General features: G+C 41.0%; 98 protein-coding genes, 3 tRNA genes and 2 riboswitches (1 of these 103 running past the window's edge). Of the genes, 38 read left to right on the forward strand and 63 right to left on the reverse strand.

From position 1 onward, the window contains the following. Positions 1-46 precede the first annotated feature (46 nt). The gene (gene gmhB / locus PSF42_RS05015) at positions 47-613 is read right to left on the reverse strand and encodes a D-glycero-beta-D-manno-heptose 1,7-bisphosphate 7-phosphatase (RefSeq protein ID WP_272679564.1); all 567 of its coding nucleotides are present in this window, start codon (positions 611-613) and stop codon (positions 47-49) included. Positions 614-781: 168 nt separating this feature from the next. Between gmhB and metN the strand changes: the two genes are divergently transcribed. The 6 genes from metN (at position 782) to proS (ending at position 6,413) form a co-directional block, all read left to right on the forward strand. After that, positions 782-1,813, forward strand: coding sequence for a methionine ABC transporter ATP-binding protein MetN (metN, locus tag PSF42_RS05020; RefSeq protein ID WP_272679565.1), 1,032 nt, complete (start codon positions 782-784; stop codon positions 1,811-1,813). After that, entirely contained in the window at positions 1,806-2,459 is a 654-nt protein-coding gene (metI, locus tag PSF42_RS05025; protein ID WP_004257375.1) for a methionine ABC transporter permease MetI, read from the forward strand. Before metN ends, metI begins: the two co-directional genes overlap by 8 nt. A 59-nt stretch (positions 2,460-2,518) precedes the next feature. Further along, positions 2,519-3,340, forward strand: a complete 822-nt coding sequence (locus tag PSF42_RS05030) for a MetQ/NlpA family lipoprotein (protein ID WP_125890265.1) — start codon at positions 2,519-2,521, stop codon at positions 3,338-3,340. Between the two features lie 126 nt (positions 3,341-3,466). After that, positions 3,467-3,868, forward strand: coding sequence for an Rcs stress response system protein RcsF (gene rcsF / locus PSF42_RS05035; RefSeq protein ID WP_125890266.1), 402 nt, complete (start codon positions 3,467-3,469; stop codon positions 3,866-3,868). Positions 3,869-3,875: 7 nt separating this feature from the next. Then, the gene (gene tsaA / locus PSF42_RS05040) at positions 3,876-4,595 is read left to right on the forward strand and encodes a tRNA (N6-threonylcarbamoyladenosine(37)-N6)-methyltransferase TrmO (RefSeq protein WP_272679566.1); all 720 of its coding nucleotides are present in this window, start codon (positions 3,876-3,878) and stop codon (positions 4,593-4,595) included. Between the two features lie 99 nt (positions 4,596-4,694). After that, positions 4,695-6,413, forward strand: a complete 1,719-nt coding sequence (gene proS / locus PSF42_RS05045) for a proline--tRNA ligase (protein WP_272679567.1) — start codon at positions 4,695-4,697, stop codon at positions 6,411-6,413. A gap of 65 nt (positions 6,414-6,478) precedes the next feature. Here proS and chbG read toward each other — a convergent pair whose 3' ends face one another. The 7 genes from chbG to nlpE form a co-directional block, all read right to left on the reverse strand. Next, positions 6,479-7,234 (reverse strand): chitin disaccharide deacetylase, encoded by a 756-nt coding sequence (chbG, locus tag PSF42_RS05050; protein WP_125890269.1) that lies wholly within the window; start codon positions 7,232-7,234, stop codon positions 6,479-6,481. 35 nt (positions 7,235-7,269) lie between these two features. After that, on the reverse strand, positions 7,270-8,628 hold the full coding sequence (locus PSF42_RS05055) for a 6-phospho-beta-glucosidase (protein ID WP_272679568.1): 1,359 nt from the start codon (positions 8,626-8,628) through the stop codon (positions 7,270-7,272). 109 nt (positions 8,629-8,737) lie between these two features. Then, positions 8,738-9,604, reverse strand: coding sequence for a transcriptional regulator ChbR (gene chbR, locus PSF42_RS05060; RefSeq protein ID WP_125890271.1), 867 nt, complete (start codon positions 9,602-9,604; stop codon positions 8,738-8,740). Positions 9,605-9,614: 10 nt separating this feature from the next. Next, positions 9,615-9,962 carry a PTS N,N'-diacetylchitobiose transporter subunit IIA gene (chbA, locus tag PSF42_RS05065; protein ID WP_125890272.1) on the reverse strand — a complete coding sequence of 116 codons (348 nt, stop codon included), beginning with the start codon at positions 9,960-9,962 and terminating at the stop codon, positions 9,615-9,617. A gap of 43 nt (positions 9,963-10,005) precedes the next feature. After that, positions 10,006-11,364 (reverse strand): PTS N,N'-diacetylchitobiose transporter subunit IIC, encoded by a 1,359-nt coding sequence (gene chbC, locus PSF42_RS05070; protein WP_125890273.1) that lies wholly within the window; start codon positions 11,362-11,364, stop codon positions 10,006-10,008. A 114-nt stretch (positions 11,365-11,478) separates the two neighbouring features. Beyond that, complete coding sequence (locus PSF42_RS05075; protein WP_094961145.1) at positions 11,479-11,799, reverse strand: PTS sugar transporter subunit IIB; 321 nt, start codon at positions 11,797-11,799, stop codon at positions 11,479-11,481. Positions 11,800-12,166: 367 nt separating this feature from the next. Continuing rightward, complete coding sequence (gene nlpE / locus PSF42_RS05080) at positions 12,167-12,823, reverse strand: envelope stress response activation lipoprotein NlpE (protein ID WP_125890274.1); 657 nt, start codon at positions 12,821-12,823, stop codon at positions 12,167-12,169. A gap of 271 nt (positions 12,824-13,094) precedes the next feature. On the opposite strand from nlpE, the gene rof reads away from it, so the two are divergent. Beyond that, a complete protein-coding gene (rof, locus tag PSF42_RS05085) occupies positions 13,095-13,358 on the forward strand; it encodes a Rho-binding antiterminator (RefSeq protein WP_102139922.1) in 264 nt (87 codons plus the stop codon). Between the two features lie 63 nt (positions 13,359-13,421). Here rof and tilS read toward each other — a convergent pair whose 3' ends face one another. From tilS to rpsB, 19 genes are all read right to left on the reverse strand, one after another. Beyond that, the gene (tilS, locus tag PSF42_RS05090) at positions 13,422-14,774 is read right to left on the reverse strand and encodes a tRNA lysidine(34) synthetase TilS (RefSeq protein ID WP_272679569.1); all 1,353 of its coding nucleotides are present in this window, start codon (positions 14,772-14,774) and stop codon (positions 13,422-13,424) included. A 13-nt stretch (positions 14,775-14,787) separates the two neighbouring features. Continuing rightward, positions 14,788-15,675, reverse strand: a complete 888-nt coding sequence (locus PSF42_RS05095; protein ID WP_125890276.1) for a DMT family transporter — start codon at positions 15,673-15,675, stop codon at positions 14,788-14,790. Between the two features lie 146 nt (positions 15,676-15,821). Further along, a complete protein-coding gene (gene accA / locus PSF42_RS05100) occupies positions 15,822-16,781 on the reverse strand; it encodes an acetyl-CoA carboxylase carboxyl transferase subunit alpha (protein ID WP_125890277.1) in 960 nt (319 codons plus the stop codon). Positions 16,782-16,793: 12 nt separating this feature from the next. Then, a complete protein-coding gene (dnaE, locus tag PSF42_RS05105; RefSeq protein ID WP_125890278.1) occupies positions 16,794-20,276 on the reverse strand; it encodes a DNA polymerase III subunit alpha in 3,483 nt (1,160 codons plus the stop codon). 11 nt (positions 20,277-20,287) lie between these two features. After that, positions 20,288-20,881: a ribonuclease HII gene (gene rnhB / locus PSF42_RS05110; RefSeq protein ID WP_248466934.1), complete on the reverse strand. Its 594-nt coding sequence runs from the start codon at positions 20,879-20,881 to the stop codon at positions 20,288-20,290. Continuing rightward, entirely contained in the window at positions 20,881-22,032 is a 1,152-nt protein-coding gene (lpxB, locus tag PSF42_RS05115; RefSeq protein WP_125890280.1) for a lipid-A-disaccharide synthase, read from the reverse strand. Before lpxB ends, rnhB begins: the two co-directional genes overlap by 1 nt. Positions 22,033-22,076: 44 nt before the next feature. Continuing rightward, positions 22,077-22,874, reverse strand: a complete 798-nt coding sequence (gene lpxA, locus PSF42_RS05120; RefSeq protein ID WP_125890281.1) for an acyl-ACP--UDP-N-acetylglucosamine O-acyltransferase — start codon at positions 22,872-22,874, stop codon at positions 22,077-22,079. Position 22,875: 1 nt separating this feature from the next. Continuing rightward, complete coding sequence (gene fabZ, locus PSF42_RS05125) at positions 22,876-23,328, reverse strand: 3-hydroxyacyl-ACP dehydratase FabZ (RefSeq protein WP_004257450.1); 453 nt, start codon at positions 23,326-23,328, stop codon at positions 22,876-22,878. A 128-nt stretch (positions 23,329-23,456) separates the two neighbouring features. Continuing rightward, entirely contained in the window at positions 23,457-24,494 is a 1,038-nt protein-coding gene (lpxD, locus tag PSF42_RS05130) for a UDP-3-O-(3-hydroxymyristoyl)glucosamine N-acyltransferase (protein WP_125890282.1), read from the reverse strand. A 3-nt stretch (positions 24,495-24,497) separates the two neighbouring features. Continuing rightward, positions 24,498-24,992, reverse strand: coding sequence for a molecular chaperone Skp (skp, locus tag PSF42_RS05135; protein WP_125890283.1), 495 nt, complete (start codon positions 24,990-24,992; stop codon positions 24,498-24,500). 89 nt (positions 24,993-25,081) lie between these two features. Further along, positions 25,082-27,496, reverse strand: a complete 2,415-nt coding sequence (gene bamA, locus PSF42_RS05140; protein WP_125890284.1) for an outer membrane protein assembly factor BamA — start codon at positions 27,494-27,496, stop codon at positions 25,082-25,084. A gap of 42 nt (positions 27,497-27,538) precedes the next feature. Then, positions 27,539-28,891, reverse strand: a complete 1,353-nt coding sequence (gene rseP, locus PSF42_RS05145) for a sigma E protease regulator RseP (RefSeq protein WP_102139932.1) — start codon at positions 28,889-28,891, stop codon at positions 27,539-27,541. 8 nt (positions 28,892-28,899) lie between these two features. Next, positions 28,900-29,760: a phosphatidate cytidylyltransferase gene (gene cdsA, locus PSF42_RS05150; RefSeq protein WP_125890286.1), complete on the reverse strand. Its 861-nt coding sequence runs from the start codon at positions 29,758-29,760 to the stop codon at positions 28,900-28,902. A gap of 9 nt (positions 29,761-29,769) precedes the next feature. Next, positions 29,770-30,525: a polyprenyl diphosphate synthase gene (gene uppS / locus PSF42_RS05155; RefSeq protein ID WP_272679570.1), complete on the reverse strand. Its 756-nt coding sequence runs from the start codon at positions 30,523-30,525 to the stop codon at positions 29,770-29,772. 186 nt (positions 30,526-30,711) lie between these two features. Next, positions 30,712-31,905 (reverse strand): 1-deoxy-D-xylulose-5-phosphate reductoisomerase, encoded by a 1,194-nt coding sequence (gene ispC / locus PSF42_RS05160; RefSeq protein ID WP_125890288.1) that lies wholly within the window; start codon positions 31,903-31,905, stop codon positions 30,712-30,714. Positions 31,906-32,054: 149 nt separating this feature from the next. Further along, the gene (frr, locus tag PSF42_RS05165) at positions 32,055-32,612 is read right to left on the reverse strand and encodes a ribosome recycling factor (RefSeq protein ID WP_125890289.1); all 558 of its coding nucleotides are present in this window, start codon (positions 32,610-32,612) and stop codon (positions 32,055-32,057) included. Between the two features lie 110 nt (positions 32,613-32,722). Then, a complete protein-coding gene (gene pyrH, locus PSF42_RS05170) occupies positions 32,723-33,451 on the reverse strand; it encodes a UMP kinase (protein ID WP_004257499.1) in 729 nt (242 codons plus the stop codon). Positions 33,452-33,647: 196 nt separating this feature from the next. Further along, complete coding sequence (gene tsf / locus PSF42_RS05175; protein WP_125890290.1) at positions 33,648-34,499, reverse strand: translation elongation factor Ts; 852 nt, start codon at positions 34,497-34,499, stop codon at positions 33,648-33,650. Positions 34,500-34,641: 142 nt separating this feature from the next. Further along, the gene (gene rpsB / locus PSF42_RS05180; protein ID WP_004257504.1) at positions 34,642-35,367 is read right to left on the reverse strand and encodes a 30S ribosomal protein S2; all 726 of its coding nucleotides are present in this window, start codon (positions 35,365-35,367) and stop codon (positions 34,642-34,644) included. Between the two features lie 654 nt (positions 35,368-36,021). Here rpsB and map point away from each other — a divergent pair. The 4 genes from map (at position 36,022) to PSF42_RS05200 (ending at position 41,255) form a co-directional block, all read left to right on the forward strand. Then, the gene (gene map, locus PSF42_RS05185) at positions 36,022-36,819 is read left to right on the forward strand and encodes a type I methionyl aminopeptidase (protein ID WP_166264459.1); all 798 of its coding nucleotides are present in this window, start codon (positions 36,022-36,024) and stop codon (positions 36,817-36,819) included. Between the two features lie 108 nt (positions 36,820-36,927). Continuing rightward, a complete protein-coding gene (gene glnD / locus PSF42_RS05190) occupies positions 36,928-39,564 on the forward strand; it encodes a bifunctional uridylyltransferase/uridylyl-removing protein GlnD (RefSeq protein ID WP_272679571.1) in 2,637 nt (878 codons plus the stop codon). A gap of 62 nt (positions 39,565-39,626) precedes the next feature. Next, complete coding sequence (gene dapD, locus PSF42_RS05195) at positions 39,627-40,454, forward strand: 2,3,4,5-tetrahydropyridine-2,6-dicarboxylate N-succinyltransferase (protein WP_213913025.1); 828 nt, start codon at positions 39,627-39,629, stop codon at positions 40,452-40,454. A 420-nt stretch (positions 40,455-40,874) separates the two neighbouring features. Then, positions 40,875-41,255 (forward strand): DUF3461 family protein, encoded by a 381-nt coding sequence (locus PSF42_RS05200; RefSeq protein ID WP_004908747.1) that lies wholly within the window; start codon positions 40,875-40,877, stop codon positions 41,253-41,255. Between the two features lie 86 nt (positions 41,256-41,341). Here PSF42_RS05200 and PSF42_RS05205 read toward each other — a convergent pair whose 3' ends face one another. Genes PSF42_RS05205 through PSF42_RS05215 form a run of 3 tightly spaced genes read right to left on the reverse strand, consistent with a single transcriptional unit; the run spans position 41,342 to position 42,917 of the window. Beyond that, on the reverse strand, positions 41,342-41,794 hold the full coding sequence (locus PSF42_RS05205; protein ID WP_248466938.1) for a flavodoxin: 453 nt from the start codon (positions 41,792-41,794) through the stop codon (positions 41,342-41,344). Between the two features lie 21 nt (positions 41,795-41,815). Then, positions 41,816-42,574, reverse strand: coding sequence for a tRNA pseudouridine(65) synthase TruC (gene truC, locus PSF42_RS05210; RefSeq protein ID WP_272679572.1), 759 nt, complete (start codon positions 42,572-42,574; stop codon positions 41,816-41,818). 7 nt (positions 42,575-42,581) lie between these two features. Further along, positions 42,582-42,917: a YqcC family protein gene (locus PSF42_RS05215; RefSeq protein WP_125890295.1), complete on the reverse strand. Its 336-nt coding sequence runs from the start codon at positions 42,915-42,917 to the stop codon at positions 42,582-42,584. A 252-nt stretch (positions 42,918-43,169) separates the two neighbouring features. Here PSF42_RS05215 and PSF42_RS05220 point away from each other — a divergent pair, with 252 nt between their 5' ends. Continuing rightward, positions 43,170-44,066, forward strand: a complete 897-nt coding sequence (locus PSF42_RS05220; RefSeq protein ID WP_272679573.1) for a DUF535 family protein — start codon at positions 43,170-43,172, stop codon at positions 44,064-44,066. Between the two features lie 476 nt (positions 44,067-44,542). On the opposite strand, the gene syd is transcribed toward PSF42_RS05220, so the two are convergent. Next, on the reverse strand, positions 44,543-45,103 hold the full coding sequence (syd, locus tag PSF42_RS05225) for a SecY-interacting protein (RefSeq protein ID WP_125890296.1): 561 nt from the start codon (positions 45,101-45,103) through the stop codon (positions 44,543-44,545). Positions 45,104-45,250: 147 nt separating this feature from the next. Between syd and queF the strand changes: the two genes are divergently transcribed. The 3 genes from queF (at position 45,251) to xni (ending at position 48,321) form a co-directional block, all read left to right on the forward strand. Beyond that, positions 45,251-46,096, forward strand: a complete 846-nt coding sequence (gene queF / locus PSF42_RS05230) for an NADPH-dependent 7-cyano-7-deazaguanine reductase QueF (protein ID WP_272679574.1) — start codon at positions 45,251-45,253, stop codon at positions 46,094-46,096. 84 nt (positions 46,097-46,180) lie between these two features. After that, positions 46,181-47,548: a nucleotide 5'-monophosphate nucleosidase PpnN gene (gene ppnN, locus PSF42_RS05235; RefSeq protein WP_102139946.1), complete on the forward strand. Its 1,368-nt coding sequence runs from the start codon at positions 46,181-46,183 to the stop codon at positions 47,546-47,548. Between the two features lie 17 nt (positions 47,549-47,565). After that, positions 47,566-48,321: a flap endonuclease Xni gene (gene xni / locus PSF42_RS05240; RefSeq protein ID WP_272679575.1), complete on the forward strand. Its 756-nt coding sequence runs from the start codon at positions 47,566-47,568 to the stop codon at positions 48,319-48,321. Positions 48,322-48,376: 55 nt separating this feature from the next. Here xni and rlmM read toward each other — a convergent pair whose 3' ends face one another. From rlmM to PSF42_RS05255, 3 genes are read right to left on the reverse strand one after another with little or no spacing between them, the layout of a single operon-like run. After that, complete coding sequence (rlmM, locus tag PSF42_RS05245; RefSeq protein WP_125890299.1) at positions 48,377-49,480, reverse strand: 23S rRNA (cytidine(2498)-2'-O)-methyltransferase RlmM; 1,104 nt, start codon at positions 49,478-49,480, stop codon at positions 48,377-48,379. Further along, positions 49,473-49,868 (reverse strand): DUF423 domain-containing protein, encoded by a 396-nt coding sequence (locus tag PSF42_RS05250; protein ID WP_125890300.1) that lies wholly within the window; start codon positions 49,866-49,868, stop codon positions 49,473-49,475. The genes rlmM and PSF42_RS05250 overlap by 8 nt, the downstream gene beginning before the upstream one ends. A 27-nt stretch (positions 49,869-49,895) precedes the next feature. Beyond that, positions 49,896-50,837, reverse strand: a complete 942-nt coding sequence (locus tag PSF42_RS05255) for a transcriptional regulator GcvA (RefSeq protein WP_102139949.1) — start codon at positions 50,835-50,837, stop codon at positions 49,896-49,898. A gap of 708 nt (positions 50,838-51,545) precedes the next feature. Here PSF42_RS05255 and csdA point away from each other — a divergent pair. After that, on the forward strand, positions 51,546-52,751 hold the full coding sequence (gene csdA, locus PSF42_RS05260) for a cysteine desulfurase CsdA (RefSeq protein WP_272679576.1): 1,206 nt from the start codon (positions 51,546-51,548) through the stop codon (positions 52,749-52,751). 18 nt (positions 52,752-52,769) lie between these two features. Continuing rightward, complete coding sequence (gene csdE, locus PSF42_RS05265) at positions 52,770-53,228, forward strand: cysteine desulfurase sulfur acceptor subunit CsdE (protein ID WP_272679577.1); 459 nt, start codon at positions 52,770-52,772, stop codon at positions 53,226-53,228. Between the two features lie 41 nt (positions 53,229-53,269). Here csdE and tcdA read toward each other — a convergent pair whose 3' ends face one another. Beyond that, positions 53,270-54,085 (reverse strand): tRNA cyclic N6-threonylcarbamoyladenosine(37) synthase TcdA, encoded by an 816-nt coding sequence (gene tcdA, locus PSF42_RS05270; RefSeq protein ID WP_272679578.1) that lies wholly within the window; start codon positions 54,083-54,085, stop codon positions 53,270-53,272. A gap of 36 nt (positions 54,086-54,121) precedes the next feature. Then, a complete protein-coding gene (gene mltA / locus PSF42_RS05275; protein WP_272679579.1) occupies positions 54,122-55,237 on the reverse strand; it encodes a murein transglycosylase A in 1,116 nt (371 codons plus the stop codon). Between the two features lie 231 nt (positions 55,238-55,468). On the opposite strand from mltA, the gene PSF42_RS05280 reads away from it, so the two are divergent. From PSF42_RS05280 to PSF42_RS05290, 3 genes are all read left to right on the forward strand, one after another. Next, positions 55,469-55,545 (forward strand) — tRNA-Met (locus tag PSF42_RS05280). 60 nt (positions 55,546-55,605) lie between these two features. Continuing rightward, positions 55,606-55,682, forward strand: a tRNA-Met gene (locus tag PSF42_RS05285). 18 nt (positions 55,683-55,700) lie between these two features. Then, positions 55,701-55,777 (forward strand) — tRNA-Met (locus PSF42_RS05290). Between the two features lie 135 nt (positions 55,778-55,912). On the opposite strand, the gene amiC is transcribed toward PSF42_RS05290, so the two are convergent. Beyond that, positions 55,913-57,163: an N-acetylmuramoyl-L-alanine amidase AmiC gene (amiC, locus tag PSF42_RS05295; protein WP_272679580.1), complete on the reverse strand. Its 1,251-nt coding sequence runs from the start codon at positions 57,161-57,163 to the stop codon at positions 55,913-55,915. A gap of 362 nt (positions 57,164-57,525) precedes the next feature. Here amiC and argA point away from each other — a divergent pair, with 362 nt between their 5' ends. Beyond that, entirely contained in the window at positions 57,526-58,869 is a 1,344-nt protein-coding gene (gene argA, locus PSF42_RS05300) for an amino-acid N-acetyltransferase (RefSeq protein WP_272679581.1), read from the forward strand. Between the two features lie 103 nt (positions 58,870-58,972). Here the strand turns inward: argA and PSF42_RS05305 are convergent, their stop codons facing one another. The 13 genes from PSF42_RS05305 to rppH form a co-directional block, all read right to left on the reverse strand. Further along, a complete protein-coding gene (locus tag PSF42_RS05305; protein ID WP_125890306.1) occupies positions 58,973-59,542 on the reverse strand; it encodes a hypothetical protein in 570 nt (189 codons plus the stop codon). Between the two features lie 53 nt (positions 59,543-59,595). Next, complete coding sequence (recD, locus tag PSF42_RS05310; protein ID WP_272679582.1) at positions 59,596-61,443, reverse strand: exodeoxyribonuclease V subunit alpha; 1,848 nt, start codon at positions 61,441-61,443, stop codon at positions 59,596-59,598. Further along, positions 61,443-65,051: an exodeoxyribonuclease V subunit beta gene (gene recB / locus PSF42_RS05315; protein ID WP_272679583.1), complete on the reverse strand. Its 3,609-nt coding sequence runs from the start codon at positions 65,049-65,051 to the stop codon at positions 61,443-61,445. Before recB ends, recD begins: the two co-directional genes overlap by 1 nt. Then, a complete protein-coding gene (ptrA, locus tag PSF42_RS05320) occupies positions 65,048-67,945 on the reverse strand; it encodes a pitrilysin (protein WP_272679584.1) in 2,898 nt (965 codons plus the stop codon). The genes recB and ptrA overlap by 4 nt, the downstream gene beginning before the upstream one ends. A 17-nt stretch (positions 67,946-67,962) precedes the next feature. Continuing rightward, entirely contained in the window at positions 67,963-71,337 is a 3,375-nt protein-coding gene (recC, locus tag PSF42_RS05325; protein WP_272679585.1) for an exodeoxyribonuclease V subunit gamma, read from the reverse strand. Then, on the reverse strand, positions 71,315-71,701 hold the full coding sequence (locus PSF42_RS05330; RefSeq protein WP_272679586.1) for a type IV pilus modification PilV family protein: 387 nt from the start codon (positions 71,699-71,701) through the stop codon (positions 71,315-71,317). The genes recC and PSF42_RS05330 overlap by 23 nt, the downstream gene beginning before the upstream one ends. Beyond that, complete coding sequence (locus PSF42_RS05335; protein ID WP_125890312.1) at positions 71,701-72,141, reverse strand: DUF2509 family protein; 441 nt, start codon at positions 72,139-72,141, stop codon at positions 71,701-71,703. Before PSF42_RS05335 ends, PSF42_RS05330 begins: the two co-directional genes overlap by 1 nt. After that, on the reverse strand, positions 72,138-72,743 hold the full coding sequence (locus tag PSF42_RS05340; RefSeq protein WP_272679587.1) for a prepilin peptidase-dependent protein: 606 nt from the start codon (positions 72,741-72,743) through the stop codon (positions 72,138-72,140). Before PSF42_RS05340 ends, PSF42_RS05335 begins: the two co-directional genes overlap by 4 nt. After that, a complete protein-coding gene (locus PSF42_RS05345) occupies positions 72,737-73,222 on the reverse strand; it encodes a prepilin-type N-terminal cleavage/methylation domain-containing protein (RefSeq protein WP_272679588.1) in 486 nt (161 codons plus the stop codon). Before PSF42_RS05345 ends, PSF42_RS05340 begins: the two co-directional genes overlap by 7 nt. Positions 73,223-73,555: 333 nt before the next feature. Next, positions 73,556-74,407: a thymidylate synthase gene (locus PSF42_RS05350; protein WP_272679589.1), complete on the reverse strand. Its 852-nt coding sequence runs from the start codon at positions 74,405-74,407 to the stop codon at positions 73,556-73,558. 118 nt (positions 74,408-74,525) lie between these two features. After that, positions 74,526-75,422 (reverse strand): prolipoprotein diacylglyceryl transferase, encoded by an 897-nt coding sequence (gene lgt, locus PSF42_RS05355; RefSeq protein WP_272679590.1) that lies wholly within the window; start codon positions 75,420-75,422, stop codon positions 74,526-74,528. Positions 75,423-75,585: 163 nt separating this feature from the next. Then, positions 75,586-77,832 (reverse strand): phosphoenolpyruvate--protein phosphotransferase, encoded by a 2,247-nt coding sequence (gene ptsP, locus PSF42_RS05360; protein WP_272679591.1) that lies wholly within the window; start codon positions 77,830-77,832, stop codon positions 75,586-75,588. A 3-nt stretch (positions 77,833-77,835) separates the two neighbouring features. Then, positions 77,836-78,369, reverse strand: coding sequence for an RNA pyrophosphohydrolase (gene rppH / locus PSF42_RS05365; protein WP_004908658.1), 534 nt, complete (start codon positions 78,367-78,369; stop codon positions 77,836-77,838). Between the two features lie 112 nt (positions 78,370-78,481). After that, positions 78,482-78,579, forward strand: a riboswitch (TPP riboswitch). A gap of 58 nt (positions 78,580-78,637) precedes the next feature. Between rppH and thiB the strand changes: the two genes are divergently transcribed. The 6 genes from thiB to rluA all read left to right on the forward strand — a co-directional run bounded on the left by thiB (position 78,638) and on the right by rluA (position 88,426). Beyond that, the gene (thiB, locus tag PSF42_RS05370; RefSeq protein WP_125890318.1) at positions 78,638-79,642 is read left to right on the forward strand and encodes a thiamine ABC transporter substrate binding subunit; all 1,005 of its coding nucleotides are present in this window, start codon (positions 78,638-78,640) and stop codon (positions 79,640-79,642) included. After that, on the forward strand, positions 79,618-81,222 hold the full coding sequence (thiP, locus tag PSF42_RS05375; RefSeq protein WP_272679593.1) for a thiamine/thiamine pyrophosphate ABC transporter permease ThiP: 1,605 nt from the start codon (positions 79,618-79,620) through the stop codon (positions 81,220-81,222). The genes thiB and thiP overlap by 25 nt, the downstream gene beginning before the upstream one ends. Beyond that, the gene (gene thiQ / locus PSF42_RS05380) at positions 81,215-81,925 is read left to right on the forward strand and encodes a thiamine ABC transporter ATP-binding protein ThiQ (RefSeq protein ID WP_102137814.1); all 711 of its coding nucleotides are present in this window, start codon (positions 81,215-81,217) and stop codon (positions 81,923-81,925) included. The genes thiP and thiQ overlap by 8 nt, the downstream gene beginning before the upstream one ends. A 73-nt stretch (positions 81,926-81,998) precedes the next feature. Then, positions 81,999-84,350 (forward strand): DNA polymerase II, encoded by a 2,352-nt coding sequence (locus tag PSF42_RS05385; protein ID WP_272679594.1) that lies wholly within the window; start codon positions 81,999-82,001, stop codon positions 84,348-84,350. A gap of 379 nt (positions 84,351-84,729) precedes the next feature. Continuing rightward, a complete protein-coding gene (gene rapA, locus PSF42_RS05390) occupies positions 84,730-87,636 on the forward strand; it encodes an RNA polymerase-associated protein RapA (RefSeq protein ID WP_272679595.1) in 2,907 nt (968 codons plus the stop codon). A gap of 136 nt (positions 87,637-87,772) precedes the next feature. Next, on the forward strand, positions 87,773-88,426 hold the full coding sequence (rluA, locus tag PSF42_RS05395) for a bifunctional tRNA pseudouridine(32) synthase/23S rRNA pseudouridine(746) synthase RluA (RefSeq protein WP_140171583.1): 654 nt from the start codon (positions 87,773-87,775) through the stop codon (positions 88,424-88,426). Positions 88,427-88,733: 307 nt separating this feature from the next. Here rluA and djlA read toward each other — a convergent pair whose 3' ends face one another. Further along, complete coding sequence (gene djlA / locus PSF42_RS05400) at positions 88,734-89,549, reverse strand: co-chaperone DjlA (protein ID WP_004908636.1); 816 nt, start codon at positions 89,547-89,549, stop codon at positions 88,734-88,736. A 181-nt stretch (positions 89,550-89,730) separates the two neighbouring features. Between djlA and lptD the strand changes: the two genes are divergently transcribed. The 6 genes from lptD to apaH all read left to right on the forward strand — a co-directional run bounded on the left by lptD (position 89,731) and on the right by apaH (position 96,557). After that, positions 89,731-92,103: an LPS assembly protein LptD gene (gene lptD, locus PSF42_RS05405; RefSeq protein WP_185746836.1), complete on the forward strand. Its 2,373-nt coding sequence runs from the start codon at positions 89,731-89,733 to the stop codon at positions 92,101-92,103. Positions 92,104-92,229: 126 nt separating this feature from the next. Continuing rightward, on the forward strand, positions 92,230-93,549 hold the full coding sequence (gene surA / locus PSF42_RS05410; RefSeq protein ID WP_125890325.1) for a peptidylprolyl isomerase SurA: 1,320 nt from the start codon (positions 92,230-92,232) through the stop codon (positions 93,547-93,549). After that, positions 93,533-94,525 (forward strand): 4-hydroxythreonine-4-phosphate dehydrogenase PdxA, encoded by a 993-nt coding sequence (gene pdxA, locus PSF42_RS05415; protein ID WP_272679646.1) that lies wholly within the window; start codon positions 93,533-93,535, stop codon positions 94,523-94,525. The genes surA and pdxA overlap by 17 nt, the downstream gene beginning before the upstream one ends. Further along, a complete protein-coding gene (gene rsmA / locus PSF42_RS05420) occupies positions 94,522-95,331 on the forward strand; it encodes a 16S rRNA (adenine(1518)-N(6)/adenine(1519)-N(6))-dimethyltransferase RsmA (RefSeq protein WP_004257672.1) in 810 nt (269 codons plus the stop codon). Before pdxA ends, rsmA begins: the two co-directional genes overlap by 4 nt. A gap of 18 nt (positions 95,332-95,349) precedes the next feature. Further along, entirely contained in the window at positions 95,350-95,727 is a 378-nt protein-coding gene (gene apaG / locus PSF42_RS05425; RefSeq protein ID WP_004257676.1) for a Co2+/Mg2+ efflux protein ApaG, read from the forward strand. 2 nt (positions 95,728-95,729) lie between these two features. Beyond that, complete coding sequence (apaH, locus tag PSF42_RS05430) at positions 95,730-96,557, forward strand: bis(5'-nucleosyl)-tetraphosphatase (symmetrical) ApaH (RefSeq protein WP_125890326.1); 828 nt, start codon at positions 95,730-95,732, stop codon at positions 96,555-96,557. A 73-nt stretch (positions 96,558-96,630) separates the two neighbouring features. Here apaH and folA read toward each other — a convergent pair whose 3' ends face one another. Continuing rightward, a complete protein-coding gene (gene folA / locus PSF42_RS05435; RefSeq protein ID WP_125890327.1) occupies positions 96,631-97,125 on the reverse strand; it encodes a type 3 dihydrofolate reductase in 495 nt (164 codons plus the stop codon). Positions 97,126-97,361: 236 nt separating this feature from the next. On the opposite strand from folA, the gene PSF42_RS05440 reads away from it, so the two are divergent. Further along, positions 97,362-97,976: a LysE family translocator gene (locus PSF42_RS05440; protein ID WP_272679596.1), complete on the forward strand. Its 615-nt coding sequence runs from the start codon at positions 97,362-97,364 to the stop codon at positions 97,974-97,976. Positions 97,977-98,047: 71 nt separating this feature from the next. On the opposite strand, the gene ftsP is transcribed toward PSF42_RS05440, so the two are convergent. From ftsP to nudF, 7 genes are all read right to left on the reverse strand, one after another. Next, complete coding sequence (gene ftsP, locus PSF42_RS05445; RefSeq protein WP_272679597.1) at positions 98,048-99,463, reverse strand: cell division protein FtsP; 1,416 nt, start codon at positions 99,461-99,463, stop codon at positions 98,048-98,050. 353 nt (positions 99,464-99,816) lie between these two features. Next, the gene (locus PSF42_RS05450) at positions 99,817-100,551 is read right to left on the reverse strand and encodes a 1-acylglycerol-3-phosphate O-acyltransferase (RefSeq protein ID WP_125890330.1); all 735 of its coding nucleotides are present in this window, start codon (positions 100,549-100,551) and stop codon (positions 99,817-99,819) included. A 107-nt stretch (positions 100,552-100,658) separates the two neighbouring features. Then, complete coding sequence (gene parC, locus PSF42_RS05455) at positions 100,659-102,914, reverse strand: DNA topoisomerase IV subunit A (protein ID WP_213913054.1); 2,256 nt, start codon at positions 102,912-102,914, stop codon at positions 100,659-100,661. A 33-nt stretch (positions 102,915-102,947) separates the two neighbouring features. Then, a complete protein-coding gene (gene parE / locus PSF42_RS05460) occupies positions 102,948-104,843 on the reverse strand; it encodes a DNA topoisomerase IV subunit B (protein ID WP_213913055.1) in 1,896 nt (631 codons plus the stop codon). An 87-nt stretch (positions 104,844-104,930) separates the two neighbouring features. Then, positions 104,931-105,512, reverse strand: a complete 582-nt coding sequence (gene yqiA, locus PSF42_RS05465; RefSeq protein ID WP_125890333.1) for an esterase YqiA — start codon at positions 105,510-105,512, stop codon at positions 104,931-104,933. A 7-nt stretch (positions 105,513-105,519) separates the two neighbouring features. Next, positions 105,520-106,359 (reverse strand): 3',5'-cyclic-AMP phosphodiesterase, encoded by an 840-nt coding sequence (gene cpdA / locus PSF42_RS05470; protein WP_213913057.1) that lies wholly within the window; start codon positions 106,357-106,359, stop codon positions 105,520-105,522. Between the two features lie 144 nt (positions 106,360-106,503). Continuing rightward, a complete protein-coding gene (nudF, locus tag PSF42_RS05475) occupies positions 106,504-107,142 on the reverse strand; it encodes an ADP-ribose diphosphatase (protein ID WP_125890335.1) in 639 nt (212 codons plus the stop codon). A gap of 305 nt (positions 107,143-107,447) precedes the next feature. On the opposite strand from nudF, the gene tolC reads away from it, so the two are divergent. From tolC to PSF42_RS05490, 3 genes are all read left to right on the forward strand, one after another. Continuing rightward, on the forward strand, positions 107,448-108,836 hold the full coding sequence (gene tolC / locus PSF42_RS05480; RefSeq protein ID WP_125890336.1) for an outer membrane channel protein TolC: 1,389 nt from the start codon (positions 107,448-107,450) through the stop codon (positions 108,834-108,836). Between the two features lie 399 nt (positions 108,837-109,235). Next, the gene (locus PSF42_RS05485; protein ID WP_125890337.1) at positions 109,236-109,937 is read left to right on the forward strand and encodes a DUF1190 family protein; all 702 of its coding nucleotides are present in this window, start codon (positions 109,236-109,238) and stop codon (positions 109,935-109,937) included. A gap of 6 nt (positions 109,938-109,943) precedes the next feature. After that, positions 109,944-111,107, forward strand: a complete 1,164-nt coding sequence (locus tag PSF42_RS05490; RefSeq protein ID WP_248466971.1) for a glutathionylspermidine synthase family protein — start codon at positions 109,944-109,946, stop codon at positions 111,105-111,107. A gap of 82 nt (positions 111,108-111,189) precedes the next feature. Here the strand turns inward: PSF42_RS05490 and ygiD are convergent, their stop codons facing one another. Further along, a complete protein-coding gene (ygiD, locus tag PSF42_RS05495; protein WP_185746825.1) occupies positions 111,190-111,993 on the reverse strand; it encodes a 4,5-DOPA dioxygenase extradiol in 804 nt (267 codons plus the stop codon). Between the two features lie 238 nt (positions 111,994-112,231). Continuing rightward, entirely contained in the window at positions 112,232-112,885 is a 654-nt protein-coding gene (ribB, locus tag PSF42_RS05500) for a 3,4-dihydroxy-2-butanone-4-phosphate synthase (protein ID WP_272679598.1), read from the reverse strand. Between the two features lie 158 nt (positions 112,886-113,043). Continuing rightward, a riboswitch (FMN riboswitch) is annotated at positions 113,044-113,195 on the reverse strand. A 232-nt stretch (positions 113,196-113,427) separates the two neighbouring features. On the opposite strand from ribB, the gene ubiK reads away from it, so the two are divergent. Next, complete coding sequence (gene ubiK / locus PSF42_RS05505) at positions 113,428-113,694, forward strand: ubiquinone biosynthesis accessory factor UbiK (RefSeq protein WP_125890340.1); 267 nt, start codon at positions 113,428-113,430, stop codon at positions 113,692-113,694. A 109-nt stretch (positions 113,695-113,803) separates the two neighbouring features. Here ubiK and hldE read toward each other — a convergent pair whose 3' ends face one another. Then, positions 113,804-115,231 (reverse strand): bifunctional D-glycero-beta-D-manno-heptose-7-phosphate kinase/D-glycero-beta-D-manno-heptose 1-phosphate adenylyltransferase HldE, encoded by a 1,428-nt coding sequence (gene hldE, locus PSF42_RS05510; RefSeq protein ID WP_272679599.1) that lies wholly within the window; start codon positions 115,229-115,231, stop codon positions 113,804-113,806. 92 nt (positions 115,232-115,323) lie between these two features. Beyond that, a protein-coding gene (glnE, locus tag PSF42_RS05515) for a bifunctional [glutamate--ammonia ligase]-adenylyl-L-tyrosine phosphorylase/[glutamate--ammonia-ligase] adenylyltransferase (RefSeq protein WP_272679600.1) crosses the window boundary here: on the reverse strand, positions 115,324-115,343 show its final stretch. Its footprint extends 2,827 nt past the window's final position; the window shows 20 of its 2,847 coding nt (coding positions 2,828-2,847); its start codon lies beyond the right edge, outside the window; the stop codon is at positions 115,324-115,326.

Genomic DNA, 115,343 nt, shown 5'->3' on the forward strand with positions numbered 1-115,343 from the left:
TTTTTTTCATTTTTTTATTCAACTGCTTGCTTATCACTCAAAACGACTACTTTTTGATTCTTTTTAAGGCATTTGGTAGCTCTGCAATGCTACTAATAACAATATCTGCATTATTCATTACTTCATCTGTTACAGTTTCGCCACTTTTGACTAATACCGTTGTGCCAACTTTAGCCGCTTTTCCTGCTTGTATATCAGCGAGCTTATCACCGACCATAATAGATGAAGCCATATCTATATTTAAAAATGATTGCGCATCTAATAGCATTCCGGGTTTTGGCTTACGACAATCGCAGTCTTGGCGATACTCATCAACTTCAGCATCAGGATGATGCGGGCAAAAGTAAATACCGTCTAAGTCCACACCTCTGTCAGCTAATGACCAATCCATCCATTCAGTTAGTTGCATAAATTGGTCTTCTGTATAGATACCACGCCCAATACCAGACTGGTTAGTTACCACAACTAATGCGTACCCCATTTTTTTTAATTCAGCCATTGCTTCAATTGACCCTTCGATAAATTCAAAATCATCAATTTTGTGTACATAGCCATGATCGATGTTAATTGTTCCATCTCTATCTAAAAAGACTGCTGGGATCCCGTTACTCACCTGTTTACTCCTAAAATTTAAACTCTTTTTAGTATCTCATGAAAAGAAATAAAAGGAGAATAGAATAAATAGAACAATCTTTATTGACTTAGACGTCTAGACGCCTTAACATCCAACCTTATTAGATACACTATCTAAAAACAATTCAGATAAACTTAGAAACTATAAATGATAAAGCTCTCAAATATTAATAAAATTTTCCAGCAAGGAAGCCGTAACATTCAAGCGCTTACTGATATTAGCTTGCATGTGCCTGCTGGTCAGATCTATGGCGTTATTGGCGCTTCAGGTGCGGGTAAAAGTACGCTTATTCGTTGCGTAAATATGCTTGAACGTCCAACTTCAGGCCAAGTTATTGTCGATGGACAAGATTTAACATCGATGACTGAAAAAACGTTGACGAGAGCACGTCGCGGCATTGGCATGATTTTCCAACATTTTAACTTGTTATCTTCACGTACTGTTTTTGATAACGTCGCTCTTCCTTTAGAACTAGATAATACGTCTAAAGAAAAAATTAGAGAGCGTGTGGATGAATTACTCGATTTGGTTGGGTTAACTGAAAAGAAAGATGCGTACCCAGCAAACCTTTCTGGCGGGCAAAAACAACGCGTTGCTATCGCTCGCGCATTAGCTAATTCGCCTAAAGTATTGCTCTGTGACGAGGCAACAAGTGCATTAGACCCCGCGACAACTCGTTCAATTTTAGAATTATTGAAAGATATTAACCGCCGACTAGGCCTAACTATCTTATTGATTACTCACGAAATGGATGTTGTAAAACGCATTTGTGACCAAGTTGCTGTAATCAGTGGTGGGCAATTAATCGAGCAAGACAAGGTGAGCGAAGTATTCTCTCACCCGAAAACACCTGTCGCTCAAGCGTTTATTCAATCAACATTAGTGATTGATATTCCAGATGATTATAAAGAACGATTAAAAACAGAGCCTGGTAAGGACTCATCACCATTACTCAAGCTTGAATTTACAGGGCAGTCTGTTGATGCGCCTTTAATTTCAATGGCTGTACGCAAGTTTGATATTGATATTAATATTTTAAGTTCACAAATTGACTACGCGGGTGGCGTAAAATTTGGGGTGATGTTAGCCGAGCTACATGGCATTAATGGTGGCATTGAATCCACAATTGCATTTCTGAAAGAGCATCACGTGAAAGTAGAGGTTTTGGGTTATGTCTGAGAGAATGATTTATCTGCTGATTAACGGCACAATTGACACTATCACAATGACCTTTGTTTCCGGCTTTTTGGGTTTTGTTTTAGGTTTACCATTGGGTGTATTGCTCTATATTACTCGCAAAGACCAGGTCATGGAGAATGTAGGGCTATATCGAGCTCTTGCCGTTGTCGTAAATATTTTCCGTTCAGTGCCATTTATTATTTTACTGGTTTGGATTATTCCATTAACTTCGTTTCTTGTTGGGACGACGATTGGCTTAAAAGCGGCAATCGTTCCTTTAACAATTGGCGCTGCACCATTTATCGCTCGTATGGTTGAAAATGCGTTATTAGAAATTCCAAGCGGTTTAATTGAATCAGCCCGTGCGATGGGTGCAACTCCTCTTCAGATTATTCGTAAGATTTTGATCCCAGAAGCATTGCCAAGTTTAATTAATGCAGCCACTATCACGTTAATTATGTTAGTCGGATATTCTGCAATGGGTGGTGCTGTTGGTGCCGGTGGTTTAGGTCAAATCGCACTACAATATGGCTATCAGACCTATAACCCTGTTGTGATGAATACCGTTATTGTTCTCCTCGTCATTTTAGTAAACCTTATTCAGTTTGGTGGCGAGTATTTAATGAAAAAAGTTTCACATCGATAGTTAGTAAAATAGCTGCGCCATTAAGGTGCTTATAACGTCCGTTTTAAAGGGGTAAACCAATGTCTATTAAATTAAAATCTATCGCAGTTGTCGGCGCGCTATTAGGCACACTCATTATCACTGGTTGTGGTGAAAAAGAGAAAGATGCCAACAGCATCAAAGTTGGTGTGATCATGGGCAAAGAATTAGAAGTTGCTGAAGTCGCACAAAAAGTTGCTAAAGAAAAGTATGGTTTAAATGTTGAGCTCGTTTCATTTAATGACTTCGTTTTACCTAATGAAGCGTTGAGTAAAGGCGATATCGATGCAAATGCATTCCAACACAAACCTTATCTTGATCAGCAAATTAAAGATCGTAATTATAAATTAGTCCCTGTCGGAAATACCTTTATTTATCCAATTGCGGCTTACTCTAAAAAAATCAAGTCGGTAGATGAACTCGCTGATGGTTCACAAATTGCGTTACCAAATGACCCAACTAACTTGGGCCGTTCATTACTGTTACTACAACAACAAGGTTTAATTAAATTAAAAGATGGTACTGGCTTAATGCCGACTGTTTTAGATGTGGTTGAAAACCCGAAAGACCTGAAATTTGTTGAGTTAGAAGCGCCTCAATTACCTCGTGCTTTAGATGACCAAAAAATTGCATTAGCAATTATCAATACAACTTGGGCGAGTAGTGCTACACCTAAATTAACCCCAGCAAAAGATGGTTTATTTGTTGAAGATAAAGATTCTCCATACGTAAATATTATTGTTGCTCGTGAAGATAATAAAGATAACGAAAATGTGAAGAAATTTATTCAAGCATATCAATCGGATGAAGTTGCAAATAAAGCAAATGAAGTCTTCGATGGTGGTGCAGTTAAAGGTTGGTAATCTTTTTTATTATTTAAAAAACGATTAAAATACTAGACGGCTTAACGCCGTCTAGTATTTTTTGTAATTTATAGACTATAAAAACAACGCGGCATTATTTTGAATAATATAAGAAAGGTATAACTTATGAGACTGTTATTGCTCACTTTGGTAACATTTGTGTTAGCCGGGTGTGGAATTAACCAATACACGAGTCCAGGGCAAAATAAAGGTTTCACTAGTATGAAATTGTCTAAACCTGTACCGAAAGTAGCAGAGCCAGACACAGCAAACGTTAAATTAATGAACAGCCCAGAAGAGTTATTAGGGATGCCTTTCAAAGATTTGGGTGTTGTCTCCGGTGAATCTTGTCGAGAAAGCGTTCAAAGCCCTCCGGCAAATTTAAATACCGCAAAAAAAAGCATGTTATCACAAGCTGCCTATATTGCTGCTGATGCCGTACTTTTACATCAGTGCCAAACTATGACCTCTCCGGGTTGCTATCAGGCAACAATTTGTGAAGGCAGCGCATTACAAATTGTTGAATAAATATCTTATGCAATCTTTTCAATTTAATGTTATTGGGCACATTGAATCTCCGTATAAAGAAAAGTTTGCAATCCCTCGCCAACCTGGACTTGTTCAGGCTGGTGTGGGCCGCTTACATTTGCATTCGCCATTTAACGACCCTAATTCAGTACGAGGACTCAATCAATTTAGCCATGTGTGGGTTTTATTCGTTTTTCATCAAACGATGGAAAATGGTTGGAAACCACTCGTGCGCCCTCCAAGACTCGGGGGGAATGAAAAAATGGGTGTTTTTGCGACTCGTTCAACTTTTAGGCCAAACCCAATAGGTATGTCACTTGTTGAATTACGTGGAATAACAACCAAAAACAACCAGGTGATCCTTGAGCTTGGTAGCCTTGATTTAGTTGATGGCACCCCGGTTATCGATATAAAACCTTATTTACCTTTTGCTGAAGCAGTATCAAACGCAACCGCAGGATATGCACAAGACACACCTTCAGATGATATGCAGGTTATATTTACCCCACAACTAGAAACTGAATTAGATGTTTATCAAAATCAGTATCCGGGTATTAAACAATTTATTTCACAAGTCTTAATGCAAGACCCTCGCCCCGCATACAAAAAACAATCTACTGAAACACGTGACTATGCCGTTAATTTATTAGATTTTAATATTCGTTGGCGAGTAATTGGTGGTGTGACTGAAGTATTCGCTATCGAACCATGCGAAAAATCACGTTAACCCCTTTTGGCAAGCCTCCGTCACTGGTAGACTAGCTCACTATATACCTTGGCAAATAAATCGTTTGCCATAACTTATTGTTCTAATGGAACCTATACAATGCGTACTAGCAAATATCTGCTCTCAACTCTAAAAGAGACCCCTGCGGATGCAGAAGTTATCAGCCATCAGCTGATGCTGCGTGCAGGAATGATCCGTAAACTTGCTTCTGGTCTGTATGACTGGTTACCCACTGGTGTGCGTGTTCTACGTAAAGTAGAAACCATCGTCCGTGAAGAAATGGAAAATGCAGGCGCTATAGAGGTATCTTTACCCGTCGTTCAACCTGCAGATTTATGGCAAGAAAGTGGTCGTTGGGAACAGTATGGTCCTGAATTGCTGCGTTTTGTTGATCGTGGTGAGCGCCCGTTTGTTCTCGGTCCGACTCATGAAGAAGTGATTACAGATTTAGTGCGTAACGAAATCACGTCTTACAAACAATTGCCATTGAATTTATTTCAAATTCAAACCAAATTCCGTGATGAAGTTCGCCCACGTTTTGGCGTGATGCGCTCGCGTGAATTTATTATGAAAGATGCATACTCTTTCCACACTAGCCAAGAATCATTGCAAGAAACCTATGATGCGATGTACGAAGCCTACAGCAAAATTTTTACGCGTATTGGCTTTGATTTTCGTGCTGTTCAAGCTGACACTGGCTCTATCGGTGGTAGCGCATCCCACGAATTCCAAGTATTAGCGAAAAATGGTGAAGATGACGTCATTTTCTCTACTGAATCTGATTACGCAGCTAACATTGAATTTGCAGAAGCATTAGCACCAACAACACCACGTTGCGCTCCAACAGAAGAGATGCGCTTGGTGGATACACCAAATGCAAAAACAATCTCAGAGCTTGTTGAACAATTCAATTTACCTGTTGAAAAAACCATTAAGACATTGATTGTTCATGCGAAAAAGGATTCAGGCCATTCACTTGTCGCTTTGCTAATTCGAGGCGACCATGAGTTAAATGAAATCAAAGCAGAAAAACATCCTTTAGTCGCTAGCCCATTAGAATTTGCCACTGAAGCTGAAATTAGAAATGCGGTGAATGCAGGCCCTGGATCTTTAGGCCCTGTAAATATGCCACTACCGATCGTTATCGACCGTAGCGTTGCAGTGATGAGCGACTTTGGTGCAGGTGCAAATATTGATGGAAAACACTATTTTGGTATCAACTGGGAACGTGATTTAGCATTACCACAAGCTTTTGATTTACGTAACGTAGTTGAAGGTGACCCAAGCCCAGACGGTAAAGGTGTACTGCAAATTAAACGCGGTATCGAAGTTGGTCATATATTCCAATTAGGCACTAAATATTCAGAAGCAATGAAAGCTTCAGTCCAGAATGAGGATGGACATAACCAAATAGTCACTATGGGCTGTTATGGCATCGGTGTAACGCGTATTGTTGCTGCTGCTATTGAACAAAGCCATGATGACCGCGGAATTATTTGGCCGGATGCAATTGCTCCGTTCCAAGTGGCTATTTTACCGATGAATATGCACAAATCTTATCGTGTTAAAGAAGTTGCAGAAAAACTTTATGCGGACCTAAAAGCAAGCGGTATTGATGTGATTTTCGATGACCGTAAAGAGCGCCCAGGCGTGATGTTTGCCGATATGGAGTTGATTGGTGTTCCATACACTATCGTTATCGGTGACCGCAACTTAGACAATAACCAAATTGAATATAAATCACGCCGTAGTGATGATAAAGAACTGGTTGGCCTAGAAAATGTCATTAGCTTCCTAAAAGGTAAGCTCGGTAAATAAAATAGGTTAAAAGCTAGAAAATAAAGCCCAAATTTCAGTTAATCCATTGAATTTGGGCTTTTTCTTTAAATATCTCGGTACGAACCAATCTTAAAACCATCCACCAAAATCTGTGATTTTAAACTCTCAGATGTTAATACTTCCAATTCATTTAAACGTGGATAAGCATAGTTACTTTTTAGTAATTCATTATCAATAAAAGCAGGATGGCTCATAACTTCAATAGAGTTATTCCCTTGTGCTTTAGCTTCATTAATAATCTTCAAAAACAATGCTTCTGAAATTTCATCACCATAAAACTCACTGCTGAAACAGTCAGTGCTTGCCACTTGATATGATAATGGCGGCCAATTTTTCTCTAATTGGCGGTCAACTCGCAATGCAACGCCCTTTTCTTGGGCGAAAGCAACAACAATCGGAAAAATACCTTCTATCATATGGATATGATGGTGGCTATCAATATGGCTCGGTTTTCGACCAAAAATTTCGATAAATTTTTGATATTGCAGATTTAGCTCTTGTTCAATTTCAACCAATGGTAAATCATTAATATCAATATCCCAGAGCCATTTCCCCAACATCCCACCACGGCTAAGTGTCGGCATTGATGAGAAAGGCTTTCCCGCAGTTAAAACAAAATGCATACCCACAGCTAAATTCGGATTTTCTTGGCTTAATTTAGCCGCATGGGATATTGCGGGCATATTCATCATCGCGCTAGTCGAATGAACAACTCCATTACGATGAGATTCGATAATGCCGTAATTAACCGCTTCACAAAGTCCAAAATCATCGGCATTCACAATAAGTAATACAGCCATATGCTCTCCCTTAATACGATAAGCTATTTCGCTTATTAACCTTCTTGCTCAAGCTGTTGTATTGCTTTAGCAAAGTTCGGTAGATATTTTTTATGGGCGATAAGTAATTCCTTAGAAATTAAACGCGCATCGTTATCTGAGTGAATCAATGGGTTTAAATTCATCGCCAGTAACACATCATTAAACTGGCCATTTACTGCGGCTTTGCTAGTCGCAACTTCAAAATTTTTTAAGGTATAAATTAAGCCAAGGACTTTATCATCAAAATGTTTTACACGTGGATGCGGTTTTGCACCATCATGACCTAATATGCATGTCATTTCGACTGTCCAGTCTTCAGGGATATTACCAATATGTCCATGATGTGGAATATTAACGTAGTGCTCAGTTTGTTTGTCATTGTATATCGCATTGATGACTTCACAAGCCGCATCTGAATAATAAGCTCCACCTCGTAATTCAAGCTCTTTAGGTTTTACATCTAATGTTGGGTTTTTATATAGTTCAAATAATTGGTGCTCAACTTTTTGTACAATCTGTGCCCTAGCACCACCTTTATAATACTCACCAAGCTCAATCGCTAGCATTTCCTTTGGTTTAAAGTAATACAATAAATAGGAACACGGGATCAGATTTAACCCTCGAATTAACCCTTCATCAAAAGCAAGGTCAGTAATATTTTTAACTGAATTTGCACTTAACGTTCCAGAGGCAATACCCTCTAATAATTCATTAAAGCGCGATGAACCATTTATAATAACATCTTTGATAAAAACCATATGGTTTAAACCAAATAAATCGATAGATAATTCATCACTATTAGATAATTTTAAAACATCGGTAATAAACATTTTCATACCGATTGGGATATTACAAACACCAATAAAACGTTTGAAGTTGGTATGGCGATATACCGCCTCAGTTACCATCCCTGCTGGGTTGGTAAAATTAATTACCCATGCGTTAGGGCAAATCTCTTCGACATCTTTAATAATGTCAAAAATTACAGGTATAGTTCGTAGCCCTTTAAATAATCCACCAGCACCATTGGTTTCTTGTCCTAAATAACCATGTTTTAAGGGGATTGATTCATCTAATTCACGTGCTTTTAATTGCCCAACTCTTAATTGAGTTGTGACAAAATCAGCGTCTTTTAATGCTTCTCGCCTATCAAGCGTTTTAAATATTTTGAGTGGTATATTGGCATATTTAACCATTCGCTCGCATAAATTATAGATAATATCTAATTTTTCTTTACCTTCTTCAACATCCACTAACCACAATTCAGTAATAGGTAATTCATGGTAACGTTTAATAAAACCTTCCAGTAATTCAGGAGTGTAGCTACTCCCTCCGCCAATAGTGACAACTTTTAATTTCTGTTTCTGAGTCATATTAACCTCATTGTACCTTTATAATAGACATAGAAAAGCACACCATCTTTATAAAAAAGATGGGTATGCTAGATATTTTTAGAAATGGAAAGCTTATTTAGGTAATAATTTAACCTACCATTTTTTGTTCAACACTAAATAGATTTTTTCGATAATCACTCGGTGTTAATGAAGTTAGTTCTTTAAATTTTTTCACAAATAAACTTGGACTGCTATAACCTGATTCAAAAGCAATATCTGTAATTGAATAGTTAGTTATTTCAAGTTGCTTTTTAGCAAAATTAATTCTGATATCATTAATAATCTGCATTGGCGTTTTGCCATAATAACGTTTTGTTGCTCGGGTTAAGTATTCTTGTGATTTCCCCGTTATAGCGATCATATTTTGTAGAGCGCTTTCACTAAACATAGCGATATCATGCATTTCTTCCAATGTACTTTTTAACCACTGAGGTGCATCATCTCGCATACTTTTTTCACGATAATGACGTAATCGATTTACCACATTAAATGTAACTAATTCAATAAATTCATTAAATTCACTGTCGCGAAAATTTAACGATGCGATCACAGACTCTATATAAGCCATAAATTCATTTTTCAATTGATAGCCTTGTGATGCAACAAAGCAACTTGGTAATAGTGGTAAATAATGTTTATCAAAAAATGATTTGCTAATACCAACATTCAATATTCGTGTTGGCCCAAAATCATAAGCGCTTTCGTGATAAGAGCCTATCGGAAGAAAAATAAAATCCCCTCGCTCTAATAAAACTTTTTTTCCATTAATTATTTGGTAACAACGACCCGTTAAAACGATCATATACTCATAATAATCATGTTGATGCAGTCCACTTGCACTCTCAACTTTATTATAAATAAAGACATGAAAGGTTTTATTATTAAAAAGCTCACTTTCTTGAACTAGTTTAACTTCAGCATTAGTGTCGGTTCTATTCATCAGTGCCTGCATCATGGCTCCCTCTCTAATGGTTTAATTTTTCATGTAACTCAATTAACTCTGTAATTAATTCACGGGCTAACATGGCATTCATTAAATGATCTTGTGCATGAACAAGGACTAAGCTAACTTTGATCCGTCCTTCCCCCATATCACTTTCAATCAATTGAGTTTGCACTTTATGCGCCTCATTCAGCGAAGAGTGCGATTGCGCCATTAAACTTTTTGCTGTCTCATAGTCACCTTCTTTCGCCTTTTTTAATGCGGTATAAGCTAAGCTTCTTGCTTGCCCCGCATTAATAATCAGTCCCATAACAACTTCTTCAAGCTCATCCGTAGCGGTATCGTCTTGGATATCATTAAGTTCAAACATATTTTTATCTCTTTTTAATGGGAGGAGCACGCTCCTCCCTATTTTAAAACTTCAGTGCGTTAGCAATATCTTCTTCACTTTCTTCTTCATCGATTGTGTTTTGTGCTTTATTCGAAATCACAACGAATGGAAGATAAACGAGTACCGCCACACCAAGGTTAAATAATGCAAGTAATAAGGCAGCGATACTACCATTAGTATTGAAGAATGCAGCTAGCCCTGTTGGCATTGTCCATGGTGCGATATTCGTCACGGGTGGGATAATCCCTAAATAATAAGCTGCAACCATTATTCCTGCTAATAAAGGCTGAATAAGAATAAATGGAATAAACATGACTGGGTTCATAATGATCGGCAGACCAAAGATAATCGGCTCATTAATTTGGAAAATACCTGCTGGTAATGCTAATTTCGCAACCTGGCGATGATCGGCACGACGAGATGCAATAAAGATAGCAATAATTAATCCTAATGTAGCCCCGGTTCCACCTAAGAATACATAGGAATCAAGCATCGGTTTTGCCCACATATGGAAAGATTTACCCGCGGCAATCGCAGCGTCAACTGAACCATACTCTGCATATAAAGACACGTTTTCTAATGCCCACGGTGTCATTATTCCACTGTCTAATGCGGTTAATGCGAGAGAGCCGTGAATACCAAAGAACCATAAGAGAGACGTAAATACTACATATGCCCAGCCAACAACATTCCCCATAGAGGCAAGTGGTGTGGATACTGTGTCCATAATGATTTGGTGGAAATTACTACTAATGCCACTTAGTGCCCACGACACAATTCCCATAATCGATAAGATAATAAAACCAGGAATAAGTGCAGAAAATGAGCGTGAGACGGATGGAGGTACGCTATCTGGCAATCTAATCACCCAATTACGGCGAACAATAAAAGCGAACATTTCAGCAACGACTAGACCAAGAATGATCCCTGAAATGATATTTGCCCCACCGAGCCAATTAGCGCCAACAGCATAAGCACCATTAACGTCATAAGGCGTGACTGTCATAAAAGAAGCAACAGCCAACAAACCAGCAGCGAGTGGATCAACTTTTCGCTCTTCTGCAAGTGCCATTGCAATGAAGAAAGGCGCCATTAAGGACATAATCCCCAATGTCCCGTTATAAACATTTCCACCGATAACTTTAAAACCATTTAGTGTTTCTATCGTTGATGGCTCTAGTCTAACCCCCAAAGAATAGAAAAATGACCCTGTATCAAAACTCAGAAAAACATTATTAATTAACACAAACATCGCCCCAACTAAGGTCAGAGGCATAATTCGAATAAAACCATTCTTTATTGCATTAACATGAGGTTGCTTTCCCAATCTAACCGCGAATGGAAGGAGTACCTTTTCAAGCGAAGTGATAAAAAGACTCATAAAAATACCCTCAATTTTTTGAGTGTGCTCCATTCTTAACTTATTACGTTGTATTCATAGCGTTAGTATTGATGGAGTTATTATGTTGTAGAGGTAGTAAATAGCTTATGGGTATTAACTTGCTGTTTGTTTTTTTATAATTGCAACGGCGGCTTTTAGTACACCAAGCCCATCCACTTTTCCGTATAAGAGTGAATCAATGACTTCAACTGGCTTATTAGGTAATAATTTCTGAATATCCGATAACATCCATGCAATTTGCGGGCCCAGCAATATGACATCCGCATCGACACCTTTTTCTGAAGCTAAGCTTTCAGGGAAGGCTTCTATATTGACAGGTACATCGTATTTTTCTGCTTGCTGTCTCATTTTGTTAACTAGCAGTGAGGTAGACATTCCTGCAGAACAAAATAGATAAATATTTTTCTTATTCATTCCTTATCCTTTAATTCGTTCTATTTTTTATTACCGCTGTGACTTATAAATTTTCTTATAGGCTTATCATGTAATCTAACCTTACACACTAAAGAACATAATTATCTCTAGTTGAAGGGAGTATACTGTCTTCCCTGCACTTACGATAATTCAAACTAGCTAACAATTGTCTCCTATTGACCATCAGCTATGACGACCTTCACATTTATATAAATATTTTGCGTCAATAAAAAAGTTATATTGATATCAAATAATGACAAGAAATGAATTAAAGGTGGGTAATACGACATTTTAATCGAACATTTACAGCCAAAAAAAAGACCCACTTCAACTGAAAGGGGTCTTTTTAAGAAAGAGAAAGTACGAATTAGTTACAAGAAGCTGTTTTGTCGAATTTAATCTCACCAGTTGGTACTAATGCGGCATCAAACTGACCATCTTCCATTGAAGGGCGAATTGTATAATAACCTTCAATTTCTGCGTAGACAGGCGTACCACCATCAACTCCTGTTTCACCATACGCTTTTTCTAATTCGATGCCAGAAGTTGCGTATTGACGACCACTAGCACACTCTGTGAAGACAGCGGCATCAGCCATATAGCGGTACTGTCCCACTTTTTTACTCGGCTTAACTTGGTCTAATGTATAATTCATCTGTGTTTCAATCGGATTGCCTTCTAAATCCAATAAGGTCACTGATTGGCCATCTTCCGACTGAGCAAAATAAGTACTTTCACCTTTAGGATTAGTTGCACGTAATTTATTATTTTCTATATCCCACTTACCAGTATCATGAAAAGCGGTATCACCATCTCTAGTGCCTAAATAAACCAGTTGCTCAACATAACTACCATCTTGGTTAACTAACAATGTTGCCTCAATACCAGAGCAATCAGCACAAGGTAAAACCCCTGTATAGACTTTATCGACTGGTGCTGCATCAGTATTTTTTGTCGCACTTTGGCAGCCAGCTAACGTAATGCTTCCAACCGCCATTAAGACTAACATTAGTGATTTTTTCATTATAATTCCCTTAAAACCGTGTGTTTTGACTTATTAACCAATATAAGCATCATAGCATTTCATCTAATAAAAATATGGCATACCGAAGAAAATTCGGACATTACTGATCAAATACGTTATGCATTGATTTGGCGAATAAGAATTGTCTTTTTCCCTTCGCTGTGATTATAGTTATTAAAGTTACTATGCTATTATCGTATTAAGCACATTTTTGCTTGATACAACATGTTCAAGGCGGCAATAACCGCCACTAACACAGTGGTGAGGGAATATGTCTACAGATACTGAATATCAACCTATCAATTGTGATGATTACGAATATCTAGAAATCGCATGCCAACGCCAACTAAAGTTGCAAATAGCACTTAATGACGGCATGAATATTGAGGGGCAGGCCAGTGATTTACTCCTACGAAAAAAAGTTGAGTACCTGATTGTTGAAACACATGAAGGAACCAAGGAGTTAAGATTGGATTGCATAATTTCCTTCAGTCATCCAGAAATCGGCACGATTGTTGTCGACCACTCTCACTAATACTCACGATTTTGAGTCCTTCTATAGCCCCTTATGGTAATCACAGTCATAAGGGGCTTCTCATTAGTTCAATACCTTAAATTCACCCTCTTTTTGCCAATCGATAGCAATCCCCAGAGACGCTTCATCAACTAACCCCTCAGGGGTAATAAAGCACCCTACTGCGGTAATGAGCTGGTCGTTATAATAGATTAATGGCACTCTTTCTCTCATCCATGGCGCTACACCTAATTCTTGCCAGATCTTCTTACTGCTTCTGGAACGATGACGCCCTACAATGTTTAGCGTGCCTTGCAGCCCAAAACGAATTGTCACCATTTCATCTGGTTTGGGCGGACGTATTTGCCCCTCACCTTCCATAACCCGTAAAATTCCCAAGGATCCAGGCAATTCAAAAACCTTAGGAAAGTCCCATTCAAACTGTTGATTTACTAAGCTATTAATTCGCTTAACAACCCACAACGCCCCCTGATAACGACGAATTTCAAATTGCCCTAGTTGGCAAATAGGATCCGCATCCTGACGAGCTAATGCTACTTCTTGCCAAATTCGTTCCAATTGATTAAAAGGTGGCATGGGTAGCTGATGCAACCCAACCCAGCGACGAATAAGTGCATTGCGCTTTGATGATGAGCAGGCTTTCAGGTCATCAATAAATAGCCCGCCTCGATAGTCCATCATGTTTTCAAGGGTGTCTTTTAATAATTCATCGAGTAAGCTTTCTTGCTCCGCACATAGCGCCGCACTACGGGCAACTGCACTAGAAAAATGAGGCCAGCGCTCAACCAAAACTGGCATGACATTCAATCGCAAAAAATTTCTATCATAACGGTCATCTTGGTTACTATCGTCTTCAACCCACAATAATTTCTGCTCTTGCATATAAGCTTCTAGCGCTATACGAGGCGTTGTAAGCAATGGACGTAACAACCATGTTGAGCCACTACACGCGGTAAAAGCTAATACTTCAGGCATTGAAGATAACCCAGCAGGCCCACTGCCACGCTTTAGCGCTAGCATGAAAGTTTCTGCTTGGTCATCAAGGTGTTGAGCTGTGACTAACACCTCACCCTCTTGTAATTCTTCTCGGTAAGCCTGATAACGGGCATCTCGTGCCGCAGCTTCAATACCTTTTTGGCTTGAATCAACCACGACATGTCGGCAAATGAAAGGAATGTCCCACTGTAAACATAATTGAGCACAGTGCTGTTCCCATTCATTTGCTTTACTATTTAACCCATGGTGAACATGAATAGCGCGAATTTCTAGTGAAGGGAGTTGCTGTTGCCGAATAAGATAAAGCGCATGTAATAAAACAGTTGAATCAATACCGCCACTGAACCCCACTAGAATTTTTTGAATACCGTTTATTTTATTGAGAACCCGTTCAACAATGACTTGCGAATGCTGTATCATTTGTTCGCCCTTCTCATAATTTCTGACCATGTTTTTTGGAACCAATACACAAAATACCAGAAATAATTACTAGTAATACCCCTGCTATATAAGCAACTTCAAAAGCATCATTTAAGATTAACACTAACCAGAGTACCGATAATACGGGAGATAAAAATATCACAGAAGCAATTTTTGCTGAATGCCCTGTATTCATCGCCTTGAACCACAAAATATAAGACACTCCATTGATTAAAATGCCATTAACCAATGTTGGCCAAAAAGCGGCTTTTGAAGGTAATCTCATTTCACTGAACAGCATCAATAAGACAAAAGAAGTCAGCGTTGAAAAAATAAATAACCATACGGTACTAATATAAGGGTCAATCGAATATTGGCGGGAGAAAACTGACATTAGTGCGAAACAAAATGCACCACTAAAAACCAGTAATAATGCTGTTGGATTTTCAACATGAAGTTGAGTAATTTGCCCTTTGGTGAAAGTGATAATTACTGCAATAAAGCCAATAATGATACCAACGACTTGTCTTCCCACTAATTTGTCTTTTAGCAATACCACTGATAACAAGATAATAACTAATGGCCAGCTATATTGAATGACCAATACGGCGATACCATTTTCAATGGAATATCCGTAGTACAGTAACAAGTAGAATAAACAATCAAGAAACCCAAGAACAAAGACTTTAATTAGTACATCTCTTGGCAAAATAAACAATTTTGTTAGCCGATATCCTGAAGCAAACGCAACAATAATTACAGATATCGCAGAAATTAAGTTTGACCAGAAAAGGAATTGGAAACTATCCATACCTTCCTGCCCAAAACGAGAGACAATAGGAATAAAGCTCCATATCAATACGCAAGTAAAAGCATATAGCAAATAATTATATTGTCGCACCCTAGTTCCTATCTATTGTTATTCTCAGCAGATGAATAATTTAAATCAAAACACTCTGTTATCATTAAAAATGACTAGCTTAAAAATAAAAAACGGGAGCTGGCAAAAGCAAACTCCCGTTTTTATTAACGATTAGCTGTTAATGATTAACAATAACCATAGTCCATCAGGCGCTGATAGCGACGGTTTTTCAATGCTTCAGCATCTAACGCTTCTAATTCGTCTAAATCTTCAGTCAGGCGTGCTTTTAACTGTTCTGCAATTTCATCATAATTACGATGTGCACCGCCTAATGGTTCAGGGATCACATTATCAATTAATTTTAATTCTTTAAGGCGTGGAGCCGTAATCCCCATTGCTTCTGCTGCTAATGGTGCTTTATCTGCGCTTTTCCACAGAATAGATGCACAGCCTTCTGGTGAAATAACAGAATAAGTGCTGTATTGCAGCATATTGACTTTATCACCCACACCGATAGCAAGTGCACCACCAGAGCCACCTTCACCAATAACGGTACAGATGACAGGGACTGATAAACGTGACATTTCACGTAAATTACGAGCGATAGCTTCTGATTGGCCGCGCTCTTCAGCACCAACGCCCGGATAAGCTCCAGGGGTATCGATAAAGGTAATAATAGGCAAGTTAAAACGCTCAGCCAGTTCCATCAGACGCAATGCCTTACGGTAACCTTCTGGGGCTGGCATACCAAAATTACGACGGATTTTTTCTTTTGTCTCACGCCCTTTCTGATGCCCAATAATCATGACTGGACGGCCATCTAGACGCGCCATCCCACCAACAATGGCTTTATCATCTGCATAAGCACGATCCCCTGCTAATTCTTGGAAATCAGTAAAAATGCGAGAAATATAATCCAATGTATATGGACGACGTGGGTGACGAGCGAGTTTAGCGATTTGCCAAGCTCCTAGATCAGAGAAAATTTTACGTGTCAGTTCAACACTTTTTTCACGTAAACGAGCAACCTCTTCATCTAGGTTGACTTCTAAGTTGTTATCTTGACGGCTAACCGCTGTTAGAGAATCAATTTTCGCTTCTAATTCTGCGATTGGCTGTTCAAAATCAAGAAAATCCAGACTCATAATATTCCTATTTTAGTCAAATTCTAATTCTACCTGCTCACTACCCAGCAGAGTTCGAAGATCGTTCAGAAGAGGATCCACTGGCGTCACACGCCAAACAACACCAAATTTAAGCTTGGCTCTGGCATCATCCTTCTGGTAATACAGATGAACCGGGATCGTTCCTGAACGATGAGGTTCAAGAGTGCTACGAAGCCGGTTCAGCAATTGATCGTTAATTTGTTTATCTGACAGTGAAATTGCAAGTCCTCGAGCATATTTTTCCCTTGCTTCACTAATGTCCATTAACTCACGCACTGTCATTTTATTACCACCATTGAAATCATCAAAGCTGACCTGACCGGTGGCTATCAGGATATTGTCTTTTTCCAACATATGTTGGTATTTATCGAGCGCATCTGAAAATAACATAATATCCAGACGACCGGAACGATCATCAAGCGTACAAATACCAATTCTATTTCCACGCTTGGTTGTAATCACTTTAGCTGAAAGTACTAAACCTACCACAGTTGTCACTTGACCACGAGGGGTGGGGTTCACATCTTTTAATCTAAGCCCATTAGTATAGCGCTCTATTTCGCTCAAGTATCGCGTTATTGGATGCCCTGTTAAATATAAACCAAGCGTTTCGCGTTCACCATCCAATACCACCTGCTCTGGCCATTTAGGCACACTGGCGTATGAACTTTCAACTTGTTCAGGTGCTTCCGCTAATACACCAAACATATCTGCTTGGCCTATTGCCTCTGCTTTAGCGTGTTGGTCAGCCGCTTTTAATGCATCTTCAAGGGAAGACATCAATGCCGCACGGTGAGGGCCTAATCGGTCAAATGCCCCTGCCATGATAAGCTTTTCCATCACACGACGATTAATTTTTTTAATATCGACTCGCGCACAAAGGTCAAAAATCTCTTTAAATATTCCGCCTTGTTGACGCGCTTCAACAATCGCCTCAATCGGGCCTTCACCGACCCCTTTAATTGCACCAATACCGTAAACTATCTCACCTTCATCATTCACATGGAAGTGATAAAGCCCACTATTGATATCTGGTGGCAATACTTTTAAGCCCATTCGCCAACATTCATCAACTAAACCGACCACTTTTTCCGTGTTGTCCATATCTGCGGTCATGACTGCTGCCATAAATTCAGCGGGATAGTGGGCTTTGAGCCACAGTGTTTGGTATGAAACTAATGCATAGGCAGCTGAGTGCGATTTATTAAACCCATAACCGGCAAATTTCTCTACCAAGTCAAAGATTTTCATTGATAACTCGCCGTCTACCCCGTTTTTGATTGCTCCTTCTTCAAAAACAGAACGCTGCTTCGCCATTTCTTCAGGTTTCTTTTTTCCCATCGCACGGCGCAGCATATCTGCACCGCCGAGTGTGTACCCAGCTAAAACCTGAGCAATCTGCATAACCTGTTCTTGGTATAAAATAATACCATATGTGGGCTCTAGAACAGGTTTTAATGATTCATGTTGCCACTGCACATCTGGGTACGAAATTTCTTCACGACCATGCTTACGGTCAATAAAGTTATCTACCATGCCTGACTGCAGTGGTCCTGGACGGAACAATGCTACCAGTGCGATCATATCTTCGAAGCAGTCAGGACGTAATCGCTTAATTAAGTCCTTCATTCCACGTGATTCTAACTGGAATACCGCTGTGGTTTCTGAGCGCTGCAGCATATCAAAACTTTTTTGATCGTGTAGCGGAATAGCAGCAATATCAATCGGCTCTAAGTTTTTCTTAGCGCGACGCGCGTTGATCATTTCCAACGCCCAGTTAATGATCGTCAACGTCCGTAAACCGAGGAAGTCGAACTTCACTAGCCCTGCATATTCGACATCGTTTTTATCGAATTGTGTGACGGGGTTATTGCCTTCCGCATCACAATAAAGTGGGGCAAAGTCCGTAATTTTAGTTGGAGCGATAACCACCCCACCTGCATGTTTACCGGCATTTCGTGTGACACCTTCGAGTTTACGCGCCATATCGATAAGCGCTTTAACCTCTTCATCAGCCTCATAAATTTCAGGTAACTGAGGTTCTGCTTCGAACGCTTTTTCCAGTGTCATACCAGGATCTGGCGGCACTAATTTTGAAATTCTATCAACAAAACCATATGGATGCCCAAGTACGCGCCCCACGTCGCGGATAACCGCTTTTGCCGCCATCGTACCAAAGGTAATGATTTGAGAAACCGCCTCACGGCCATACATTTGAGCCACGTGATCAATCACTTGATCGCGTTTTTCCATGCAGAAATCGACGTCAAAGTCAGGCATGGAAACACGCTCAGGGTTCAAAAAACGCTCAAACAGTAAATCAAATTCCAGTGGGTCAAGGTCTGTAATTTTTAATGCGTAAGCAACAAGGGAACCCGCCCCTGAGCCTCGTCCTGGCCCAACGGGTACGCCGTTATCCTTCGACCATTGGATAAACTCCATAACAATCAAGAAGTAGCCGGGGAAACCCATTTGGTTGATTACGTTGAGTTCGATGTCTAAACGTTCATCATACTCAGGACGTCTTTCTGCTCTAATTTTTTCATCAGGAAATAAAAATTCTAAACGCTCTTCGAGCCCTTCTTTAGAGCGCATAACTAAAAAGTCTTCTGTTTTCATATCCCCTGTTGGGAATTGAGGTAAGAAGTATTCACCTAGACGGATAGTTACATTACAACGCTTAGCAATCTCTACACTGTTTTCTAGCGCTTCAGGGATGTCAGCAAACAGCTCACACATCTCTTCTTCGGAACGTAAATATTGCTGAGGGCTATAATTTTTAGGCCTTTTGGGATCGACTAATGTAAAACCATCATGGATAGCAACACGTATTTCATGAGCATCAAAATCACTACTTTCAATAAAGCAAACATCATTCGTTGCAACGACAGGTAGGCCTTTTTTAGTCGCTAACTCGACAGCCGCATGTAGATAACTCTCTTCATCAGGTCGCCCTGTCCTAACCAATTCTAAATAGTAGCTATCTGGAAAATGGGTTTCATAGAATGCAAGGCACTCATCCACTAAGGCTTGATTTCCCCTTAATAGAAATTGCCCGACATCCCCTTTACGGCCACCGGACAGCAGAATCAAGCCGTCTTTGTGCTTGGCCAGCCATTCTCGTTTTATGGTTGGCCCAACCGCACCATAGCCCTTTTGGTATGCTTCAGAAATTAGTAAGGTAAGATTTTGATAACCTTCATTATTACGTGCCAAAACAGTTAAGTGGGATATTTCATCACCTAATAGTTCACTTTCCACATAAAAATCAGCACCAATAATTGGCTTGATCCCCGCCCCATGCGCTGCACCATAAAACCGGACTAACCCACAAAGGTTAGTAAAATCGGTGATCGCAAACGCAGGCATGCCCATCGAAGCCACTTTTTTAACCAGTGGCCCCGTTTTGGCTAGCCCATCAATCATGGAATAGTCACTGTGGACGCGTAAATGAATAAAACGAGGTGATGCCATCGACCTAATACCTACTTATTGCTGTCTAAAGCTCTTCTCACAGGAGCAAAGCTTTTACGATGGAATTCGGTTGCGCCATACTGCGCCAATTTTTCTAAATGATAAGCCGTTGGATAGCCTTTATGCTTCGCAAAGCCATATTCAGGAAATGCTATGTCTAGCTCAACCATTTCCCTATCTCTGATCACTTTAGCTAAAATGGATGCCGCGCTAATTTCTTGTACTAAACTGTCGCCTTTAATTACTGCCTGTGAAGGCATTGGCAACTCAGGGCAGCGGTTGCCGTCAATGAGAACATACTCAGGAACAATAGATAAACCTGCAACGGCGCGCTGCATAGCTAACATGGTTGCATGTAATATATTTATATTATCAATTTCTTCTGGCTCTGCGCGGCCGATGCACCAACACAGCGCTTTTTCCTGAATTTCATCAAATAATTTCTCACGTTTTTTTTCGGTGAGTTTTTTTGAGTCTGCCAGCCCTGCAATTGGCTTATTGGGATCAAGGATCACCGCTGCAGTCACTACAGCACCAACTAATGGGCCTCGGCCCACCTCATCAACACCAGCAATTATATTTGCTTTTGGATAGATAAATTCCATTAATTTTTGACCATCTCTAATACCGCTTCAGCCGCTTGTTTATCTGCATCACAACGAATGAGCTGATGTAATTGCAAAAAAGTGAGCTTCAAGTTTTCAACCTGCTCGCCACCATTGAGTAATGGGAGTAACTGCTGTGCGAGTTTATCAGGCTGACACTCCTCTTGGAGTAACTCTTTAACAATCTCTTTTTCTGCTAATAAATTAGGCAAAGAAACATACGGCGTTTTTACTAATCGCTTTGCTAACCAAAAAGTGAAAGGTTTCATACGATACCCCACCACCATTGGGCATTTTGTTAACATGCACTCGAGTGCCGCCGTTCCCGATGCTAATAACGTCGCGTCCGCTGCAATCATCGCATCACGTGCTTGACCATCTAAAATATGGACTGCCAATTCAGGTGCGGTGTTTTCTTTTATCTCATCAAACTGCTGACGGCGTTTTTCATTCACCAACGGCACCACAATATGTAAATCTGGGATATTACGCTGTAATATTTTCGCTGTATTGAGGAAATCTGCACTAAGCATTTCGACTTCGGAATGGCGGCTTCCCGGCAGTAAAGCTAAACATTTAGCATGTTCAGGAATATTCAATCGATGTCGAGCGGCTTGTTTATCAGGATGTAATGGAATGGCATCGGCCATTGTGTGCCCGATAAAACGGCAAGGAACATTAAAACGATCGTAAAATGCTTTTTCAAAAGGTAAAAAAGCTAATACTAAATTCGTTGAACGACCAATTTTAAATACCCGCTTTTGGCGCCATGCCCAAACTGATGGGCTAACGTAATGAATGGTTTTGATACCTTTAGATTTCAAACGGCCTTCGAGGGTAATATTAAAATCAGGGGCATCAATTCCAACAAAAACATCAGGTTGCAGTTCGGTAAAACGCTGGGTTAAATCCTTACGGATGGATAATAACCGAGGCAGGCGGCCAAGGACTTCAACAATGCCCATGACAGCAAGCTCTTCCATTTCATACCAAGCTTCGCAACCCTCGGCTTGCATTAAAGGGCCAGCAACACCAACAAAGCGAGCATCAGGTATTTGTTCTTTAAGTGCACGGATAAGCCCTGCACCGAGAATATCACCAGATGTTTCTCCGGCAACAAGGCCAATAGTAAGTGGGCGGCTATTATTCACCGAAATTCGCTCCTTATTAAAGGCCTCGATTCATTAATACTAAATTAACGAATAATACCACGTTTAGACTGCGCAGAATCCTCTAAGAAATCACTAAACACTTTCACGTGTTCATTGGATTTTGCCATTTCTGCGATTTCTTCACGGGCTTCTTCTAACGATTTACCTGAACGATACAACACCTTGTATGCATTACGGATAGCATGTAGTGATTCTTTTTCAAAACCACGGCGTTTTAAACCTTCAAGATTTAAACCAAATGGTGTCGCGTGGTTACCTTGTGCAATGACATAAGGCGGCACGTCTTGTGCAACACCAGAACAACCACCGACCATAACATGGGCACCAATTTTACAGAATTGGTGAACTGCGGTCATACCACCAATAATGGCATAATCACCCAGTGTTACATGGCCACCTAGCGTACCGTTATTTGCAATAATACAACGGTTTCCAATGATACAATCATGGGCTATGTGCACATTCACCATCAGTAAATTGTCGTTGCCCACTTTTGTCAAGCCAACATCTTGAACGGTACCACGGTGAATAGTGACACTTTCGCGAATACGGTTTCTATCCCCGATTTCAACTCGCGTTGGTTCACCTTGGTATTTAAGATCTTGGTTAATTTCACCGATGGAAGCGAACTGGAAAATCACATTGTCACGGCCTATTTTTGTATGACCATTAACGACAACATGAGATTTCAACTCAGTACCTTCGCCAATTTCGACATTCGCGCCAATATAGCAAAAAGGGCCAATTTGAACATTGGCACCGATGATAGCGCCATCTTCTACGATAGAAGATGGATGAATATAGGCTGTATTATCAATCATATCAGACCTCACGGCGACGGGCGCACATCATTTCTGCTTCGCAGGCCACTTCTCCATCAACTTTAGCAACACCTTTAAAACGTGCAACTCCACGACGTTCTTTGATAAATTCAACTTCTAAGACCATTTGGTCCCCAGGCAGAACTGGACGTTTAAAACGCGCATTGTCTATCGCTGCAAAATAGTACAACTCACCAGGCTCTAATTTCCCAACGCTTTTAAACGCAAGGATCCCTGTTGCTTGTGCCATGGCTTCTAAAATTAATACGCCTGGAAAAATCGGTTTGCTTGGGAAATGTCCTTGGAAAAATGGCTCGTTAAATGACACATTTTTCACTGCACGCAATGATTTGCCTTTTTCAAAATCTAATACACGGTCAACCAAAAGGAACGGGTAACGGTGTGGAAGCAGTTCTAAGATTTCTTCTATATTCAGAGTATGATTATCACTCATCGAAATACTCTTCCTGTCTATTAATACGGTTTAATTAATGAATCGGCCTGCTTTAACCTTAGATTAGGTTAACTGGCAGGCCGGAAAACGTAACTCAGATAACTATTTTAGCCTGAATTACAAAATGATTACTGATTTTTTTGATTTTGGCTATCTAATTCACGCTCGACATGTTTCAGTCGCTTATTCATCTCATTGATATTTAAGACTAAAGCAGCTGTTTTACGCCAAGATTTATTAGGCTGTAAAGGGATCCCCGAAGAATATACTCCCGGTTCAGTGATAGGCCTCATGACCATCCCCATTCCTGTTACTGTGACCTTATCGCAAATTTCCATATGGCCGTTGATGACACTAGCACCACCAATCATACAGTAGCGGCCGATTTTTAAACTACCCGCCATGATAACACCTCCAGCAACTGCGGTATTATCACCAATTATGACATTATGTGCAATTTGGCACTGGTTATCGATAATAACCCCATTACCAATCACTGTGTTATCTAAAGCGCCGCGGTCAATGGTCGTGCTCGCACCGATCTCAACACGATCGCCGATGATCACTGTGCCTAATTGAGGAATTTTGACCCAATTACCACGATCATTCGCATAGCCGAAACCATCAGAGCCAATTACTGTGCCAGATTGAACCAAACAGTGTTCGCCAATCTCAACATTGTGGTATACGCTAACATTCGCCCACAAACGGGTTCCTGTACCAATACGCGTATTTTTGCCCACAAAACAACCTGCGCCAATCACCACATTATCGCCAAGCTCAACACCACTTTCGATAACGGCATTTGCGCCAATTGCGACATTCTTACCAAGTTTTGCATCATCAGCAATGACCGCTGATGCATGGATATCTTCAGCCGGACTTGGCGTTGTATCCATTATTTGAGCCATTTTCGCATAAGCCAGATACGGGTTATCAACAACCAGTGCTGCAACTTTGCAGGCTTCGAGATCTTTTGCTGTGAGAACCACCGCTGCAGCTTGGCAATCAGCCAATTTATCACTATAACGGCTATCAGATAGAAAAGTAATCTGTTGATTATTCGCTGAATGCATTGGAGCAATACCAGTGATGGTAATATCACCATCACCGTGTAATTGCGCATTCAACTGCTGAGCAAGGTCAGCCAATCGAATTGAAGACATCTATTATTTAACCTGTTTTTGAACCTGACTTGTAATGTCAACGCTATCTTTTGCATAAGCTACTGCATTTGCATCGATAACGACATCATAGCCTTCTTTAGCTGCAACAGACTTAATAGAGTTCTGAATACGAGTTAAAATTTTAGCACGCTCTTCGCCTTGACGACGACGGTTGTCTTCTTCAAATTTTTGAGCTTTTTCAGCAAATTGATCACGTTTAGTCATGAGTTCAGATTCAAGCTTTTCGCGCTCACTTTGTTTCATTGTTGCACCATCACGGCGCAATTTTTCAACACGAGTTTGCAAATCTTTCTCTAGATTTTGTAACTCAGTCGCACGGCTTTTGAATTCACTTTCAAGCTGTTTAGCAACGGCTTCACGCGCAGGCATATTTTGGAAAATTTCACCAACATTGACGATAGCGATTTTCTCAGCATAAGCCCCCGCAGACATTGCTAAAGCAATACTCACACCCGCTGCACACAACAATTTTTTCACACTAAACTCCTTAACCCATACGTATGGCTGGAAATTTTGGTTGCCCCCACAAAATTATGGGAGCCATCATAAGTAGAAACTGTAGTAGATTACCACGTTCTACCAATATTAAATTGGAACTGTTCTGATTTATCCCCTTCGTAGTCCTTAATCGGCTGCGCATAAGAGAAGACCAGTGGTCCAAGTGGGGACATCCATTGTAAAGCCACACCCGCAGAAGCTCGAACGTTAGATGCCTTACCATAGTCAGGCATACCTGCACGCCAAGCTGCTGGGATACTATTCCAATTCGTGTCCCATACCGTACCCGCATCAACGAACAAAGATGTACGAACTGAGTTCGAATATTTTTCATCAATAAATGGAGTAGGAGTGATTAATTCAAATGATGCTGCGTACATCGCATTACCACCAACCGCATCACTAGATGGGCTTCCCGGCTCAGGACCATCTTTTCCATTCACTTTCTTCAGGTAAACTGCTTTTGGACCGATATTATTCGAACGGAAACCACGAATGGTGCTTGAACCACCCGCATAGAAGTTTTCATAGAATGGCATTTGCTTACTACCAATACCATCACCATAACCTGCTTGTGCGCGTCCCAGAACAACCCAACTTTCGTCTTCATCCAGTGGGTAATACTGTGCTGTATCAAAGCGCAGTTTATAGTATTCGTTATCAGAGCCAGGTATTGTCACTTTAGCCGAGACGTTCGTTTTATTACCCGATGTCGGGAAGAAACCACGATTCAACGAGTTATAAGTCCAACCTAAGTTTAACGTAAAGTCATCCGCATCAAAGCTTTCTTTATTGCGTCCATTTTCTGTGACTGGTGGATTTTTACCCATAGAATCAAGGTAATCCCACATAGCAGCTTGAGCACGCATATCTGAGAGTCGGTTATGAACATAACCCGCACCAACACGGAAAGAGTTATTTTCATTGAATGGGAAGCTTAAGAAACTGTCTAAACCATACGTTTTGTTGTTATAGCCTGACAAGTCTGCATCTTTTGCACTAAAGTCGTTATAGAAAATACGACCGCCTAAGCTCACACCATTAACCGTGAAGTACGGGTCAGTAAATGAGAATTCAACGTTAGTTGAGTAATCATTTTTACTTGCGTTAATACCAACCGCGTTACCTGTACCCAACCAGTTATCTTGTGTAACCCCAACTTGGAAGCTCACACCACTTTCAGTACCAAAACCGATACCGAAGTTCATTGAACCAGTATTACGCTCTTTAACCTTGTAGATAACATCTACTTGGTCAGGACTACCAGGAACACGTTGAGTTTCAACATCAACCGTTTCAAAGTAACCAGTACGATTCAAACGTTCTTTACCGAGTTCAACAAGGTCATTTCCGAGCCATGCGCCTTCCATTTGACGCATTTCACGGCGTAAAACGGTATCTTTACTGGTGTCATTACCTTGGAAACGGATTTCACGTACATAGAAACGGTTACCTGCATCAATATTTAAATGCAATTTAACTGTTTTATCTGCATCGTTGATTTCAGGTTGTGTCATGACTCGAGGATACGCATAACCATAACGGCCAAACATATCTTTGATTTTGTTTTCCATGCTCGTCACTTGAGCACCGTTATATAATTCTCCCGGTGTGATAGTGATAAGCTCTTGGATTTCGGATAAGTGTTCCGCTGTATTACCATTAACCTCGACGCCAGATATTTTATATTGATCGCCTTCAGTGATGTTAATCGTAATATAAATGCCTTTTTTGTCTGGGGTCAGACTGACTTGCGTGGAGTCAATGTTAAAACGTGCATATCCGCGATCAAGATAAAAACTGCGCAGCGTTTCTAAGTCACCCGCCAGTTTTTGCTTCTGATATTTTTGGTCTGCAGCCAGGTTCCACCAAGGTACATCATCACGCAATTGCAGCTTATTAACTAATTCTGCTGTGGTGTAATTCTTATTACCCACAATATTAATTTGCTGAATTTGAGCTGAAACACCTTCAGAGAAAACAAATTTTAAATCCACACGATTACGCGGCAAAGGTGTTACAACAGCTTTTACTGTTGCATTATATTTACCAACGCTATAGTAAAAGTCTTCTAAACCTTTTTCGATATTCGCAATTGTCGTGCGGTCAAGTGCCTCACCAACGCGGATATTCGAAGCTTCCAAGTTCTGCTTGAGCATATCATCCTTAACAGACTTATTACCTGTAAAGGTGATACTGGCAATCGTTGGTCGTTCTTTAACTTGAACGATCAGCGTGTTTCCATCACGCAGGACCCTAACATCTTCGAAGTTACCGGTTGAAAATAGGGAACGGATCGAACGGCTGATATCATCGTTATCAACTGAATCGCCAACCCTAACTGGCATGTTCAATAATGCTGCACCAACGGCGACGCGTTGTAGACCTTCGAAACGAATGTCTTTAACTACGAATCCGTCTGAACCGTATGCAGTGGCGCTGCCGAAAAGCAGCGACGCTATGAGCAACTTTTTCATCGCCATCGTTGTTATGCGTATTCCTTACTGGTCCCCAGCTTATAAAAATTAGAAGCGAGAGAAATCATTAAAAAGTGCAAGTCCCATTAACAGAATCAATGCCATTGCACCTATCCGAAAACTAAAGTCTTGTACTCGCTCAGACACTGGACTTCCTTTAATTTTTTCAATTAATAAGAAGAGCAAGTGCCCCCCATCTAAAACAGGCAATGGAAACAGATTGATGATACCTAAATTGACACTAATAAGCGCAATAAACATCAAATAATATACCAAGCCTGACTCGGCGGATACCCCCGCACCTTTAGCGATAGATATCGGACCGCTCAAGTTATTGAGTTTGACATCCCCAACAACCAGTTTACCCATCATATTGACCGTCAACTTCATTAATTGCCACGTCTTATCACTGGCTTGGTAAAACGCAGAAAATGGCCCATATTGTTGCACCATTTTATATTCATCTGCTAACGGTAACACTGAAAGTTCTACACCTGCAAACCCAATTTTCTCCCCACGCTGTCCATTCTGGCTATCAGGGGTCAGTGTGAGTGAAATCAATTGTTGCGACCGCTGTACTTCAAGTTTTAACGGGACGCCTGGGTTATTACGAATAATGCGTGTAACTGGGTTCCAAAGACCTAATACTTCCCCATTAACACTGACTATTCTGTCGCCTTTCTGTAAGCCGGCTCGTTCACCAGCTAACCCTTGCGTCACCTTTTGGATAACGGGGTCAATCCTTGCAGAAACCGGCATTATACCTACCGACAAAATTGGATCTTGTTTCTCAGGATCAAGCTGCCAAGTCGTTAAATCAACTGTTTTTGTAATCGGCTCATTATAACCATTTGGTAATACTTGAGCTGTCAGTTCACGGTCGCCTATTTTGCCAACCAATGCTAAACGAACTGAATTCCAGTCAGGAGTTTCGATGCCATCAATGGATTTTAGTTCCATTTTTGGTTCAAAATTTGCAGTTGCCGCAATAGAACCTGGTTTTACGTCTTCAATGATAGGTTTTACGGAAGGAATACCAATCATAAAGACTATCCAATAGACAACAATTGCTAACAAAAAGTTCGCAATTGGCCCAGCACTAATAATGGCCGCTCGTTGACCTACAGTTTTATTATTAAACGCTTGATGGCGACGTTCAGGAGAGACGCTCCCCACTCGCTCATCAAGCATTTTGACATACCCCCCTAGCGGGATCATTGCCAAAACAAATTCAGTGCCATGTTTATCGACTTTGCGCCATAACGTTTTGCCAAACCCAATAGAGAAACGTTCAACATAAACACCACAACGACGAGCAACCCAGTAGTGGCCGAACTCGTGCACTGTAATTAACACGCCTATCGCGATAATAAATGCAACTAAACTCCAAATAAATCCCATGTATCTTCCTAAAGACCAAAACCGTTAAAAATTAACAAATTTAGCCCAGCAAAAACAGGAATTGCTGCTGTCAGGCTATCAATACGATCCAAGATACCGCCATGTCCAGGAATTAAGTGGCTACTATCTTTAATACCTGATTGGCGCTTAAACATACTTTCGGTTAAATCACCAAACACAGATACTATAACAACAATAATTGAAGTCACTAGCAAATAATCAGGCATCACAGGGATTGGCGCAAAGGCACTAAATAACCATGAAATTACCCCTGCAGTTATAAGGCCACCAATTAAACCTTCCCATGTTTTACCCGGTGATACCTTAGGGGCCATTTTGTTGCGTCCGATAGTTCGACCAAATGCATAAGCACCTGAATCCGCGCCCCAAACCAGCAACATGACATACAATAACCACCAAGCACCGAAGAATGTATCACTTTGATAACCAACGGTTCTTAAAACCATCATCCCACAATAGAACGGGATAATCGTTAACACGCCAAATAGCAATCGAATAATGACGGACTTACCCCATGCTGCAGAAGCAGGATAGGTAACCACTAAAATAATGGCAATTCCCCACCAAATAAGGCCTGCCCATAGGCCATACAGGATCATAGGTTCAGTAGAAAACTGATTTATATCGGAAATAGAAAATTGCATTGCGAGTAATATTGCGGTAAAAACAACCGCTAAGCCTATACGCTTAGCTTGTGAATGCCAGCCGACAAATTGCGCCCATTCCCAAGCGCCTAAAGCACAAACCGCAATCACAACAAACCCAAAATTCGCTGGAGAAAGTAAAAACAGCGCTGCAATAACAATCGGTATTAAGACTATCGCAGTAAGCAAACGATATTTCAGCACATCTTTCCCCTATTCTTTGCCCAGTTCATCATCTGATTCAGCTCCACCATAACGGCGCTCACGCTGACTAAAAGCATCAACTGCACTTTGAAACACCATTTCATCAAAATCTGGCCACAAAACGTTGGTGAAATAAAATTCCGCATAAGCGACTTGCCATAAGAGGAAGTTGCTAATACGGTGCTCCCCCCCCGTTCTTATGACTAAATCGACATTCTCTTGGTCATGCATACAAATATGGTCATCAATACTTTCTTCATTGATGTCATCAATAGAAAGCTCACCACTTTGAACCTTTGCAAATACTTGTTTTACACTGTTACTAATATCCCAGCGGCCACCATAATTCGCAGCAATATTCAGTTTTAGCCCAGTATTGTTTTGCGTTAATGCTTCCGCCTTATCAATCCTTTTTCTGAGACGTTCACTAAAACGGCTCACATCACCAATGACTTTTAGTTTTACATTGTTTTTATGTAAGTTTTTAACTTCATTATCAAGAGCAAAAACAAAGAGTTCCATTAAAGAACTCACTTCTTTCTCTGGCCTTCTCCAGTTTTCACTACTAAAGGCATACAATGTCAGCGAACTAATTTTATTTTTTACCGCAAAGCGTACAGAATTACGGACAGACTCAACGCCTGCCTTATGACCTGAAATTCTAAGTTTCCCTCTTTGTTTCGCCCATCGGCCATTACCATCCATAATGATAGCAACATGCTTAGGCATCATTGAGTCAGAGAGATTTTCACCACTAGAGTTCATTAAATATTAATCCTTGTGAGTACCACTTTGAGTATACAGACCAATAATAACTACTATTATTGAATTTGCTGATAAGACACATCCTTAAATCTCTAAGTGATACCATGTTGTTTTTCTTTTTTTAAACACGTCACATATTAAAGAGTTATTATGGCTATCAGCAACTAAATAAAACACATACCCGCTTTAAATTGTCTGAGCGATTATTTTTTCTGCATTTTTACGCGCCCATCCGTCGATTTCTAAGACCTCTTCAATCGAAACTGGTTCAGAAAAAACTTGGTTTTCTAATACATTGTGGTTGATTTTGGCGATATCCGTAAAGCGTATTTTACCTTCAAGAAATGCGGCAACGGTCATTTCATTAGCACCATTAAGTACAGTTGTCGCGGCTTGTCCTTGATGACAGGCATCGATTGCAAGCTTCAAGCAAGGATAACGTTGATAGTCAGGCTGAACAAACGTTAATGATGAAAGTGTTGCAAAATCAAGCGGTTTTGCGCCAGATACGATACGCTGGGGATAAGCCATGCTGTATGAAATCGGTGTACGCATATCTGGCGTCCCCAACTGGGCTATCACGCTACCATCTTGATACCGAACCATGGAATGAATAACAGATTGAGGATGGATAATCACTTCCATTTGCTCGGCGCTCGCATTAAAAAAATAGCAAGCCTCAATATATTCTAGCCCTTTATTCATCATTGTCGCTGAATCGACTGATATTTTTCGCCCCATCGACCAATTTGGGTGGTTACACGCTTCATCAGGTGTCACATTATCAAAATGCGATAATGGGGTATCCCTAAATGGGCCGCCTGAACCGGTTAATACGATGCTCGAAATACCCGATGCAGACAAATCAGAGAATCCTAAATTTAATTGAATAATTTCAGGTAAACTTTGGAAGATAGCATTATGCTCACTATCAATAGGAAACACAGTTGCATTGTGCTTGCGAATCTCATTAAAGAATAAACGGCCACTGGTAATTAAAGACTCTTTATTCGCTAATAATATTCTTTTACCTTTGCGTATTGCTGCTAAAGTAGGAAGTAAACCGGCAACCCCGGTAATTGCTGACATCACTTGGTCTGCATCATCAAGGCCAGCAAGGTCAATTGCAGCTTGTTTTCCTGATAAAACTTCAGTTTTACAATTATTCTCTGTCAAAATAGTTTTTAACGCTTTTGCTGATGGTTCATCCGCCATTGAGGCATATTTCGGATTAAACTCAAGGCACTGTTTCGCCATTTCAGCGACATTCTTTCCTGCCACTAAAGCAATAATTTGAAATTTTTCGGGATTTTGGCGAACAACAGAAAGTGTATTGGTACCAATTGAACCTGTAGAACCCAGGATTGTCAGACGTTTCATAGTGATTGGTTACTCTGTATTAATTCAATACTGAGATTATATCAGCTTAATGATTAGAAAAGATTTATTAATAGATATGAAAATAATAAAGCCACGCTAGCGCACACTTTTACAGTTGTTTGCTTTGGTGGCTTTATTATCATGATGGATTAAAACTCCATCAGCTCCGCTTCTTTTTGCGCTAATGACTCATCAACTTTCTTGATGTAGTTATCAGTCAGCTTTTGGATATCATCTTGTGAACGACGCTCATCATCTTCACTGATTTCTTTATCTTTCAGTAAAGCTTTTACTTTATCGTTAGCATCACGGCGCACGTTACGAACAGCAATACGGCCTTGTTCTGCCTCACCACGAACCACTTTAATTAAGTCTTTACGACGCTCTTCCGTTAATGGAGGAAGAGGAACACGGATCACCGTACCCGCTGATGATGGGTTCAGACCTAAGTCAGATGCCATAATCGCTTTTTCAATCGCAGGTGACATGCTGCGGTCAAAAACAGAAATCGCTAATGTGCGTGAATCTTCAACAGTGACGTTTGCTAATTGGCGCAGAGGCGTTGCTGAACCATAATATTCAACAGTAATACCATCTAACAGACTTGGGGATGCACGGCCTGTACGAACTTTACTAATTTGGTTTTTGAATGCTTCAAGGCTCTTTTCCATACGGTCTTGAGCATCTTTTTGGATTTCATTAATCACGTTTTCAACCCTTAAGAACTGGTTATTAAAGGCCGCGATGCGGCCTCGCTTAAATAGTCTGAATTTATATGCTAGATAATACATTTAAACTCAGGTCATGTCTCTGAGTATTAATTGTGAGAAATCAGAGTTCCTTCATTTTCACCCATAACCACGCGTCGTAAAGCGCCTGGCTTATTCATATTGAATACGCGAATCGGTAAGTTATGGTCACGTGCTAATGTGAACGCAGCCAAGTCCATCACTTTAAGTTCACGCTCTAAAACTTCTTGGTAACTCAGATTTTCATAAAGGACCGCATCTGGGTCCTTAGCAGGGTCTGCTGAATACACACCATCAACTTTTGTCGCTTTTAATACAACATCCGCTTCAATTTCAATGCCACGTAGACACGCAGCAGAGTCTGTTGTAAAAAATGGGTTGCCTGTTCCTGCAGAAAAAATAACAACACGGCCGTGACGTAACAAGCTAATAGCTTCTGCCCAGCTATAGTTATCACAGACACCGTTAAGTGGAATTGCAGACATCAGTCTTGCATTCACATAGGCGCGATGTAATGCATCACGCATTGCGAGTCCGTTCATCACAGTTGCTAGCATTCCCATGTGGTCTCCGACAACACGGTTCATGCCAGCTTGTGCCAAACCAGCACCACGAAACAGGTTACCACCGCCAATAACGACACCGACCTGTATACCCAGTTCTATGAGTTCTTTGATTTCCTGAGCCATACGATCTAAAACGCTAGCATCGATACCAAAACCTTCTGCGCCTTGTAAGGCTTCGCCACTTAGCTTAAGCAGGATACGCTGATAAACGGGTTTTGCATTGGTTGCCATGGTGTTCTGTCCTAACAGAGATTTATTGGGGTAACATACGTAGAATTATAGAATTCTACATACCTAAATTTTTAATGAGTTTAAATACAATGTTTTTATACACAATGAATTCTAGCGCTATTTATGTAAGTGACATAAACATCGATGGGAATAGACGTATATAAAACAGAGCCGCCAATTGGCGGCCCTTAGTTGATTACTTGCTCATTGCAGCAACTTCTGCTGCAAAGTCAGTTTCAACTTTTTCGATACCTTCACCAACTTCAAAACGAAGGAAACCAGAAACTGTAGCACCTTTCTCTTTCAGTAAGTCACCAACAGATTTGCTTGGGTCCATTACGAAAGGCTGGCCAGTCAGAGAGATTTCGCCAGTGAATTTGTTCATGCGACCGATAACCATTTTTTCAGCGATTTCGCGTGGTTTACCCGATTGCATAGCGATGTCTAACTGGATTTGGTGCTCGTGAGCAACAACATCAGCAGGAACATCATCTGGAGTCACATATTCAGGTTTGCTTGCAGCGATGTGCATAGCAATGTGTTTCAGTAATTCTTCGTCAGCACCTTCAGCTGCAACTAAAACACCAATACGTGCACCGTGCAGGTAGCTACCTACTTGTGCGCCTTCCAGAATAGCAACGCGACGAATATTGATGTTTTCACCAATTTTCGCAACTAATGTTGTACGAGCTTCTTCGAATTTTGCTTTCAGCGCTTCGATATCCGCATTTTTGTCAGCGACAACAGAAGCTAAAACTTCTTTACCGAATGCTAAGAAACCTGCATCTTTAGCAACGAAGTCAGTTTCGCAGTTCAGCTCAACCAGAGCACCTGTTTTACCACCGTTGAAAACTTCAGTCAGGATAACACCTTCAGCTGCAACGCGACCTGCTTTTTTAGCCGCTTTTGCTTGACCTGATTTACGCATGTTATCAATTGCTAATTCGATGTCGCCATTAGCTTCAACAAGTGCTTTTTTACATTCCATCATACCTGCGCCAGTACGTTCGCGCAGTTCTTTTACCAATGCAGCGGTAATTCCAGACATGTGATTTATTCCTCGATATTCCCCGTGGGAATATTCCCCACGTGGATAGTTCTGATTCATATATAAAAGGGGCCTAAATCAGGCCCCTTCTAACATATAGCAGTACCTGTATAGCAATACCTAAATAAGGGTTTAAACCTTATTATTCAGCTTCTACTAAGCTTTCTTCTGCTTGAACAGCCAGATCTTGTGAACGACCTTCACGAACGGTGCTTGCTACAGCGCCCAGATACAGTTTGATTGCACGGATTGCATCATCGTTACCAGGGATAACGAAGTCGATACCGTCTGGATCAGAGTTAGTATCAACGATAGCAAATACTGGGATACCCAAGTTGTTTGCTTCTTTAATAGCGATGTGTTCGTGGTCTGCATCGATAACGAACAGAGCGTCAGGTAAACCGCCCATATCTTTGATACCGCCTAAGCTGTTTTCTAACTTACCAAGTTCACGAGTACGCATCAGCGCTTCTTTCTTAGTCAGTTTGTCGAAAGTACCGTCTTGTGATTGAACTTCTAAATCTTTCAGACGTTTGATTGACTGACGAACGGTTTTCCAGTTAGTCAACATTCCGCCTAACCAACGGTGGTTAACGAAATACTGATCACAGCTGTTAGCAGCTTCTTGAACGGCTTCGCTTGCAGCACGTTTAGTACCGACAAACAGAATTTTGCCTTTACGAGAAGCAATTTTAGTCAACTCAGCCAGAGCTTCGTTGAACATTGGAACAGTTTTTTCCAGGTTGATGATATGAACTTTGTTACGCGCACCGAAAATGAAAGGTTTCATTTTTGGGTTCCAGTAACGAGTCTGGTGACCAAAGTGTACGCCTGCTTGTAACATATCGCGCATGGAAACAGTTGCCATTTAATACCTCTGTATTTAAGTAATTGGGGTTATGCCTCCACAAATCCCATGCTACCGACTCCAAAGCTGCGTTAAAACGCATAAGAGCACCCCGGTGCACGTGTCGATTTGTGTGTGTTATTACACAATTGAGTTTTAAGTTTCGCACATCCAAACTTTCATCATAAGCCACTTCATCTTGATACCATAAAATGACACTTCGATGATGCTGATAAGAAATAATATGGATTGCCGGCGCGCTTTATACCATAAAACCAACTTAGAAGCCAACTTTTGTTGTTTTTTTCGTTCACAAAAATGCCTAAAAATGGATTTAATTTAAAGCGATTCGCCTGAGCAATATTTAACCATCACTCAGGCTAATTATAGTCACTTTTTGACAAGATAAAAAAGCCTTATTTTTATTATGCCATTCTCAATGGCCTTCGTGATTATTTTGCATTTTGTGCTATTAAAAGCTCAAAATGAACAAACTCCGTACCGTTCCTTATCTACTATAAAGTGACTTCGACTTTCGGATCCGCTCGATAGCTAGTTGGCAGAAAATGCGGTGGCTGTTACCATATATCTTATCGATGTAAAATGGGCTACCTATTTTCCCCCTCTTTTTTAACATGCCATCAAATTCAATGTTGGCATGAATGGACTAAATTCATGGCTATTATTATCAAAACTGAAGAAGATATTCAGAAAATGCGTGTTGCTGGCCGCTTAGCAGCAGAAGTGTTAGAAATGATTGCTCCGCACGTTGTGCCGGGAGTTAGTACGGGTGAATTAGACCGCCTATGTCATCAACACATTGTTGATGTGCAGAAAGCTATCCCTGCATGTTTGGATTATCACGGTTTTCCTAAATCTGTTTGTATTTCCGTCAATGATGTCATCTGCCACGGTATTCCTAGCGACGATAAAATTTTGAAAGATGGCGATATTGTCAATATCGATGTCACTGTTATTAAAGAGGGTTTCCATGGCGATACCTCCAAAATGTTTATCGTTGGTAAACCGACAATTCAAGGCGAACGCCTTTGCCAAGTCACCCTAGACAGCTTGTATTTAGCTATCCGTATGGTTAAACCAGGTATTCGCTTACGTACCCTGGGCAAAGCAATTCAAGAATTTGTCGAAAAACAAGATTTCTCGGTTGTGCGTGAATATTGCGGCCACGGCATTGGGCAAGGTTTCCATGAAGAGCCACAAGTTCTGCACTATGACGCTGATGACAGTGGCGTAGTCCTGCAAAAAGGGATGACTTTTACCATTGAGCCAATGGTCAACACGGGTGATCACCGCATTCGTACCATGAAAGATGGCTGGACAGTTAAAACCAAAGACCGCGGTTGGTCAGCGCAATATGAGCACACATTAGTCGTAACAGATAACGGCTGTGAAATACTCACACTCCGTAAAGAAGAAGAGCCCTTTATCTCTGCGGTATTAGTTAACGAATAATCTTCTTCTTAGAGCCTTTTTAATCGAAGGCTCTACCTCTGTTCATTTTTATCAAAAAACCGTAAGCTGGTAGCTAACCCCTATTGCTATCAATACGGAAAGATAAAGATGACAGCCAATTCAGCTTCCTACCTATCTCCGAATCAATTTAGTCCTCATGACCTCGAATTGAATTCATTAAGACAACATGTCGATGATTTCGACCAATGGTTGGAAGAGGCTTTCAACCAAGGTAAAAATGTTGCCGATCTTATTCACTTGCGAAGTGATTACCTTGATGCGTTACTAACTCGATTATGGCAATCTTTTAAATTTGATAAGCAGCCCGATATGTCACTGATCGCCGTTGGGGGTTATGGGCGCCATGAACTACATCCACTTTCTGACATTGATATTTTAGTTTTAAGTAAAAACCCCCTTCCAGAACACATCGCTAGCGAAATAGGGCAATTTATCACGCTCTTGTGGGATTTGCGGTTTGATATCGGCCACAGTGTTCGTTCCCTTGCTGAATGTATTGAAGCCGGAAATGCGGATCTAACCACCGCAACTAACCTCATTGAATCACGGTTAATTTGTGGTGATGTCACTCTGTTTTTACAATTACAAAAAACCATTTTTAGCGATGATTTTTGGCCTTCTGCCGTCTTTTTTGCCGCAAAAATTGAAGAGCAACAAGAGCGTCATCAACGCTTCCATAGCACCAGCTATAATTTAGAACCTGATATTAAAAGTAGCCCTGGGGGATTGCGAGATATCCATACCTTACTGTGGGTCGGACGACGCCATTTTGGTGCAACTACCGTCGATGAAATGGTAGGCTTTGGCTTTCTCACTGAAGAAGAGCGCCAAGAACTCAAAGAGTGCTTAATGTTTTTATGGAAAATTCGCTTTGCACTCCATTTAGTGGTGAAACGCCATGATAATCGCCTGCTATTTGACCGCCAGTTTAGTGTGGCTCGCTTATTGGGTTATGAAGGCGAAAAAAACCAACCCGTTGAACGGATGATGAAAGATTTCTATCGCGTCACTCGCCGTGTTCGAGAACTTAATCAAATGTTATTGCAGTTATTTGATGAAGCTATTTTAACACTTAACCCCAACGAAAAGCCCCGCACTATTGATTCACTATTCCAATTACGCGGGTCATTGATTGACGTTATTGATGAAGAGTTATTTATTAAGCAGCCAGCCGCCATTTTAAAAATGTTTTATCAAATGGCTCGCTATCCAAATATTACAGGGATCTATTCCACCACATTGCGTCAGCTTCGTTATGCACGCCGCAACCTTTCAGTGCCACTATGCGAAATCCCTGAAGCCCGAAAACTGTTTATTAAAATTTTACGCCATCCCAGAGCAATCAAAGGGGCTTTTGTCCCTATGCACCTTCACAGTGTATTAAGTGCCTACACACCATTATGGGGCAATATCGTTGGTCAAATGCAATTCGACCTATTTCATGCGTATACCGTTGATGAACACACGATCCGCGTACTGCAAAAAATTGATAGTTTTACATTAGAAGAAAACCGCCGAGATCACCCTCTTTGTGTCAGTGTTTACCCCAAGTTATTGCATCCCGAACTTTTACGATTAGCTGCGATTTTCCATGATATCGCTAAAGGCCGCTCAGGGGATCACTCTGATCTCGGCTCTGAGTTTGTTTATGATTTCGCCTTACTGCATGATTTTTCTGTCAAAGAAGCTGAATTGGCTTCCTGGTTGGTAAAAAATCACTTATTAATGTCAGTGACAGCTCAACGACGAGATATTCAGGACCCTGATATTATCAAGCAATTTGCAGGAGAAGTTAAAACTGTTTCACGGCTTAACTACTTGATGTGTTTAACAGTTGCAGATATTTGTGCCACAAATAGCACGCTATGGAATAGCTGGAAACAAAGTTTAATTCGTGAGCTATTTTTATCGACAGAACACCAGTTAAATCAAGGCATGCAAAGTACCCCTGACTTACGCGAACGCATTCGTCATCACCGTTATCAAGCTTTATCATTACTGCGCCAATCATCCATCGATGAAGAGAAACTACAAAACTTATGGTCTCGCTGCCATGCTGATTATTTTTTACGTCATACGCCATCCCAATTAGCATGGCATGCTAAGCACTTACTGGCCCACGACTTGAGCCAGCCATTGGTGTTAATCAGCACGCAACCTAAGCATGGCGGAACCGAAATTTTTATTTGGTGCCATGATAAACCCCATTTATTTGCAGCTGTTGCCAGCGAATTAGATCGGCGAAATTTAAGCATTCATAGCGCTCAAATTTTCACCAATAAAGACAATATGGCCATGGATACCTTCATCGTACTGGAACCTAACGGTAGCCCTCTATCCAAAGACAGATACGACCATATCCGAAAAATGTTGTTATTAGCCGTACAGCAACCTGAAATTTCACTGCCTAAGCCACGTACCTTACCGTCAAAATTACGTCACTTTACTGTGCCAACAAAAGTGAATTTCCTGCATTCCACTAACGAACGTCGCACTTATATGGAGCTGTTCGCTTTGGATCAACCGGGGTTATTGGCTCGTATCGGTCATATTTTTGCGCAAATGGAAATTTCGCTATATGGCGCACGCATCACGACAATTGGCGAAAAAGTAGAAGATTTCTTTGTCTTAGCAGATAAAGATCACAAGGCCTTGACTAAAAATATGCAACAAGAGTTATCAGAAAGGTTGACAGAAACCCTAAAATCGAAGGATAAAATATAGCGTCCATCACATTTTTATGGTGAACGTTCACTTTTAGGTCATTTAAGAGGAAAATACAATCAATGCAGCATTTACAAGCGATCATTGAACAAGCGTTCGAAGAGCGAGCCAATATCACACCAAATACCGTATCAAGTTCGGTAAAGCAAGCCGTGCTAGATACCATAGCATTACTCGACAACGGAAAATTACGTGTCGCTGAAAAAATTGCTGGTGTTTGGGTTACCCACCAATGGCTGAAAAAAGCAGTTTTATTATCATTTCGCATTCAAGATAACCAAGTCATTGACGGTGCAGAAAGCCGTTATTTCGATAAAGTCCCGATGAAATTTGCAGATTATGACCAAGCTCGCTTCGAGAAAGAAGGCTTCCGAGTTGTTCCCCCTGCCGCGGTACGTAAAGGCGCTTATATTGCTAAAAATAGCGTATTAATGCCGTCATATGTCAACATTGGTGCCTACGTTGATGAGGGCTCGATGGTGGATACGTGGGCAACCGTTGGCTCATGTGCACAGATTGGTAAAAACGTGCATTTATCTGGTGGTGTAGGGATCGGTGGTGTACTCGAACCATTACAAGCCAACCCAACGATTATTGAAGACAATTGCTTTATTGGTGCTCGTTCTGAAGTCGTTGAAGGGGTAATTGTTGAAGAGGGCTCCGTCATTTCAATGGGCGTTTATTTGGGGCAAAGCACCAAAATCTATGACCGTGAAACAGGTGAAATCCATTATGGCCGAGTCCCTGCTGGCTCCGTAGTTGTTTCGGGTAATCTACCATCTAAAGATGGTCGTTATAGCCTGTATTGTGCAGTCATTGTCAAGAAAGTCGATGAAAAAACCCGCGGTAAAGTAGGCATTAATGAATTATTACGAACCATTGATGAATAGTTAACCCTTTATAATCTCACGCCAAACCTGTTACTGTTTTTTTATAATAAGCTTTTATAGTGAGCGACGGTAATTAGGTTAAAAAACCAAAGCTATCCCGAATCGCATACCCCCGTATGCAACTCGGGTGGCCATATCAGTGTTACCTTTTAATATTAGCGCATTAATTGCAAAGAGAAGTTTGTCAATTTCTACAAATCGCGCATAATATATCCGTGGCTTTTGCCGTTTACCTTTAATAAAACTGTATTATTTTATTTTTCATTATAATGATGCTGTTTGTGTAATAACATCATTCTATCTATCATCCAAACGAGTGGAATAGATAACTTATTAACGAGAAATAGACCGATATTGTTACGGCCTGCTCACACTATCACTTTGTTTACCGACTCTGTCTCTACAGTAAAGCGAGCTAACATGTACGATAATTTGAAAAGTTTAGGCATCAGTAACCCTCAAGACATCGACCGCTACACCTTACGCCAAGAAGCGAATAATGACATTTTAAAAATATATTTTCGCAAAGATAAAGGTGAGTTTTTCGCTAAAAGTGTAAAATTCAAATACCCACGCCAGCGTAAAACTATTGCTGACGGTAATAATAATTTCAAAGAAATTAATGAAATTAACACTAACCTGCGTTATGCCATCGAAGAACTAGACCAAATTTGCCAAACAGATCAAACTGATATTGATTTAAAACACAAAATTCTTGATGACTTACGCCATCTTGAACACGTGGTTTCAAATAAGATCGCAGAAATTGAAGCGGATCTAGAAAAACTGACCCGTAAATAATTTACAGGTGAAATGATTAATTTACTGCGCCGTAGCACTGCCAATATTTATCATTAATATAGGTAATACTACGGTGCAGACATTTTTTAGAGCAGCTCTGCCCACGCTTCAACCCAAGGCTTAGCAAACTCCTCAGGAACATCCACCTCAATTGCATCAATAAATAAAATATCACCAATACGGGTCGCTGATTGTTCAGCTAACAACTCATCAAAACGAATACCGGCCCCACAAAAGCTTTCATAGCTGCTATCACCTAAAGCAATTAAGCCATAACGCAAGTCAGGTTGATAACCGACAACATCTTTGATTTCACTATATAACGGAGCGATAGTGTCCGGTAAATCCCCTTGCCCTGTCGACGAGGTAACAATAAGCGCAATTTCATTGCCTGAATTATAAAGTTGCCAATCGTTCAAGGTGGGCTCATCAAAAACAACCACTTCATGCCCTAGCTGCTCTAAAATTTCTTGTGCTGTTTCTGCAACAGCTAAAGAGTTACCGTAGACAGTTCCAACAAAAATGCCTATTTTTGACATAACTTTCCCTCTATTTTATAGTTAACTTGATGAGTTAATAACGTTTATCCCTAATTTTTCAACTTTGCCTGACCATCCAAATTGCTCAATTAATGACAACCATTGTGTATCCCATGTGGCAACCAACGATATATTTTCTTTTGTTATTGGATGGTTTAAATTTAATACGCTGGCATGTAACATCAAGCGCGATACTGAAAAATGCGTATTCACGCCTCTATTTTGGCGTAAGTCGCCATGCTTACTATCTCCAATAATAGGATGGCGAAGGTGAGACATATGCCTTCTCAATTGATGTTTACGACCAGTTTCAGGTTTTAATTCAACCAAACTAAATCTTGATGTTTCATATCGCCCAATCGCAATGGGACATTCAACTGTTGCTATCGGTTTACAGTGGGTAACACACTCCTGCAAAACAGGCTCACGTGATGCATGCTTATCCGCAATTTTATCTAACTCTTCTAACAACGGATAATCGATGGTTTGCTCTTCAGTTAAATAGCCACGAACAATGGCATGATACACTTTTTCTAACTGATGGTTTTCAAATTGAGCCGACAACAGCCTTGCAACCTCACTCGATAATGCAAAAAGTAATATACCTGAGGTTGGCCTATCTAAGCGATGAATGGGATAAACATACTGGCCAATTTGGTCACGTAATGTTTGCATCACAAAGACGGTTTCTTTACTGTCCAGCCAACTGCGATGCACTAGCATCCCCGCGGGCTTATTCACAGCCACCATATACTCATCGTGATAAATAATTTCCAGCATCAATAAATTACCCGTGGGTCTTTGTTGAGAAAAAACCATCTAATTCACGCAAATAATCAATAATTAGGGTGTATTGTTCTTCTTCATCATGCTTATAAGCTTCTTCAAAATAAGGAGCAACCGCAAAATTAGTTGGCAGCGTCGCCCCTTGCTCAATTAACATTTGCAGGCGGGGGATCAAAATCCACTGTAGCCACTCTATCGCCTCCATCGTGTCAATACAAAAAGGCTCTACACTATTAAAAGCGTCTGGCAAAGGCGGTTGCTCCCTCCAAAGAGATTTTAATTTCATTTCCTCTTCTAAGTGACGAAGCTTCTCAATGATACGTTGTTCAATATTCATACTTAAACTCATTTAGTAATAGCAATGGCAAATATACGATATTTTGTATAACAATTCTGTCGAATAAATGGGGTTAAAAATGAGTAAATACAAGCTGATTCATTTTCCTTATCTATAATTATTATCGCGACTATTAAGCTAACAACTCATTTAATAAATTCTGTTTATGTTTCGTTGCAGATAACACATGTAAAATTAAATGTTTTATCAATTTAGAACTTATAAAATAATTAACAGCAAAATGGTTTATTTATGGGACGACTAAAACAGTGGCGCAAGGAAAATAAAGTCTGGAAAGCTTTAAACTCTAACTATATTGAATTAAAAAGAAAAATACGCATTTCAAAGCTACCTTCGTCACAATATCAGCATTATCAATTTATGTGTCAAAACTACCGTAGTGCTCAGTTTTCTTCCGTTATTGAAGGCGTTCCTCACTTCATTGAGCGCCCAATCAATAAATACCTACATAAAAATTGGAATGGAAAACAAAAATTATTAACTGCCAGCTACACGCTAAATTTAATTGAAACCACATTTAAACCCGAAGCGCTTGAAGCGATGTTTTGTGCTAAGCGCGAAGGGCTTACTGTAGCCAACATTGAATTAAAATCAGGAGAATTTGCTCAATTAACATTGATTTATTCTCAATATCCTCGGGAAGGTGATCTCACCTTACACTTGAGAAATGAAACGGGTGACGATATTTATTTAATGAGTTTTTCCTTTGGCCCTGAAGGACAATTGTATGTGTGCTCTTTACAAGGCCCTTCCACTGAACAAAGTGTCGACCAAGTTAGGTTGATAACTAAGCAGATGCACGGAATGAGACCGAAAAACTTATTAATGTCCGCGGTTTATGCAGTAGCAACCTTCTTTCAGGCCAAATCAATATTAGGGATTTCAAACCAGTGCCATATTAAGAGCCAGCATTTGAAATCAAGCTACGATACGTTTTGGCAAGAATGTAGTGCAACGAAAACACCTGATGGTTGGTTCCAATTACCCATTCAAGAACCAGTACGAGACATTGAGTCAGTGAAAAGCCAGCGTCGTGCTGAATTTCGCCGCCGAGAAGCACTACGCGATACCATGACCCAAGATATTATTGCCTCGTTAACCGAAAACTCAACTAGGGCAAAGCATTGATTTTTAAAAAGTTAAATTACCATTGATACTTTTCTACCTCTCTACTGTAATAAACGCATAACTAAAAAAGCCAGTCAACCGAAGCTGACTGGCTCATACTTTAAAATTTACGCATCCTGCAAATGACTTCCCGTCATTCAACATCCTGTTGATTAAAACAAATTTATAGATTCGTCACCTAGTCGCGTTCCATCGCTTTGTTTTAAACAATTTTTACACCTTATATTAAGCATTAAGGTATAAAAAGCTAAACGAGTTTACCCTGTCCAGCGAGATAAGAATGCATTAAATGTATTAATGAAACAACCTAGCAAAATAAACAATAATACGGTGAAAATACCTACAAATCACAAACCAGATAGTAACGCCATGAAATTAAAAGTTAAATAATTATCATTACAATATAAAGATCGTTTTTTAAGAGATGACTTAGCTCAATTGTAGGCATTTGCTTACACAAAACCACTTCAAAATACTTACCCCTGAGGTTCAATGACAACCACTAGTTCATCGAGAAAACTTGTTAAATTCGAAGAAAGTACACGCCTTTCCTGACTACCAAATTTTTCTAATATAATTTCCCCCGTGAGATTACACATTGAAATCATTTCAATCTCTGATTCTAAAGTCGCAATGAACAGCGTGGGGGATAGTTTTAAGCGCTTCTGAGTGACTAAATGGCCAATTAAATTTTCTTGCAAACGGATGAAATCATCTTCATTCCATACCTGCACTAAACTCAGCGTAATATCTCGAAATGTGGCTTTCATATCACCAGCAAGTTGTGTCGTATAAAAAGCATGGATGTCATCTTGTAAATTGATTTCCAATGCTGTCGCGACTTTGTCTAAGTTCGCATCCTTTATTGGGAATGGCTGAGACTCCCAATAAACCCAGTTTTCACCTGTACGGACAATACATGGAGATGGAACACCATAGAGATCTGTTGAGGCTGGAGGTAAACCCGTTTGTTGGTGCCACTGAGAAATATATTTGTGAGTAAAATTTTGTAGAGCGACAGAGTGTGATGTATTCATAGTTATGCGTTTTTTGTAGCCAATTTAAAGAGAAAGGCGTCAATGTAGTAGATAAATGGTATTATGACAGAAGTTTGCAAATGAAGAAAACATCCCAATTTTTTACCTGTAAACCTCATTTTAAGTTTATGAAGTATAAGGACCACTATGTCACACTACCAGAATAATCCCGCACTTAATAATTTAACACTTGGGAAGAAAACGGCGTACCATGACCGATATGATGCCACATTATTGCAAGCCGTCCCTCGTAGTTTAAATCGAGACCCTTTAGCCATTCACGCTAAGGCGCTTCCGTTTCACGGTGCCGATATTTGGACAATGTATGAGCTTTCATGGCTAAATCAGCGTGGTGTTCCTCAGGTAGCAATAGGTTCGGTTAGTGTTGATGCAAATAGCGAAAATTTAATTGAATCAAAAAGTTTTAAGCTTTATCTAAACAGTTTTAACCAAACACGTTTTGAAACTTGGGAAAATGTGCGAAGCGCTTTGCAAAATGATTTAAGCCACTGTGCTAATGGCCAAGTAAGCGTTACACTCCATAAATTAGCCCATTTTTCTCATCAACCTATCCAGCCATTACTTGGCGAATGTATTGATGAGCAAGAAATTGATATTGATAATTATGAGTTTAATCGAAACTATTTGGCGAATTGTACCCAGCAACAGGTTGTCGACGAAACGTTAGTGAGCCATTTATTAAAATCAAACTGCTTAATAACCAACCAACCTGACTGGGGCTCTGTGCAAATCCACTATCGTGGGCCAAAAATTGATCGCGAAGCTTTATTGCGTTATTTAGTTTCATTTCGTCATCATAATGAATTTCACGAACAGTGCGTTGAACGCATTTTCACTGACATTATGCAATTGTGTAAACCTGAAAAACTCAGTGTTTACGCACGCTATACTCGCCGCGGAGGGCTTGATATAAACCCATGGCGTAGTAATGAAGAATTTAAGCCTGAATTAGGTCGCTTATCACGGCAATAAATGTATACAGTTGAAAAATAAATGTAATTAATGCATTTACAGTACAATCACATATCAAGAACCCATTGGGTAAAGGAGTACTACTTGATTACTCATATCAGTCCATTAGGATCTATGGATCTACTCTCTCAACTTGAAGTTGATATGCTAAAACGCACGGCCAGTAGCGATTTGTACCAATTATTTAGGAATTGCTCTTTAGCCGTTTTGCATTCAGGCAGCTTAACCGATAGCAGTAAAGAGCTTTTAGAAAAAAGTAAAGATTTTGATATCAACGTATTACGTCGTGAGCGCGGCGTTAAGCTCGAACTTATCGAGCCACCAGAAAAAGCCTTCGTTGATGGTAAAATCATCCGCACCTTACAAGCAAACCTGTTTGCCGTATTACGTGACATTTTATTCGTACATGCGCAAATTACACATGCCAAAGAGCGATTTAATCTAGACCTCGAAAATGGCACCCACATCACCAACATGATTTTCTCCATCTTGCGTAATGCTCGCGCACTGCACATTGATGAAGACCCAAGTATGATTGTTTGCTGGGGTGGCCACTCAATTAATGAAATTGAATACCTATATGGTCGTAAGGTCGGTAACGAACTTGGCTTACGTGAACTCAATATCTGTACAGGTTGTGGTCCCGGAGCTATGGAAGCACCAATGAAAGGTGCTGCTGTTGGCCATGCCCAACAACAATACAAAAATAGCCGTTTTATCGGCTTAACTGAACCTTCAATTATTGCGGCTGAGCCACCAAACCCATTAGTGAACGAGCTCATCATTATGCCTGATATCGAAAAACGTTTAGAGGCATTCGTTCGATTAGGTCATGGGATTATTATCTTCCCTGGCGGTGTCGGTACAGCTGAAGAGTTGCTTTATTTACTTGGTATCTTGATGGATCCAGCTAACAGTGAACAAGTTCTGCCATTGATTTTAACGGGTCCAAAAGAAAGTGCTGAATACTTTGAAGTATTAGACGATTTTATTCGTCACACTTTAGGTGATGAAGCCAGCAAGCATTACCAAATTATTATTGATGATGCTCCAGAAGTTGCTCGTGTGATGAAACGTAGCATGCCACAAGTTAAAGAAAATCGCCGTAGCACTGGTGATGCCTATAGCTTCAACTGGTCAATCAAAATTGCTCACGATTTACAGCATCCATTCGAACCAACGCATGAAAATATGGCGTCACTGAACCTACACCCAGGACAAGCACCTGAAAAATTGGCTTCAGATTTACGTCGCGCTTTCTCCGGTATTGTCGCTGGTAACGTGAAAGAAGTTGGTATGAAAGCCATCGAAAAACATGGCCCATTCAAAATTCACGGTGATAGTGAGCTAATGAAGCGTATGGATGTGTTATTACAAGGCTTCGTTGAACAACATCGTATGAAATTACCGGGTGGTACTGCATACGAACCTTGCTATGAAATCGTGAAATAAATAATGATGGCGTATTTATGATCCATTTATTAATTATTGATGCATTAAACTTAATACGCCGGATCCACGCGGTGCAAGGAAGCCCATGTGGAGAAACTTGTTTATCTGCAATAGCGCAGTTGATCACCCATACAGAGGCCACACACATTGTCGCTGTGTTTGATGAAGAAGGACGTCATCAAAGCTGGCGCCATGAAAGACTGCCTGATTATAAAGCTGGCCGACAACCTATGCCTGAAGATTTGCATGCCGAACTCCCTGCATTAATCGCTTTATTTAAAGAAAAAGGGATTCACTGCTGGCAGTCTGAAGGGGATGAAGCTGATGACTTAGCCGCAACCTTAGCAACACGCATTGCGGGCTCTGGTCATACGGTTACCATCGTGTCCACAGATAAAGGTTATTGCCAACTCCTTTCTCCTAACTTAAGAATTCGTGACTATTTTCAAAAACGCTGGCTTGATATCCCCTTTATCGAGAAGGAATTTGGTGTTTCTCCTGAGCAACTTCCTGATTATTGGGGACTCGCAGGGATCAATAGCAGTAAGGTTCCTGGGGTTGCAGGTATTGGCCCCAAAAGAGCCACAACCCTATTGCAGCAATACCATTCTATTGAAAATATATTTGCTAATTTAGATAAACTTGAAGAAAAATGGCAGAAAAAACTCATCAATCAACAGGAAATTGCATTGATTTGTCGAGATATTGCAACTTTAAGAACCGATATCGCGTTACAAGGAAATTTGAATCAGCTACGTTATAGAACCAACTAATATATACAAGAAGGCCACTTAATTAGTGGCCCTTCTTATTAGCTGATTTTATGGATTAATAATACTCGCGTGCCATTGGATTTGCCGACCATATCCTCATCACATGTACAGTCACTTCTTCGCGGTCATGATAAAGCTGTTTCGCTTGAATCAACACATTAACGCCTTGCTCTTTAAGCTGTGTTTTCATCTTTTCTAAGATATGTGAAACTTCTTCATAGCGCTTTTTCATCGGCAATTTTAAGTTAAAAATGGCCTCTCGGCACCAACCTTGTGCAAGCCACTCCGTCATTAATGCAGCAACTTTAGCCGGTTTTTCGACCATATCACAGACTAACCACGTAATATTGTGAGACGTTGGTTTAAATTTAAACCCATCTTCACGGTGATGCTTAACTTGCCCTGTATCCATAAGGCTTTCCGCCATTGGGCCGTTATCTACAGCATCCACCATCATACTACGTTTTACCAATTGATAAGTCCATCCACCTGGACATGCACCAAGATCGACTGCTTTCATTCCGCTCGCTAAACGCTCTTCCCACTCTTCATAAGGAATAAAGACATGGAAAGCTTCCTCAAGTTTTAAGGTTGAACGGCTCGGCGCATCCGATGGGAATTTTAACCTTGGGATCCCCATATAGAAATTTGAACTATTATTGGTATATGAATACCCGGTATAGCAACAACCTGGGGCAATAAAGAACACATGAATAACGGGCCGCTTAAAGTTTTCGAGTGGCAATAAGATTTTTTCTTTGCGTAATGCATTACGCAAAGGTACCGTAAACTTACGGCAAAATTTCAGCAGCTCTTTCGATTCGTTGGTATCAGCAACTTCAACACGGATATCACCTGCCCGCGCAACTTGCTGACTCAATGCATTTACAATCGGAGTAATACGGTCTTCAGGCGGTAAGTCCTTAAGTAAGTCTCCTATTACAATCATTTGACGAGCAAAAATTAATTCTCGAAAAGGCAACGTCCGTGCGAGTGTGTCGGCATCTTCTGCTTGATAACACTCAAAAATAACATAACCACTATTTTCTTTTACGCGGGCAAAACCATAAATCTCTTTTTGCCCTGCTTTATCTGTAATCTCTGCTGCACATTCTTTTTCAAAGCCTGGACGGCAATATAGTGCAATTTTATTACTCATTGCGTGACGCCGATTTCCTTAGACGCATAGCGCCAATAACCACTAACAGCCAACCAATTAGGAAACATACACCACCTATTGGCGTAAAATAAGAGAAGTATTTTACCTGCAATAGTGCCATACAATAAAGGCTACCGCTAAAAAGAAGTATTCCAACAGAGAAAAACACACCTGACCAATAGAACCATAGGATAATTTTACGTAATAAAACAGCCCCAAGCACCATCAGTGCTACAGTATGCAGCATTTGATAACGTAGCCCTATTTCAATCCAGTCCATTTGATGGACACTCATAATTGACGATAACGCATGCGAACCAATAGCTCCGAAAGCCACAGTAAAGAAGCCACTAATTCCAGCGAAAATTAACATCAAACGACTATTCACAGTAACACCTTTTATTTAAATACTTGATTACTGAATAAGCGCCACATCTTGGTCACCCGTAATAAAGCCTAATTTCTCTTGTTCACTTGCTGCCTGCCCAAGGATCCATTGGCGAAATGCAGCTATTTTTCCTAAATCTGCCTGATTTTCTTGGCAAACTAGGTAGAAAGCGTTTTTACTAACTAATACCTCACTAAAGGGACAAACTAAGCGCCCTGCGTCAATTTCATTTTTGGCCATAACATTATTCGTTAATGCAACCCCCTGACCATGAACAGCAGCTTGAATCACCATAGCACTATGACTAAAAATAGGGCCTTGCTGTACATTGACTACATTTTGTAACTCTAGTTGCTTAACATATGCTTGCCAGTCTCTTCGTGAAGAATCGTGAAGTAACGTATGTTTTGCTAGATCTTCAGGAACTTTTAGTTGGCTATCCCCAGTTAATAAAGATGGTGAACAGACTGGCATTAAATATTCAGCATAAAGCCTATCTGTTCTTAATCCTGGCCAATTACCCTTACCGTAGAAAATAGCGACATCAACGTCATCTGCCAATTTATCTTCTTCTCTATCTACAGCTTGGATCCGCACATCAATTCCTGGATAGGCCTGGTTAAAGCCTGAAAGCCTTGGTACCAGCCACTGAATCGCAAAACTTGGGGATAAACTCACTGTTAATGCTCCCTTCGCGCTCCTTGCCTGTAGCTTACGTGTCGCCTCATTTAAAGAAGAAAAAATTTCTTTAATATCAAGGTAATAACTTTGTCCCTCTTCTGTCAACAACAATGACCGATTGCGTCGACGAAATAATTTCAACCCAAGGAAATCCTCCAAACTTTTCATTTGGTGGCTAACGGCCGCTTGAGTGACAAATAATTCTTCTGCTGCCTTAGTAAAACTTAAATGACGAGCTGCAGCGTCAAAGACTCTCAGTGCATTTAGGGGCGGTAATCTTTTAGACATAATCACTTCTACTTGGCATCTTGTTATGCATTAGTTTTTTTCATCCGAAGCATTATAATTTGTCCCTTGAGGATACGCTAGTAAATACCTATAGTATGCACACTTCCTAAGCCGGAACGAAAAGTTACAGAGTTTAGTTACTTTGAAACTTTTGGCTTTGTGGTTGTGATGTTGTGTTTGCAAGTTGTCTGGTTGAACCAGACCTTTGTAGCTTTAGCTACTGTTTTTTCACTTCCTGTACATTTACCCTGTCTGTCCATAGTGATTTTATATAGTGCACCGCCAACACGCGGTGCTTTTTTTTACTCTTTTTTTACTCTTTTTTTAATGTCATTTCGGTATTTACTTAAGCAATTTAACTTAATAAATACAAATATCTATAGATAAATACAAGTGTACAGAAAAAACTTTCAGTAAGATATTTAAGATAAATCTTGAAAATTATTTACTAAGCACTTAAAAAAATAAATTTATACGTAAAAGGCGTTGCATTGTAATGCAAAACACTGAATCATCTTGAAACCACATCTAGAATAATTACCAACAATTAATACCAAACGTAACAAAATATTTCAATGTTTAGATTAAAAAATGATGGGTTTAAATTAATCAGAAAATAACTATAAATGTACTAATAAATGTACAATCAGCAATACAGCACTCAGTAATTCAAATTACCTTGAAATTTTGACTAAAAAGAAAATACTCATGGATCATTTTAGCGACACCACATTTCGCCTCGCCTTTCCAGCGATAGACTCGTCAACACTATTTTTTGATAGTGCCGCCACTGCATTGAAACCTATTGCCATGATCAATGCATCAAATGATTACTACCGCTTGTCGGGCAGTTCGGTATACCGAGGGCAGTCACCTGAATCATTAAAATTAACACGTGATTATGAGCAGGGGCGAATTCGTGCTGCAAAATATATTCGTGCTTCAAGTGAAAGAAATATTATTTGGACACGCGGGACAACAGAATCAATTAATTTAATTACACAAGGTTATTTTCGCTCAACATTACAACCTGATGATGAAATTATTGTTAGTGAAATAGAACATCACTCAAATTTATTACCATGGATTATACTTTCACAGCAAACCGGTGCAAAAATTATAAAATGGCCAGTTGAAAAAAACCTGACATTGAGCATTGATGTACTCAAATCTAAATTATCAGAAAAAACGAAAGTGATCGCTATTACGCAAATGTCCAATGTAACTGGGTATCAGCCAGATATACAGACAGTCACCCAACTTGCCCACCAAATCGGAGCTCTGGTCGTTGTTGATGGTGCACAAGGTGTCGTCCATAGCCCTATTAATGTCAGTGATCTGAATATCGATTTCTATGTATTTTCAGCACATAAGTTATATGGACCCACAGGGCTTGGGGTTTGCTATGCAAAAACAGAACTGTTAGAACGAATGTCCCCTTGGCATGGTGGCGGTAAAATGCTGACTCACGTCACATTTGATAATTTTACACTTGCTCCTATTCCCCAACGGTTCGAAGCAGGGACACCGAATATTGCTGGAGTAATTGCCTTTTCAGCTGTCCTAGAGTGGCTGGAAGAGACAAATTTAACACTAGCAGAAACATATACTTGCTCATTAACCGAATATGCAACTAAAAAACTATCGGCACTTCCCGGCTTTATTAGCTATAGTGTGCCACATTCTCCTTTGCTATCATTTAACTTCAAAGATGTTCATCATAGTGATCTGGGAGCCCTCTTGACCGAGCAAAATATTGCACTACGCTATGGTCAACACTGCACCCAACCATTAATGGATGCATTAAATATAAGTGGCTGCTTGCGTATCTCAATGATGCCTTACAACAACCTGCAAGATGTCGATAAATTTATTGACGCAGTCACCGTTTCACTTTCTATACTCAATGAATAAATCAATAAAGGAAGCCTAATGACTTCGACTAACCATGAACTTGCTCCGCACCCATTCGGTACAGAGATTAAAAGTCAAGAAATAGTTGAACAGTTTTCCACACATAAAGCATGGGAAGATAAATATCGTTTGTTAATTCAATTGGCGAGAAAACTGCCTGTATTGTCTGATGATGAAAAGCTGCAAACTCAAGAGGTTAAAGGCTGTGAAAACCGAGTTTGGATTGGAGCGCTTCTCAATGATGATGAAACATTTCATTTTTATGGGGATAGTGAAGGCCGAGTGGTGAAAGGGTTATTTGCCATTTTATTAGCGGCAATAGAGCAAAAAACAGCAAAAGAGATTATGGAAATTGATTTTAATAACTTATTAGCTCAAACCGGCTTACCTAACCAACTCAGCGAATCCCGCCAAAATGGTATTCAATCACTCATTACTGCAATTCAAAATATTGCCAATGAAATGACACCTGCGTAATTCATTGGATGAGGCTATCTATTGCAATAGCCTCATTCACTTTACAGATTTTCCGTTTCCCGTTGTGATTTTGCTATCATCTTTTTAAGTGCATGTGAGACAGCAATAAACCCAAAACTCGCCGTAACCATAGTCACTGCCCCAAAGCCTGAAGCGCAGTCCATGCGCTTAGAACCATCCGCAGTACTTTTTGCCGCACATACCGTGCCATCACTTTGTGGATACATAAGCTGCTCGGTAGAAAAAACACAATCAATCCCAAGCTTTCCTTTTCCATTTTTAACGACGTTAAAATCAGATTTTAAGCGTTCTCGCAACTTAGCCGCTAATGGGTCTTGGATAGTCTTAGCCAAGTCTGCCACTTGAATTTTTGTTGGGTCGATTTGCCCACCAGCCCCACCAGTGGTGATAATAGGTATCTTAAAGCGCCTACAATACGCTAGCAACGCAGCTTTAGGTCTTACGCTATCAATGGCATCAATAACATAATCAAACCCCGCATCAAGGTAATGAGCGACATTATCAACCGTAATAAAATCATCAATAACATTCACTACACATTCGGGGTTAATTTCTAAAATACGATTTTTCATCACATCAACTTTTGGCTGCCCAACGGTCGATTTGATGGCATGTAATTGCCGATTAGTATTAGTCACACAGATATCATCCATATCAATCAATGTGATGCACCCAATACCTGAACGTGCAAGCGCCTCCGCGGCCCAAACACCAACCCCACCAACCCCAATGACACAAACATGGGAACGTGCAAAAAGATGAAGAGCATGTTGCCCATATAAACGCCCGATCCCAGCAAAACGCTGCATCCAAGCATCAGAAAGCTTAGCTTGCATAATAACGAATAACCTCAGTTAAACCTGTAACTACAGTCAACCAAATAGCGGCTGGCTTTTTTTCAGCACCCAAACTCGCCCATAATGATTATAAAAACCGGCCATTTTCCCAGCGTCATGGCCTATACCATGGTAAATATCAAAATGATGTCCTTTAATTGCACCACCGACATCCAAGGCTATCATCATACGCATTTCGTACTGCCCCGTAAATTTCCCATTATTATCTAATACAGGGATTTCCGCGAGTAAGGCTGTACCCGGTGGAATGAGAGTTTTATCTGATGCAACGGATGCCTTCGCAATTAAAGGAACTGCACTTGCTCCTCTAACAGGGACAAATGATTGCGGTTTAAAAAAGACAAATGACGGGTTTTCTTCTAAAAGTTGGCGAACTTCTTGCTCGCTGTGCTGATTAGTCCAATCATGGATAGCTTGCAATGACATCTGGCTTAGAGGAACCTCACCGCGATCTACTAGCACTTTTCCGATACTTTTATAGGCGTGACCATTTTTACCTGCATAACCAAAGAAATTCAGTGGGCTGCCATCCCCAAAATCAACATAGCCACTTCCCTGAACTTCCATCATGAAATTTTCAACGGGGGAATTACTATAAGCTAAAATTAAATTATCACTCAGGGCACCGTTATAAATCGCTGCTCGGCTAGGTAAACGTTTTTTTCCTTTTGGGGGCATTCCGTACAGCGGATAACGAAATTCACCTTGTGCCATACGACGTGCCTCAATCACAGGTGTGTAATACCCTGTAAATTGTACGTTCCCATAATTATCGGCACCTTCCATTTGAAAAGCGGTTAAATTGAAATTTGCCAATTGAGCTGGATCTCCCCCCGCCATCAACCAATTTTCTATGGCATGGTAAGCATCATTGTTATTTTTAAACAGCCGTGGTGATGCATTTTTAATTTCATTAACCTGTTTATTAAAATCTGGCGCATTAATTGGTCGCCCCTGTACATTCACTTGATTTACTTTTTGTAAATCTTGCACTAAGCGGCCATCTTTATATTGTTGGCCTTTATCCGTTGGATGAGTTTGGCACCCAGCTAATAAAGAAAGAAATATACTAGTTACAAACCATTTCTTTATTGTTTGTTTATTGACGATTTTTATTAGCTCTATATTCATACTCTACCACCCAGATAAATCCAACAATCCAATATGAAACGCACAATAGCAAACCCCATTAGGGAATGAAACGTGTAAATATATTTAGAGTGGTTATTTTCATTCACCAACTCATCAAAGTGTAAAAAACAGCCAGACAGAACAAATTTTGTTCTGTAAATGCTAAATTTTGAAAAAAAACACGAAAAAACTTGCATCAGATCTCATCCCGAGTATAGTGCCCGCATCGGACGCGGGGTGGAGCAGCTTGGTAGCTCGTCGGGCTCATAACCCGAAGGTCGTTGGTTCAAATCCAGCCCCCGCAACCAATTACTGATTAAATCAGTAAAGTCACAAAAATCTGCAGTATAAAGTCGTAAAAATTCAGTCGCGGGATGGAGCAGCATGGTAGCTCGTCGGGCTCATAACCCGAAGGTCGTTGGTTCAAATCCAGCTCCCGCAACCAATTTTTTACCTCTTCAGTCGCGGGGTGGAGCAGCATGGTAGCTCGTCGGGCTCATAACCCGAAGGTCGTTGGTTCAAATCCAGCCCCCGCAACCAATTTATTTGTATATTCTTTCTGATCCCATCACCTTTTTTAATCTCACTGTAAAACACTATTTTTAACCATCCATAAAAAATAAAAAAAGGCGATTCACATACGTTCATCACCTTTCTTAATCTGTTTAAAATTAACTAATTGCGGATCGCTAATGCACCACCGTTACGAAAATAAGCTTTAACGCCTTCAAAAATGGATTCTGCCATTTGCTGTTGGAATTTCGCTGTTTTTAATTTTTTCTCTTCTTCCAAATTACTAATAAAAGCGGTTTCGACTAAAATCGACGGGATCTCAGGTGCTTTAAGTACCGCAAACCCGGCTTGGTCAACTTTGTTCTTATGCAGTTTGTTAACCCTCCCCATGCGTTTTAGCACTTCATCACCAAATTTCAAACTGTCATTTATTGTCGCAGTTTGCACAAGGTCAAACATCGTATGGTCAAGATACACATCACCACTTTTACTCACTCCGCCCACTAAGTCCGCTTCGTTTTGTGTTTGGGCAAGGTAACGAGCCGTATTACTGGTCGCACCTTTCGTCGATAGCGCAAAAACAGAAGAGCCTCGGGCTGAACGATTAGTAAATGCATCCGCATGAATTGAAACGAATAAATCTGCCTGCATTTTACGCGCTTTCGCCACTCGGACTTTTAACGGAATAAAGACATCTTCATTGCGTGTCATATAGGAGCGCATTTTAGGGTCTTTATCTATCAAAGCTTTTAACCGCCGTGCAATCTGTAAAACCACATCTTTTTCACGTGTCTTGTATTTACCTACCGCACCAGGGTCTTCACCACCATGTCCAGGGTCGATCATAATAATAATTGGGCGATCCGTCCCTGCTTTCCCAGGCTTTTTCGCTTGAGCAGGCATGCTTTCTTCAAGATCGCCTTTATTATAATCCTCAAGTAATGCCAATAGAGGATCATCATTGGTCTCCACGCCTTTACCTGGATAAAAATCGAGAACCAAACGGTGCTTAAACTCCGCGACAGGGGCCATTGAAAAGAATTGAGGGCTGACTTTATTTTTAACTTCAAATACCAAGCGAACCGTTTTCGGATCAAATTGCCCAACTCGAACCAATTTGAGGTAAGGATCACGTGTTTGGATTTGGGTTCCCATATCCTTCAATACATTATTTAACTGCACCCCTTCAAGATCGACCACAATACGCTCAGGGTTATTAAGCACAAACTGACGGTACTTCAATGGAGTACTAGATTCCAATGTAACTCGAGTATAGCTCGATGCTGGCCAAATGCGCACAGCCACCACGCTACTACTCGCAGAAAAACCGAATGGGCTAATGCTCAGTAACATAACTGCTGCTGCGCCTTGAATAAAACGACGCTTCGATGGGTTGTGATCTTGGTGACTCATCAATAATTCCGAACCTAGAACTGAGAAATAAAGTGATTTTAGGATAATTGCTAATAGTTAGCCTTGAAATATGCACTCTAACTAATCATTTGCACTCTGTCATTAAGAATATATCAAAGCATCTATAGAGTTACAGACATGAGTATAACCTAATCATACTGAGAGAAAATATTTGTGAGTGACTTTCTGTGTCAATTTTATGCAATTTAGTTTTTATAGAGTATATCGAGTTAAGTTTAGAGATATGTAAATGTAAAAAATAAAAATGTGACTTTTTTTATCCCATCTTTTACTTGATATTTACCGATAAAAAGAATAAAAATACAATATTAACGAATAAAAATTCAATTAAGAGGGTTGTTATGAAAGAGCGCAGCACCGAGTTGGTTGATGAGTTTCGCCATTCGGTCCCTTATATAAACGCCCACCGCGGCAAAACATTTATTATTATGCTTGGTGGTGAAGCGATTGCGCATGAAAATTTTCCTAGTATAGTCAATGATATAGGATTATTACATAGTTTAGGCATCCGAATTATTGTCGTTTATGGCGCTAGGCCTCAAATTGAGGATATTTTAGCAGAGCACCAATATGACGCGGTTTATCATAAACATACTCGCGTAACAGATTCGAATACTCTTGAATATGTAAAACAAGCTTCAGGCGCTTTACAATTAGATATCACAGCTCGGTTATCTATGAGCTTAGGTAATACCCCACTTCAAGGTGCACACATTAATGTGGTTAGTGGTAATTTCGTTATTGCTCAACCTCTAGGCGTTGACGATGGTATTGATTATTGCCACAGCGGTAGGATCCGCCGTATTAATGAAGATGCCATTAATAATCAGTTAGATAATGGTTCAATTGTGTTAATTGGCCCGGTTGCCGTTTCAGTCACCGGGGAAAGTTTTAATCTGACCTCCGAAGAAATTGCCACTCAGTTGGCAGTAAAAATGAAAGCGGAAAAACTGATCGGTTTTTGCTCTTCTCAAGGTGTCACAGACAAAGAAGGCAATATTTTGTCTGAATTATTCCCAAATGAAGCAGAAAGCCGTATTCAAGAACTTGAATCTGAAGGTGATTACTATTCAGGAACAGTGCGTTTTTTACGCGGAGCCGCAAAAGCTTGCCGCCGAGGTGTCCGCCGTAGCCACCTATTGAGTTACCAAGAGAATGGCTCATTGATTCAAGAGTTATTCTCTCGTGATGGTATTGGTACCCAAATCGTCATGGAAAGCGCGGAACAAATCCGCCGTGCAAACATTAATGATATTGGTGGAATATTAGAGCTTATTCGCCCATTAGAGCAACAAGGGATTTTAGTTAGACGTTCACGCGAGCAATTAGAAATGGAAATTGATAAATTTACTATTATTGAACGTGATAGCTTAGTGATCGCTTGTGCAGCGCTTTACCCTTATCCAGAAGAAAAACTAGGTGAAATGGCTTGTGTCGCTGTTCATCCCGATTACCGAAGTTCATCTAGAGGAGAGGAGTTACTGCACCGTGTCGCTGTACAAGCGAAACAATTTGGCTTAGATAAACTATTTGTCCTGACAACTCGTAGTATCCATTGGTTTCAAGAGCGTGGTTTTACCCCTGCGGAGATTGAGATGTTACCAATGAAAAAGCAGGCTTTATATAACTACCAACGTCGTTCTAAGATATTGATTTTAGACCTAAAAAACCAATTTGACAAGTAAACATTAACGTCTTCAGCATAATGGCTGTTTCATTACTTACTTTAGCCCAAACTATACAAGGATGCATAGTTTGGGTCATAGCTTTAAAACTAGGGAATAGCCGCTAAGCTATCTGAATAACTCTAGCTTTCTCGCACAAAGGAATGGAATCTAAATGTGGTTGGATTGCCGCTTTCATCTCAGCGAAAGAAGTACCATAAAAATAAAATGCGGTTTCTGTCGGACCATCCCAAACGCCATGAATACTCCCAATATCTTCCACAGCGTCATCTAGAACATCGAACACTTCACTGATATCCCCGTTTTCATAAACGTCATCGGCGAGTTCTGTCCCGTTGAAATAAATAGCCATACCTTCATCTGAACCAAAATCGATTCGAACATCTTCACCATGAATAAATAAACGAGAGCCTTTTGGAGCTAACATTGAGGAAAAAAGTTGAATAATTAAACTGATATTTTCGTCACTCGCCTCTTCAAGTGCTATTTCTATATCACATTCCTGCGCTTCACCATTATCACCTAATAATGTCCCACCGCCTGTGACATGGATATTTTTATCCATGCTTTTCATGACTTCATTAAATGCATCTTCTAAATCACCACGCCTAATAGGCTCAAGCCTTGCATTTAATGTTACTGTAATTGCTGTCATTTCTTGCTGGTTATCCATCTCATTACCTTTACTTTAGGGTGAATTATTCACGTAACTTACAAATAAGTTAGTTATATTAATTGAGTCGCTAAACCGCTTCGTCGCTTAGTTGGCGTTTCAACGGCTCGACGTAATACTTTTGGGCTACCATAAAGAGATAGCTCTTTTTTAGCTCGAGTTATCGCTGTATACACAAGCTCACGTGTCATCACCGGAGAATATACATTTGGTAAAACCAATGCGGTATGAGCAAACTCCGAACCTTGTGATTTATGAACTGTCATTGCATAAGCTGTTTCATGCTGTGGAAGCCGGTTAGGTTGTACTCCACGAATAGTCCCATCTGGAAATTGGAAATAGGCTCTCAGTGCATTTTCTTCATCTGGTAAAATGATGCCTATATCCCCATTAAAAAGTCCTAATGGGCTATCATTACGGCTAATCATAATTGGCCGGCCTGCATAGTGCTTATTCAATAAATTATATGGACGATTTATTATCCCTTGCCTATGAAATAATTTTTCCAATTTATCATTAAGGCCAATAACGCCAAAAGGCCCTTCCCGCAGAGCCGTTAGTAACCGATATTGATTAAATTTTTTCAGAACTTGCTCAGGATCTTCTTTATCTTTAACCGCAAGTAGATATTCTTTATAATTTTCAGCGGCATCTAATAAAATTTGAGCGTAGTCATCCGCTGTTTCTTGAATATAACAATGCACATCTGGACGTTGTTGATTTAGTAATTGTTGAACTCGAGAAACATTGCCTTCATTTACAGCAAAAGCGAGTTGGCCAATCCCTGAATCTGCAGAAAAACGGTAACTTTTACGCAGTAAACATAGGTTATCACGAATAATTGGGCCGCTTGGTGATGCATAAGCTGCAACAGAATACCCTGTTAGCGCCGAAAGTTGAGATGCTCGTTCTATGCTATAACCGTTATCAGCAAACTGACAAATATCCCCTAACACAGCACCTGCTTCGACAGAAGCGAGTTGATCTTTATCACCTAGAAATATTAATTTTGCATTTTCAGGCAGTGACTCAAGTAGTTTGCTCATCATGGGTAAATCTACCATTGAGGCTTCATCAACAATGAGTACATCAAGAGATAAACGGTTGTCTCGGTTATAACGAAACTGCTGACTTTCAGGTTGAGCCCCTAATAAACGGTGTAATGTTTTGGCATGATTAGGCAAAACAGCGCGTTCTGCATCGGTTAAAGGCATCTTTTTCATCGCCTCACCTAGAGATTCCGTCAACCTAGCAGCCGCCTTACCCGTTGGAGCTGCCAGCTCTATTCTAATTTTGTGGTGAAGTTTGGCTTCAAGCTTAATTAATGCGGCAAGGATACGTGCAACCGTTGTTGTTTTTCCCGTCCCTGGCCCCCCTGATATGATTGACACCCTGCTGGTTACAGCAACTGCTGCTGCAATTTTTTGCCAATCAATATCATCAGTAGTGGGAAATAAATTATCTAGTATTTCCTTGATTTGAATATTATTTTGCTTCTCTATTGATGTGTTAGAGAAAAACTTTGCAACATGTTGCTCATATTGCCACATCCGTTGAAAATATAAGTATTCCCCTGAAAGTATTAAAGGCGAGACCTGGTTTTCTGTTGATAGCGACACTGCATTTGCTTGTTTGAGCGTTTGATAAAGTACTTGTTCGCTCGGCTCCCCCATTTTCTGCCAAAATTCAACGGCTAATTCAGGATGCCTCCCTGCAAATAACTTTTCAGGTACAACATCGGCCAATGCTAAGCAAACGTGCCCAGCCATAGTTTCTGCGCTAAGAAGTGCGGCAAGCATAAGTACTATCGGGTGCTTATCATCAGAAATACTGTAAGCAAATTGCACATCAAGAGGTGTGAAGATACGTAGCTCAATAGCCTGATTAAATAGGGATTTCATTAAACGTGTTCCCCTTGTTGAACATTTTTAAATAAGCTATCTAACGCTTCAATAAACGCCTCTACAGGACGATAAAAGAAAATACCGTTACTGGCGTTAACATCATCTACCCCTCTTAGAAATAAATAATAGACACCCCCAAAATGGGTTTCATAATCATAATTAGGCATTCTTTGCTTTAAGTAACGATGTAAAGCCAACGAATATAGTTGATATTGCAAATCATAGCGGTGGTCTATCATCGCTTCAGCCATGGCTTCTTGGGTATAAAAACTAGCATCTTCCCCTAGATAATTTGACTTATAATCAAGAAGGTAAAATTTACCTTTCCAGTAAAAGGTAAGGTCAATAAACCCTTTTAAAATTCCCTGGACTTTCTCAAAACTTAGTGGAGGACAACGTTGTGATAATGGGTCATATTGATGCGTTACCTTATCTAAATGACCTGCCCCCAATATTGACTCAATAGGAAGATAAAACTGCATCTCATCTAATTGGTCTTGAGGCCGTAAAGCAGATAAACATAACCCATCTTCTGATAGTGGTGCCTGTACAATAGCGTGTAGCCATTCTTGCAGCATTGGTGCCCACTGTAAGTCAAACCCAGAAGATTCAAGTTTTTCAGCCAACCATTCTTGCGAAACTGGTTCACTAAAGTCAATCTCTTCCATTAAGCTATGTAAAAATGTTCCGGGTGACGCACCTTTAGGAAATTGATGAGGAGTTAAAGTAAAAAACTCATCTTCCTGTTGTTCCACATCAACACTGGCCTCAACATCCATATTAGGAGCTAATGAATTAGCAAATTGCAATGCTGAAACTGATTCTTCTGCTTCAGTATGGCTTGAACCATAACTTAACCCCGAATAGCTGGTAACACGCCAGTGGTCATTAAAATGACGAGTCACTGCTCTTGCCGATAAGTTTATGCTATCATTTTGTTCTAATAGCAGGCGTTCCGACTTAGGTTGATTAATCACTGCAACATCAATAACACCATTGCTAATTTCAGCCAACATTTCGTTTAAGAGTTGGTGATCACCAGCTTGTCCTTTTTGGATAACGTAACCCAGCGCAGATAAGTGTAAATCGGTTTCACCACTTTTTTTCCTGTTACCTTTAATTAATGGCGCAATACCGACACTACAGTGATAAATGGCCCTTGTGAGTGCCACATATAATAAACGCAGGTCTTCTGCCAAGCGTTCTTGGTCAGCTAAAGCAACATTTTCTTCGCTGTCATTTAAGTCTAGCCGTACCCCATAATCTGTTCTGTCGTGATATAAGCCTTTAGATTGAGGTAAAAAATTGCTTGCAAAAGGCAACCATACAATCTTGTATTCAAGGCCTTTAGATTTATGTATGGTACTGATCTGCACCAAATGTTTATCACTTTCAAGACGCATTTGCTGTACGTCAGATTGATGATCAGGGTGGGATATTTGTTGCGCTAGCCAACGAGTTAGTGTGTGCTCACCTTCAAGCTGTAATGACATTTCTTGCAGTAGTTCACCAATATGCATCACATCCATCAAACGGCGCTCTCCATCGGTGCCTGATAATAATGTTTCTGCAATTTTCCTCTGTGCCATGACCATTCTAAGCATGGGGAGCACACCTCGTTTTTGCCAAACCATCGCATAACGAGCAAATTCATCAACAATCTTTTCCCATGCTTTTTCATCATGGTTAAGGTCATCAATGTGTTTAGCAGTTAAACCCAATATCCCCGTCGCCAATGCACTGCGCAAAACACGTTCTTTTTCCGGTGTTAAAACTGCCTGTAGTAACCACAATAAATCTCTCGCTTCTGGCGTTGAAAATACACTCTCCCGATTAGATTGAAACACGGAGGGGATATTTAACCGATTTAAAGCATCACGAATTAATACGGCTTCGCGCCGACTGCGCACCAACACAGTGATATCAGAAGCTTCGACAGGTGTACGCGTTCCATTGTTGTCAAAATAGCTACTACCTTGCAAACCGCCCTGCAAATATTGTGCGATTTGTACTGCACATTGTGAAGCTGTTGCTTGCTCGTATTCAGAAACGGAGACACCTTCTTCTTCCAATTGCCAAAATGTAAGCGCTTTGGTTTCTTCACCATTATGGATAAGTTTTTTACCGCTATTTTGCTTAGCAAAATTAACGGGTTGAAAAGGAATTTGTTCAAAAATAAAAGGTGACTGACAATGGCTAAATAGATGATTAATCGCTTCAACCATATTTTGTGATGAGCGAAAATTAGTCTCTAATGTATAGTGAGCGCTAACTTCATTTTTTGCTTCAATATAAGTGAAAATATCAGCGCCTCTAAAAGCATAAATAGCTTGTTTAGGGTCGCCAATAAAAAGTAATGCACTGTCATTAACTTCTCGGTAAATTCTTTGGAAAATACGATACTGCTGTGCATCTGTGTCTTGAAATTCATCTATCATCGCAACTGGAAAACGTTGTCTAATAGCCTGAGCTAAAAACTTTCCACTTTCTTGAGCAAGAGCATTGTCTAAACGGGTCAACAAATCATCAAACCCCATTTCACCACGGTTATGTTTTTCACCGCTAATTGCTGCCCTCACCTCTGAAATTGCCAGTGGAATAATTAGATCTTTCAGGGTTAATGATTGAGAAAGTAGCTCATCTATTCTTTGAAAAACAACATGCTCTGGCCCTGAGCCACTTTTTGATTTTTTATGTAGTACCGTTTGCGAGAAGCGTTCAAGATCTTTAGGCAGCTGATAATCTTCAGTTTCTTCTTGAGCCCATTCGCCAATTTTTATCAGCCATGCGGGTAGAAAACGCGTACTATAACTTCGTTTATCAACATCTGACTCAGCGATAAGCTTCTCAAAATCCGCTGAATTTTCTAACCATGCCGTTTTAACTGACTCAATTAACAAAATTAGCCGCTGATGCCGTTCTTCTAGGGTTTCTACTTGTTTCGGTTGGTTAATAATTAAAGGAATATCACCCTGTAAAAAAGGTTTAATCTCTGAAAGCAATGCTTCTGGACTATTCCACAGTGACTGAATAACTTTTGTCATGGAGTAATTCAGAGGATAAAAATGGCGACGCCAAAAGTCTGCACAGGCTTGTTTTTGTATAGGAAATTCATCTTGGATCATTGTTTGTTCAAACAATACTCCAGACTCAAATGCGTTATGAACTAGCATTCTTTGGCAAAAACCATGGATAGTATATATAGCGGCTTCATCCATTTGCCTTTCCGCATCCTGCAGCCATTGCGCAGCAAATTTTCTTTGGGACTCCCCCGAAAGCTCAGTTAATAATTCAAGGTATTCTGGCTGCGACTCGAAACCAACGCCATTTCTTAAGCAAGCCAAGCGCATATCGTGAATACGTTGACGAATACGCCCACGTAACTCATTTGTTGCAGCCTCTGTAAATGTTACAACTAAGATTTCTTCAACACTTAACGGCCTAGGAAACGCATTAGCGCCTCCCAAACCTAATAAAAGCCGCAGATAAAGTATACCAATTGTATATGTTTTACCTGTTCCCGCAGATGCTTCAATTAGCCGCTGCCCACGCAGAGGTAATGAAAAAACATTCAGTAATTGGGACTCTACCTGCACTTTATTCACTCAGCATCTTCCTTTATTGGTAAAATCTTTTGCAACTGAGAAGCTGTCGAGTAAAGCACCCAATCTTTTAGATGAGCATACCCCTCTTTAATATCAACTCCCTGGCCGATAACTTGGGAGCTAACAGCTAACCCTTTGTGTTTTATCACTGCATTTTCATAATACTCAATGACTTGCTCTTTTGTTGCAGTACCTAAAGTTGCAATCACTTTTTCACGAGTATCAAAACTGAAAATATTCCTAGAAAAATCAGATGAATAGCGACCTACTTCTTCATAAAATGTTTGTGGTGGCTGATTCATCTCAGTGATAATAGATTGTTTATATTGATTAAACTCATCTATCGGCAGCTTTTTCAATTTCTCTAATGCTTGAAGATAAAACTGTTGGTAACGCGTATTCAAGTAACTCGGTGTCTTGGCATTACTTTGAATCAAAAAGCCCATTCCCCACTGGTCACCCAACCCTGCTTTAAAAGCAAATACGGCGTAACCCAGCTGCTCATTGGTTCTTAATTGATCATAAAACCAAGGCTGAACCACTTTAGAAAGAATACCGGATAATACTGCACCATCGATGCGGCTATAACCGTCTGGAATAAAGATTTCTGCAAGCGCATTATCGGAGCTGTTCCCCTGTTTGTGGAAATCTGCTAGGTAATTTTTGTCAATTACGACAATATCGCCACGCCACCAATTGGTACCTTCGCTCTTTAATAATTGCTGTGCATCTTTAATGGTTTTAATGCTTTGTGACTCAGTCATATTGCCAAAGACCAGAGCTTGTAATGCTGCGCTTTTAACTATCATTTCACGGTAGTTAGTGATGTCTTGTAGTGAAATTTTATCTAGCTCGGCTAAGCGCTGCTCTTGCTCAAAATAAGGCACACTATTAATACGCTGAAGCGGTTGCATAGCCAGCTCATAAGCTTTCGCATTATTGGCGACTTCAATTTGCTCTTTATACCAAGATTTTGCTTGAGCTAACTCTTGTTTCGTTGGCTCAAAATTCAGGTATAGCTTAGTCATGGATAAAAAGAGTTCAGGTAAATGTTGGGTGTAACCACTGGCATTTAATTGCAGGCCAACACCTTGGGAAACAGAGACCGACATGCCTGCTACAGATGCCTGATATTGCAGTTCATCCATTTTCAATGAAGCGATATATTGTAATAAAGAGCCCGTGACTTGTTGCTTAGCGTCTTTGTCACCTTGGTTAGAACGTAATGATAAGGTGATACTCGCCTTTGGCTCATCTGCAAAATATTGACTTGGCATATATAACACACGTGTATTGCCATCTTGATAGATGAATTCAGGGTGTTTATAAGCCTTATCAGTTTTAATTAATGACAAGTTATCAGCAATGTACGGGTTTAAAGTAGGTAGTTTGAAGTTCATTTTGGATTCTAAACTTGCCCACGTTTTAAACTGTTTTGCTGTGATCTTATTGACTTGATACGGTGCATCAACAAAATAAGCTTTTTTGTTATTCGGTTCGTTCGGACTAATAAACCAAATCCTCGCCTCTTGTGCAGTAAGCTCTGATAAACGTTGTTTAATCGCCTCAGGGTTATACTTATCAGCAATGTAATCTGAATCAAGGACATGGTTAACAGGAACATCAATCATTTGGTCTGATAACCATTCAATATAGTTCATATCCCTAACAATTGAGCCATAACGGAATGATAAATTAAGAACTTTTGCTATTTCATCAAAGTAACTTTTATTGACGCCATCATTCTTAATTAACTCAAGATAAGAAAAAATAGCTGCAATAATTTCATCTCTTTCTTGTAGCCCTTTATCAGTCAATGTGACATAAATAGAGAATGAACCATAGTTTCTATCTAAATTTGGGGTGGCAGAGGCGCTGATACCTTCAGCAAGCCCTTGCGATATTAACCAATCAGCCAATGTTCCTGGGCTTCTGTTACCAATTAAGTAACTAATATAGCTATCACTTTTGCTACGGAAGTCCGCCATATTATTTTTAATACTAAATTCAATTTGTATGGCTTTTTGTGGTTGAGCAGGCACATAGTGAATGATAATGCCTTTTTCGTTATCCGTTACTGCAGGGATATTAACAGCAGGAACACTAGCATTAAAATTAGGTATACGCCCAAATGTTTCCTGAGCAATATTTGCTAATGACTCAATAGATTGGTCGCCGTACAGCACTGCATTCATTAGATTTGCAGAATAATACCGCTTATAAAAACCCACTAGCTCATCTTGTAATTTGCTATTAGGTTTATCTTTCAGAGTCTCTAAATTTCCTCCAGAAAAACGTGAGTTTGGGTGCAACGGATTCAAAGTTTCAGAACGCACTTGCCACATACGCATCCCATCACGAGAACGTGCCATCGTGAGTTCTGCATTAACGGCATTACGTTCTCTATCGGCATTAATTGGGTCTAAAAGCGGGTCTGCTAATGCATCTGCAAGCCTATCCGTCGCTTCTTTCAATGCTCCATTTTCAACTTCAAAATAATAAGCTGTACGGTGCGATGCCGTGCTTGCATTATGGCTACCACCATGTTTTTGCAAAAACTCAGAGAAACTACTTGGCTCTGGGTATTTTTTGGAGCCCATTAAAACCATATGTTCTAAATAATGGGCTAACCCTAATTGGCTATTTGGGTTTTCAATACTACCAACAGGTATCGATACCGCAGCCAATGATTTAGTTGCTTTAGCGTCCGATACTAATAAAACCGTCATATCATTACTGAGTTTGATGGCTTTGTATTCCCTAGGGTCACATTCACTTTTATTTACTGTTTCAGGCAAAACCTGCCAAAGTGGTTGTGCTGCAATAGCTTGACCACCGAAGAGAATTATCAGTAATAAAAATAGATGAGCGATATTTTTGGATAAATATTGCATCCTTTGGTGCTCTCCTGTCATTTCAAGTATTTAGTCATCGGCAATAAAAACCGCTGAGTATTTGATAATAAAGATTTAATCATCGCATCATCTATGCTTCTGCAAGCTCTTGATACATAATCGTCCTCCATCTCACCTTTTTGCATCTGGCTTCCTTGTAAGCTCTGGAGCAAAGCAGATAATGCTTTTTGTTGAATTTCTTCACTCGAAAAATCGTACTGTTTAGTCTTTTTATCAAAACAAGCCTTAACCCAACTCCAACAACTTTGAGAAAGAAGAATTAGAGGGGAATTAAACCCCTCACAGTAGCCCTCGACTAAGTCTTGCAGATAAACCAATGCATCTTCTTTGCTAATTGCTGAGAACTGCCAAATGCTATTCTCTCTTCCCAGTGCCAGGCTTTCCCCTTCACCTATTTGTGAGTTAAATAACAAATGCTCCACCCATAGCTGTACGCCATCATTAGCAGTTAAGTAAGCCGGGCGATAACGTACTATTCCTGTTTCATGAACATTTTTCAGCACACCAGTGATTTTTATTCCATTTAACTGAAAATCAAATGGATAATCAAATAGCTGCATATCATATTCTTTAACTTTTTCAGCTAATGGCGATATCTCGTTCAACTGCTGTTCCCAAAAAAGTTGGCCAAATTGCCTAGCTGGCAGCTGACCTGATGCCTTTAAAGCAGAGTAAAAAGGTTCAATGCTTTTATCTTTGACAAGCAAATCTAAAATTTGGTCATTAATTTTATATCGCTGTAATCTACCTAAGTTAAATGGTTCTTCTTCTGGCAGTTCAGTTTCTTCAATAGAAAAATGGACTTTCAAACGCTGTTGAAAAAACGCCCTAATAGGATGACGATAAAAACGTAATAATTGTTCTAACGAAATTTCAGTGATGGGTTCACGTATTTCAAGTACTGAACAAAATGGTTCATCAACTTTATTTGTTGTTTTTGCAGCAGGTAACCATTCACTCGCGAAGCTTTGATAGGGCGTTTCTGGTAAGAAATTTTCTTTGGCGAATGGGACTCTATTATGTTGAATGACCAGATGTGCACTTAATCGTTTAGCACTTTCATCTATGTTCAAGGTTTCATCGCCAATTAAACAAAAACTTTGGCAAATATAGTCAATTAATTCAGTCACTAATACCGATGGATTACAAGGCTGATTATCACGAATAGAAAGCCCAATATAACTAACATACAGTTGTTTAGATGCTGAATTCAATGCTTCTAAGAATAGATATCTATCGTCGTCCCGGCGTTTTCTATCACCACGAACAGGCTTTTCAGCCATCAAATCAAACCCCAAAGGTGGTATATTTCGCGGGTAAGCCCCATCATTCATCCCTAATAAACACACAACCTTAAATGGCACTGAACGCATTGGCATCAAAGTACAAAAGTTAACAGCTCCAGCCAAGAAACGTTGACTAATCTTCTCATCATCAAAACGAACTGAAAGTTCATCACGAATTAATCGCAATGGCACTTGTTCTTCATATCCTGAAGTTATCGCATTATCGATTATTTGATGCCACTGTTCCATCAATAGTGCGAGAACGAGTTCAGTTTCTCCATCAACCATAAAGCAGCTATCAAGTAATTGTTGGCAAAGTTCTTTCCACGCATCAAGTGGACGTTCTTGTGCGAGTACAGAACGCCATTCTCTGAGTGTGTTGATTAATAGTGCTAATTTCCCAGCAAGTTGAGCCGCTAAACCACTACATTCATCATAAGGTAAAATACCATTCCATGGGCCATTTCTACTATCCATTGCATAGCCAAGCAACATTCTACTTAAACCAAACTCCCATGTGTTTTGCCCTATCACCGGTAAAGCGAAAGAACGTACATTATCATCATCAAGCCCCCAGCGGATCCCTGATTCATTAACCCAGCGGCGCAATAAACTTAACTCACTTTCATCAATACCAAAACGTTGAGAAAAAGCAGAAACTTCAAGTAGGCTGAGAACTTGCTCCGTTGAGAAACGGCTCTGAGGCAAGTCAAGTAACATAATAAATGCCTGTAGAATAGGGTGAGCTTGTAGTGCTTTTCTATCTGAAATTGAAAATGGGATATAACGAGTTGATGCTGTATTACCAAAAACAGCCTGAATATAGGGTGCATAGCTGTCAATATCTGCAACCATGACAATGACATCACGCGGTGTTAGCGATGGGTCTTGCTCAAAAAGAGCAAGCAGATGGTCTTGTAATACTTCAACTTCCCGCTGTGCACTATGGCATAAATGGAATGTTATCGAATTATCTGACTTATTGATCGCTCGCTTACCAATACTCGTTTCATAATTTTCTAATGTTGTCCCTAATTGAGCATGGTTTTCGAGATCTAGAATATCCTGCTGAACATTCTCTAATAAATTGGATCGTTCAGTATCAACATAGGCTGATATTTCATTAGCGCTATCGATTTGAGAAATAAAGTATAAATTGTCTCTGCCAAGCCTTCCCCACGATGCAAGTAATGGATTTACAATGTCCTGCTCACCATTTTCGTTGAATAAATTAGGTACATGTTCTTCAAGTTTAAAACGTGAAATTTCATGTTTATCAAGGTAATGCCGAAGCTTTCTTTGCTGTAATCTAGCTAAAAACGATGCACTTTGAATGTCACCCCAATAATAACGACAAGGGTTAGTGAACATTAAATGAACATCTGTATGTTCTGCTATAGCATTGAGAGCTTGTAGATAAACAGGCGGAAGAGATGAAATACCGCAAATAAAAATACGTTTAGGCAGTTTTTTTCCTAAATCAGGGTTCGATGATAATGTATCAATAAAATGTTGATATAAATTAGCACGGTGCCAAGGTGGCTGTTTTAATTCATTTGAATAATCAACAAGGCATTGCCACAAACGTTTTTGCCACAGTTGATTTTCACTTAGCCCCTCTACTCGTTCATTTTTTTGCCATACTTCGACCCATTGTGGGCGATAAACTAAATACTGGTCAAATAAATCGGCAATCCTACCAGCAAGCTGATGAAGTTTACGTTTATCTGTATCCTCTTGAAGATAATGCCTTAAAGGTTCAAATTCGTCCTCGCCAATGACAGTTGGCAGTATTGTCATGAGTTTCCATGTCATGGCTTGCTTGGTATAAGCACTTTCTTTTGGAATATCCGGTAAAACCCGCCTAAACATGTCCCAAATAAATGTTGCAGGTAAGGGATAGTTAATATTTGCGGCAATACCAAATTGCTTAGCAAGTTCGATTTGCAGCCACTGAGACATCCCAGGGCTTTGCACTAAAATTATTTCTTGCTCAAAAGGGTGAGAAAGTGGTTCATTTTTCATTAAATGAGTCATTAGATCTTTTAATAAATCTAATTGATTAGAATGATACACTTGAAACATAGTGCTCTCCTGTTGAGCAATACCAACGACTTAATGAAAATGGCTGTTTTTTTATTGTTAACGATACCACTAACTCTGTACAGTTATCGACCTGCGGTAAACGGGTCATTTGTATTTTCCATTCAGGGTAACGCAAATCTGGGTCAATGGCAGAATTTTTTTCCCTAGATATTGATGCTGTTAACATTGCGCTTTTTTCTAATGTGCTATGCAATGCCCTAACCGCTGAGGAATTCATATACAATTGATTAAAATTCAATATGATATATTGAGAATAGTTTAGCAAAGCTACTAATGAAATAGCAAAAATAACCACGCCAATCATTGCCTCTATTAATGCAAATCCTTGCTGTTTTATTTTCACTAGCAAAACCCTTTTTTTACTACTGGGCAATAATCTAACCACCCATTTTTACGGGGTAAAAGCTGTTGCTTATTTACATCTAATACCATCCATCGATAAATTTTAATATCATTTCCTAGACGATAATGGCTTTGCCCCGACAACAAAAAAGTCGCCCCTTTGTAGTGTTTTAAACAACTTTTCCACTGCTGAGTTTCCTCTGTCTGGCAAACCCAACTCCTTAGCCCTCTATACTGACTATCCCATTTCAATGTCCCACCCCACGCAAGCGCTGACTCTGCTTTATTAAAAGCATCGAAATATTTAATTTCCTTGCGCAGCTCATCTCGAGCCCGCTCTTGGAAAAAATGTACAGATTTAATCAATAATGAGCCTATTGTGATAAAAATGATCACCGTAAGTAGAGACGCATTTCCCTGTTGTTGCGCTATATTCTTCATAAATTCCTAACCCAAACCGCTATTCGGTAATCAAACGTTTGGTTAGGTAACAAATCTGCCTTAAGGTTTATTTTCATTTCAAGTAATTGGGTATTTTCCTGCCAATCAAACGCTAATTTTTTAACCTTGATTAGCTTCTCATCAAATAGCGATTGCCAACGCGTTCCATCGCAATCCCTGACATTTCGATTAGATTCTAATTTTTCATTATTTAATCGATACCCAAAATAATCAGACTCTATCGATTTAGATTTAATATTCTCCCACTTGCCCGATAAATCTTGGTCGTAGGCAAAAATAATACATGAGTTACTTCCTCGACTTAAAAACTTAGATGTGATTTTTAAAGGCTCTTTTCCACAATCTAAGCTACTGCAATAACCGATCCTTCTAAAATCTTTTTCCATGTTTATTAATGTTTGCCTTATATCTTTGTCTACTTGATATTGAATATAAGCTCGATAGGTTTTTTTAAACAATGTCGGAATGGCACTCATCGCTGATACACAGACAATGCTACTGATTGCCATTGCCATCAATATTTCAAGCAGTGTAAAACCCCGCTGTTTTTTTAATTTATCGTTATTTAAGGGGTTCAACATTTCGGCACCCCAGTCATTTTTTTATGGCTACAACTTCTAATGCGGCCTAATGAAGAGATATAAATGGTGATCTGCTCATACTGATTTTTTAGCCCTACACTGAAAGCACGAATAGTCCCCTGCTTTCCATATAACTGAATTGACGTCCGGCTCGCTTTCCAGAGCTCTATTCCTCGATGCCTTTCTGCTGTTAGCTTGCCAACCTCTTGATTGTTATTTGCATCTTTAACAAGCAGCTGCCAATCACCTACCCCAACCTTAACCGATAATATTTGGTACCTATTTAAATAGACGCCTTCCATCATTTGACTATAGATAAACTCTGATACTTGCCTAGCTGCATCGATTAATCGTTGCCTTTCTACCTGCTGTTGCCATTGATATAAACCAGACAACATGACCAAAGAACAGATAAATAAAACAATTAGAATTTCAATTAAGGTGAAACCACGCTGTGTTGTATTTGATTCAACTTTCATCTTGTTGTGACCTCACTTTTTCATACGCAAGACAGAGATTGCCAAAAAAAACCGGTATAGCGAGGATTGTCATTGCAAACTGCATAACGTTTCGCAACAAAATAAAGAGATTCATATAAATACAACTCGGTCTGCGAAGCGCTTCGCAAAAAAATAGTTAATTCAAAGTAAATACAAGAAAGTAAATTACTTATGAGCCAAGATAAAATTCATCAAGGCGATGGAATCAATAAAGAGTGATGGAATCAATAAAGGGGGAAATAGTGAGATGTAAAAAACAAGACTAAGATGGCTTTTAGATAAAACCATCTTAGTAAAAAATATATTCGCTAATCAAACAGTAAATGGATACTTGATAGCTTCATGGCACTGGTACCCTTCGAGGGTAAAATCATCTGAAGTTACCCATGTTTCGAGGTCTTCTAATGACTTAATTTCGGGGTTAATAACCAATGAAGGGGAAGCAAAAGGCTCACGTTTTAGCTGGACATCACGCATCAAAGGCAGTTGGTTCTCATAGATGTGCGCATTCACAATTTTATGATAAGCCTTACCAGCTTTGTGCCCTGTAATGCGAGCCATTAGTGCAAGTAGAACAAAACATTGTACTTGGTTGAAATTCAGGCCAAGAGGAACATCACAGCTACGCTGATAAGATGTTAAATGTAGCGTATCACCTAATAGTGAAAAAGTATGAGTATGCATGCAGGGACGTAAGCAGCCCATTTCAAATTCACCCGGGTTATAGAAAGTGATAATTTCCGCGCGGTCATCAATTCCATTTTTTAAGTTATTGACGACTTTTTTTAATTGGTCTAAGTGCGTACCGTCTGGACGTTGCCATGAGCGCCCTTGAACACCATAGACGCGCCCCATGTCATCTTCACCTTTACGATGGGGATTATTTAGCCATGCATGGTTTTCGTTTGCATTCGCATTCCAAGTATTACACCCAATCTCGCGAAACTGGGCTGCGTTATCATAGCCGCGAAGGTAGCCAAGAAGCTCTGCTATTGCCGCTTTATAAAAACTTTTACGAGTCGTAATCAAGGGGAATTGATTATTACCAACATCATATTCAAGGTCAGCGTTAATAACGGTTAAACAACGAACTCCTGTTCGTTTGTTTTCAACCCATTGGCCTTCATCAATAATACGTTGGCATAAATCAAGATACGGCTTCATAGTGACTCTCTTTTTCAAAAATAACTTAAGTGGCTAACTTTCACCAGCTGAACTTCATTGTTTTAATTACAAAATAGTTATGTTCAACAGACTAAGCTAGCCTTAGCAATTGTACTTATTAACTCTTTTTGGGCTCTTTTAGTGGCTTATGAGCCGGCACATTTTTACCGTATTTATAAGCCCAAACAATCATCAGAACTCCAATAATAATCATTGGGATTGATAAAATTTGCCCCATGCTAATACCACCAAACAAACCAAGCTGGGCGTCTGGTTGCCTAAAGAATTCAACGATGATCCTAAATGCACCATAACCAATCAAGAATAGCCCGGAAACACTCCCCATTGGGCGAGGTTTACGCACAAATAAGTTCAAGATAAGGAAGAGAACAATCCCTTCTAAGAACATTTCATAAAGCTGCGATGGGTGTCTTGGTAACACACCATATTGCTCTAATATGGGTAATAACGAAGGGTCCTGGGCGGCAAGTTGAATATCTTCACTGCGCGAATGGGGGAATAAAAATGCCCACGGTGTATCGAGTGTCACTCGTCCCCATAACTCCCCATTAATAAAGTTCCCAATACGGCCCATACCTAAGCCAAATGGAATTAATGGTGCAACAAAGTCAGAGATTTGCAAGAAACGACGGCGAGTGCGGTGAGCAAACCACATCATGGCACATATTACACCGATTAGGCCGCCATGGAAGGACATGCCGCCATCCCAAACCTTAAAGAGATATAGAGGATCATCAAGAAAAACAGGAAGATTATAGAAGAAAACATAACCTAGCCGGCCACCGACAAATACGCCAACAAAGCCAATATACAGTAAATTTTCGACTTCATTTTTTGTCCAACCACTATTTGGTTTTGCAGCACGACGTCCGGCAAGCCAAAGGGCAAAAACAAAGCCAACAAGGTACATAAAACCATACCAGTGTAACGATACTGGCCCAATCGAGAACATAACAGGATCTATTTCTGGAAATGCTAAGTAGTTGTTACTCATTGTTCCCCACTTTTTAATCATTAAGCCAACTACTCGTCGACTATTACGTATTCAACAGACTTCAACTTATAAAGTCCCCTGAAGCATACAACAAAAAGGATAGTTATTTATACTTGATATTTTTCGAAGTAAACTAAATTAAATGCTCACGTCTTGCTGTGAATTAAATACCCCCACGAACAAACCCACCTAAATGATGCAATTCCATAAATTCACTCGCTTCTTGCCTAACGCTGTCACTCGTTTCTGCAGCCAACAACTTCGGTACTAACTGCGACATCAAGACTGGGTCAAGCTGGCGGATTAAATATTTCATACGAGGAACACTACGCCCACTCATACTTAAGGAGCGATACCCAAGTGCAATTAATACCATTGCGCTAAGTGGCTGCCCCGCCATTTCCCCACAAACACTTACAGGAAGTTGAAGGCGTTGGCACTCTTCACTGACTTTTGCTAAAAAGCGTATTACTGAGGGGTGAAGATTATCATATAGCGCTGCTACATGGGTGTTATTACGGTCAACCGCAAGTAAATATTGTGTAAAGTCATTCGTTCCAATAGAGATAAAATCAACCCGTTTTTTAATTTCAGGTAATAAGAACAGCAAAGAAGGAACTTCAAGCATAATACCAATTTGAGGCATCTCAATTGGCATTTTTAATAAAACACTCACTTCGTCCCTTGCTCTTTTAACCAACAAAATGGCTTCGTCTATCTCATTAACACTGGTCACCATCGGTAATAAAATACGTAAATTACCCGAAAGCATATTCGCCCGAAGCATAGCCCTTAGCTGAATCAAAAAAATCTCGGGCTGGTCCAACATAATACGAATACCACGCCAGCCTAAGCTTGGGTTTTCTTCGCTAATTGGCATGTATGGCAGCTGTTTATCAGCCCCTATATCAAGGGTTCTTAACACAACTGGTTTGGTTGGGAAGAGTTGTAAAACTTCCTTATAGAGCTGTTTCTGCTCATCTTCCGAGGGAAAACCATTGTGCAACATAAAAGGAAGTTCAGTACGATACAAACCAACACCATCAACCCCTGTGTTAATTTGCTGCTCGTACCGCGGACTTAAACCCGCATTAAGGTAAATATGAACGTGTTCGCCACCTTTAAGTATTGCATCTTGCCCAAGAGTCCCTTCTGCTAAGCGGCTAATGACATTTTCTTCTTCAATAATTTGCTGGTATTCCTGAACAATTAAGTTTTCAGGTTCAATAAAGAGTTCGCCACGATAACCGTCCAAGATTAAATGGCGGTTATGTAATAACGAAGGCTCAATATCCGCCCCCATAATTGCAGGAATTCCCATAGCTCTGATTAAAATCGCAGAATGAGAATGTGTTGCTCCGTCACGCACGACCACACCAGCAAGTTGCTCAATAGGTAACTCGGCCAATACGCTAGCACTTAGCTCGTCAGCAACTAAAATAAAACGCTCTGGCCATTGTTCATTGGGAAGTAATGAATCATCAAGGTGAAATAATAAACGTTGCCCCAAGGCTTTTAAGTCAGCCCCTCTTTCCCTTAAATAAAGGTCACGCAGGCGAGAAAACTGCTCTACATAATTTTCAATGACTGTTTTAACTGCCCATTCCGCGGTTGCGTTGTCATTAATGGCAGCAAAGAGGTGTTTTTTTAGCTGAGGGTCGCTAAGCAGATGATTATAGAGATCAAATATTGCAGCACTTTCCTTTGCTGAACTCGCCATAAAACGTTTACTAATACGACGACATTCCGCAGTGGCGCTTTCGAGGGCTGTGGCAAGGCGTTGTTTTTCTTTCTCGATATCAATGGCGCTGGCTTGAAAAACACTCTCTAAAGAGGGTTGGGAACTATCTTGCCACCCATAAGCCATTGAAATCCCCTGTGATACAGGAATGGCTTTAATTCTATTTTGTCGATATTGCCCAAAAATACCTTTTGCTTGAGCTTGTGACAAGATCACGGCAAGTTGCATCGACAACGTGACCATAAAAGATTCTTCGGTTTCATTAAACAGTCGTTTTTCCCGCTGCTGTACCACTAGCACGCCTAATAATTGACGGCGATAGACCACTGGGACACCTAAGAAAGCCCTTAACTGTTCTTCTCTAAGCTGAGGCAGGAATTTATACTGAGGGTGTTCACGAATATCGGCTAGATTAAGCATCTCAGATTGGCGCCCGACGGCACCCACGACACCTTCATCAAACCCTAGGCGAATAGCAATCCCGCTAGGTTTTTTTAACCCGCGGGTTGCCATTAAGTAATAGCATTGGCGAGGGTGATCCGCTAAATAAATGGAACAAACATCAGTTCGCATTGCTTTGCAGGTCTCATTCACCAACACTTCTAGCGCATCAGTTAAACTTGTCGCCATTGCAACTTTTTCGACAATTTCACGTAAACGCATCAACATAGGCTACTTTGCTCCACGCCTACGGTTATTAAAAGTGGGTCGTTGTGGTAATTTTTGTTCCTGCAGAGGCATAACAACAGGGGCAAATTCCTTCATAACACGCCGATAAACTTCACGTTTAAAAGAAACTACCTGCCTAACAGGATACCAATAACTGACCCATCGCCAGCCATCAAATTCTGGCGATTTACTGCGCTGCACGTTTATATCGGCATCATTGCATTGAAGTTGAAGTAAAAACCAACGCTGTTTCTGCCCAATACAAACAGGTTTTGTATCCCAACGCACCAAACGCTTGGGTAATTTGTAACGTAACCAATTACGGGTAGATGCCAATAACCTAACATCCTTACGCTGTAGCCCGACTTCTTCGTATAGCTCACGATACATCGCCTGTTCCGGCGATTCCCCGGGATTGATGCCTCCTTGAGGAAACTGCCATGAGTGCTGACCATAGCGGCGGGCCCATAAAACTTGCCCTTGCCGATTACAAATTACAATTCCTACATTCGGGCGGTAGCCATCATCATCAATCACAGACTACCTCAATAACCAAATTTGAAAGATGCCTAATTGTTTCACACATACCTAAACTGGTAAACCTATATCAATACAGTTTGCAGATATGTCTGAAGTCACTACAATAGTGAACATCTCAACGGGGTGCCGAATTTATTTAGGCTGAGAACTAACCCGTAGAACCTGATCCGGTTAATACCGGCGTAGGGATTTGAGCCACCGCCTGCATATCTGCACCGGTTCCACCTCAAATCCTGTGTCACTCTCTATTAGCGCAGGAAAAAGCATGTTTAAAAACAAAATTATAGCATCGATTTTTACCTTTAGTGCACTCAGTTTAAGCCAATTAGCATGGGCTGATAAGCCAACACTCACTGTTTATACCTACGATTCCTTTGCTGCAGAGTGGGGCCCTGGCCCTCAAATTAAAAAGAATTTTGAAGCGCAGTGCGATTGCGAGTTAAAAATAGTGGCGCTGGGAGATGGCGTAGCGCTGCTAAACAGACTCAGAATGGAAGGGAAAAAAAGCAAAGCAGATGTGATTTTAGGGTTAGATAATAATTTATTAGATTCTGCTGAAAAAACAGGCCTGTTTGCCCCTGCTGACATTGATACTAGTGCATTGAAGTTGCCTATTTCGTGGGATAGCTCAACCTTTATTCCTTATGACTATGGTTACTTTGCATTTATATATGACACTAATAAAATTAAACAACCACCAGCAAGTATGGATGCATTATTAAATAGTGATAATAATTGGAAAATTATTTACCAAGATCCTCGCACCAGCACTCCAGGGCTTGGCTTAATGCTGTGGATTGAAAAACTGTATGGCGACAAGTCTGCGGATGCATGGCAAAAAATGGCAGGCAAAACACTTACCGTCACTAAAGGTTGGAGTGAAGCTTATGGCCTGTTCTTAAAAGGGGAAGGTGATTTTGTACTCAGTTACACCTCATCACCGGGCTACCAAATGCTTAATGACCAAAAAGATAACTATGCGGCGGCATTATTTAATGAAGGTCACTACATGCAAGTTGAAGTCGCAGCAAGGCTAAAAAATAGCCCACAACCGGAGCTCGCCAAGCAATTCCTACAGTTTGTCTTAACGCCTGATTTCCAAAACACCTTGCCAACAACTAACTGGATGTATCCGGTTATTGATATTCCATTACCCGAGGTATACAACCAGTTACCTCTACCTGAAAAAGCCTTACAATTTAGTTCTCAAGAAGTTGCAAAAGAACGCCAAAACTGGACTCGTTTATGGCAAGCCGCCGTCAGTCGCTAATGAATTTATCTTTACTACCGGGGGCGTTGGCCTCCGGTTTATTGATTACAGTTGCACTCATTAGTTTTGGCGCGCTGTGGTTTTTTGCACCTGAAATTTCACTGGCTGACATTATCAGTGATAGCTATTTGTGGCATGTGATTGGTTTTACTTTCTGGCAGGCTTTTTTATCCGCTATTTTTTCTGTGATCCCTGCTATTTTTCTTGCAAGAGCATTACATCGCCGTCGTTTTTTTGGGCGAACCCTGTTTTTACGTTTATGTGCGATGACATTGGTTCTTCCAGTGTTAGTTGCTGTGTTTGGTATTTTATCGGTTTACGGGCAAACGGGTTGGTTGGCTAAACTTTGCCAATTATTGGGGCTTAATTACACCTTCTCACCTTATGGTCTAAAAGGCATTTTGTTAGCGCATGTATTCTTTAATATGCCACTAGCAACACGTATGCTATTGCAATCTTTAGAGAATATTGCCGTTGAGCAACGGCAAATTGCAGCACAGCTGCGGTTTAATGAGTGGCAACAATTTACTATTTTAGAATGGCCTTATTTACGACGACAAATATTACCCACGGCCGCATTAATTTTCATGTTGTGCTTTGCCAGCTTTGCGACGGTTCTTGCTTTAGGAGGCGGCCCGGCAGCAACCACCATCGAATTGGCTATTTACCAAGCACTGAATTATGATTTTGATTTAGGACGAGCCACCCTTTTGGCACTCATCCAGCTGTTTTTCTGTGTTGGTTTAATGTTTATCTGCCACAGAGTAAATAGTGTATTTTCAGTGGGTTTTAGCCAACAAGCGCAATGGGTTGACCCCGCTGATAACGCATTTCGTCGTATTCGTGACCTGCTACTCATTATTGCAGCCATGCTATTGCTGCTTCCCCCGCTGTTCGCCGTTATTTTTGATGGCTTAAATGGGCAACTTTGGGCAGTACTGCAGCAATCTGCCTTATGGCAAGCCACTGCAACCTCGGTGTTTATTGCACTATGTGCGGGCGCTGTCTGCGTGGCATTAACCTTAATGTTGTTATGGAGCAGCCGTGAATTGCGCTTACGTCAAGCCGTTCGTTTAGGCCAAGCCTTAGAACTGAGTGGGTTAATTATTTTAGCTATGCCCGGTATTGTGCTAGCGACAGGTTTTTTTATCTTTTTTAATGAAACGATAGGCTTACCTGAATCCCCTTACCCATTAGTCATCATGACAAACGCTTTGTTAGCTATCCCCTATGCGTTAAAAGTATTAGAAAACCCCATGCGAGACAGCGCTGAGCGCTATAACCCATTGTGCCAATCACTCGATATTTCGGGTTTTAATCGCTTTCGAATTATTGAACTTAAAGCACTGCGTAAACCAATCGCCCAAGCGCTCGCATTTGCCTGTGTTATCTCAATTGGTGATTTTGGTGTCGTCGCGTTATTTGGCAATGATAACTTCCGCACGCTCCCTTATTATCTTTATCAGCAAATAGGGGCTTATCGATCGAACGATGGGGCTGTTACGGCCATGCTATTGTTATTACTTTGCTTTTGCTTATTCAGCTTGATTGAACGTATTTCAGGAAAACATCATGATTAAATTGACTCAGTTAGATTACCAATACGACAACCTGACAATGTCATTTGATTTTTCTGTTCAGTCCGGTGAGTCTGTGGCAGTTATGGGGCCAAGTGGTGCAGGGAAAAGTACGCTATTAAGTTTAATTAGCGGTTTTCAATTTCCCAATAGCGGTAAGATTGTGCTCAATGGCGAAGACCATACCTTCACGCCACCTGCTAAGCGCCCTGTTTCCATGCTATTTCAAGAAAATAATTTATTTTCACACCTGACTATCCGGCAAAATATTGGTCTGGGTCTGCAACCCAATTTGCGCCTTAATAAAACGCAAATTCAGCTAGTTGAACAAATGGCGAGCCGAGTCAGCCTGAGTGAATGTTTAGATAGGTTACCGGCTCAATTGTCGGGGGGGCAACGCCAACGCGCAGCATTGGCACGCTGCATGATCCGCAATCAACCGATTTTACTGCTTGATGAGCCTTTTTCTGCTCTCGACCCTGCATTACGCCGAGAAATGCTGTTATTACTTAAGGAAATTTGTGCGGAGAAATCAATCACGTTATTAATGGTTTCCCATAATGTCGATGATGCCCTGCAAATTGCCCCGCGGACACTGGTTATTGCAGAGGGGAAAATCGCCTACGATGGCGATACTCAATTACTATTACAGGGGCAAAGTGCGGCATCTGCGTTACTGAGTATCACAACCGCTGCCAACAATTAACACTGTATAAATTCACACTGTTCGCGTATATTTATCGTAACTATTTTTATGCGAGTTTTATGCGAGTAGCCTAATGACCCAACTCATCCGCTCAGTGGAAAGAGGCTTTATTCTTAGCCGTCACTGGAAAGACACCCGTCACGGTGTTGAGGTCTCTTATTGGCTACTCACTGATAACCAACCTCAAAAAGTTACTGTCCCCTATCAAAAAGCGATTGGTTTTTTAGCTGAATCTCAATTTCCTCAAGTAAAACATCTATTAGATGAACAACCCAGCATTACCTATCGGCTCCTTGAATTAATTGATTTTAAACGCGAAAAAGTCTATGCAATTTATTGCCACCAATATCGACAATTACAGAACCTTGAAAAAAGTTGCCACGAATTGGGTGTGGAATTATTAGAAACCGATATTCGTCCAAGTGAACGCTATTTAATGGAACGCTTTATCGCAGCTTCTGTCTGGTTCTCTCGGGATCCCCAAGGGGAGTTCCAACTAAAACCTTGCGAAGGTTATCGCCCTTTAGTCAAAGCCGTTTCCCTTGATATCGAAACCAGTCAACATGGTGAGCTCTATTCGATAGGGTTGTCTGGCTGCGGTGACAACGTGGTATTTATGTTAGGGCCTGAGCAAGGACCTGCATTGAGCACTGAACATCGATTAATCTATGTGAATAGCCGCCTACAATTGCTTCATAAGCTCAATGAATGGCTTCAGCAATACGACCCTGATGCTATCATCGGTTGGAACCTAATCCAATTCGACCTACAAGTCTTACAAAAGCATGCAGAGCGTTATGGCATCCCCTTATTGTTTGGTCGGCAAAGCAAAAAACTGGAATGGCGAGAGCATGGCTTTAAACAAGGAGTATTTTTTGCTGCTGCTGAAGGCCGATTAATTATTGATGGTATCGATGCATTAAAAGCCGCGACATGGAGTTTTTCCTCATTTAGCTTAGAGTTTGTCGCCCAAACGCTACTTGGTGAGGGCAAAGCCATAGATACCCCTTATGATCGAATGGATGAAATAAACCGTCGCTTTGCTCACGATAAACCGGCCTTGGCACATTACAATATTCAAGACTGTATTTTAGTTCATCGGATCTTTGAAAAAACTGATTTAATGGCGTTTTTGCAGGAGCGTTCAACGGTGACAGGGTTGCCTGTCGATCGAATGGGGGGCTCAGTTGCCGCATTTTCTCATTTATATATCCCACGATTGCACCGCCTTGGTTTCGTTGCGCCAAACCTCACAGAGCAAAAAATGCAACTCAACCCCGGTGGCTTTGTCATGGACTCTCAACCCGGGCTATATGACTCCGTATTAGTTTTGGATTACAAAAGCCTATATCCTTCAATTATTAGAACTTTTCTCATCGATCCGGCGGGTATGATTGAAGGATTAGCGCATCCAGACCTTGAACATTCTGTTCCCGGTTTTCGCCAAGCTTGGTTTTCTCGCACAACCCACTGTTTACCCGATATTGTCAGCCATATCTGGCAAGAACGGGATAAAGCCAAAAAAGAACATAATGCACCGCTATCCCAAGCGTTGAAAATTATTATGAACGCATTCGCTGGGGTACTTGGGGCTGAAGGTTGTCGTTTTTTTGACCCAAGGCTAACTGCATCAATCACCATGCGCGGACATGAAATCATGCGTACAACCAAACGTTTGATTGAGTCACAGGGTTATCAGGTTATTTATGGGGACACCGACTCCACGTTTGTGTGGTTACGTGATGCCCACACTGAAGAGCAAGCCCAAAAAATTGGTTTTGCTTTACGTGATTACGTGAATAGTTGGTGGAAAAAGCATTTATCAGAAGAGTGGCAATTAGAGGGGGTTTTAGAGCTCGAATATGAGACCCATTACCGCCGATTTTTAATGCCAACCGTGCGTGGTGCTGAAATGGGGAGCAAAAAGCGCTATGCAGGGCTGAGTAAAGACACCATGGTGTTTCGAGGGCTGGAAACCATTCGCTCAGACAGGACCCCATTAGCACAAATATTCCAAAAAGAGCTCTATACTCGTATTTTTTATCGCCAACCTTACCGTGAATATATTCGTGAATATGTACAAAATATTCGTTCAGGCCAATATGATGACCGTTTAGTTTACCGAAAGCGTCTGCGCCGAAAATTGACTGATTACCAAAAAAATGTTCCCCCCCATGTTCGAGCCGCTCGTACCGCTGATGATTATAATTTAAAATTACAGCGTCCTTTGCAGTACCAAAATGGTGGTTGGATAAACTATATTATCACTCAAGCGGGGCCTGAACCGCTAGAAATCATCACAGCAAAACCAGATTACGAACATTATATCGCTAAGCAAATCAAGCCAATAGCCGATGCCATCTTACCTTTCTTACAAGATGACTTTGATACCCTGCTAACTGGGCAAATCACCCTTTTGTTTTAAAATTTATTCCACCTTTGATGCTTTTTTAACAGGTGACGATAGCCCTCGGTTGAATTAATATATCGCCCCTTTGATATCTCGCACGTCTGGCTACACAAATTATGCGTGATAATCAACAATACCCGTTATAATTCAAATAGACATTACTTATTGTCTTGGCCACAAGCCCAGCAAACGTCTTGATGCTTACTTTGCTGCAATTTGAATGATTAAATGTGTATAATTAATCATCAGGTAACGACTGTTTTTAAAATAATTCGAACTCTTCCTTGTGTAACTAGCTAATGCGTTACACCAACACTGGGCGAAGACACTGATAAAAATTGTCTTAAAAAATCTAAAAAATAAACTCTCAATTTTATGGAATTAAGTTAAATCTATGCCATTTACTCTTGGTCAACGCTGGATCAGCGATACAGAAAGCGAACTTGGATTAGGTGCCATCGTGGCAATTGATGCCCGTATGGTAACGCTGCTTTTCCCTGCTAGTGGCGAAAACCGCCTTTACTCTAGTAGTGATGCCCCTATTACCCGAGTGATGTTTAATGAAGGTGATACCATTACCAGCCACGAAGGCTGGCAACTTCAAGTTGAAAGCATTGAAGAAGATAAAGGATTATTGACTTACATCGGCACACGCTTAGACACGCAAGAAACCGGTGTGAGCCTTAGAGAAGTGTTCCTTGACAGCAAGCTCACATTCAATAAACCGCAAGATCGTTTATTTGCTGGGCAAATTGACCGTATGGATCGTTTTGCTTTGCGCTTTCGTGCACGCAAATTTCAAAGCGAGCAAGTCAAACACCAAGCGACTGGCTTACGCGGCATTCGTGCAAGCTTGATCCCACACCAATTACATATTGCCAATGAAGTGGGAAAACGCCACCACCCGCGCGTATTACTCGCTGACGAGGTGGGTTTAGGTAAAACCATTGAAGCAGGAATGATTATCCACCAGCAATTAATGGCAGGCCGTGCTGAACGTGTCTTAGTTATCGTTCCTGATAGCTTGCAGCACCAATGGCTGGTTGAAATGCTACGCCGCTTTAACCTACGTTTTTCATTGTTTGATGATAGCCGCTATAGCGAAGCACTACATGACAGCGACAATCCATTTGAAACAGAACAACTTGTTCTCTGTTCACTGGATTTCGTCCGCCGCAATAAGCAGCGTTTTGACCAATTAGTTGAAGCTGGCTGGGACATGATGGTTGTCGATGAAGCTCACCACTTACAGTGGAGCGAAACAGCCCCGAGCCGCGAATATCAAGTCATTGAAACATTAGCCGAAAATATCCCGTCTATTTTGCTATTAACGGCAACACCAGAGCAACTTGGCCAAGAAAGCCACTTCGCCCGCCTGCGTTTGCTTGACCCTAGCCGTTTCCATGATTACCAAGACTTTATTGCTGAGCAAGAAAACTACCGTCCGGTCGCTGATGCAGTTTCACTGTTACTGTCGGGTGATAAACTCACGAGTGACCAGCAAAATTTACTTAATGAGCTAATCAAAGAACAAGATATCGAACCGCTGCTAAAAGCGGCTAATGTTGAGAGTGAAGACGGCCATGCTGCTCGCCAAGAACTGATCAACATGTTGATGGACAGGCACGGAACAAGCCGCCTGTTATTCAGAAATACCCGTAATGGCGTGAAAGGCTTCCCGCGTCGTGAATTGCACTCATTAAAAATGCCATTACCCAGCCAATACCAAACCGCAATTAAAGTGGCCGGTATTATGGGTAGTAAAAAAGACGTTGAAACACGTGCAAAAGAGATGCTCTATCCAGAACAAATTTACCAAGAGTTTGAAGGTGAAAACGCCACTTGGTGGAACTTTGACCCACGTGTTGAATGGTTAATGGGCTTTTTGACTGCTAACCGTCATGAAAAAGTGCTAGTGATCTGCGCGAAAGCCGCAACTGCTCTACAATTAGAACAAGTTTTACGCGAGCGCGAAGCGATTCGTGCTGCCGTGTTCCATGAAGGGTTATCGTTATTAGAGCGTGACCGAGCAGCTGCCTATTTCGCTTCTCAAGAAGAAGGGGCGCAGGTGCTATTGTGTTCTGAAATCGGCTCTGAAGGACGTAACTTCCAATTTGCTAATCAATTAGTAATGTTTGACCTGCCATTCAACCCTGATCTGCTGGAACAGCGTATTGGCCGTTTAGACCGTATTGGCCAAAGCCGTGATATCAGCATCCATGTGCCTTATTTAGAACAGACTGCGCAAGCGGTGCTGATCCGCTGGTATCACGAAGGCTTAGATGCCTTTGAACATACCTGCCCAACCGGTCGCGCTATCTACGATAAATACTACCAACCATTGCTACAATTTATGGCTGAACCGACAGTCACTGAAGGTTTTGATGATTTTATTAAAACCTGCCGTGCTGAACATGACAGCTTGAAATTACAATTAGAACAAGGCCGTGACCGCTTACTTGAAATGCATTCAAACGGTGGCGAGTCGGGTAATCAATTAGCTGAAGAAATTGGCGAGGGTGATAACGATACCGAATTGGTCAACTTTGCACTTAATCTTTTTGATATCGTGGGTATTAATCAAGAAGATAAAAGTGATAACTTGATTATCCTAACGCCTTCAGACCATATGTTAGTCCCTGATTTCCCAGGGCTTCCTCAAGATGGTTGCACCATCACATTTGATAGAGAGCAAGCGCTTTCCCGTGAAGACACGCAATTTATCAGCTGGGAGCACCCAATTATTCGTAATGGTTTAGATTTAGTGTTATCTGGCGATACTGGCAGCTGCGCAGTTTCTTTGTTAAAAAACAAAGCATTACCTGTTGGCACCTTATTGACTGAACTCATTTACGTTGTGGAAGCGCAAGCACCTAAAAACCTGCAAATTAGCCGGTTCTTACCTGCAACACCAGTACGCTTATTAGTTGATTTAAAAGGTAATAACTTATCATCTCAAGTTGAGTTTGAAAGTTTTAACCGCCAATTAAATGCCATTAATCGCCATATGGCGAGCAAATTGGTCAATGCCGTACAAAATGAAGTTCATTCGGTATTACGCTTATCAGAACCGATGATCGAGAAAGAAGCCAAAGCATTGATAGAAAATGCAAAAGAAGCGGCAGATAAGGCACTGACGCTGGAACTTTCTCGTTTAGAAGCACTCAAAGCGGTCAACCCCAATATCCGTGATGAAGAGCTTGAGATCATTGAAGAAGAGCGCCAAAAACTGATGACCAATATCGACCAAGCTACATGGCGCCTAGATGCCATCCGTTTAGTTGTGGTGACTCATCAATAAGCGTATTACGTGCTAAACCATTCATGCACTTATTATTAGCTGTTTAAATTATGATGAGCGTAGCTTAAAATCATTACCAATTTCTCCCTCATTAGAGGGAGAATTTATTTTAAGAGCTTTGGGAGCGATATACCTTATGATGGAACCCTACCATCCCTCCGTTGAACCTTGGCTGCATGTGCTATACCAAGATGACCATATTATTGCGGTGAATAAGCCTAGTGGGCTACTTTCTGTGCCCGGAAAAGCCCCTGAGCACCACGACAGCATTATGAGCCGTGTTCAGCGTGATTTTCCCGTAGCTGAATCTGTACATCGCTTAGATATGGCGACAAGTGGTGTCATGGTTGTGGCACTACACAAAAAGGCTGAGCGAGAGCTTAAACGCCAATTTAGGGAGCGTGAGCCTAAAAAAGTCTATATTGCTCGTGTTTGGGGCCATTTAGAAAAAGAAGAAGGTTTGATTGATCTACCGCTGATTTGTGATTGGCCAAACCGCCCTAAGCAAAAGGTGTGCTTTGAAACGGGTAAATCGGCACAAACTGAATACCAAGTTTTACAATATGAAGAACAAGCCACTCGCGTGAAACTGTCACCAATTACAGGCCGCTCTCACCAATTGAGAGTCCATATGTTAGCTTTAGGCCACCCTATTCTTGGTGATCGCTTTTATGCTCACGATGAGGCCAAAGCGCTCGCCCCTCGCTTACAGTTACATGCTCAGGAGTTATATATCACCCACCCTGAATATGGCACACCAATGCATTTTACCTGCCCACCGGATTTTTAATGCTAGATTTATTTGATCGTTTGATTAATTTTCCCTTCCCCCTACCATCCCCCTAAATAGTTCGTGTTGCAGCTAGGCGGCAAGAGAGCAAATCCCTAGGCGCATAGATAACTACATGACTAGGGTTCATGAATGAAGATAACAAAGCGAGATTTTTTGTTTTTTTTTCGTTAGCCTGATTTCCCCTAAATAGTTCGTGTTGCAGCTAGGCGGCAAGAGAGCAAATCCCTAGGAGCATACAGTAGTATGTGACTAGGGTGCGCGAGCGCAGCCAACAACGCTGCGGCGCGAAATATGACGGGGAAATTTATTTGAAGCCGAGCTCCTTCTTGACTAAGTCATAGGCCGCTTGGATTGATTGCGCTTTTTGCTTCGCTATTTCCATCATTTCTGGCGGTAAACCTTTCGCAACCAGTTTATCGGGGTGATGTTCGCTCATCAATTTACGATAAGCACGCTTAATTTTTGTTGGGTCATCACTAGGAGACACACCAAGCACTTTACAAGCATCTTCAAGGGTTGGGCCATTCGATTGCTGATAATAGCCGCCTGATTGCTGCTGAGAGTACCCTTGGCCAAATTGGCGACCACTTTGGATCATATCCAAGAACTGTTCAAACTGAACCTTAGAAATCCCTAGTTCTTCTGCAATGATAAACAGTACTTTTCGTTCGTTCGGATGTAATTGTCCATCGGCAAAAGCAGCTTGTAATTGAATTTCCAGAAACATCTGAATCAAATCAAAACGACCATAGCAGGCCATACGTAATTGTTTTAGTACATCACGTAGAGGAAAGTTAGGTGATTTGCCTTCTCTAAACGCCTGTTGAGCCGCTTTTCGTGTTTCTCCGTGTAATTGCATTCTGTCCATTAAATTGGTCGCAAGCTGAATGTCTGTCTCGGTTACACGGCCTTTGGACTTCGTTAAATGCCCCAAAATTTGGAAAGTACTCGCAAAGAAAATGATTTGGCGATCTCGCTTATTCATTCGCCCTGCAAATTTACGTTGGATCGATGCTTTATCAAAACCATGCCCAATAATTAACCCAACTAGCGCCCCCCAAAAGCCTAATCCAGAGACGATTGCGAGTATAACGCCAATAATTTTGCCCCAATAGTGCATATATCCCTCAATTCTTCAATGCTCAAAATGCAATTTTGCATTATCATACTATTCATTCAGCTCTATGCATAACTACCCGCGCGTAAAGTTTCTTACATTATACTGGCGCAAAGTGGTTGGCTAAGTTAGTCTTTGAGCGTTTGCTGGCGATGCCAATGATGACGGAACCCCATATTTAATGATGAAAAAAAGCTATCCAACACTACTCGCCACCATGGTATGGGCGGCAATTTATAGTCAGCAAGCGCATGCTGACCTTGCACAGCAGTGTATGCTGGGTGTCCCTGTTTACACAAAACCGATTGTAAAAGGTGACCCTAACAGCCTGCCGATTCACATTACCGCTGAAGATGTCCGTGGTGAATACCCTAATTTTGTTGAATATGAAGGTAATGTTGATATTCAACAAGGGAACCAAACATTAACCGCTGATAAGGTTAAACTCACGCAAACAGAAACAGCCGGGGAACTCCCCGTCCGTGAAGTCACCGCGACAGGTAATGTTCACTACGATGACCCACAAATTATCTTAAAAGGCCCTTCTGCGTGGTCTAATTTAGATAATAAAAACACGGATGTGAATGATGGTAACTACATGATGGTAGGCCGTCAGGGACGTGGTGACGCGACAAAAATGAAAATGCGGGGTGAAAACCGTTATTCTATTATGGAAAACGGCACATTCACGACCTGTTTACCCGGCAATAATAGCTGGAGCGTTGCGGGTTCCGAAGTGATTATCGACCGCGAAGAAGAAGTCGCTGAGATCTGGCATGCACGTTTTAAAGTGGGTGACGTGCCTATTTTCTATAGTCCGTATATGCAATTACCGATTGGTAATAAACGTCGTTCTGGTTTCTTAATTCCGACTGGGAGCTATTCAAGTAACGATGGGCTAGAGTTTTCATTACCCTACTACTGGAATATTGCGCCAAACTATGATGCCACGATCACACCTCAATTTATGACCCACCGTGGTGTAAAATTAAATAATGAATTCCGCTACCTTATCGCGCCAGGTACAGGCACCGTGGCCTTTGATTATCTGAATCGTGACAGAGCTTATATCAAAGACAAAGAACGTGGTAAGCGTGAAGCTCGTGATAGCGATGACCGTTGGTTGTTCTACTGGCGCCATTCAGGAACTTATGCAGGGCACTGGAATTTTAACTCTGACTATACCAAAGTAAGCGACCCTAGCTACTTTACAGACTTTAGTTCCCAGTATGGTAACACTACAGATGGCTACGCCACGCAAAAATTCAGTGCAGGTTATTCCGATACAAACTGGAATGCGAAAGTCACTCACAAACAATTCCAAATTTTTGCAGATAACCCTAACAAACGTGCTTATAAAGCAGAGCCACAAGTAGATTTCAATTATTATAAAAATAATTTAGGCGCCTTTGATGTGCATACATACGCACAAGCGGCTCGTTTTACGAGTGTGGGGAAAAATAACCCAGATGCAACTCGTTTACACATTGAGCCTGAAGTGAATCTGCCATTATCTAATGGCTGGGCGAATATGAATAACAGCATCAAATTGTATGCGACTCATTACGACCAAGATATCCCTCGCTCGAATACGGATAAAAGCTTAGAAAAAAATGTTACGCGCGTTCTGCCTATGTTTAAAAGCGATGCAAAAGTTGTCTTCGAACGAGACCTTTTCCAAGGCAGCGATTTCGTTCAGACACTAGAGCCACGCGTCCAATATTTATATATTCCGTATAAAGATCAAGATAATATCAATAACTTTGACTCTTCATTATTGCAATCAGACTATAGCGGCTTATTCCGTGACCGAATTTACAGTGGCCTTGACCGTATTGCCTCTGCAAACCAATTCACCACCGGTGTTACGACACGTGTTTATGACGATACTTTAGCAGAACGCTTTAATTTCTCCGTGGGTCAAATTTATTACTTTGAACGCCCGCGTGCAGGTGATTCAAATCGCCCTATTGATGATAAAAGCAACACGGGTTCATTATTGTGGGCCACTGACTCTATGTGGCGAATTGATGATAACTGGGGCTTACGGGGTGGTTTACAATATGACCGCCGTCTCGGTAATGTCACCATGGGGAATGCGGTTGCAGAATACCGTTTAGATGCCGATCGTTTAGTTCAGTTGAACTACCGTTTCGTTGACCGCGATTATATTCAAGCGACCTTCCGCCGAGAAGATACTGCGAATGGCGGCTATACCTATACACTTCCTGAATACCAACGTGGTATTTCACAAGTGGGTGCTGTCATGAGTTGGCCATTAAGCGAACGTTGGGGCTTTGTAGGATCATATTATTATGATACCAAACAACAGCAACCTGCTAGCCAACTGGTTGGTTTGCAATACAATACTTGCTGCTGGGCGGTCAATCTTGGCTATGAACGTAAGATAGTTGGTTGGCAAAAAGAGAAGTTCAGTAGTGAATATGACAATAAATGGTCAATCAATGTGGAACTTAGAGGCCTAAATAACAATCATAGTTTAGGTAGTCAGAAAATGTTAGAAAGTGGCATTATGCCTTATCAGCGTGCTTTCTGATAAAAATAACATAATTTACTCTAAATAATTCGAGGTGCAGTCAACAACGCTGCAACTTGAAATAGGACGAGTAAAAAGAGATTAGCCCGCTTTTGCGGAATCAAAGTCAATATTTATAGGACCATTATGAAGAATTGGAGAACGCTTATTCTGGGACTGATGTTCGCAAGCTCCACTGCTTTGGCTGCGCCTCAGCAAATGGATAAAGTGGCTGCGGTCGTCAACAACGGTGTTGTGCTGGAAAGTGACGTCCAGAATATGATCAACACGGTAAAACTGAATGCTCAGAACGCACGTCAACAGGTGCCTGATGATCAAACTCTGCGTCATCAGATCCTTGAGCGTCTCGTTATGGATAACATCATTTTGCAAATGGCTAGCCAAATGCAAATCAATATTCCAGATGAAGCTGTGGACGCAACTATTACTGATATCGCTCGTCAAAACGGTTTAACACTGCAGCAAATGCAACAACGTTTAACCGCAGATGGCATCAATATGAATCAGTATCGTAGCGAAATTCGTAAAGAGATGCTGATTGCTGAAGTGCGTAACAATGAAGTTCGCCGCCGTGTTACCATTTTACCTCAAGAAGTTGATTCTCTTGCTGAGCAAATGAGCTCACAAGCAAATTACGAAATGGGCGTGAATTTAAGCCATATTTTGATCCCATTATCTGAAAACCCAACACAAGAGCAGCTAAAAACCGCTGAAGCATTAGTGGACAAAATTTTAGCTGAACTGAAAAAAGGTGGAGATTTCGGTAAATTAGCTATCGCTTATTCCGCAGACCCGCAAGCGCTGAAAGGCGGTAATATGGGTTGGTCACGCCTACAAGAATTACCCGTTGTCTTTGCTGAGCAACTGAAAAATGCGAAAAAAGGCGATATTGCAGGCCCAATTCGTTCCGGTGTCGGCTACCATATTTTACGTGTTAACGATGTCAGTGGTGGCAGCCAACCTATTTCTGTCACTGAAGTGAAAGCGCGCCACATCTTGATTAAGTCATCTCCAATTATGGATGATGCACAAGCAAGACAAAAACTAACTCAAATTGCTCAGGAAATTCGTTCAGGCAAAATCTCATTTGAAGATGCTGCAAAAGAAAATTCTGAAGACCCAGGCAGTGCGTTAAAAGGCGGTGAATTAGGTTGGAATATGCCTGATGTCTATGACCCAGCTTTCCGTGATGCATTAATGAGACTGAATAAAGGCGAACTCAGTCAGCCTGTTCAATCAAATTTTGGTTGGCACTTAATTCAATTAGAAGACACTCGTAACGTTGATAAAACAGATGCGGCGCAAAAAGATCAAGCTTACCGTTTACTGTTTAACCGTAAATTTAACGAAGAAGCACAAAGCTGGATGCAAGAACAACGCGCTTCCGCTTACGTGAAAATGGTTGATGGACGTGACAGCCAATCTACAGATGAAAAAACAAATTAAGCCTATTGTTATCACCCCCGGCGAGCCAGCCGGGGTTGGTCCAGACCTACTTATTCAGCTAGCTCAACAGCAATGGCCTGTTGAGTTGGTTGCTTGTGCCGATCCTGATTTATTACGCCAACGTGCCAAAGCGCTAAATTTGCCTCTGACATTAATTGAATACTCCCCCAATTCAATTGGTCAAGTACAGCCTACAGGTCACTTATCCGTTCTACCAGTTCAGTTGGCAGCGGTAGCAAAAGCAGGTGAACTCAACGTTGATAATGGCCAATATGTTGTGGAGAGCTTAGCAAAAGCATGTGATGGCTGTTTAAATGGTGAATTTTCAGCGCTTGTTACAGGTCCCGTACATAAAGGGATTATTAATGATGCAGGCATGTCATTCAGTGGCCACACAGAATTTTTTGCACAACGAAGTGGCTGTGAACGCGTTGTTATGATGCTAGCTACCGAGGAACTGCGTGTTGCATTAGCCACGACACATCTGCCACTCAAAGACGTGTCGGACGCTATTACCCAACAAAGCCTTCATGAAGTCATCACCATTTTGCACCATGATTTACAAACCAAATTTGGTATTGAAAAACCGGCCATCTATGTTTGTGGTTTAAATCCGCATGCAGGGGAAGGCGGCCATATGGGTACCGAAGAAATTGATACGATAGAACCCGCACTTGAAAGCCTACGTACAAAAGGAATAAATTTGATTGGGCCATTGCCTGCGGATACCCTATTTCAAGCTAAGTATTTAGACCATGCAGATGCAGTGTTAGCAATGTATCACGATCAGGGCCTTCCTGTGTTAAAATACCAAGGTTTTGGCAGAGCGGTGAATATCACTCTCGGCCTGCCTTTTATCCGTACCTCAGTCGACCATGGGACAGCTCTTGAACTCGCAGGTACGGGTCATGCAGATGCGGGAAGTTTTATCACCGCATTAAAGTTAGCTATCCAAATGACATCTAAGAATACATGAATAATCGAGTCCATCAGGGGCATTTTGCCCGCAAACGCTTCGGGCAGAACTTTTTAACTGACCAATTTATTATCGACAGCATCGTTGATGCCATGAACCCGCTACCGGGTCAGTCCATTGTAGAGATTGGTCCCGGCTTAGGTGCTTTAACCGAACCAGTCGGTAGCCGAATCGATAAAATGACTGTCGTTGAACTTGACCGTGACCTTGCCGCGCGTTTACACGTTCATCCTCAACTAAAAGACAAATTAACTATCATTCAGCAAGATGCAATGACCGTGGATTTTGGTGAATTAGCCAAACAAGCAGGCCAGCCTCTGCGCGTCTTTGGTAACTTGCCTTACAACATCTCCACACCATTAATGTTTCACTTATTCACATTCACCAATTCTATTTCTGACATGAATTTCATGTTACAAAAAGAAGTGGTGAATCGTCTAGTTGCAGGTCCAGGCAGCAAAGCCTTTGGACGCTTGAGTGTTATGGCGCAATATTATTGCAACGTGGTGCCTGTGTTGGAAGTACCACCAACCGCATTTACACCAGCACCAAAAGTGGATTCTGCCATTGTTAGGTTGATCCCTCACCGCGAAAATCCATACCCGGTAAAAGATATTAAATTTTTAAGTCGTATTACCACACAAGCTTTCAACCAACGCCGTAAAACGATCCGTAACAGTTTAGGGGACTTATTCAGTGTTGAAGAGCTAACCGAACTGGGTATTGACTTAAGCACCCGAGCAGAAAATATTTCTGTTGAACAATATTGTAAAATGGCAAACTATCTCTCTAACCGTTCAGAATAGTCAGTTGAAGGAGGCACTATGCTTAATGAGCCAAATGTAAGCATCCAAGTTCAGAGTGTCTATATAGAAAGCCAATCTCAACCCGATATTGCGCGATATGTGTTTGCTTACACAATATGCATTCGTAATTTAGGGCGAGAGCCTATCCAACTAATGAGCCGCTATTGGCTCATTACTAACAGTGATGGCCATAAAACCGAAGTTCAAGGTGAAGGTGTAGTGGGTGAACAACCCCTTATTCCACCAGGAAAAGAATATCGTTATACCAGTGGCGCAATCCTTGAAACACCAATGGGTACGATGGAAGGTTATTATGTGATGATAAGCACACAAGGGGACAGTTTCCACGTTGATATCCCAGCTTTTCGTCTTGCTATCCCAACACTGATTAATTAATTATGTCGACATATTTAGTAGGTGATATTCACGGTTGTTATCATGAGCTCCGTGACTTGATGGAAAGTGTCCATTTTGATCCAACCAAAGACACATTATGGTTAACTGGTGATCTCATTGCCCGCGGAACTCAATCACTGCAAGTTTTACGCTATGTAAAAAGCCTTGGTTCTGCCGCTCGTTTAGTGCTTGGTAACCATGACCTCCATTTGTTAGGGATTTACTGTAAAATCAGCCGTAATAAACCCAAAGATCACCTCGATGAGTTATTACATGCACCGGATCTTGACGAACTGATCAACTGGTTACGTCGTCAGCCTTTATTACAAATTGATGAAGAAAAAAAGATCTTGATGACTCATGCAGGTATAACACCACAATGGGATCTCGAAACGGCACGCATGTGTGCAAGAGATGTTGAAGCGGTGCTGTCTAGTGATGCCTATCCATTATTCATCGACTCCATGTATGGTGACATGCCAAATAACTGGTCTGAAAGCTTAATGGGGCTAGCGCGTTTGCGTTTTAGTACTAATGCGTTAACACGTTTGCGCTACTGTTTCCCGAACGGGCAGTTAGATATGATTTGTAAGGAAAACCCGAAAAAAGCGCCGGCTCCACTAAAACCCTGGTTTGATCTACCAAGCCAAATTCCCGATGATTATTCGGTATTTTTTGGCCACTGGGCCTCGCTCGAAGGGAAATGCACCCCCGATAACGTCTATGCTTTAGATACAGGATGCTGTTGGGGAGGAGATTTAACGCTATTCCATTGGGAAACCAAACAATATCACCGACAAAAGTCATATCAGAAAAGCCGCAAAGAATAGTTTTTTGTATGGTTAACCACAAGTTATAACAAAATGGCGCCATTAAGCGCCATTTTTGTACTCACACCAAAAGTTATGCTCTTTTGGTTAGGATCTCAAAACAATAACCATGGGTATTGTTTTCGTCAGCTTCATGATATTCCGTAAAGATAGAATCCCACTCATCGGGCTCATAAGCTGGAAAATGGGTATCTCCGATAACTTCGGCATCTACGTGCGTCAAGTAAAGCTTGTTCGCAAGTGGCAAGAACTGCTGGTAAATTTTGCCACCACCAATGACCATAACTTCATCATTACCTTCAACGGCTTGTGCCGCCGCCAATGCCTCTTCAATTGAAGTGACCCAAATAACATCAGAATCAGTCCCAGGCGCACTGCTTAATACAATGTTTACACGTTGTGGTAATGGGCGCCCAATTGATTCGTAAGTAACACGCCCCATAATAACCGGTTTATTTAGCGTATTTCGTTTGAACCACGCAAGGTCCCCCGGTAAATTCCAAGGCATCGCTTTTTCCATGCCGATAACCTGATCGATCGCCATTGCTGCGATTAAGCTAATATTCATCTATTCACCTTAGAAACAAGATATAAAAATTGAGCACACTATACGGAAAGAGAATTGTTTCGTCGACTAAATTTAAGCTTCCTTAAACAGCTTTGAATCACTTATACTCGAATTGATAAACTTACGACTAAAAATAACATTTAAAAACAAAATGCCCCCTCTAATATCAGCCTAAATGTGAGTATTTAGCCGGTCATTTTTATTTGCCAACATTAAACGGGAAAAGAGATTATAACATGTACGAAACGAGTATTATGGTTGCGACCATCGCTGCACTCGGTATGCTTTCTCCAGGGCCTGACTTCTTTTTAATTGTCAAAAACTCAGCTCGCTACCAACGCTCTGCGGCATTAATGTCTGCATGTGGTGTGATAGTCGCGATCGCTCTGCATATGTCTTACTGCGTTGCTGGTCTTGCTGTGTTAATCACGACCACTCCTTGGCTATTTAATATTTTAAAATATGCAGGTGCGGCCTATTTGGTTTGGATCGGTATTAAAAGTTTACTCCCACAATCAAGCCACTTCGTTGATTTAGCAACGGGTAAACATGAAGTGGTTTCATTTAAAAAAGCCTTTATGCAAGGTTTTCTCTGTAATGTATTAAATCCCAAAGCCACGTTGTTCTTTTTAGCGGTCTTTACCCAAGTACTCGATATTAATTCTACTGTCGGTGAGAAGCTGTGGTTTGCCTTTATTATTTGGGGATTAGCCGTTATCTATTGGCCGATTTTAGTTTTCTTAATCCAAAGCGCCCCTGTAAGAAAAGGCCTAGCAAAAATACAAAAATATGTTGATAGAGTCCTTGGCGTGGTATTAATCGCTTTCGGTATTCGTGTTGCGCTGAGCTAACTTTATTCGCCCTCATCAAAAAGCAGGCTAAACGCCTGCTTTTTGAATATTCAATATTGTTATAATGACTATCATTGCATGGTGTCTTGCGGTGCAACCACCATTTGCCCTGCCGAGCCTAAATCCGCCTTCTCTAAATTATGACTATAGAATAAGAATGGAAAATGGTTATAGGACGGTTGCATCATTTGTACTAATAATTCGACTCGGCCATCAACCCACACCGTATCTTTCCAACCATAATCTTCTGGCGGTGTTGGCTTGCCATTGCGATTTAGCACCTTAAAGCGCACGCCTTCAATATGAAACGCTTGCGGTTCATTCGTCGTCACCACCCAACGTTCCCAGTTACCTTGGCGACTTGAGAAATCAACCCTGTTTGTATCAATGGTCGCATTATTAATACCGAAGCCATCATTAAGATGAATATTACGTTGTGTGATACTGGATGTGACTTGCGTTTTATCTTCAACTAATTGTGTCGGTAAGCCATCTGTTACCAATGACATCAAACCTGTCGCTTTGATGGTTAATACATTAGTTGAAATTAAACTGTTCGATGGCTCAAATAGCCCTTTTAAACGGTCCATAAAGGTAGCCGACTCACCCGCAGTAATCGTTAACTCCTGCGTTTTCGCCATATCAATCAAGACTTCTCGTCGTTCACCCGGTGCTAATGGCAGTTCCTGAACACTCACAGGAACGGTTAGCAAACCTTGGTCTGACGCAATTAACGAAAATGGGCGCCCATCACTGATTTTCATTACATAATGACGGGAGTTCGACGCATTTAATAACCGTAAACGCACCCATCCTCGAGAAACCTCAACATAAGGATTTTGCACACCGTTTACAAGTAATGTATCGCCTAAAAATCCATGTTCATTTGCTTTGTATTCAGGGGTGCCAAAATTATCCAAACGCTTATCTTGAATAATGATAGGAAAATCATCGACACCATAATGTTTAGGTAAGCGCAAATTTTTCGTCACGTCATCTTCAATGATCCACATACCCAATAAGCCATTATAGACTTGTTCACCCATTTTTCCTTGAGTGTTGGCATGATACCAAAGCGTTGCCGCGTTTTGGCGTATTGGGATCACCGGAGACCAGTCTGCATTAGGTGAAATTAACCTTGCCGCTCCACCAATTTGTGTTCCTGGTATTTGCAACCCACTGATTGTCATCGAAACCGCTTCAGGTAAGCGATTACTATAAATCAGTTTAATATCATCACCATTTTTTACTTTGACTGTCGGCCCAGGGGAAGAACCATTTACTCCCCAAATATCAGCCGAATATTTTCCATCAAAAGACCAATGAATTTTTTGTAATGTTAAAAATAATGGCTGTCCCGACCGTGATTCTAATAACGGTGGCACCGGTAAAACTGTCGCCCCTTCTGCACTCGCATAAATAGGTGCATAAGACAAACATAGAGCCATCCCTGCCGCTATCAGGGTTTGGCATCGATTGAATGACATAAATTCTCCGCTAAACAAAATTCCAGCGCATTTTATTATTTAATATTATAAATTTTCAGCCAATAAGATGGCTAATTTCAGGTTGGCGCTAGTAATATAACTACTTAGATGCAACAACTTAAGACCATAATAATTTGTGAGCCATGATATCGCGAAAAAAGGCTAAATTCTAAAAATATCTATCTAATATGTAAAAATTTAATTAATAGAATTATAAATAGTAAGGTAAGTAATTAAAAAGGGAAGATAAGAAGAGTAGACGATAATCAAGTCGGTGTATTCTGTGTTCAACCTAAAAAAATAGGCAATATTTACATATTGCCTATTTTTAAAATAAATTCAATTAGTTAGGGTTATTTCCCTTGCTTTGCCATTTCTTCAACCTCGAGATCGAGTTCTTTAATTTTTGCTTCCATTAAAGCATGGCAATGTTCAGATAATTCCCTCACTTGCTCTCGACTATAACGCGATGTATCGATCGGGTCTAACATTTCAATAATGACACTACCGTTATTCCAACGGTTTAACTTAATTTTACCTTGTGTACTCGAAACGCAAACAGGCACAATCGGTACCCCTGCGGCAATCGCGGCATGAAATGCCCCCGTTTTAAATGGCAGTAAACCACGGCCACGACTGCGAGTGCCTTCGGGGAACATCCATACCGAAATTTTACGTTTTTTAATCTGGTCAGCAACCTGCGTGATTGTGTTATGAGCTTTAGAACGATTAGCACGGTCAATTAAAATATTACCCGTGATCCAGTACAAAAAGCCAAAAAAGGGTATATAAACCAAGCTTTTTTTACCCACAGTTACCGTTCTAGGTTGCACCCCATTCGACATAGTCACCATGTCATAATTGTTTTGGTGATTACCAATATAAATACTCGGGCCATAGCGCTTCGCTTTCTCAGGGACGCGATTGATGATGTTAATCCCAAAAACGACGGATAGCCGCCCAAACATGTGACCAAATGTCATTACGTGTTTTGGGTTACGTGGGCTAAATAGGCAATAGATCCCGCCCCCTATACATACTGCAATCGTATAAATAATAACAATGATCGCTCTAATAAGCGCTAACATACTAACCCCAAATTGTAAGAGACTTTTCAGCCCATGATGAATATAACCTGCTTATAAACCTTTTGAAGTCTATAACTCAAAAGGTTTATAAGGCTTTTCTTTACTAATTATTCACTATCTACTGGCTCAATATCAATACGCTCAATATTGTGCATTCCGCGCGGTAACGATGTCCCTTTACGGCCACGTTCTGAGCGATATTTTTGTAAGTCTTCCGCTTTAAACTTCAGCTTCCGCTTACCGAAATGCAAGGTCATTGATGCCCCTACAGGTAAAATCATCAACCAAGTCAATAAATCATCGCCAGTTGCCGCTTGTGCGCCGGCAATATTGATAATTTTATTTCCTTTACCTTTCGAAAGCTGAGGTAGATCTGCCACAGGGAAGATTAACATACGCCCTGCTTTGGTAATTGCCAACAGCAAATCTTCTTGCTCATTATGCAATTCAATAGGTGCCAATACTTTTGCATTTTCAGGTAAAGAAATTAAGGCTTTACCTGTTTTATTTTTAGTGACTAAGTCGTTGAAGGTACAAATAAAACCGTAACCTGCATCCGAAGCCATTAAATATTTTTGGTCGTCAGGCGCCATTAATACATGTTCAATGGTTGCGCCAGGTGGCAAGGTTAGCTTACCGGTTAAAGGCTCTCCCTGACTGCGTGCAGATGGCAATTCTAGCGGGTCAACAGAGTAACTGCGCCCTGTAGTATCAAGGAACACGGCAGCTTGGTTTGACTTACCTCGCGCAGCCCCTTTAAAGCCATCTCCTGCTTTATAGTTCAGATTAGTCGGCTCGATATCATGCCCTTTAGCACTACGTACCCACCCCATATCAGAAAGCACAACGGTAATTGGTTCTGACGGTAAAATCTCATGTTCGCTCATGGCTTTCGCTTCTTCGCGTTCATGCAGTGGGGAGCGACGGTCATCACCGTAATCTTTGGCGTCGGCTTGAATCTCTTTTTTAATCAACGTATTTAAACGTCTTTCAGACCCAAGGATCGCTTGTAAGTCATCGCGCTCTTTGGCTAACTCATCTTGCTCGCCACGAATTTTCATTTCCTCAAGTTTGGCTAAATGACGTAATTTTAACTCTAAAATAGCTTCAGCTTGAGTGTCACTAATATTAAAACGCGACATGAGAACCGCTTTTGGTTCATCTTCTGTACGAATAATTTCAATGACTTCATCAATATTCAGGTAGGCGATTAATAAACCATCTAAAATATGTAAGCGTCTTAATACTTTTTCTAACCGATGATTTAAGCGGTTACGCACAGTTTGGCGACGGTAGGCAATCCACTCATTTAAGATCTCAACGAGCCCTTTCACCGCAGGTCGGTTATCTAAACCAATCATATTAAGGTTAACGCGGTAACTACGCTCTAAATCCGTTGTCGCAAATAAGTGTGTCATCACTTGTTCAAGATCAACGCGATTACTACGTGGAACTATCACTAAACGTGTTGGGTTTTCATGGTTGGATTCATCACGTAAATCTTCAACCATCGGTAGTTTCTTCGCACGCATTTGGCTGGCAATTTGTTCCAGTACTTTTGCACCTGAAACTTGATGAGGTAATGCCGTGATCACCGCATTACCATCTTCTTTTTCCCACACCGCACGCATACGTACAGAACCGCGTCCATTTTGATAAATCTTACGGATATCATCACGGGAAGAAATAATTTCTGCTTCCGTTGGGAAATCGGGTCCCGGCACAAATGCCATGATGTCATCAAGATTTAGCGTAGGTTTATCCAGTAAAGCAACCAAAGCTTGAGCCACTTCTCGGGCGTTATGTGGTGGAATATCTGTCGCCATCCCAACCGCAATACCCGTGGTTCCGTTTAACAGAATATTCGGCAAACGCGCAGGCAACATTTTTGGCTCATTTAGCGTACCATCAAAGTTTGGTACCCAATCCACAGTGCCATGGCCAAGTTCGCTGAGTAAAACTTCAGCATATTTTGATAAACGTGATTCGGTATAACGCATTGCTGCGAACGATTTAGGGTCATCGGGTGCCCCCCAGTTCCCTTGGCCATCCACCAGCGGGTAACGGTAAGAAAATGGCTGTGCCATCAATACCATCGCTTCATAACAAGCGCTATCACCATGCGGGTGATATTTACCGAGAACATCGCCCACCGTTCTGGCGGACTTTTTGTATTTCGCAGTGTTGCTTAAGCCAAGTTCTGACATTGCATACACAATACGGCGCTGAACAGGTTTAAGCCCATCGCCAATAAATGGTAATGCCCTATCCATGATGACGTACATCGAATAGTTCAGATAGGCATTTTCAGTGAAGGCGTGTAGCGGTAAACGCTCTACACCATCATGAGTAATTTCACTCATTCAATTCGTTCCTTTCTCATCGCAATTCGGATATTAGACATCAATTTCAGCCATATCGCCTTTCTCTTGCAGCCAATTACGGCGGTCTTCCGAACGTTTTTTCGCCAGAAGCATGTCCATCACAGCAAGAGTTTGTTGGTAGTTTTCATCATCGATAATTAGCTGTACAAGACGACGAGTATTTGGATCTAATGTGGTTTCACGTAATTGCAGTGGGTTCATTTCACCCAGCCCTTTAAAGCGCTGAACATTGGGTTTACCTCGCTTGCGGCTAAGGCGATCAAGCACAGCATTTTTTTCGCTTTCATCAAGGGCGTAAAACGTTTCTTTACCTAAATCAATGCGGTATAGCGGTGGCATTGCCATATAGACATGCCCTGCTTTAACGAGTGTTGGGAAATGACGGACAAATAACGCACATAATAGTGTCGCAATGTGTAAGCCATCGGAGTCCGCATCCGCAAGGATACAAATTTTCCCATAGCGCAATTGGCTAAGGTCTTCGCTATCAGGGTCTATTCCAATAGCCACAGAGATGTCATGCACCTCTTGGGAGGCTAAAACCTCATCGGAAGACACTTCCCACGTATTGAGGATTTTACCGCGCAACGGCATGATAGCTTGATATTCACGGTCACGCGCTTGTTTTGCAGACCCCCCAGCGGAGTCCCCTTCAACAAGAAACAGCTCCGTCATACTTAGATCTTGCGAGCTACAGTCGGCCAATTTACCCGGCAATGCAGGGCCACTGGTGAGTTTTTTACGCACCACTTTTTTCGCCGCACGCATTCTACGTTGTGCGCTAGAAATGGCCATTTCTGCAAGCTGTTCAGCCACTTGCACGTTCTGATTAAGCCATAAACTGAAGGCATCTTTCACCACCCCTGAAACAAAGGCGGCACATTGACGAGAAGACAGGCGCTCTTTGGTTTGCCCAGCAAATTGTGGATCTTGCATTTTAACGGAAAGCACATAGGTACAGCGCTCCCAAATATCATCTGCTGAGAGCTTAACACCGCGAGGCAATATATTACGGAACTCGCAAAACTCACGCATCGCATCAAGCAACCCTTGGCGTAGCCCATTAACATGGGTTCCACCTTGCGCTGTAGGGATAAGGTTAACGTAGCTTTCCGTGAGTAATTCACCACCTTCAGGCAACCAAAGCAGTGCCCATTGAGCGGCTTCCGTTTCCCCAGAAAATTCACCTGTAAACGGTTTTGGTGGTAACGCCTCAAGGCCGTCAATTGACTCCATGAGGTAATCGGTTAACCCATCGCTGTAGCACCAACTTTGTTCTGTATTGTTGAGCTTATCCTTAAACGTGATTTTCACGCCAGGGCATAAAACAGCTTTGGCTTTTAAGTTATGAGTTAAACGCGTTACTGAAAATCTTGGGCTATCAAAATAGCTGCCATCCGGCCAAAAATGCACGCTGGTCCCTGTGTTACGTTTGCCACAAGTCCCTATTACATGTAAATCTTCCACCTTATCGCCGTTCTCAAAGGCAATTTGATACACTTGGCTATCACGACGAACAGTAACTTCAATACGTTTTGATAACGCATTGACAACAGAAATCCCGACACCGTGTAAACCACCTGAGAATTGGTAGTTTTTATTGGAGAATTTTCCCCCTGCATGTAATTGCCCCAAGATCAGCTCAACCGCTGACACTTTCATTTCTGGGTGAATATCGACAGGCATACCCCGCCCATCATCAATTACTTCAAGGGATTGATCGGCATGTAAAATAACCTCGATGTGGCTCGCGTGCCCCGCAAGCGCTTCATCGACGCTATTATCAATTACTTCTTGAGCCAAATGGTTCGGTCGACTGGTGTCGGTATACATCCCCGGGCGACGGCGAACAGGCTCTAAACCACTGAGGACTTCAATGGCCTCTGCGTTATAACTAGATTGAGTCATGTTGTCATTCTGCGGTAATAGGTGATTAATTGAACTATTCAATCAGTGAGTTACTGTTGATAATAACAGTGTTCATACGTTTTGACACTATTTCTCTGCCAATTGTAGGAAATCAACAATTTGAGAAAAGTAAGATTCAAAACCAATAAAGGCATGATTACCGTCAGGTTCCACAGTTTGTTTGCACTTTGAAAGATAGGCAACAGCCTCTCGATAATCAAGTACTTCATCACCCATTTGTTGTAACAACCAAATAAGATGAGGCGAAGTTAGTCTTTCAATGTATAAAGATTTTAGCTCATGGATATGCTTTTCTTCCAACACATATTGTTCATGAGTATATGGGTTTGTATTGTCGCCTAAGTAGCCTTGCAGTAAATCAAAAGGACGCACTGCGGGGTTTACGACGACAGCAGGAAGCTGATAACGCTCTGAAAACCAAATTGAAAAATAACCGCCTAGCGAAGAGCCGACTAACCCCATTTTTTCATGCTGATGCTGTTGGATAATATCATCCAACATAGCTTGGGCTTGCTGAGGGTAATTTGGCAACTGTGGTACAAGCATATTAATATGTGGATAATTCTCATCAATCCATTGCTTTAAGCTATTAGCTTTAGCGGATTGAGGTGAACTATTAAAACCATGAATATAAAGTAGAGTTGACATAAGCGAATTAATAACCGTCAGAGTCAAGGTCAGGGCTAAACTCCCTTGTGTCTAAACGGTGAACGCGGGTTGTAATATGCCTTTGGCTTTGTTCATTAATACTTAATTCTAAATATCGCCAACCTGGCGCGACGGTGTCTAGCGCAAAATTAGTACAGTGAGGCTTAAACTGTACACAGGTAGAAGGCGTTGCTAACAACCGAATACCGTGCCAATTTTCATCCATTTCTTGATGAATATGGCCACATAGCATCGCTTTAACATTTGAATAGTTTTTTAAGTAGTCAGCTAAAATATGTGAATTTCTCAAACTGTGCTGATCAAGCCAAGTACAACCCGAAGCTAGAGGATGGTGATGCAGCATAATCAATGTAGTACGCTCAGGTTCAGCATCTAAGCTGGCTTTCATCCACTCTAACTGTTGCTCAGAAAGCTCGCCATGAGGTACATCTTGAAGCTGGCTATCCAGCATCAAGATTTGCCATTCATCACCAATCAAAATTTGTTTAGCACTTGAAATCCCAGCGACTCGGAGTGTTTCTACCATTGCAGGCGGGTAGTCATGATTACCAGGAAGCCATACACAAGGAGCAGGGATACGCGCAATGCCATCCGCAAAATGCTGATAAGCTTGTGGTGATTGGTCTTGAACTAAATCTCCTGTCGCAACAATTAAGTCAATTGGGAGATTTTCCTCAGTGATAGCATCAAGTACCGCCTGATAGCTTTTGTAAGTATTTACCCCTAAAAGCGTATTTTCTGTATTAGCGAAAAGATGCGTATCAGTAACCTGTAAAATTCTCACAATTTTAGAGTTCTTTGCAGTCACTTCAAGCTGGCTGTCCAAAAGTATTCCTTTTCCTTAAATATTATTTAGTACCTAATCTATTTATTACAACTATATAAAAGCTAAACACACTTACAACTATCTTAAAACTTTACTTTCTAACTTTCTGCTAATCAGCACACACTTCACCAGATTAATCGGTATTTAAAACGATTTCATCCACTTTTCATGTAGCTTTTGATAGTGGAGTTGTAACCATTGAATCGCAATAACTGTCGCGGCATTATCAATAGTGCCATCTTCAACCCATTGATATGCTTGTACTCGGCTGACCACATGTACACGAATATCTTCATTTTCTGACGCGAGCCCATGCACACCTTTCGCTTGGCTACTATCGGCTTCACCGATAAATACATGCATGCGCTCAGTTGTCCCGCCAGGGCTAGAAAGATAACTTAGCGCTTTTTCAGTTCGACCAATAACCAACCCAGCTTCTTCAACCGCTTCGCGGCGAATAACTTCTTCGGGTGATTCGTTCTGCTCTATCATTCCCGCAACGGCTTCGAGCAACCAAGGTGTTTCACTCGTTTCGATAGCAGGTAACCTAATTTGTTCAATTAAAACAACGCTATCTGTTTTTGGGTCATAGGGTAAAACCACACCTGCATGGCCCCGCTCAAAAACTTCACGGCGAATTTCTTTACTCCATCCGCCCGCGAAGAGGCGATGACGAAATTGATATTCAACCATTTGAAAAAAACCGTTAAATAATTTACGCTTGGATATAATTTCAACATCATTTTTGCCGTATTTAATTGGCTGCTCTATTTGTTTTGTCATTTCATTCTCCAAACTCAATTATTCCATCTTAAGGAAATAATTGTGGATTAAAACAGTTTTTGAGGTTTTTTAACCTTAGATGAGGTAATGTTTAATAAATTGAGACAAAATGGCACAAAAGGCTACCGTTAATAGAAGTGATACTCTGTTACAATAAGCGCCATTATTCAAATCAAAGAGCAACATAGTGTCTGTTTTTAATAACTGTCTCTAAAACGGATAATTTAACATCTATCGCCTAGTTAGGCATGGTACGTTTTAGACAACAGACTCAACTTAATTTGCTGTTTAATCAAGGAATCAAAATGAAGAAACTGCTTCCCCTTTTAATTTCGATGAGTTTTGTGGGTCTCAGTACCAATAGCTTTGCAGAAGATTTACTACAGGTTTACCAAAAATCCAAAGAAAGTAATCCTGAATTAAGGAAATCATTAGCTGAACGTAATCAAGCTTTTGAAAAAATTAATGAATCTCGCAGCCCATTATTGCCACAATTAGGTTTAGGTGCGGGCGCTAGCTACGGCAGTGGTTACCGCGATGCAAGAAACACTGAAAGCACAGGTTTAAATGCTTCATTAAAGCTAACTCAAGTTGTGTTTGATATGTCTAAATGGCGCCAATTGACTATCCAAGAAAAAACAGCGGGTATTTCCGATGTCACCTATCAAACAAGTCAACAGCAATTAATTTTAAATACTGCAACTGCGTATTTTAACGTCTTAAAAGCGATTGACGCGTTATCTTATATTGAAGCAAATAAAGAAGCGGTTTATCGCCAATTAGACCAAGTTACACAACGCTTTAACGTGGGCCTTGTTGCCATTACTGACGTGCAAAACGCCCGTGCAAACTATGATAGCGTTATTGCACAAGAAGTTGCAGGCCGTAACGAGTTAGAAAATGCGATTGAAAAACTGCGTCAAGTCAGTGGCGTGTACTACAACCAACTCGCTTCTTTAAATATCGACCGCTTTAAAACCAATGAGCTGGGCGATATCAACGCTATCCTAAAAGAAGCCGAAGAGCGTAACCTCAGCCTGTTGAGCGCACGTTTAGCACAAGATGTTTCTCGAGAAAACATCCGTTTAGCTGAAACAGGTCACATGCCAACGGTTAACTTAGATGCATCTACTAGCGTTGCAAATACCTATCAGCATGGCAGCGGTTATAACACGCCATATGGTGGTGGGGCGACCAACAGCTATAATGGACAAAATAGCATTGGCTTAAATTTAAGCATTCCACTGTATACTGGTGGTGCAGTCAGTTCTCAGGTTGAACAAGCACAATATGGTTTCCAAGGTGCGAGCGAACAACTAGAAAGCGTTTATCGCAATGTGGTTCAGTTAGTTCGTTCATCATTTAATAACGTATCATCGTCAATCAGTAGTATTAATGCTTACAAACAAGTCGTTGTTTCCGCACAAAGCTCATTGGATGCAATGGAAGCTGGCTACCAGGTAGGAACTCGTACAATTGTTGACGTATTGACAGCAACAACCGCGCTATACCAAGCGAAACAAAATCTGTCTAATGCTCGTTACGATTACATGATAAATCAACTGAATATCGAATTTGCTCGTGGTACGTTGAACGAAGACGATATTGCACGTTTGAATGCGAACTTAGGTAAAGAGATTTCAACCTCTGCAACTAGTATTATTCGTAGTACCAATGCGCCAAAAATGAACTAAAATTCTTAGTTTATTTGAAAATGATATAATGACCCGCTTATATAGCGGGTTATTTTTTGAAGGAAGCCAAGTAAATCGGTTAGAATTGCGAATTTGTACTAATTGGCCCGCTTACAACCCCTTTTCATTATCCTATGGCACAAATTCAGTGAATTCTCACTCTGTTCACTACGTTTTAGAACAAAAAATAACCTGTAGTTAATTTATTGATATCAAATAAAAATATTATTTTCCTCTTCAATAAATACCATGCTAATTAGAAAAAAATAGCAGAAAGTTATCAAAATGATAAATTCAGCCCATTTCTCCTATATTTCTGCTTTAATTTTCAGCGGTTATCCCCTATCCTAGAGCTAACATCTAAAAACATCTTACTTAATTAAATTCAGGGTAATTACCATGACCATGAAGCGTACCAAAGATATTAATCAGAGCGCCTTCCGTAAGTCTTGGCGTTCATACCGTTTAGCGCCTGTGGCTGTCGCGGTCAGTGCCGTATTTATGCTTTCCGCTTGTGAAGAAAGCGATGAAACTGTATCACTGTACACCAACGCGCAAGATTGTAGCCAAGCGAACCCATCACAAGCCGAACAGTGCACCGTCGCTTACAATAATGCACTACAAGAAGCTGCTAAAACTGCACCTAAATATGAAACTCAGGCTGACTGTATTGCTGAGTTTGGTGAATCTATGTGTACTCAAGCCCCTGCTCAAGCGGGCCTTGCAGGCACTAGCTCAACAAATGGTGAACAAACCGCCCAAGCACAAAGCAGTGGCGGTAGTATGTGGATGCCATTAATGATGGGTTATATGATGGGCCGTATGATGGGCGGTAGCGCTGCATCACAACCATTATTCAGCTCGAAAAACCCAGCGAGCCCAGCCAACGGTAAATTTGTTGACGCTTCAGGTAAAAGCTATGGCCCTGCTGTTGCAGGTGGTCGTTCAATGAGCGTACCAAAAACCGCCATGGCACCTAAGCCACCAACAACTTCAACCGTGACTCGTGGCGGTTTTGGTGACACCGTCAATAAACAAGCGATGGCACAACGTTCATCTTCTTCTGCAAAATCAACCTCTTCCCGTTCGATGGGTGGTTGATAAGTAATGAAACGAGTTCCTATAGTAGAGCGCCCAAACTGGCGCGAAAAAGCTTCTGAGTTTGGCTTTGAATTTCACACTATGTATGGTGAGCCTTATTGGTCAGAAGACGCGTATTACCAATTCACGATGGCACAAATTGAAGAAATCGAAGATGCAACCGAGCAGTTGCATCAAATGTGCCTAAAAGTGGTTGAACGTGTTGTTGAAAGCGATGAGTTAATGGCGCGTTTTCAGATCCCTAAACATTGTTGGGAATTTGTTCGCAGCTCATGGAAAAGCGAGCAACCTTCGCTATATTCTAGGCTTGACCTTGCTTACGATGGGATTAACCCTCCTAAGCTTTTAGAAAATAACGCGGATACTCCAACCTCATTATACGAGTCTGCATTTTTCCAATGGATCTGGTTAGAAGATCAAATTGAAGCAGGGAAATTACCTGAAAATGCCGATCAGTTTAATAGTATTCAAGAGCAGCTGATCGAGCGCTTTACGCAATTAAAAGATCAGTATGGCTTCCGCTTGCTGCATATGTCTTGTTGCCGTGACACAGAAGAAGATCGCGGTACCGTTCAATATTTACAAGATTGTGCTAATGAAGCGGGGGTTGCCACTGAATTCTTATATATCGATGAAATTGGTTTAGGTGAAAAAGGCGAGTTTTCGGATACTCAGGATCAGGTGATTAGTAACCTGTTCAAATTGTATCCATGGGAATTTATGCTAAGAGAAATTTTCTCGACCAAATTGCAAGACGCTGGCGTGCGCTGGTTAGAGCCTGCATGGAAGAGCATCATTTCTAACAAGGCCTTATTGCCGATGTTATGGGAAATGTTCCCTGATCACCCAAATTTACTGCCTGCTTATTTCGCTGATGGCAAAACCCAGCCAGAACTCGAAAAATACGTTATTAAGCCACTATTTTCTCGTGAAGGTGCCAATATCCGTATTATCGAAAATGGCAAGGAAATTGCAGCCGCAGACGGCCCATACGGCGAAGAAGGTATGATTATTCAACAATTCCATCCACTTCCACAATTTGAAGGTAGCTACACCTTAGTCGGAAGCTGGTTGGTGAATGATCAACCTGCAGGGATCTGTATTCGTGAAGATAAAGAACTGATCACTCAAGACTTATCACGCTTTTATCCACATACGATCATCGATTAATCGTATTTAAAATTAAAAGCTCAGCCCAAACATAGCAATATGATTTGGGCTTTTTTATCAATTCATTCTATTGCCGAAAAATTTATCCTACCTGAATAGACAACATACTTAACGACGCCGACACAATTCCTTCAATCGGTGTGCTGATCTCTTCTCGCCCATCCCACGTCCCTAAAATAGGCAAAATAGGCAAGTAATGTTCTGGTGATGGATTCGATAATTTCCCATCCTCCCGTTCCAATCCTTTAGTCAGCGGATGGGGAATTTCATGACTTTGCAGATTGTCATACACAAACTTCTCAAAAGATATTGCCCATGGATACGGCTCGGCATGAGCATTTTGCCAATTCATCGCCCGCAGATTGTGTACCACGTTGCCGCTACCCATAATTAGTACACCTTCCTCTCGTAGAACCGATAACTTTTTCCCGAGATCGTAGAGCCAAGTAGCAGGTTTACTACCATCGATACTCAGCTGGATCACAGGGATATCGGCTTCTGGATACATACGCACTAAGATCTCCCATGTACCATGGTCTAATCCCCACTCTTGTTCATCAAGGTAAATGGGCTCAGGAGCTAATAATGAAGCAACTTGCTGAGCTAATTCAGGAGAACCAGGAGCTGGATATTCGATTTGATACAAGGCTTCGGGGAAACCGCCAAAATCATGAATAGTTTTGGGTTTTAACATCGAAGTCACAGCAGTGCCACGCGTATACCAGTGGGCTGAAATCACCAAAATCGCAGTTGGCCGAGGTAAGATTTTACCCAGTTTCTCCCATGCTTGAGTGTAAGGATTATCCTCAATCGCATTCATAGGGCTACCATGGCCAATAAAAATGGCAGGAAGCTTATTTTTTACCACTGAAGTATTTACCGACATGATGATTTAAACTCCAATTCAATTAGTTTCTCCCCACAGCATACGCTTTTCAGCAAAAAACACAGTGAGCTAATTATGAGTATGATCATCAAAAAAATTGAAAAGGCCACGAGGTGTGCAACTCAGTGGCCTTCAAGATATTCTATATGCTTAACGTACTATTAATAATTTAAATAACTTAGCTTATTAATATTTAAACTTATCAAAACCTCTATCTAGAGCTCTTCCTCTAAGAGGATCAGCTCGCTTTCTTTTCATGCTGCAAACGGTATTGCACTAAGTCTTCAATCGTCACCACAGTCAAACCATGTTGCTTACCAAACGCAGCCACTTCAGGGGTGCGAGCCATAGAACCATCATCATTGGTTAACTCACACAGCACACCGGCAGGTTTAAAACCCGCTAGAGTTGCAAGGTCGATAGACGCTTCAGTGTGGCCACGACGCGCTAATACCCCGCCATCACGCCCACGTAATGGGAAAACGTGGCCTGGATGATTTAGGTCGGCTGGAACGGCGTTGTCTGCGATTGCAGCACGAATAGTGGTGATACGATCCGCTGCGGAAACGCCCGTGGTAACCCCTTTCGCGGCCTCGATAGTTACCGTGAAACCTGTTTGGTTTTGGCTGGTGTTATTTTCCACCATCATCGGTAATTCGAGCTGCTTGCGACGCTCTTCAGTGATACAAAGGCAGACGATCCCACTGCTATAACGAATGGTAAATGCCATTTGTTCAGCGGTCATGGTTTCTGCTGCAAAAATTAAATCGCCTTCGTTCTCACGATCTTCATCATCAAGAACAAGAACACCCTTACCTTGGCGTAAAGCCTCGATAGCATTTTCAACACGTTCGATAGGATTACCGAATACAGAAAGTAGCGAATGATCCATGGTAAAAAACCTCTTAAATAGTTATTAACTAGTTACCAGAATCAAGGCAGTCTTAGGAATACGAGAAATGGTGAATATATAAATAGCCAATAAGAGGCATTTACCTATTCAGGTATGCAGAACACTATTGTGCGTAACAGCACAAACATGCAGATACTGTTAATTCTCTCCCATCCGGACTATAACCGTCGGCCCCAGATTCACACTGGGTCTGCTGACCTTTACCACAGAATGGTAAAGCGCTCGCGGGCTTCATGCGTGATGCATGTTTACCGCCGGTGGGGACTTTCACCCCGCCCTGAGATATACGCAATTAATATAACGCCAATAATTCAAGTTCGCAACGATGATAATCAAAATTGGCGAACGACTCACACTTTTAGCCAAAAAACATGAATAAAAACTTAGAGTTATCAAGGTTAATTTCACTATCGGTTCTAAACCTCTCCCTAAATAATTCAAGCTAGCGCAAGGCAGCAAGAGGTATTAAACTAGTCCCAACAATTCACAACAATATTTTGATAAACTTAAGGACCCGCGAAATGCTCGATCCGAAAAAAATTGAACAAGTTGCCCGCCAAATTCAAGGCGCTTTACCACAAGGCGTGCGTGATTTAGGTGAAGATTTTGATAAAAAACTGCGTTCACTATTACAATCACAACTCGGTAAATTAGACTTAGTCAGCCGTGAAGAATTTGATATTCAAACTCAAGTCTTATTACGCACCCGTGAAAAATTAGCGAAGATGGAACAACGCGTTAGCGCACTTGAAGCCCATTTAGATGTAGAAGAAAAAACGGCTGAGTAATTAAATTGAAAAAGTGACCCCACTTTAATTTTAGATAAATAAAAACCTCACGGCGTTTTTACATACGCACGTGAGGTTTTTAACTAACTAATTAATTAATAATGATAAATTAACTCGTTTTCATAATATTTTTAATGATATTGGTTGTAGAAATACCATCTTCGAAGTTAAGGACTTTAACTTCGCCTCCAGCAGCCCACACTTCAGCACTGCCCGCTATTTCTTCAGGGCGGTAATCCCCCCCTTTAACTAAGATGTCTGGCAGAACTTCTGCGATTAAGCGTTGCGGAGTGTCTTCTTCAAAAGCGACGACCCAATCAACGGATCCTAGCGCTCCGAGTACGGTCATTCGCTGTTCTAATGGGTTGACTGGACGTGTTTCCCCCTTTAAGCGGCGCGTCGATGCATCGCTATTGACCGCCACAATTAGGCGGTCACCCAATTTACGCGCGTTAGCTAAATAAGACACATGCCCTGCATGGAGAATATCAAAACAACCGTTTGTCATCACCACACGTTCACCGCGCAGTCTTGCATTCTCAACCGCTTGTTTTAATTCACTTTCCGTCATAACACCAAAACCAGTGTCAGCACGGCCACGAATAGCGTTTTCTAATTCAATAGGCGAAACTGTTGAAGTCCCTAATTTACCCACCACCACGCCTGCTGCGGCATTGGCCAATGCGCAGGCTTCATGTAATGGACGGCCAGATGCAATAGACGCAGCCAGTACGCCAATAACCGTGTCTCCTGCCCCTGTCACGTCAAACACTTCTTGTGCCTGAGTCGGTAAATGCAATGGGGCTTCATCACGGCGGATCAGGCTCATACCTTGCTCTGAACGCGTAATTAACAGGGCTTTAAGCTCCAATGTCTGAAGCAGCTTCATGCCTTTTTCTTCAACGTCTTGGTTGTTTTTACATGGCCCAACAATCGCTTCAAACTCAGACATATTTGGCGTCAATAATGTTGCCCCGCGGTAACGTTCGAAATTGTTTCCTTTCGGGTCAATCAAAACGGGAACATTGGCCTTGTTCGCGAGCGCTATCATCTTTTCAACATGCGTTAATGCACCTTTTGCATAGTCAGACAACACTAGTGCACCAATGTGTGGCAGTGCTTGTTCTATGCGCTCCAGTACGGGGGCTACATCCACGTTTTCAAAACCTTCTTCAAAATCAAGACGAATAAGTTGCTGATTGCGAGAAAGTACGCGTAATTTAGTAATCGTTGGATGGGTTGGAATAGCGACAAAATCACACCGCACCTGCACCGCATTTAAATTTTCCGTCAGTGCTTTTGCCGCGTCATCAATCCCAGTTAACCCCACAAGACGGGAGTTTGCCCCTAATGAGGCAATATTCATCGCGACGTTAGCTGCACCACCGGGACGCTCTTCTACCATCGTGACTTTAACCACCGGAACAGGGGCTTCTGGCGAAATTCGGTTTGCAGGACCATGCCAATAACGGTCTAACATAACATCACCAACCACCAGCACACCGGCTTGTTTATAATCCGGAAGAGTTACTTTCATCCTGCACTCCAGTCTTAAAAAGGAAATCTGATAATAATTAGCAACAATACTAGCATATTGCGCTGTTTAGCTAAATAAAATGCGTTTGTTCCCTATTCCTCAAGCCATTTTT

The organism is Providencia sp. PROV032 (genome assembly GCF_028484875.1).
In the GTDB taxonomy this organism is placed as follows: Bacteria; Pseudomonadota; Gammaproteobacteria; order Enterobacterales; family Enterobacteriaceae; genus Providencia; species Providencia rettgeri_E.

Coding starts and splice junctions, on each gene's coding strand:
- syd (WP_125890296.1), bottom strand. CDS start 45,103: ATGAATACATCACACTCTGTCGCTCTACAAAATTTTACTCACAAATAT.
- metN (WP_272679565.1), top strand. CDS start 782: ATGATAAAGCTCTCAAATATTAATAAAATTTTCCAGCAAGGAAGCCGT.
- yqiA (WP_125890333.1), bottom strand. CDS start 105,512: ATGTCAACTCTACTTTATATTCATGGTTTTAATAGTTCACCTCAATCC.
- fabZ (WP_004257450.1), bottom strand. CDS start 23,328: ATGAGTGATAATCATACTCTGAATATAGAAGAAATCTTAGAACTGCTT.
- ubiK (WP_125890340.1), top strand. CDS start 113,428: ATGCTCGATCCGAAAAAAATTGAACAAGTTGCCCGCCAAATTCAAGGC.
- rluA (WP_140171583.1), top strand. CDS start 87,773: ATGATGGAACCCTACCATCCCTCCGTTGAACCTTGGCTGCATGTGCTA.
- djlA (WP_004908636.1), bottom strand. CDS start 89,549: ATGCACTATTGGGGCAAAATTATTGGCGTTATACTCGCAATCGTCTCT.
- truC (WP_272679572.1), bottom strand. CDS start 42,574: ATGCTGGAAATTATTTATCACGATGAGTATATGGTGGCTGTGAATAAG.
- amiC (WP_272679580.1), bottom strand. CDS start 57,163: ATGAGTCACCAAGATCACAACCCATCGAAGCGTCGTTTTATTCAAGGC.
- PSF42_RS05350 (WP_272679589.1), bottom strand. CDS start 74,407: ATGAAGCCGTATCTTGATTTATGCCAACGTATTATTGATGAAGGCCAA.
- rnhB (WP_248466934.1), bottom strand. CDS start 20,881: ATGGAATTTATCTATCCAAAAGCAAATATAATTGCTGGTGTTGATGAG.
- dnaE (WP_125890278.1), bottom strand. CDS start 20,276: ATGGCATCACCTCGTTTTATTCATTTACGCGTCCACAGTGACTATTCC.
- pyrH (WP_004257499.1), bottom strand. CDS start 33,451: ATGGCAACCAATGCAAAACCCGTTTATCAGCGTATCCTGCTTAAGCTA.
- rof (WP_102139922.1), top strand. CDS start 13,095: ATGTCTACAGATACTGAATATCAACCTATCAATTGTGATGATTACGAA.
- recD (WP_272679582.1), bottom strand. CDS start 61,443: ATGAAATCCCTATTTAATCAGGCTATTGAGCTACGTATCTTCACACCT.
- thiP (WP_272679593.1), top strand. CDS start 79,618: ATGGCAAGCCGCCGTCAGTCGCTAATGAATTTATCTTTACTACCGGGG.
- metI (WP_004257375.1), top strand. CDS start 1,806: ATGTCTGAGAGAATGATTTATCTGCTGATTAACGGCACAATTGACACT.
- map (WP_166264459.1), top strand. CDS start 36,022: ATGGCTATTATTATCAAAACTGAAGAAGATATTCAGAAAATGCGTGTT.
- PSF42_RS05055 (WP_272679568.1), bottom strand. CDS start 8,628: ATGACTCAGAAACAGAAATTAAAAGTTGTCACTATTGGCGGAGGGAGT.
- mltA (WP_272679579.1), bottom strand. CDS start 55,237: ATGAATATAGAGCTAATAAAAATCGTCAATAAACAAACAATAAAGAAA.
- chbA (WP_125890272.1), bottom strand. CDS start 9,962: ATGTTTGAACTTAATGATATCCAAGACGATACCGCTACGGATGAGCTT.
- glnD (WP_272679571.1), top strand. CDS start 36,928: ATGACAGCCAATTCAGCTTCCTACCTATCTCCGAATCAATTTAGTCCT.
- pdxA (WP_272679646.1), top strand. CDS start 93,533: ATGAAAAAACAAATTAAGCCTATTGTTATCACCCCCGGCGAGCCAGCC.
- accA (WP_125890277.1), bottom strand. CDS start 16,781: ATGAGTCTGGATTTTCTTGATTTTGAACAGCCAATCGCAGAATTAGAA.
- PSF42_RS05335 (WP_125890312.1), bottom strand. CDS start 72,141: ATGAAGAATATAGCGCAACAACAGGGAAATGCGTCTCTACTTACGGTG.
- PSF42_RS05205 (WP_248466938.1), bottom strand. CDS start 41,794: ATGTCAAAAATAGGCATTTTTGTTGGAACTGTCTACGGTAACTCTTTA.
- tolC (WP_125890336.1), top strand. CDS start 107,448: ATGAAGAAACTGCTTCCCCTTTTAATTTCGATGAGTTTTGTGGGTCTC.
- PSF42_RS05485 (WP_125890337.1), top strand. CDS start 109,236: ATGACCATGAAGCGTACCAAAGATATTAATCAGAGCGCCTTCCGTAAG.
- bamA (WP_125890284.1), bottom strand. CDS start 27,496: ATGGCGATGAAAAAGTTGCTCATAGCGTCGCTGCTTTTCGGCAGCGCC.
- PSF42_RS05385 (WP_272679594.1), top strand. CDS start 81,999: ATGACCCAACTCATCCGCTCAGTGGAAAGAGGCTTTATTCTTAGCCGT.
- apaG (WP_004257676.1), top strand. CDS start 95,350: ATGCTTAATGAGCCAAATGTAAGCATCCAAGTTCAGAGTGTCTATATA.
- lpxA (WP_125890281.1), bottom strand. CDS start 22,874: ATGATTGATAATACAGCCTATATTCATCCATCTTCTATCGTAGAAGAT.
- chbG (WP_125890269.1), bottom strand. CDS start 7,234: ATGGCTGTATTACTTATTGTGAATGCCGATGATTTTGGACTTTGTGAA.
- rseP (WP_102139932.1), bottom strand. CDS start 28,891: ATGGGATTTATTTGGAGTTTAGTTGCATTTATTATCGCGATAGGCGTG.
- chbC (WP_125890273.1), bottom strand. CDS start 11,364: ATGAGTCTTTTTATCACTTCGCTTGAAAAGGTACTCCTTCCATTCGCG.
- PSF42_RS05440 (WP_272679596.1), top strand. CDS start 97,362: ATGTACGAAACGAGTATTATGGTTGCGACCATCGCTGCACTCGGTATG.
- PSF42_RS05305 (WP_125890306.1), bottom strand. CDS start 59,542: ATGGATAACCAGCAAGAAATGACAGCAATTACAGTAACATTAAATGCA.
- queF (WP_272679574.1), top strand. CDS start 45,251: ATGTCACACTACCAGAATAATCCCGCACTTAATAATTTAACACTTGGG.
- parC (WP_213913054.1), bottom strand. CDS start 102,914: ATGAGTGAAATTACTCATGATGGTGTAGAGCGTTTACCGCTACACGCC.
- recC (WP_272679585.1), bottom strand. CDS start 71,337: ATGTTTCAAGTGTATCATTCTAATCAATTAGATTTATTAAAAGATCTA.
- PSF42_RS05450 (WP_125890330.1), bottom strand. CDS start 100,551: ATGTTAGCGCTTATTAGAGCGATCATTGTTATTATTTATACGATTGCA.
- PSF42_RS05255 (WP_102139949.1), bottom strand. CDS start 50,837: ATGTCTAAAAGATTACCGCCCCTAAATGCACTGAGAGTCTTTGACGCT.
- lptD (WP_185746836.1), top strand. CDS start 89,731: ATGAAAAAAAGCTATCCAACACTACTCGCCACCATGGTATGGGCGGCA.
- tsf (WP_125890290.1), bottom strand. CDS start 34,499: ATGTCTGGAATTACCGCTGCATTGGTAAAAGAACTGCGCGAACGTACT.
- ygiD (WP_185746825.1), bottom strand. CDS start 111,993: ATGTCGGTAAATACTTCAGTGGTAAAAAATAAGCTTCCTGCCATTTTT.
- csdE (WP_272679577.1), top strand. CDS start 52,770: ATGACTTCGACTAACCATGAACTTGCTCCGCACCCATTCGGTACAGAG.
- parE (WP_213913055.1), bottom strand. CDS start 104,843: ATGACTCAATCTAGTTATAACGCAGAGGCCATTGAAGTCCTCAGTGGT.
- ptrA (WP_272679584.1), bottom strand. CDS start 67,945: ATGCAATATTTATCCAAAAATATCGCTCATCTATTTTTATTACTGATA.
- rapA (WP_272679595.1), top strand. CDS start 84,730: ATGCCATTTACTCTTGGTCAACGCTGGATCAGCGATACAGAAAGCGAA.
- PSF42_RS05200 (WP_004908747.1), top strand. CDS start 40,875: ATGTACGATAATTTGAAAAGTTTAGGCATCAGTAACCCTCAAGACATC.
- rpsB (WP_004257504.1), bottom strand. CDS start 35,367: ATGGCAACTGTTTCCATGCGCGATATGTTACAAGCAGGCGTACACTTT.
- tsaA (WP_272679566.1), top strand. CDS start 3,876: ATGCAATCTTTTCAATTTAATGTTATTGGGCACATTGAATCTCCGTAT.
- nlpE (WP_125890274.1), bottom strand. CDS start 12,823: ATGAAAAAATCACTAATGTTAGTCTTAATGGCGGTTGGAAGCATTACG.
- csdA (WP_272679576.1), top strand. CDS start 51,546: ATGGATCATTTTAGCGACACCACATTTCGCCTCGCCTTTCCAGCGATA.
- PSF42_RS05030 (WP_125890265.1), top strand. CDS start 2,519: ATGTCTATTAAATTAAAATCTATCGCAGTTGTCGGCGCGCTATTAGGC.
- rlmM (WP_125890299.1), bottom strand. CDS start 49,480: ATGAGTAATAAAATTGCACTATATTGCCGTCCAGGCTTTGAAAAAGAA.
- thiQ (WP_102137814.1), top strand. CDS start 81,215: ATGATTAAATTGACTCAGTTAGATTACCAATACGACAACCTGACAATG.
- ptsP (WP_272679591.1), bottom strand. CDS start 77,832: ATGTTGATGCGTTTACGTGAAATTGTCGAAAAAGTTGCAATGGCGACA.
- PSF42_RS05490 (WP_248466971.1), top strand. CDS start 109,944: ATGAAACGAGTTCCTATAGTAGAGCGCCCAAACTGGCGCGAAAAAGCT.
- PSF42_RS05345 (WP_272679588.1), bottom strand. CDS start 73,222: ATGAAAGTTGAATCAAATACAACACAGCGTGGTTTCACCTTAATTGAA.
- ribB (WP_272679598.1), bottom strand. CDS start 112,885: ATGGATCATTCGCTACTTTCTGTATTCGGTAATCCTATCGAACGTGTT.
- tcdA (WP_272679578.1), bottom strand. CDS start 54,085: ATGCAAGCTAAGCTTTCTGATGCTTGGATGCAGCGTTTTGCTGGGATC.
- PSF42_RS05215 (WP_125890295.1), bottom strand. CDS start 42,917: ATGAATATTGAACAACGTATCATTGAGAAGCTTCGTCACTTAGAAGAG.
- PSF42_RS05220 (WP_272679573.1), top strand. CDS start 43,170: ATGGGACGACTAAAACAGTGGCGCAAGGAAAATAAAGTCTGGAAAGCT.
- folA (WP_125890327.1), bottom strand. CDS start 97,125: ATGAATATTAGCTTAATCGCAGCAATGGCGATCGATCAGGTTATCGGC.
- ftsP (WP_272679597.1), bottom strand. CDS start 99,463: ATGTCATTCAATCGATGCCAAACCCTGATAGCGGCAGGGATGGCTCTA.
- rcsF (WP_125890266.1), top strand. CDS start 3,467: ATGAGACTGTTATTGCTCACTTTGGTAACATTTGTGTTAGCCGGGTGT.
- uppS (WP_272679570.1), bottom strand. CDS start 30,525: ATGAACTCTAGTGGTGAAAATCTCTCTGACTCAATGATGCCTAAGCAT.
- hldE (WP_272679599.1), bottom strand. CDS start 115,231: ATGAAAGTAACTCTTCCGGATTATAAACAAGCCGGTGTGCTGGTGGTT.
- thiB (WP_125890318.1), top strand. CDS start 78,638: ATGTTTAAAAACAAAATTATAGCATCGATTTTTACCTTTAGTGCACTC.
- apaH (WP_125890326.1), top strand. CDS start 95,730: ATGTCGACATATTTAGTAGGTGATATTCACGGTTGTTATCATGAGCTC.
- surA (WP_125890325.1), top strand. CDS start 92,230: ATGAAGAATTGGAGAACGCTTATTCTGGGACTGATGTTCGCAAGCTCC.
- PSF42_RS05340 (WP_272679587.1), bottom strand. CDS start 72,743: ATGTTGAACCCCTTAAATAACGATAAATTAAAAAAACAGCGGGGTTTT.
- xni (WP_272679575.1), top strand. CDS start 47,566: ATGATCCATTTATTAATTATTGATGCATTAAACTTAATACGCCGGATC.
- rsmA (WP_004257672.1), top strand. CDS start 94,522: ATGAATAATCGAGTCCATCAGGGGCATTTTGCCCGCAAACGCTTCGGG.
- tilS (WP_272679569.1), bottom strand. CDS start 14,774: ATGATACAGCATTCGCAAGTCATTGTTGAACGGGTTCTCAATAAAATA.
- nudF (WP_125890335.1), bottom strand. CDS start 107,142: ATGACAAAACAAATAGAGCAGCCAATTAAATACGGCAAAAATGATGTT.
- argA (WP_272679581.1), top strand. CDS start 57,526: ATGAAAGAGCGCAGCACCGAGTTGGTTGATGAGTTTCGCCATTCGGTC.
- PSF42_RS05075 (WP_094961145.1), bottom strand. CDS start 11,799: ATGAATAAGAAAAATATTTATCTATTTTGTTCTGCAGGAATGTCTACC.
- ispC (WP_125890288.1), bottom strand. CDS start 31,905: ATGAAACGTCTGACAATCCTGGGTTCTACAGGTTCAATTGGTACCAAT.
- lpxD (WP_125890282.1), bottom strand. CDS start 24,494: ATGTCTTCAATTCGATTGGCTGACCTTGCTCAGCAGTTGAATGCGCAA.
- dapD (WP_213913025.1), top strand. CDS start 39,627: ATGCAGCATTTACAAGCGATCATTGAACAAGCGTTCGAAGAGCGAGCC.
- proS (WP_272679567.1), top strand. CDS start 4,695: ATGCGTACTAGCAAATATCTGCTCTCAACTCTAAAAGAGACCCCTGCG.
- lgt (WP_272679590.1), bottom strand. CDS start 75,422: ATGAGTAACAACTACTTAGCATTTCCAGAAATAGATCCTGTTATGTTC.
- chbR (WP_125890271.1), bottom strand. CDS start 9,604: ATGATGCAGGCACTGATGAATAGAACCGACACTAATGCTGAAGTTAAA.